General features: G+C 68.9%; 109 protein-coding genes (1 of these 109 running past the window's edge). 46 read left to right on the top strand and 63 right to left on the bottom strand.

All coding sequences use genetic code 11. From position 1 onward, the window contains the following. Window positions 1-160 precede the first annotated feature (160 nt). The 9 genes from L1Z78_RS22600 to L1Z78_RS22560 all read right to left on the bottom strand — a co-directional run bounded on the left by L1Z78_RS22600 (window position 161) and on the right by L1Z78_RS22560 (window position 9,852). Window positions 161-1,423, bottom strand: a complete 1,263-nt coding sequence (locus tag L1Z78_RS22600) for an acyl-CoA dehydrogenase family protein (RefSeq protein WP_234638581.1) — start codon at window positions 1,421-1,423, stop codon at window positions 161-163. A 74-nt stretch (window positions 1,424-1,497) separates the two neighbouring features. Continuing rightward, complete coding sequence (locus L1Z78_RS22595; protein WP_234638580.1) at window positions 1,498-2,862, bottom strand: LLM class flavin-dependent oxidoreductase; 1,365 nt, start codon at window positions 2,860-2,862, stop codon at window positions 1,498-1,500. A 23-nt stretch (window positions 2,863-2,885) separates the two neighbouring features. Further along, on the bottom strand, window positions 2,886-3,701 hold the full coding sequence (locus L1Z78_RS22590; protein ID WP_234638579.1) for a MetQ/NlpA family ABC transporter substrate-binding protein: 816 nt from the start codon (window positions 3,699-3,701) through the stop codon (window positions 2,886-2,888). Between the two features lie 31 nt (window positions 3,702-3,732). Next, window positions 3,733-5,001, bottom strand: a complete 1,269-nt coding sequence (locus tag L1Z78_RS22585; protein WP_234638578.1) for an SfnB family sulfur acquisition oxidoreductase — start codon at window positions 4,999-5,001, stop codon at window positions 3,733-3,735. Between the two features lie 5 nt (window positions 5,002-5,006). After that, window positions 5,007-6,290 carry an SfnB family sulfur acquisition oxidoreductase gene (locus L1Z78_RS22580; protein ID WP_234638577.1) on the bottom strand — a complete coding sequence of 428 codons (1,284 nt, stop codon included), beginning with the start codon at window positions 6,288-6,290 and terminating at the stop codon, window positions 5,007-5,009. 74 nt (window positions 6,291-6,364) lie between these two features. Then, window positions 6,365-7,027 (bottom strand): methionine ABC transporter permease, encoded by a 663-nt coding sequence (locus tag L1Z78_RS22575; RefSeq protein ID WP_234638576.1) that lies wholly within the window; start codon window positions 7,025-7,027, stop codon window positions 6,365-6,367. Continuing rightward, window positions 6,999-8,159 (bottom strand): methionine ABC transporter ATP-binding protein, encoded by a 1,161-nt coding sequence (locus L1Z78_RS22570; RefSeq protein ID WP_234638575.1) that lies wholly within the window; start codon window positions 8,157-8,159, stop codon window positions 6,999-7,001. Before L1Z78_RS22570 ends, L1Z78_RS22575 begins: the two co-directional genes overlap by 29 nt. A gap of 22 nt (window positions 8,160-8,181) precedes the next feature. Beyond that, window positions 8,182-8,988, bottom strand: coding sequence for a MetQ/NlpA family ABC transporter substrate-binding protein (locus tag L1Z78_RS22565; RefSeq protein ID WP_234638574.1), 807 nt, complete (start codon window positions 8,986-8,988; stop codon window positions 8,182-8,184). A 48-nt stretch (window positions 8,989-9,036) separates the two neighbouring features. After that, a complete protein-coding gene (locus tag L1Z78_RS22560) occupies window positions 9,037-9,852 on the bottom strand; it encodes a MetQ/NlpA family ABC transporter substrate-binding protein (protein ID WP_234638573.1) in 816 nt (271 codons plus the stop codon). A 358-nt stretch (window positions 9,853-10,210) separates the two neighbouring features. Between L1Z78_RS22560 and L1Z78_RS22555 the strand changes: the two genes are divergently transcribed. The 6 genes from L1Z78_RS22555 (at window position 10,211) to cutA (ending at window position 15,415) form a co-directional block, all read left to right on the top strand. Next, entirely contained in the window at window positions 10,211-10,981 is a 771-nt protein-coding gene (locus tag L1Z78_RS22555; RefSeq protein ID WP_234638572.1) for an SDR family oxidoreductase, read from the top strand. 224 nt (window positions 10,982-11,205) lie between these two features. Then, window positions 11,206-12,441 (top strand): dienelactone hydrolase family protein, encoded by a 1,236-nt coding sequence (locus L1Z78_RS22550; protein WP_234638571.1) that lies wholly within the window; start codon window positions 11,206-11,208, stop codon window positions 12,439-12,441. A gap of 145 nt (window positions 12,442-12,586) precedes the next feature. Beyond that, entirely contained in the window at window positions 12,587-13,153 is a 567-nt protein-coding gene (locus tag L1Z78_RS22545) for a MarR family winged helix-turn-helix transcriptional regulator (RefSeq protein WP_234638570.1), read from the top strand. Between the two features lie 32 nt (window positions 13,154-13,185). Further along, a complete protein-coding gene (locus L1Z78_RS22540) occupies window positions 13,186-13,944 on the top strand; it encodes a class II aldolase/adducin family protein (protein ID WP_234638569.1) in 759 nt (252 codons plus the stop codon). An 18-nt stretch (window positions 13,945-13,962) separates the two neighbouring features. Continuing rightward, window positions 13,963-14,988 (top strand): 2-dehydropantoate 2-reductase, encoded by a 1,026-nt coding sequence (locus tag L1Z78_RS22535; RefSeq protein WP_234638568.1) that lies wholly within the window; start codon window positions 13,963-13,965, stop codon window positions 14,986-14,988. Window positions 14,989-15,031: 43 nt separating this feature from the next. Next, the gene (gene cutA / locus L1Z78_RS22530; RefSeq protein ID WP_234638567.1) at window positions 15,032-15,415 is read left to right on the top strand and encodes a divalent-cation tolerance protein CutA; all 384 of its coding nucleotides are present in this window, start codon (window positions 15,032-15,034) and stop codon (window positions 15,413-15,415) included. Here cutA and L1Z78_RS22525 read toward each other — a convergent pair. Then, a complete protein-coding gene (locus tag L1Z78_RS22525; RefSeq protein WP_234638566.1) occupies window positions 15,402-16,394 on the bottom strand; it encodes a Bug family tripartite tricarboxylate transporter substrate binding protein in 993 nt (330 codons plus the stop codon). The genes cutA and L1Z78_RS22525 overlap by 14 nt on opposite strands. Window positions 16,395-16,633: 239 nt before the next feature. Then, the gene (ftsY, locus tag L1Z78_RS22520; protein WP_234638565.1) at window positions 16,634-17,842 is read right to left on the bottom strand and encodes a signal recognition particle-docking protein FtsY; all 1,209 of its coding nucleotides are present in this window, start codon (window positions 17,840-17,842) and stop codon (window positions 16,634-16,636) included. A gap of 28 nt (window positions 17,843-17,870) precedes the next feature. Here ftsY and L1Z78_RS22515 point away from each other — a divergent pair, with 28 nt between their 5' ends. The 4 genes from L1Z78_RS22515 (at window position 17,871) to coaD (ending at window position 22,072) form a co-directional block, all read left to right on the top strand. Next, window positions 17,871-19,349: a M16 family metallopeptidase gene (locus L1Z78_RS22515; RefSeq protein ID WP_234638564.1), complete on the top strand. Its 1,479-nt coding sequence runs from the start codon at window positions 17,871-17,873 to the stop codon at window positions 19,347-19,349. A 25-nt stretch (window positions 19,350-19,374) separates the two neighbouring features. Further along, the gene (locus L1Z78_RS22510; RefSeq protein ID WP_234638563.1) at window positions 19,375-20,736 is read left to right on the top strand and encodes a M16 family metallopeptidase; all 1,362 of its coding nucleotides are present in this window, start codon (window positions 19,375-19,377) and stop codon (window positions 20,734-20,736) included. Beyond that, complete coding sequence (rsmD, locus tag L1Z78_RS22505) at window positions 20,733-21,440, top strand: 16S rRNA (guanine(966)-N(2))-methyltransferase RsmD (protein ID WP_234638562.1); 708 nt, start codon at window positions 20,733-20,735, stop codon at window positions 21,438-21,440. The genes L1Z78_RS22510 and rsmD overlap by 4 nt, the downstream gene beginning before the upstream one ends. Window positions 21,441-21,571: 131 nt before the next feature. After that, window positions 21,572-22,072 carry a pantetheine-phosphate adenylyltransferase gene (gene coaD, locus L1Z78_RS22500; RefSeq protein WP_234638561.1) on the top strand — a complete coding sequence of 167 codons (501 nt, stop codon included), beginning with the start codon at window positions 21,572-21,574 and terminating at the stop codon, window positions 22,070-22,072. 5 nt (window positions 22,073-22,077) lie between these two features. On the opposite strand, the gene L1Z78_RS22495 is transcribed toward coaD, so the two are convergent. From L1Z78_RS22495 to L1Z78_RS22475, 5 genes are all read right to left on the bottom strand, one after another. Continuing rightward, entirely contained in the window at window positions 22,078-23,178 is a 1,101-nt protein-coding gene (locus L1Z78_RS22495; protein ID WP_234638560.1) for a zinc-binding metallopeptidase family protein, read from the bottom strand. Between the two features lie 93 nt (window positions 23,179-23,271). Continuing rightward, window positions 23,272-23,592, bottom strand: a complete 321-nt coding sequence (locus tag L1Z78_RS22490; RefSeq protein WP_234638559.1) for a BON domain-containing protein — start codon at window positions 23,590-23,592, stop codon at window positions 23,272-23,274. A gap of 50 nt (window positions 23,593-23,642) precedes the next feature. Next, complete coding sequence (locus L1Z78_RS22485; protein WP_234638558.1) at window positions 23,643-24,032, bottom strand: hypothetical protein; 390 nt, start codon at window positions 24,030-24,032, stop codon at window positions 23,643-23,645. Between the two features lie 65 nt (window positions 24,033-24,097). Beyond that, entirely contained in the window at window positions 24,098-24,259 is a 162-nt protein-coding gene (locus L1Z78_RS22480) for a DUF1328 domain-containing protein (RefSeq protein ID WP_013803930.1), read from the bottom strand. 222 nt (window positions 24,260-24,481) lie between these two features. Beyond that, complete coding sequence (locus tag L1Z78_RS22475; protein WP_234638557.1) at window positions 24,482-25,849, bottom strand: CHASE3 domain-containing protein; 1,368 nt, start codon at window positions 25,847-25,849, stop codon at window positions 24,482-24,484. 140 nt (window positions 25,850-25,989) lie between these two features. On the opposite strand from L1Z78_RS22475, the gene L1Z78_RS22470 reads away from it, so the two are divergent. After that, window positions 25,990-26,622 carry a response regulator transcription factor gene (locus L1Z78_RS22470; RefSeq protein ID WP_012203736.1) on the top strand — a complete coding sequence of 211 codons (633 nt, stop codon included), beginning with the start codon at window positions 25,990-25,992 and terminating at the stop codon, window positions 26,620-26,622. Window positions 26,623-26,710: 88 nt separating this feature from the next. On the opposite strand, the gene L1Z78_RS22465 is transcribed toward L1Z78_RS22470, so the two are convergent. The 4 genes from L1Z78_RS22465 to gpmA all read right to left on the bottom strand — a co-directional run bounded on the left by L1Z78_RS22465 (window position 26,711) and on the right by gpmA (window position 30,361). Continuing rightward, entirely contained in the window at window positions 26,711-27,109 is a 399-nt protein-coding gene (locus L1Z78_RS22465) for a response regulator (protein WP_234638556.1), read from the bottom strand. 119 nt (window positions 27,110-27,228) lie between these two features. Beyond that, on the bottom strand, window positions 27,229-27,981 hold the full coding sequence (locus tag L1Z78_RS22460; RefSeq protein WP_234638555.1) for a HesA/MoeB/ThiF family protein: 753 nt from the start codon (window positions 27,979-27,981) through the stop codon (window positions 27,229-27,231). 72 nt (window positions 27,982-28,053) lie between these two features. After that, window positions 28,054-29,496, bottom strand: coding sequence for a S41 family peptidase (locus L1Z78_RS22455; protein ID WP_234638554.1), 1,443 nt, complete (start codon window positions 29,494-29,496; stop codon window positions 28,054-28,056). A 121-nt stretch (window positions 29,497-29,617) separates the two neighbouring features. After that, window positions 29,618-30,361 carry a 2,3-diphosphoglycerate-dependent phosphoglycerate mutase gene (gpmA, locus tag L1Z78_RS22450; protein ID WP_234638553.1) on the bottom strand — a complete coding sequence of 248 codons (744 nt, stop codon included), beginning with the start codon at window positions 30,359-30,361 and terminating at the stop codon, window positions 29,618-29,620. A 98-nt stretch (window positions 30,362-30,459) separates the two neighbouring features. Here gpmA and L1Z78_RS22445 point away from each other — a divergent pair, with 98 nt between their 5' ends. The 4 genes from L1Z78_RS22445 to L1Z78_RS22430 all read left to right on the top strand — a co-directional run bounded on the left by L1Z78_RS22445 (window position 30,460) and on the right by L1Z78_RS22430 (window position 32,891). Next, window positions 30,460-30,867 (top strand): rhodanese-like domain-containing protein, encoded by a 408-nt coding sequence (locus tag L1Z78_RS22445; RefSeq protein WP_234638552.1) that lies wholly within the window; start codon window positions 30,460-30,462, stop codon window positions 30,865-30,867. A gap of 69 nt (window positions 30,868-30,936) precedes the next feature. Continuing rightward, complete coding sequence (gene grxC / locus L1Z78_RS22440; protein WP_234638551.1) at window positions 30,937-31,194, top strand: glutaredoxin 3; 258 nt, start codon at window positions 30,937-30,939, stop codon at window positions 31,192-31,194. A 128-nt stretch (window positions 31,195-31,322) separates the two neighbouring features. Next, window positions 31,323-31,778 carry a protein-export chaperone SecB gene (secB, locus tag L1Z78_RS22435; RefSeq protein ID WP_234638550.1) on the top strand — a complete coding sequence of 152 codons (456 nt, stop codon included), beginning with the start codon at window positions 31,323-31,325 and terminating at the stop codon, window positions 31,776-31,778. 102 nt (window positions 31,779-31,880) lie between these two features. Next, the gene (locus tag L1Z78_RS22430) at window positions 31,881-32,891 is read left to right on the top strand and encodes an NAD(P)H-dependent glycerol-3-phosphate dehydrogenase (protein WP_234638549.1); all 1,011 of its coding nucleotides are present in this window, start codon (window positions 31,881-31,883) and stop codon (window positions 32,889-32,891) included. 84 nt (window positions 32,892-32,975) lie between these two features. On the opposite strand, the gene lysA is transcribed toward L1Z78_RS22430, so the two are convergent. After that, complete coding sequence (lysA, locus tag L1Z78_RS22425; protein ID WP_234638548.1) at window positions 32,976-34,229, bottom strand: diaminopimelate decarboxylase; 1,254 nt, start codon at window positions 34,227-34,229, stop codon at window positions 32,976-32,978. A gap of 102 nt (window positions 34,230-34,331) precedes the next feature. On the opposite strand from lysA, the gene L1Z78_RS22420 reads away from it, so the two are divergent. Beyond that, a complete protein-coding gene (locus L1Z78_RS22420) occupies window positions 34,332-35,261 on the top strand; it encodes a LysR family transcriptional regulator (RefSeq protein WP_234638547.1) in 930 nt (309 codons plus the stop codon). Window positions 35,262-35,276: 15 nt separating this feature from the next. Here L1Z78_RS22420 and L1Z78_RS22415 read toward each other — a convergent pair whose 3' ends face one another. The 3 genes from L1Z78_RS22415 to panB are packed head-to-tail and all read right to left on the bottom strand — an operon-like array spanning window position 35,277 to window position 37,315. Next, entirely contained in the window at window positions 35,277-35,489 is a 213-nt protein-coding gene (locus L1Z78_RS22415) for a DUF3079 domain-containing protein (RefSeq protein WP_234638546.1), read from the bottom strand. A 45-nt stretch (window positions 35,490-35,534) separates the two neighbouring features. After that, complete coding sequence (panC, locus tag L1Z78_RS22410; protein WP_234638545.1) at window positions 35,535-36,386, bottom strand: pantoate--beta-alanine ligase; 852 nt, start codon at window positions 36,384-36,386, stop codon at window positions 35,535-35,537. Between the two features lie 47 nt (window positions 36,387-36,433). Beyond that, window positions 36,434-37,315, bottom strand: a complete 882-nt coding sequence (panB, locus tag L1Z78_RS22405; RefSeq protein ID WP_234638544.1) for a 3-methyl-2-oxobutanoate hydroxymethyltransferase — start codon at window positions 37,313-37,315, stop codon at window positions 36,434-36,436. A gap of 245 nt (window positions 37,316-37,560) precedes the next feature. Between panB and L1Z78_RS22400 the strand changes: the two genes are divergently transcribed. The 4 genes from L1Z78_RS22400 (at window position 37,561) to L1Z78_RS22385 (ending at window position 40,793) form a co-directional block, all read left to right on the top strand. Further along, on the top strand, window positions 37,561-38,286 hold the full coding sequence (locus L1Z78_RS22400; protein WP_234638543.1) for a Crp/Fnr family transcriptional regulator: 726 nt from the start codon (window positions 37,561-37,563) through the stop codon (window positions 38,284-38,286). A 169-nt stretch (window positions 38,287-38,455) separates the two neighbouring features. After that, on the top strand, window positions 38,456-38,767 hold the full coding sequence (locus tag L1Z78_RS22395; RefSeq protein ID WP_234638542.1) for a DUF4148 domain-containing protein: 312 nt from the start codon (window positions 38,456-38,458) through the stop codon (window positions 38,765-38,767). 236 nt (window positions 38,768-39,003) lie between these two features. Continuing rightward, window positions 39,004-40,149, top strand: a complete 1,146-nt coding sequence (gene pabB, locus L1Z78_RS22390) for an aminodeoxychorismate synthase component I (protein ID WP_234638541.1) — start codon at window positions 39,004-39,006, stop codon at window positions 40,147-40,149. Then, window positions 40,146-40,793 (top strand): aminotransferase class IV, encoded by a 648-nt coding sequence (locus L1Z78_RS22385; RefSeq protein ID WP_234638540.1) that lies wholly within the window; start codon window positions 40,146-40,148, stop codon window positions 40,791-40,793. Before pabB ends, L1Z78_RS22385 begins: the two co-directional genes overlap by 4 nt. Here the strand turns inward: L1Z78_RS22385 and L1Z78_RS22380 are convergent. The 10 genes from L1Z78_RS22380 to L1Z78_RS22335 all read right to left on the bottom strand — a co-directional run bounded on the left by L1Z78_RS22380 (window position 40,753) and on the right by L1Z78_RS22335 (window position 47,708). Further along, entirely contained in the window at window positions 40,753-41,427 is a 675-nt protein-coding gene (locus tag L1Z78_RS22380; RefSeq protein WP_234638539.1) for a tRNA-uridine aminocarboxypropyltransferase, read from the bottom strand. The two genes, L1Z78_RS22385 and L1Z78_RS22380, sit on opposite strands and share 41 nt — an antisense overlap. A 4-nt stretch (window positions 41,428-41,431) precedes the next feature. Further along, the gene (locus tag L1Z78_RS22375) at window positions 41,432-41,791 is read right to left on the bottom strand and encodes a 5-carboxymethyl-2-hydroxymuconate Delta-isomerase (protein WP_234638538.1); all 360 of its coding nucleotides are present in this window, start codon (window positions 41,789-41,791) and stop codon (window positions 41,432-41,434) included. Between the two features lie 34 nt (window positions 41,792-41,825). Next, window positions 41,826-43,043 (bottom strand): 8-amino-7-oxononanoate synthase, encoded by a 1,218-nt coding sequence (gene bioF / locus L1Z78_RS22370; protein ID WP_234638537.1) that lies wholly within the window; start codon window positions 43,041-43,043, stop codon window positions 41,826-41,828. Further along, window positions 43,040-43,729, bottom strand: a complete 690-nt coding sequence (bioD, locus tag L1Z78_RS22365; RefSeq protein WP_234638536.1) for a dethiobiotin synthase — start codon at window positions 43,727-43,729, stop codon at window positions 43,040-43,042. The genes bioF and bioD overlap by 4 nt, the downstream gene beginning before the upstream one ends. After that, window positions 43,726-45,048 (bottom strand): adenosylmethionine--8-amino-7-oxononanoate transaminase, encoded by a 1,323-nt coding sequence (gene bioA / locus L1Z78_RS22360; RefSeq protein WP_234638535.1) that lies wholly within the window; start codon window positions 45,046-45,048, stop codon window positions 43,726-43,728. The genes bioD and bioA overlap by 4 nt, the downstream gene beginning before the upstream one ends. Window positions 45,049-45,075: 27 nt before the next feature. Continuing rightward, window positions 45,076-45,456 carry an aspartate 1-decarboxylase gene (panD, locus tag L1Z78_RS22355; RefSeq protein WP_234638534.1) on the bottom strand — a complete coding sequence of 127 codons (381 nt, stop codon included), beginning with the start codon at window positions 45,454-45,456 and terminating at the stop codon, window positions 45,076-45,078. 28 nt (window positions 45,457-45,484) lie between these two features. Beyond that, the gene (locus L1Z78_RS22350; RefSeq protein ID WP_234638533.1) at window positions 45,485-45,862 is read right to left on the bottom strand and encodes a 6-carboxytetrahydropterin synthase; all 378 of its coding nucleotides are present in this window, start codon (window positions 45,860-45,862) and stop codon (window positions 45,485-45,487) included. Window positions 45,863-45,879: 17 nt separating this feature from the next. Then, window positions 45,880-46,527: a 7-carboxy-7-deazaguanine synthase gene (gene queE, locus L1Z78_RS22345; protein ID WP_234638532.1), complete on the bottom strand. Its 648-nt coding sequence runs from the start codon at window positions 46,525-46,527 to the stop codon at window positions 45,880-45,882. Window positions 46,528-46,571: 44 nt separating this feature from the next. Further along, a complete protein-coding gene (locus L1Z78_RS22340) occupies window positions 46,572-47,435 on the bottom strand; it encodes a segregation and condensation protein A (protein ID WP_234638531.1) in 864 nt (287 codons plus the stop codon). A 69-nt stretch (window positions 47,436-47,504) separates the two neighbouring features. Next, window positions 47,505-47,708 carry a DUF3460 family protein gene (locus tag L1Z78_RS22335; protein ID WP_234638530.1) on the bottom strand — a complete coding sequence of 68 codons (204 nt, stop codon included), beginning with the start codon at window positions 47,706-47,708 and terminating at the stop codon, window positions 47,505-47,507. A gap of 46 nt (window positions 47,709-47,754) precedes the next feature. Between L1Z78_RS22335 and bamE the strand changes: the two genes are divergently transcribed. Beyond that, entirely contained in the window at window positions 47,755-48,252 is a 498-nt protein-coding gene (gene bamE, locus L1Z78_RS22330; protein ID WP_234638529.1) for an outer membrane protein assembly factor BamE domain-containing protein, read from the top strand. 163 nt (window positions 48,253-48,415) lie between these two features. Next, window positions 48,416-49,066 (top strand): YitT family protein, encoded by a 651-nt coding sequence (locus L1Z78_RS22325; protein WP_234638528.1) that lies wholly within the window; start codon window positions 48,416-48,418, stop codon window positions 49,064-49,066. A gap of 3 nt (window positions 49,067-49,069) precedes the next feature. On the opposite strand, the gene L1Z78_RS22320 is transcribed toward L1Z78_RS22325, so the two are convergent. The 4 genes from L1Z78_RS22320 to L1Z78_RS22305 form a co-directional block, all read right to left on the bottom strand. Continuing rightward, on the bottom strand, window positions 49,070-49,354 hold the full coding sequence (locus L1Z78_RS22320; RefSeq protein WP_234638527.1) for a hypothetical protein: 285 nt from the start codon (window positions 49,352-49,354) through the stop codon (window positions 49,070-49,072). A gap of 12 nt (window positions 49,355-49,366) precedes the next feature. Next, window positions 49,367-51,433: a methionine--tRNA ligase gene (gene metG, locus L1Z78_RS22315; RefSeq protein ID WP_234638526.1), complete on the bottom strand. Its 2,067-nt coding sequence runs from the start codon at window positions 51,431-51,433 to the stop codon at window positions 49,367-49,369. 72 nt (window positions 51,434-51,505) lie between these two features. Then, the gene (locus tag L1Z78_RS22310; protein WP_234638525.1) at window positions 51,506-52,744 is read right to left on the bottom strand and encodes a patatin-like phospholipase family protein; all 1,239 of its coding nucleotides are present in this window, start codon (window positions 52,742-52,744) and stop codon (window positions 51,506-51,508) included. Between the two features lie 57 nt (window positions 52,745-52,801). Further along, window positions 52,802-53,362, bottom strand: coding sequence for a restriction endonuclease (locus L1Z78_RS22305; protein WP_234638524.1), 561 nt, complete (start codon window positions 53,360-53,362; stop codon window positions 52,802-52,804). 132 nt (window positions 53,363-53,494) lie between these two features. Here L1Z78_RS22305 and apbC point away from each other — a divergent pair, with 132 nt between their 5' ends. Further along, window positions 53,495-54,586, top strand: coding sequence for an iron-sulfur cluster carrier protein ApbC (gene apbC / locus L1Z78_RS22300; protein ID WP_234638523.1), 1,092 nt, complete (start codon window positions 53,495-53,497; stop codon window positions 54,584-54,586). A 21-nt stretch (window positions 54,587-54,607) separates the two neighbouring features. Then, window positions 54,608-55,567 (top strand): LysR family transcriptional regulator, encoded by a 960-nt coding sequence (locus L1Z78_RS22295; RefSeq protein ID WP_234638522.1) that lies wholly within the window; start codon window positions 54,608-54,610, stop codon window positions 55,565-55,567. Here L1Z78_RS22295 and L1Z78_RS22290 read toward each other — a convergent pair. From L1Z78_RS22290 to L1Z78_RS22270, 5 genes are all read right to left on the bottom strand, one after another. Further along, window positions 55,564-57,894 carry a xanthine dehydrogenase family protein molybdopterin-binding subunit gene (locus L1Z78_RS22290; protein ID WP_234638521.1) on the bottom strand — a complete coding sequence of 777 codons (2,331 nt, stop codon included), beginning with the start codon at window positions 57,892-57,894 and terminating at the stop codon, window positions 55,564-55,566. The two genes, L1Z78_RS22295 and L1Z78_RS22290, sit on opposite strands and share 4 nt — an antisense overlap. An 89-nt stretch (window positions 57,895-57,983) precedes the next feature. Continuing rightward, complete coding sequence (locus L1Z78_RS22285; RefSeq protein ID WP_234638520.1) at window positions 57,984-58,646, bottom strand: N-carbamoylsarcosine amidohydrolase; 663 nt, start codon at window positions 58,644-58,646, stop codon at window positions 57,984-57,986. Further along, on the bottom strand, window positions 58,643-59,716 hold the full coding sequence (locus L1Z78_RS22280) for a 2,5-dihydroxypyridine 5,6-dioxygenase (RefSeq protein WP_234638519.1): 1,074 nt from the start codon (window positions 59,714-59,716) through the stop codon (window positions 58,643-58,645). The genes L1Z78_RS22285 and L1Z78_RS22280 overlap by 4 nt, the downstream gene beginning before the upstream one ends. Window positions 59,717-59,766: 50 nt before the next feature. After that, window positions 59,767-60,612: an alpha/beta fold hydrolase gene (locus L1Z78_RS22275; protein WP_234638518.1), complete on the bottom strand. Its 846-nt coding sequence runs from the start codon at window positions 60,610-60,612 to the stop codon at window positions 59,767-59,769. 11 nt (window positions 60,613-60,623) lie between these two features. Next, window positions 60,624-61,412 carry an Asp/Glu racemase gene (locus tag L1Z78_RS22270; RefSeq protein WP_275444439.1) on the bottom strand — a complete coding sequence of 263 codons (789 nt, stop codon included), beginning with the start codon at window positions 61,410-61,412 and terminating at the stop codon, window positions 60,624-60,626. Window positions 61,413-61,737: 325 nt separating this feature from the next. Here L1Z78_RS22270 and L1Z78_RS22265 point away from each other — a divergent pair, with 325 nt between their 5' ends. The 4 genes from L1Z78_RS22265 (at window position 61,738) to L1Z78_RS22250 (ending at window position 68,092) form a co-directional block, all read left to right on the top strand. Beyond that, complete coding sequence (locus L1Z78_RS22265; RefSeq protein WP_234638517.1) at window positions 61,738-62,895, top strand: FAD-dependent monooxygenase; 1,158 nt, start codon at window positions 61,738-61,740, stop codon at window positions 62,893-62,895. Window positions 62,896-62,997: 102 nt separating this feature from the next. Continuing rightward, the gene (locus L1Z78_RS22260; protein WP_234638516.1) at window positions 62,998-63,555 is read left to right on the top strand and encodes a (2Fe-2S)-binding protein; all 558 of its coding nucleotides are present in this window, start codon (window positions 62,998-63,000) and stop codon (window positions 63,553-63,555) included. Next, window positions 63,552-66,497 (top strand): cytochrome c, encoded by a 2,946-nt coding sequence (locus L1Z78_RS22255; protein ID WP_234638515.1) that lies wholly within the window; start codon window positions 63,552-63,554, stop codon window positions 66,495-66,497. The genes L1Z78_RS22260 and L1Z78_RS22255 overlap by 4 nt, the downstream gene beginning before the upstream one ends. A 278-nt stretch (window positions 66,498-66,775) precedes the next feature. Then, the gene (locus L1Z78_RS22250; protein WP_234638514.1) at window positions 66,776-68,092 is read left to right on the top strand and encodes an MFS transporter; all 1,317 of its coding nucleotides are present in this window, start codon (window positions 66,776-66,778) and stop codon (window positions 68,090-68,092) included. 96 nt (window positions 68,093-68,188) lie between these two features. On the opposite strand, the gene L1Z78_RS22245 is transcribed toward L1Z78_RS22250, so the two are convergent. Together L1Z78_RS22245 and L1Z78_RS22240 are read right to left on the bottom strand one after the other, a co-directional pair. Continuing rightward, a complete protein-coding gene (locus tag L1Z78_RS22245; RefSeq protein WP_234638513.1) occupies window positions 68,189-69,004 on the bottom strand; it encodes a hypothetical protein in 816 nt (271 codons plus the stop codon). A gap of 256 nt (window positions 69,005-69,260) precedes the next feature. Then, window positions 69,261-69,704, bottom strand: coding sequence for a MarR family winged helix-turn-helix transcriptional regulator (locus tag L1Z78_RS22240; protein ID WP_234638512.1), 444 nt, complete (start codon window positions 69,702-69,704; stop codon window positions 69,261-69,263). 274 nt (window positions 69,705-69,978) lie between these two features. Here L1Z78_RS22240 and L1Z78_RS22235 point away from each other — a divergent pair, with 274 nt between their 5' ends. Genes L1Z78_RS22235 through L1Z78_RS22225 form a run of 3 tightly spaced genes read left to right on the top strand, consistent with a single transcriptional unit; the run spans window position 69,979 to window position 75,244 of the window. Further along, a complete protein-coding gene (locus L1Z78_RS22235) occupies window positions 69,979-72,132 on the top strand; it encodes a formate dehydrogenase subunit gamma (RefSeq protein WP_234638511.1) in 2,154 nt (717 codons plus the stop codon). Next, entirely contained in the window at window positions 72,117-75,026 is a 2,910-nt protein-coding gene (fdhF, locus tag L1Z78_RS22230) for a formate dehydrogenase subunit alpha (RefSeq protein WP_234638510.1), read from the top strand. The genes L1Z78_RS22235 and fdhF overlap by 16 nt, the downstream gene beginning before the upstream one ends. Continuing rightward, window positions 75,026-75,244, top strand: coding sequence for a formate dehydrogenase subunit delta (locus L1Z78_RS22225; RefSeq protein WP_234638509.1), 219 nt, complete (start codon window positions 75,026-75,028; stop codon window positions 75,242-75,244). Before fdhF ends, L1Z78_RS22225 begins: the two co-directional genes overlap by 1 nt. On the opposite strand, the gene L1Z78_RS22220 is transcribed toward L1Z78_RS22225, so the two are convergent. Then, window positions 75,241-76,125: a LysR family transcriptional regulator gene (locus L1Z78_RS22220; RefSeq protein WP_234638508.1), complete on the bottom strand. Its 885-nt coding sequence runs from the start codon at window positions 76,123-76,125 to the stop codon at window positions 75,241-75,243. The two genes, L1Z78_RS22225 and L1Z78_RS22220, sit on opposite strands and share 4 nt — an antisense overlap. 72 nt (window positions 76,126-76,197) lie before the next feature. On the opposite strand from L1Z78_RS22220, the gene L1Z78_RS22215 reads away from it, so the two are divergent. After that, on the top strand, window positions 76,198-77,154 hold the full coding sequence (locus L1Z78_RS22215; protein ID WP_234638507.1) for a DMT family transporter: 957 nt from the start codon (window positions 76,198-76,200) through the stop codon (window positions 77,152-77,154). Window positions 77,155-77,158: 4 nt separating this feature from the next. Here the strand turns inward: L1Z78_RS22215 and L1Z78_RS22210 are convergent, their stop codons facing one another. The 7 genes from L1Z78_RS22210 to L1Z78_RS22180 all read right to left on the bottom strand — a co-directional run bounded on the left by L1Z78_RS22210 (window position 77,159) and on the right by L1Z78_RS22180 (window position 83,998). Further along, window positions 77,159-78,232 (bottom strand): Bug family tripartite tricarboxylate transporter substrate binding protein, encoded by a 1,074-nt coding sequence (locus tag L1Z78_RS22210; RefSeq protein ID WP_234638506.1) that lies wholly within the window; start codon window positions 78,230-78,232, stop codon window positions 77,159-77,161. A 48-nt stretch (window positions 78,233-78,280) separates the two neighbouring features. Next, window positions 78,281-79,267: a Bug family tripartite tricarboxylate transporter substrate binding protein gene (locus L1Z78_RS22205; protein WP_234638505.1), complete on the bottom strand. Its 987-nt coding sequence runs from the start codon at window positions 79,265-79,267 to the stop codon at window positions 78,281-78,283. Between the two features lie 50 nt (window positions 79,268-79,317). Then, window positions 79,318-79,596 (bottom strand): muconolactone Delta-isomerase, encoded by a 279-nt coding sequence (gene catC / locus L1Z78_RS22200; protein ID WP_234638504.1) that lies wholly within the window; start codon window positions 79,594-79,596, stop codon window positions 79,318-79,320. 29 nt (window positions 79,597-79,625) lie between these two features. After that, window positions 79,626-80,813, bottom strand: coding sequence for a muconate cycloisomerase family protein (locus tag L1Z78_RS22195; protein ID WP_234638503.1), 1,188 nt, complete (start codon window positions 80,811-80,813; stop codon window positions 79,626-79,628). 112 nt (window positions 80,814-80,925) lie between these two features. After that, window positions 80,926-82,002, bottom strand: a complete 1,077-nt coding sequence (locus L1Z78_RS22190; protein ID WP_234638502.1) for a porin — start codon at window positions 82,000-82,002, stop codon at window positions 80,926-80,928. Window positions 82,003-82,161: 159 nt separating this feature from the next. Further along, window positions 82,162-82,983 carry a substrate-binding domain-containing protein gene (locus L1Z78_RS22185; protein WP_234638501.1) on the bottom strand — a complete coding sequence of 274 codons (822 nt, stop codon included), beginning with the start codon at window positions 82,981-82,983 and terminating at the stop codon, window positions 82,162-82,164. A gap of 40 nt (window positions 82,984-83,023) precedes the next feature. Beyond that, the gene (locus L1Z78_RS22180) at window positions 83,024-83,998 is read right to left on the bottom strand and encodes a Bug family tripartite tricarboxylate transporter substrate binding protein (protein WP_234638500.1); all 975 of its coding nucleotides are present in this window, start codon (window positions 83,996-83,998) and stop codon (window positions 83,024-83,026) included. Window positions 83,999-84,100: 102 nt separating this feature from the next. Between L1Z78_RS22180 and L1Z78_RS22175 the strand changes: the two genes are divergently transcribed. Together L1Z78_RS22175 and L1Z78_RS22170 are read left to right on the top strand one after the other, a co-directional pair. Then, window positions 84,101-85,000 carry a LysR family transcriptional regulator gene (locus L1Z78_RS22175; RefSeq protein ID WP_234638499.1) on the top strand — a complete coding sequence of 300 codons (900 nt, stop codon included), beginning with the start codon at window positions 84,101-84,103 and terminating at the stop codon, window positions 84,998-85,000. Window positions 85,001-85,149: 149 nt separating this feature from the next. Continuing rightward, window positions 85,150-85,719 (top strand): hypothetical protein, encoded by a 570-nt coding sequence (locus L1Z78_RS22170; RefSeq protein ID WP_234638498.1) that lies wholly within the window; start codon window positions 85,150-85,152, stop codon window positions 85,717-85,719. 49 nt (window positions 85,720-85,768) lie between these two features. Here the strand turns inward: L1Z78_RS22170 and L1Z78_RS22165 are convergent, their stop codons facing one another. Next, the gene (locus L1Z78_RS22165; RefSeq protein WP_234638497.1) at window positions 85,769-86,788 is read right to left on the bottom strand and encodes a zinc-binding alcohol dehydrogenase family protein; all 1,020 of its coding nucleotides are present in this window, start codon (window positions 86,786-86,788) and stop codon (window positions 85,769-85,771) included. 245 nt (window positions 86,789-87,033) lie between these two features. Continuing rightward, entirely contained in the window at window positions 87,034-88,377 is a 1,344-nt protein-coding gene (locus L1Z78_RS22160; protein ID WP_234638496.1) for an MmgE/PrpD family protein, read from the bottom strand. Between the two features lie 160 nt (window positions 88,378-88,537). On the opposite strand from L1Z78_RS22160, the gene L1Z78_RS22155 reads away from it, so the two are divergent. The 5 genes from L1Z78_RS22155 to L1Z78_RS22135 are packed head-to-tail and all read left to right on the top strand — an operon-like array spanning window position 88,538 to window position 94,626. Beyond that, on the top strand, window positions 88,538-89,692 hold the full coding sequence (locus L1Z78_RS22155) for an acyl-CoA dehydrogenase family protein (protein WP_234638495.1): 1,155 nt from the start codon (window positions 88,538-88,540) through the stop codon (window positions 89,690-89,692). 35 nt (window positions 89,693-89,727) lie between these two features. Next, the gene (locus L1Z78_RS22150; protein ID WP_234638494.1) at window positions 89,728-90,690 is read left to right on the top strand and encodes a Bug family tripartite tricarboxylate transporter substrate binding protein; all 963 of its coding nucleotides are present in this window, start codon (window positions 89,728-89,730) and stop codon (window positions 90,688-90,690) included. 8 nt (window positions 90,691-90,698) lie between these two features. Further along, complete coding sequence (locus tag L1Z78_RS22145) at window positions 90,699-92,837, top strand: acetate--CoA ligase family protein (RefSeq protein ID WP_234638493.1); 2,139 nt, start codon at window positions 90,699-90,701, stop codon at window positions 92,835-92,837. 2 nt (window positions 92,838-92,839) lie between these two features. Beyond that, window positions 92,840-93,742 carry an alpha/beta fold hydrolase gene (locus L1Z78_RS22140; protein ID WP_234638492.1) on the top strand — a complete coding sequence of 301 codons (903 nt, stop codon included), beginning with the start codon at window positions 92,840-92,842 and terminating at the stop codon, window positions 93,740-93,742. Beyond that, window positions 93,709-94,626, top strand: coding sequence for a LysR substrate-binding domain-containing protein (locus L1Z78_RS22135; protein ID WP_234638491.1), 918 nt, complete (start codon window positions 93,709-93,711; stop codon window positions 94,624-94,626). The genes L1Z78_RS22140 and L1Z78_RS22135 overlap by 34 nt, the downstream gene beginning before the upstream one ends. Here L1Z78_RS22135 and L1Z78_RS22130 read toward each other — a convergent pair. Then, window positions 94,618-95,862 carry an MFS transporter gene (locus tag L1Z78_RS22130; protein ID WP_234638490.1) on the bottom strand — a complete coding sequence of 415 codons (1,245 nt, stop codon included), beginning with the start codon at window positions 95,860-95,862 and terminating at the stop codon, window positions 94,618-94,620. The two genes, L1Z78_RS22135 and L1Z78_RS22130, sit on opposite strands and share 9 nt — an antisense overlap. Before the next feature lie 95 nt (window positions 95,863-95,957). Here L1Z78_RS22130 and L1Z78_RS22125 point away from each other — a divergent pair, with 95 nt between their 5' ends. Beyond that, window positions 95,958-96,551 carry a TetR/AcrR family transcriptional regulator gene (locus tag L1Z78_RS22125; RefSeq protein WP_234638489.1) on the top strand — a complete coding sequence of 198 codons (594 nt, stop codon included), beginning with the start codon at window positions 95,958-95,960 and terminating at the stop codon, window positions 96,549-96,551. On the opposite strand, the gene L1Z78_RS22120 is transcribed toward L1Z78_RS22125, so the two are convergent. Then, on the bottom strand, window positions 96,548-97,927 hold the full coding sequence (locus L1Z78_RS22120) for a PLP-dependent aminotransferase family protein (protein ID WP_234638488.1): 1,380 nt from the start codon (window positions 97,925-97,927) through the stop codon (window positions 96,548-96,550). The genes L1Z78_RS22125 and L1Z78_RS22120 overlap by 4 nt on opposite strands. Before the next feature lie 123 nt (window positions 97,928-98,050). Between L1Z78_RS22120 and L1Z78_RS22115 the strand changes: the two genes are divergently transcribed. Then, on the top strand, window positions 98,051-98,914 hold the full coding sequence (locus L1Z78_RS22115) for a DMT family transporter (protein ID WP_234638487.1): 864 nt from the start codon (window positions 98,051-98,053) through the stop codon (window positions 98,912-98,914). A gap of 41 nt (window positions 98,915-98,955) precedes the next feature. On the opposite strand, the gene L1Z78_RS22110 is transcribed toward L1Z78_RS22115, so the two are convergent. After that, window positions 98,956-99,870, bottom strand: coding sequence for a Bug family tripartite tricarboxylate transporter substrate binding protein (locus L1Z78_RS22110; protein WP_234638486.1), 915 nt, complete (start codon window positions 99,868-99,870; stop codon window positions 98,956-98,958). 3 nt (window positions 99,871-99,873) lie between these two features. Then, complete coding sequence (locus L1Z78_RS22105) at window positions 99,874-100,791, bottom strand: LysR family transcriptional regulator (protein ID WP_234638485.1); 918 nt, start codon at window positions 100,789-100,791, stop codon at window positions 99,874-99,876. 146 nt (window positions 100,792-100,937) lie between these two features. Between L1Z78_RS22105 and L1Z78_RS22100 the strand changes: the two genes are divergently transcribed. Then, a complete protein-coding gene (locus tag L1Z78_RS22100) occupies window positions 100,938-102,308 on the top strand; it encodes a hypothetical protein (RefSeq protein WP_234638484.1) in 1,371 nt (456 codons plus the stop codon). Window positions 102,309-102,368: 60 nt separating this feature from the next. Continuing rightward, window positions 102,369-103,259, top strand: coding sequence for a transcriptional regulator CynR (cynR, locus tag L1Z78_RS22095; protein WP_234638483.1), 891 nt, complete (start codon window positions 102,369-102,371; stop codon window positions 103,257-103,259). A 44-nt stretch (window positions 103,260-103,303) separates the two neighbouring features. Here cynR and L1Z78_RS22090 read toward each other — a convergent pair whose 3' ends face one another. After that, the gene (locus L1Z78_RS22090; RefSeq protein WP_234638482.1) at window positions 103,304-104,068 is read right to left on the bottom strand and encodes an alpha/beta fold hydrolase; all 765 of its coding nucleotides are present in this window, start codon (window positions 104,066-104,068) and stop codon (window positions 103,304-103,306) included. Window positions 104,069-104,171: 103 nt separating this feature from the next. Between L1Z78_RS22090 and L1Z78_RS22085 the strand changes: the two genes are divergently transcribed. From L1Z78_RS22085 to L1Z78_RS22075, 3 genes are all read left to right on the top strand, one after another. Next, window positions 104,172-104,366, top strand: coding sequence for a hypothetical protein (locus tag L1Z78_RS22085; protein ID WP_234642308.1), 195 nt, complete (start codon window positions 104,172-104,174; stop codon window positions 104,364-104,366). After that, window positions 104,297-104,854 carry an SCO family protein gene (locus tag L1Z78_RS22080; RefSeq protein ID WP_234642239.1) on the top strand — a complete coding sequence of 186 codons (558 nt, stop codon included), beginning with the start codon at window positions 104,297-104,299 and terminating at the stop codon, window positions 104,852-104,854. Before L1Z78_RS22085 ends, L1Z78_RS22080 begins: the two co-directional genes overlap by 70 nt. 156 nt (window positions 104,855-105,010) lie before the next feature. Further along, on the top strand, window positions 105,011-106,849 hold the full coding sequence (locus L1Z78_RS22075) for a diguanylate cyclase domain-containing protein (protein WP_234638481.1): 1,839 nt from the start codon (window positions 105,011-105,013) through the stop codon (window positions 106,847-106,849). 24 nt (window positions 106,850-106,873) lie between these two features. On the opposite strand, the gene L1Z78_RS22070 is transcribed toward L1Z78_RS22075, so the two are convergent. From L1Z78_RS22070 to nirB, 3 genes are all read right to left on the bottom strand, one after another. Next, entirely contained in the window at window positions 106,874-107,338 is a 465-nt protein-coding gene (locus L1Z78_RS22070; protein ID WP_234642238.1) for a low molecular weight protein-tyrosine-phosphatase, read from the bottom strand. 168 nt (window positions 107,339-107,506) lie between these two features. Then, window positions 107,507-107,848, bottom strand: a complete 342-nt coding sequence (gene nirD, locus L1Z78_RS22065; RefSeq protein WP_234638480.1) for a nitrite reductase small subunit NirD — start codon at window positions 107,846-107,848, stop codon at window positions 107,507-107,509. 32 nt (window positions 107,849-107,880) lie between these two features. Continuing rightward, window positions 107,881-108,436, bottom strand: the 3' end of a protein-coding gene (nirB, locus tag L1Z78_RS22060) for a nitrite reductase large subunit NirB (protein ID WP_234638479.1). 1,961 nt of this gene lie beyond the right edge of the window; only the last 556 of its 2,517 coding nucleotides appear in the window; its start codon lies off the right edge, out of view; its stop codon occupies window positions 107,881-107,883.

The following is a 108,436-nucleotide window of genomic DNA, read 5'->3' as shown; positions in this document are numbered from 1 at the left end:
ATGCCTTCATTACAGGCCGGTTCATGCCGCGGGGGAAAGAAGTTGAGCGCATTTGTTTATGAGCTTTGCGGCGCGTGCAATGCCTTGTTTTGCAAAGGAATTTTCCAGCCGGGTGCATATGCAAATAAGCGTCGGCGATATGCCGGCAGCGCCACCGCCTTCATCCCGCCACGCCCACGTTCCAGTAGTACACGGGACGGGCATCGTTCAGCAGGATGTCGCCCACCGAACGGGCCTTGTAGAGCACGGGGTTGTGCGAGGCCAGGGTGCGCGCGTTGCGCCAGTGGCGGTCCAGTGCCAGGTCCTCGGCCAGCGCACTGGAGCCGCCGACCTCGAACAGGCGCGCGGCGGCCTGCAGCACGGGTTCGGCCACGGCCACCTGGGCCTGGGCCGTGCGCAGTTCCAGCGCGTCCAGTTCCTCCAGGGGGATTTCATGGCCCTGGGCGCGTTCGCGTGCGATGCGGCCCAGCGCGGCGGCCACATCGGCCGCGACCACCTCGGCCAGATAGGCGGTGGCACCCAGCTGGCCCACGATCTGCTGCACCAGCGGGTCGTCCTTGGGCAGGGCCGCGCTGCCGTGGCTGAACACGCGCCGGCGCGCGCGCACATAGTCCACGGCGTCGCGCCGCAGCGCGCGGGCGATGCCCGCCAGGGTGGCCAGGTGGAACAGCTGGAAGTAGGCCACCAGGGGCGTGGGCCGGGCGCGCGGAAAGCGCATCACATCGGCCTCGGGCACACGTACCCGGTCGAGCACCGTGGTGCCCGAACCCGTGAGCCGCTGGCCGAAGCCGCGCCAGTCGTCCAGCCGCTGCACGCCGGGCTGGCGGGTGGGGACGATGGCGTGCACGGTCTCGTCCTCGCGGCCCGGCACGACGGCACGGGCCACGACGGTGACCCAGTCGGCATACAGCGCGCCCGTGCTGTAGAACTTGCGTCCGTCCAGGCGCCACCATCCGGTTTCGGGGCCGGTGTCCGGCACCAGGGTCGTCTGCAAAGCGCCCACGGCGCCCGCGCCGGTCTCGGTGGTGGCGTTGCCGAACACGGCGCCCTGCGCGGCCAGCGGCAGCCAGCGTGCCTGGGCGGCCGCATCGCGGTCGATCAGCACGCGGTCCAGGAAGCCGAAGTGGGGCCGCAGGATCTGGGCCACGTTGGAGTCGGCCTCGGCCAACTCCACGAGCAAGGCGAACAACTGCTCCACCGTGGCGCCCAGGCCGCCGAAATGGCGCGGCACGCGTAGCGCCGTGAAGCCGCTGTCGCGCAGCCTGGCGATGGCGTCATGGGCCAGGGTGCGCGTGCGCTCGCGCTCGGCCGCGCCCCGGGCGATGTGTTCGAACACGGGGCGAAAGCGCGCCTGCAAGGCATGCAGCGTGGGAGCGTCTTCGGGCACCGGCGGGAGGATCTGGGAGGGAGTCTGGGTGGTCATGGAGGCAGCAATGTCCAAGGCCCGCCCGGAATCCTCCGGGACGGGCCTGTCTGGGGGGATGGCAGAGGTTCGGGTCAGCGGCGCCAGCGCGCCGCCGCATGGCTGTCCGGCAGGCGGTCGCCTCGGCCGAACAGGCGCTGGCGCAGCGTGGCGTCCTCGCCGTGGCCGGTGCGGTAGCGGCCCCGGTTCTGCAGCTCGGGCACGACCAGGGTGGCGAAGTCCTCCCAGGTCTCGGGCACCACGATGCGCGTGAGGTTGAAGCCGTCGATCTCGCCCACGTCGATCCAGCGCTCCAGCGCGTCCGCCACCTGCGACGGGTCGCCCACGATGGTGGTGTAGCGGCTGCCCAGCGAGAACTGCTCCAGCAGCTTGCGCCGCGTGGTCAGGCCCTGCTGGCGCGCGGCCTGGGCGGCCGACTGGATGGCATTGGTGGTGCCGAAGGGGATGGGGTCGTCGAGGCCGTACTTCGCGAAGTCCACGCCCGTGCTGGCGGCGAAGTGGGCCAGGCCTGCCTCGGGGCTGGCATGGGCCAGGTAGTCGGCATGTTTTTCGCGGGCCTCGGCCTCGGTGCGGCCGGGCACGACGGCCACGCCGGCGTAGATCTTGACGTCCTCGGGCCGGCGGCCCGCGTCCACCGCCGCCTGCCGGATCTGGCGCGCGGCCTCGCGCGCGGCCTCGGGCGTGCGCGCGCCGATGAACACGCCTTCGGCATGCCGGCCAGCGAAGCGCAGCCCGCGCTCCGAGGTACCGGCCTGGAACAGCACGGGCGTGCGCTGGGGCGAGGGCGCGCTCATGTGGATGGCGTGGGCGCGGTAGAACGGCCCCTCGTGCGAGACCGCGTGCACCCTGTCCGGCAGGGCGTGGATGCGCCGCGCCTTGTCGGCGATGACGGCGCCCTCCTCCCAGCTGCCTTCCCAGAGCTTGTAGGACAGCTCCAGGAAGTCGTCGGCGCGGTCGTAGCGGCTGTCGTGCTCTGCCAGGCCCTGCTGGCCCAGGCCGCGCGCGCCACTGTCCACATAGCCGGTGACGATGTTCCAGCCGATGCGGCCGTTGGTGAGCTGGTCCAGCGTGCTGACGTCGCGCGCGAAGGTGTAGGGGTTGTGCGCGCCCACGGTGGCGGTGACGCCGAAGCCGATGTGCCTGGTGACCGCCGCCATGGCCGAGACCAGCAGCCAGGGGTTGTTGACGGGCAGCTGTATGCCTTCGCGCAGGGTCAGGTCCACGCCGCCCTGGTAGACGTCGTAGTAGCCGACCACGTCGGCGATGAAGATGCCGTCGAACAGGCCGCGCTCCAGCACCTGGGCAATATCGGTCCAGTACTTGAGCGTGCCGTATTCGGTGGAGCGGTCGCGGGGATGGGTCCACAGGCCGTGGTGTATGTGGCCCACGCAGTTCATGTTGAACGCGTTGACGTGGATGTGGCGCCGGGGCTGGGTCATGGCGGATCCTGCTGCCTTGTCGTTCACTTCTTCAGCCAGGCCAGGCGGTAGAGCTTCTGGTCGTTGAGGTAGAAGGCGTGGATGGTCTTTCGCACCACGTCGGAGTTGCGGTAGATCTCCAGGAAGCGGGCGATGCGCGGGTCGGCCGCGCGGTCGCTGCGGGCCACGAACTGGATGGCCCAGGAGTCATCCTCGTAGCTGGTGTAGGCCAGGCCCTTGCTGGCATCGAAGGCCTTGGAGGCGATGATGAAATACGGAAAGCCCTGGGCCAGGTCCACGTCGGGCGTGGTGCGTGCCAGCTGCGGGCCTTCGATTTCCACGAACTGCAGCTTCTTGGGGTTGGAGACGATGTCCGCCTGGGTGCCCAGCAGCCCGGTATCGGGGCGCAGCGTGATCAGGCCCGCATGCTGCAGCAGACGCAGCCCGCGCCCCACGTTCACGGGGTCGCTGGCGATGGCCACCCTGGCGCCCTGGGGCAGATCGGCCAGGGATTTGTACTTGGTGGAGTACAGACCCAGGTAGGACAGGATGCCCGCCTGCACGCTGGTGAACTGGAAGCCCTTGCTGCGCGCGGCATGGGCCAGGTAGTTGCTGTTCTGGTAGTAGTTCAGGTCGATGTCGCCGGCATCCAGCGCGACATTGGGCGTGGCCCAGTCGGTGAACTCCACCACCTGAACGTCCAGGCCCTGCTTCCTGGCCTCCCTGGCGGCGGCTTCCACCGAGTCGGCAAAGATGCCCGGCACCACGCCGATCTTCAGGGGCGCGGCCAAGGCGGCGCCGGCCAGCAGCGCGGAGCCCATGAGTGCGGCCAGCTTCAGCCAGAGCTTGTTGGGGGACATGTGCATTCCATTCCTGTGTCGTTGAAAGATGTCAGAGGGCGCCGTGGCGCGGAGGGCGGATGCCGTTGAGCACGTAGTTGCCCACGGCGTGGTATTTCCAGCGCACGGGGTCGTGCAGCGTGTGCACGCGGGCGTTGCGCCAGAAGCGGTCCAGGCCCTGGCCGGCCAGGGTCGATGCCGTGCCCGCCAGCTCGAACAGCTTGCTGCCGGCCAGCAGGCTGGCGCTGGTGCTCAGCGCCTTGGCCTGCGCCACGGCGACCGAGGCGGCGGCCACGCTGTCGTCCGTGGGCGCACGCTGCGCGGCGTCCACGGCCAGGGCGGCGCGCCCCACCAGGGCGTCGGCGGCGCGCAGGCGCACATGGACATTGCCCAGCTGCTGCAGCAGCAGCGGGTCCTGCGCGGCGCTGGCCACGCCCGAGTCCACCCAGGGCCGGGCGTGTTCGCGGATGAAGGGCAGGGCGGCCTGCAGGGCGCCATGGCCTATGCCCGCATCCAGCGCCGCATGGATGATCTGGGCGAAGGGGCCGATGGTGGTGGGGCGCTCGAACGAACTCGTGAAGGGCACGACCCACTCGGGCTCCACGCGCACGCGCTCGAACTGCACCGAGCCGCTGCCGGTCACGCGCTGGCCGAAGCCGTCCCAGTCGTCGGTGACGGTGACACCGGGCGCATCGCGCGGGATGAACACCAGGGACATGCGTTCGCCGCCATCCTCCTGCGCGCTGGCCAGGGTCGGAATCCAGTGCGCGAACAGGGCACCCGTGCAATAGAACTTGCTGCCCTGCACGAACCATCCGGCGCTCTCGCGCAGCAGCTGCGTGCGGCGCCTGAAGTCGCGGTGGCCGATCTCGGCCAGCGCATTGCCCAGGCGTTCGCCGCGCAGCACGCGGTCATAGAAGAAGGCCTTTTGCGCAGGCGACCCGCCCACGCGCAGCACTTCCAGCGCGTAGTAGTGGTTCTGCGGGATGTGGCCGAGGTTGCCGTCGGCCGCCGCGATCAGGCCCACGGCCTGGGTCAGCGTGCCCGTGGACACGCCCGCGCCGCCGTACTCCTGCGGGATGGTGATGCCCCACAGGCCGCTGTGGCTGAACTGTTCGACCTCGCGCCAGGGCAGCAGGCGGTCGCGGTCGCGTTGCAGGGCGCCGGGGGCGACCAGGGCGGCGAAGGAGCGTGCCGCCTCCAGCGCCTCGGCTTCATTGCGGATGATGTGGGCGGGCTGTGCGGGAAGCGGTGCAGGCTGGGGCCGGCCACCCGGTGTGCAGGCCAGGGCCCGCAGTTCCTGGGTCGATGTCTGTGTCATGGGGTTCAGTTCCACTGGTGGCGGCGCGGCAAGGCGCCATTGAGCAGGTAGTTGCCCAGCAGGTGGTACTTCCAGCGCACGGGGTCGTGCAGCGTGTGCACGCGGGCGTTGCGCCAGTGGCGGTCCAGGTTGTGGGCGGCGCGGCTGGCCGAGGAGCCCGCCAGCGCGAGCAGGTGCTCGCCGGCCTGCAACGCGGCCTCGGTGGTGAGGATCTTGGCCTCGGCCACGGCCACCGAGCCCCGGGCGCTGGCCTGCTCGTCCACGGGCCCATCGGCCAGCACGTCCAGCGTGCGTGCGGCCTCCAGCAGCACGGCATGGGCCGCGTCCACCTCGATCTGCAACTGGCCGACCTCGTGGATGACGTAGGGATCGTCGCTGGCGCGCTGCACGCCCGAGTCCATCCAGGGCCGGCTTTTCTCGCGCACGAAGGCCAGCGCGTCGCGCAGCGCGCCCTGGGCGATGCCGGCGTCGATGGAGGCCTGGATGAGCTGCGACACCGGGCCCGACAGCGAGGGCGTTCCCTCGAACCGCCAGGCGTCAACGACATCGTCCTCGCCCAGGCGCACGTTCTCCAGCCGCACGCTGCCGCTGGCCGTGGTGCGCTGGCCGAAGGAGTCCCAGTCGTCGAAGACCGTCACGCCCGGGGCGTCGCGCCGCACCCAGGCCTGGACGATGCGGCCCGCCTCGTCCTGGGCGCGGAAGGGCACCCAGTGCGCGAAGGCCGAGCCGGTGGAGTAAAAGCGCGTGCCGCTGACGCGCAGGCCGCCCTCGGCATCGCGCGACAGGCGGGCCGTGGCCTGCAGCACATGGGCCGCGCGGCCCTTGCGCTCGGGGCCGGCATTGCCCAGGCGGTGGCCGGCCAGCACGTCGGCGAACCAGCGCCGCTGCTGGGCTTCGCTGCCCATGTCGCGCAGGTTCTGCAGTACGGCGAAATGGTTCTGCGGGATCTGGCCCAGCGAAGGGTCGGCCGCGCACAGGGTCACGAAGACCTGGGACAGCGTCTCGTACGAGGCCCCCAGCCCGCCATGGGCGCGGGGCACGGTGATGGCGCCCAGTCCGCTGGCGGTGAAGCGCTCGATCTCGTCCCAGGGCAGGCGGCGTTCGCGGTCGCGGTCGGCCGCGTCCAGGCGCCATGCGTCGGCCAGGGCCTGCGCGGCTTCAAGGGCCTCGGCCTCGCTGGCGATGCGGCGGGCAGGCGTGGGGGGCAGGGGCAGGCGCGTCAGCGCCCCGTCCTGCCGGTAGTGTGTCGAGCCGGGCAAGGCTGTGCCCTGGACATCCGGTGTGGTCATTCCGTGCCTCGTTCTGGAGTCGATGGGGAAGGCGGGGCCGGGGTGGCCCCTGCAAGAGAGTGCGGCGTGCGGCCTCAGCGGCTGCGCAGGCGGCGCACGTAGCCGTCGCCCAGGACCTGGACCACGGTGACGAGCACGATGAGCACGGCGATCACCAGCAGCATCACCTGGGTGTCGAAGCGCTGGTAGCCGTAGCGGATGGCCAGGTCGCCCAGGCCGCCCGCGCCCACGGCGCCGGCCATGGCCGAGGAGCTGATCAGCGCCACCAGGGTGATGGTGAAGCCGCCGATGATGCCGGGCAGGGCCTCGGGCAGGTAGACGTGGCGCACGATGTCCCACTTCCTGCAGCCCATGGCCTGCGCCGCCTCGATCAGGCCGGGATCGACCTCGCGCAGGCTGACCTCGACGATGCGCGCGAAGAACGGGGTGGCGCTGATGGCCAGCGGCACGATGGCCGCCCACACGCCGATGGTGGTACCGGCCACCAGGCGCGTGAACGGGATCAGGGCCACCAGCAGCACGATGAAGGGCGTGGCCCGGAAACCGTTGATCACGCTGCCCACCGCGCGGTTGACGCGCGGCGAGGCCAGGAAGCCCCCGGGCGCCGTGACGATGAGCAGCACGGCCAGCGGAATGCCGACGGCGAAGGCGATGCCGCCGGAGACACCAACCATCATCAGCGTGTCGGCCAGCGCGTTCCAGTAGCGCTCAATGGGAATGGACAGATTCAGCGACATATCCGAGATCCTTGATGTCATGCGCAATGGCCGCGGGCCCCTGCGTCAGCGTGTTCCAGTCATGGGAGGCCGTGCCGCCTTGCAGCGCGATCAGCAACTGCCCCTGGGCATGGCCCTGGATGCGGTCGATGCCGCCGTGCACCAGGCGCACCGTGCCGCCCAGGGCCTGGGCGATGCGCGGGAAGTCGGGCTCCAGGCCGTTCTCGCCCCGGTAGGTCAGCTGCAGGATGCGTTCATGGCAGCCCGCCGGCGGCTCGGGCCGCAGGCGCTGGCGCAGGTCGTCGGGCAGGCCGTGCTGCAGGGGCGCCAGCAGCGCGCGCGTGGCCGGGTGCTGCGGATGGCCGAAGACCTTCCAGACCTCGCCCAGCTCGGCGATGCGGCCCTGCTCCAGCACCAGCACGCGGTCGGCGATCTCGCGGATCACGCTCATCTCGTGCGTGATCAGCACGATGGTGATGCCCAGCTGGCGGTTGATGTCGCGCAGCAGCTCCAGGATGGACTGCGTGGTCTCGGGGTCCAGGGCCGAGGTGGCCTCGTCGCACAGCAGGATCTCGGGATCGGTGGCCAGGGCCCGCGCAATGCCCACGCGCTGCTTTTGCCCGCCCGACAGGCGGCTGGGGTAGGTGGCGGCCTTGTCCTGCAGGCCCACCAGGGCCAGCAGTTCCCTGACGCGCGCATCGATGCGGGACCGGGGCAGCCCCGCCACCTGCAGCGGCAGGGCCACGTTGTCATGGACCGTCTTGGCCGACAGCAGGTTGAAGTGCTGGAAGATCATGCCGATGCGCCGGCGCAGCTGCACCAGCTGGGCCTCGCCCAGCGTGGCGATGTCCACGCCGTCGACCAGGACCTGGCCGCTGGTGGGCTGCTCCAGCCGGTTGATGGTGCGCAGCAGGCTGGACTTGCCCGCGCCGCTGCGTCCGATGATGCCGAAGATGCTGCCCGGCGCGATCTCCAGGCTGATCGCGTCCAGCGCCTGCACCGGCCCGGCCGAGGACTGGTAGGTCTTGCCCACGCCGCTGAAGGCCACGGCCCCCGGCCCGCGGGCGGCCGCTGCCTGCGCGGGTGCGGCCTGTGCGGCCTGCGGGGCCGGCGCGCCCGTCAGGGGCTGTCTGGCTGCAATGCTGATGGCCATGCGCTCATCCTCCTTGCGCGGCTCAGGGCTTGACCCAGGCCAGGTTGTACAGGCGCTTGTCGTTGGAGAAGGCGCGCAGGGCCTCGGCCTTCACGGCCTCGGAGTTCTGGTAGATGCGGATGAACTTCTGCACCACGGGGTCCTGCGTGCGGCCGGCCTTGACCACGAACTGGATGGAAAAGCGCGCATCCTCGATGCCCGAATAGGCGAGCCCGCTGGAGGGATCGAAGGCCTTGGCCGCCACGATGAAGTGCGGGTAGCCCTGGGCGAGATCCACGTCGCCCGTGATGCGCACCAGCTGCGGCCCCTCGACCTCGACGAAGCTGAGCTTCTTGGGGTTCTCGACGATGTCGTCCAGGCTGCCCAGATAGCCCACGCCGGGCTTGAGCTTGATCAGTCCCACCTTCTGCAGCAAGAGCAGGCCGCGCCCCTGGTTCACGGGGTCGTTGGCAATGCCCACCTTGCCGCCCTGCGGTACCTGGGCGATGGCCTTGTGCCTGAGCGAGTACAGGCCCACGTTGGCCAGGATGCCCGTGCCCGCGCTGGCCAGCTTGTAGCCGTTCTTCTGGATGGCGTTGTCCAGGAAGGGCTGGTGCTGGAAGTAGTTGATGTCCAGGTCACCCGAGTCCACGGCCACATTGGGCGTGGTCCAGTCGGTGAATTCCACCACCTGCACATCGATGCCCTGGGCCTTGGCCTCCCTGGCGGCCACGGCCACCGAGTCGGCATAGGCGCCGGGCACCACGCCGATGCGCAGCTTGTCGGCGGCGTGGGCGGAGAACAGGGCCAGGGCGGCCAGCGGGGCGATCAGGACACGGGAAAGCTTCATCGGGATCTCCGGAAAGAAAGGGTTCGAAAAAGGCAGGGAAGTGCTGCGTCACGGCTTGCGCCAGGGCAGGCTGTACAGCCTGTCGTTGGCAGCGAAGGACTTGTGGATCTGGGCCTGGACGGCGCCCGAGGTCTGGTAGATGCGCACGAACTGCGCAATGCGCGGGTCCCGGGCGTTGTCCTGGCGCGAGACAAAGCGGATGGCGTAGTACAGGTCGTCAATGCCCGAATACAGCAGCGCATTGCCGGCCACCTGCGGCCGCCCGGCGTTGACGAAGTGGGCCGGGTAGCCCTGGGCCAGGTCCACGTCGTCCAGCGCGCGCACCAGTTGCGGTCCCTCGATCTCTACAAAGCGCAGCCTGCGCGGATTGGCCACGATGTCGTCCAGCCCCGCGCGCGGGCCCTTGCCCTCGCGCAGCTGGATCAGGCCGGCCTTCTCCAGCAGCAGCAGGCCGCGGCCCTGGTTGACGGGGTCGTTGGCCACGCCGACGCGCGCTCCCTCTTTCAGGTCGGCAAAGCGCTGTGTCTTGAGCGAATACAGGCCGATGTTGGGCAGCAGGCCCGTGGCCACGCTGGTGAAGGCATAGCCGCGCTCGCGGATGGCGTTGTCCAGGAAGGCCTGGTGCTGGAAGTAGTTGAGGTCGATGTCGCCGGCCGCCAGCGCCGTGTTGGGCGTGGTCCAGTCGGTGAACTCGATGACCTGTACGTCCAGGCCCTGGGAGCGCGCCTCCTTGGCGGCGACCTCGACGGAGTCGGCCAGCGAGCCGGGCGTGACGCCGATCTTCAGTGTGGCGGCGGCCGCGATCCCCGGCAGCGCCAGCGTGGCGGCGAGTGACCAGAGCAATGTGTTTCTGCGCGTGGGCATGGCGTGGTTCCTTCAGCAGACCCTGCCCGGCGGCGCCCACATGGCGCCTGCCGGCATGGCCTCTGAAGGCATTGCAACACCCGGCCCGGGCGCGCACCACGACGGAATTCACATTTCCTTATAGCGACTGTGAAGCGCTGCAAGGCCTTGTTTTGAAAGACTTTCCATGCCGCCTGCGCTTGAGCTTATTGCCGCAAGAGCTATGGATGGCTGCTGGTTGTGCGGCGGTGCAGCAATCGCCGTGGGCGACAGTCCACGCCCGCACTGCGCCATCGCCGTGGGGGACAATGCAGCGGCGCCGCCCGCCACCGGTGCGCGGGCGGCGGCTGCAATACATGCACTACAGGATGGACAAGCAATGGAGATGAAGAACGCAAAGACGGCCGTGGTCACGGGCGGGGGCACGGGCGTGGGCAAGGCCGTGGCGCTTGCCCTGGCAGGCGCGGGCTACCAGGTGGTGGTGGCGGGCCGCCGCCAGGCGCCGCTGGACGAGACCTGCGCCGAGGCCCAGGGCAAGTACGGCGCGGGCGAGCGCATGCTGGGCATTGCCACCGATGTCAGCGACCCGGTGGCCGTGGAGCAGCTGTTCGCACGCACGGTGCAGCGCTTCGGGCGCGTGGACCTGCTGTTCAACAACGCCGGCCGGGGCAATCCGCCCGGCTCCTTCCTGGACTGGACGCCCGAGCAGTGGCGCGAGGTGGTCGATGTCAACCTCAACGGCATGTTCTATTGCCTGCAGCAGGCGTTTCGCACCATGCGCGACCAGTCGCCGCGCGGCGGCCGAATCATCAACAACGGCTCCATCTCCGCGCATGCGCCGCGTCCCAATTCCAGCGCCTACACGGCCACCAAGCATGCCGTCATGGGGCTGACCAAGACCGCTGCGCTCGACGGCCGCGCCTATGACATCGCCGTGGGCCAGATCGACATCGGCAATGCCATGACCGAACTCGCATCGCGCATGGCCAAGGGCGTGCCCCAGGCCAATGGCGAGATCGCGGTGGAGCCGCTGATCGACGCGGATGTGGTGGGCCAGTCCGTGCTTTACATGGCCAGCCTGCCGCTGGAGGCCAATGTGCTGTTCCACACGGTGATGGCCACCAAGATGCCCTTCGTGGGCCGGGGCTGAACTGCGTTCGGGCCTCCAGGCCTGAACCCGGCTTCGCAGGCCCGGACGGGACACGCCCGCGCGGCAGCGGGCCAGTATCCGCTGTCACGGCGGTTTGCACGCCGAACCGGACAAGTCCGGCGGGCTACCATCCGCTGGCGGCGCGCCACCCCGGGTGCGTCTGACGGGGCCATGGAACCCGTGGCACCGCACCTATCCCCACCCTTTGAACCGGAGACAACCCCATGCAGCAGAAAGAACCCCCGGCAGGCCGCCATGTGCGCATAGGCGCGCTGGACGGCAGCGGTAGCTTCAACGCCTACCTGGCCGTGCCGCGCTCGGGCAGCGGCCCCGGCCTGGTGCTGGCGCAGGAGATCTTCGGCGTCAACGCCACCATGCGCGAGGTGGCCGACTACTACGCCGAAGAAGGCTACGTGGTGCTGGTGCCCGACCTGTTCTGGCGCCAGCAGCCCGATGTGGAACTGGGCTACACGCCGGCGGACTGGGAGCGCGCCTTCGGCCTCTACAAGGGATTCGACGAGGCCCTGGGCGTGCAGGACATCCAGGCCTGCCTGAACGCCTTGCGCCAGCGCCCCGAGGTCACGGACGGCAAGGCCGGCGTGCTGGGCTTTTGCCTGGGCGGCAAGCTGGCCTACCTGGCCGCCTGCCGCACCGATGCCGATGCGGTGGTCGGCTACTACGGCGTGGGCATCGAGGCGGCGCTGGACGAGGCCGAGCGCATCCGCTGCCCGCTCACCCTGCATGTGGCCGAGCTCGACGCCTTCTGCCCGCCCGAGGCGCGCCAGCGCATCGTCCAGGCGCTGGGTGGCCGCCCGCGCGTGGCCGTGCACGTCTACCCCGGGGTGGACCACGCCTTCGCGCGCAAGGGCGGCGACCATTTCCACCGCGCCTCGGCCCTGATGGCGCACGAGCGCAGCATTGCCACGCTCAAGTCCGCCATCGGCCCGCATTTCGACCTGGCGGCCCTGTGGGACAAGCACTGCGAGTACGAGTTCGCCACGCGCAACGTGGACGACACCATGGCCACCATGGTGGCCGAGCCCTACGTGAACCACATCCCGACCATGACCGGCGGCGTGGGCTTCAGCAACCTGCACGCCTTCTACACGAACCACTTCGTCAACAGCAATCCGCCCGACACATCGCTGACCCCGATTTCACGCACGGTGGGAGCCTCGCAGGTGGTGGACGAGATGCTGTTCTGCTTTACGCACACCACCGAGATCCCGTGGATGCTGCCCGGCGTGCGGCCCACGGGACGGCGCGTGGAGATCCCGCTGCTGGCCGTGGTCAAGTTCCGGGGCGACAAGCTCTACCACGAGCACATCTACTGGGACCAGGCCAGCGTGCTGGTGCAGGTGGGCCTGCTGGACCCTGCGCTGCTGCCCGTGGCGGGCGTGGAGACGGCCCGCAAGCTGCTGGACGAGACCCTGCCTTCCAACGAACTGCTCAAGCGTTGAGCGCGGCGCGGGTGCATGGGTTTTACCGTGCGCCCGCTGGCGGCCTGCAGGCCGCCAGGGCTCTCAGGGTTGCCACCAATGTTGATATGTCAACATTGGTGGATCATGCGGCCATCGCAATCGCCACTCCGGTTCCCTCGGACCCATGCCCCGCCCACGCACATCCACGATCCCTGCCGCCGATGCCGCCACCGGCCCTGCACCGGACACGCAGGTCTGCAGCCAGACGCTGGCGCTGGAGGACTTTCTGACCTTCCGCCTGGGCGCGCTGTCCAATGCGCTGCAGACCCAGGTAACGCGCCACTACATCGCGCCGGCATCGCCCGTGGGGCTGACCGAGTGGCGGCTCATGGGCCAGATCCAGCGCCATGGTGAACTGCACGCCAGCGCGCTGTCGCGCCTGAGCCTGATGGACAAGGCCCAGATCAGCCGCGCGCTGCAGCCGCTGATCGACCGGGGCTGGGTGCTGCGCCGCGCCGACCCGGAGCACGCGCGCCGCCACCTGCTGCAACTGAGCGAGGCAGGGCAGGCCGTTTTCGACGACGTGCTGGCGCGCGCCCGCCCCTACCAGGCGGCCCTGCTCAATGCGCTGACGGCCGAGGAGCGTGCCCAGCTCGACCGCATCCTCGGCAAGCTGGACCGGGCGTCGCAGGCGCTTGACAAGGGACTGGCCCAGGGTCCGGCCCAGGATCCGGCCTCGGTGCAGCCCTGACTCTTCTCCCTCCACTCCCACGACGACACACCATGAGCACTGCCATGCATCCCGACGAACGCGCCGCCCGCATCGAACTGGCCGCCTGCTACCGCATCTTCGCCATGCTGGGCTGGGACGAGCTGATCTACAACCACATCACGGTGCGCCTGCCCGACAGCGTGACGGGCGGGGAAAAGCAGTTCCTGATCAACCCCTTCGGCCTGCACTACGAAGAGGTCACGGCCAGCAACCTGGTACGCATCAATGTGCGTGGCGAGGTGCTGGACGGCTCGCGGCATCCGGTCAACCCGGCCGGCTTCGTGGTGCATGCGGCCATCCATGACGGACTGCCTGGCGCCCACTGCGTGATGCACACGCACACCACCTCCGGCATGGGCGTGGCCTGCCTGGAGCAGGGCCTGTCGCAAAGCAACTTCTACAGCGCCCAACTGCACGGCATGGTGGCCTACCACGACTTCGAGGGCATCACCATCCATGCCGACGAAGGGCCGCGCCTGCTGGCCAGCATCGGTGACCGCAAGGCCGTGATCCTGCGCAACCACGGCCTGCTCAGCTGGGGCAGCGACCTGCCCCAGGCCTTCGTGGTGCTGTGGACGCTGCAGCGTGCCTGCGACGTGCAGATGGCCACCCTGTCCATGGGTGCGCCGCGCATGGTCTCCGACGCCATGGCCCGGCGCTGCAACGAGGACTCGCTGACCTTCAATGCCAGCCACGGCGGTGCCCGCGATGTGTTCGACCACCTGGTGCGCCGCGTGAACCGGCGCGACAGCAGCTATCTCGATCTTTGAACCCGGAGCTTCCCGCGCATGACCATGGAACAGACAAGCATTTCATTCGACAAGGCCTGCATCTTCGGCGCCGGTGCCATCGGCGGCTGGATGGGCGCGGCCCTGGCCCGCGCCGGCTGCCAGCTCAGCGCCGTGGCGCGCGGCGCCGCGCTGCAGGCGCTGCGCACCCAGGGCCTGACCCTGGTGCACGGCGAGCAGCGCGAGCACTTCGCGCTGCGTGCCGAGCAGGACCCTGCCGCCCTGGGCGTGCAGGACCTGGTCATCATCTCCGTCAAGGCGCCGGGCATGCCCGATGTGGCCGAGCGCATCGCCCCGCTGATCGGCCCGCAGACCGTGGTTCTCACGGCCATGAACGGCGTGCCCTGGTGGTTCCTGCAAGGCGGCGTCGATGCCGCCGTGCGCGGCAGGCAACTGAAGACGGTGGACCCCGAAGGCCGCATTGCGCGCGCCATCCCGCTGGGCCAGGTGCTGGGCTCGGTGGTCCATGCCAGTTGCTCCAACGATGCGCCCGGCGTGGTGCGCCGCCACTTCGGCAACAGCCTCATCCTGGGCGAGCCTCTGGCCGCAGGGCCCGGCCTGCCGCCCACACCGCGCCTGGCGGCACTGGCCCGGCTGCTGCAGCGTGGCGGCATCGAGGCCAAGGTCTCCGACAACATCCAGCGCGACGCCTGGTACAAGCTCTGGGGCAACATGACCGTCAACCCCGTCAGCGCGCTGACGGGCGCCACCTCGGACCGCATCCTGGGCGACGAGCTGGTGCGCGGCCTGATCACGCGCGTGATGCTGGAGGCCAAGGAGATCGGTGCGCGCATCGGCCTGCCCATCGACGAGTCGCCCGAAGACCGCCATGCCGTCACGCTCAAGCTGGGTGCCTTCAAGACATCCATGCTGCAGGACGTGGAGGCCGGCAAGCCGGTGGAACTGGATGCCCTGGTGGGGGCCGTGCGCGAGATCGGCCAGCTCTGCGGCGTGCAGACACCGTTCACCGATGCGCTGCTGGGACTGGCGCGGCTGCAGGCGCGGCAGAAAGGACTGATGCCCTGAAGGCGATACCGCCTGGCCTGGCGCAATCGTAGACTACGCAGCCATGAAGCCCGATGCCTCGAACACCGCCCCATGGTCCACGCTGTGCGTGGTGGCCACCACCGTCCCCAGCGCCGAGGAGGCGGCCGGGCTGGCCCGCAGCCTGGTGCAGCAGCAGGCCGCGGCCTGCGTGCAGGTGGAAGCCATCACCTCGCACTATGTATGGGAGGGCGAGCTGCATGCCACGCCCGAATGGCGGCTGGTCTGCAAGACCCTGCCCGATGTGCTGGGGCGCCTGGCGGGGTTGATCCGTGCCGGCCACAGCTACAGCGTCCCGCAGATCACCATGCGCACCGAGCGCTGCATGGCCGACTACGCGCAGTGGCTGCGCTCGCAGGTGTCGGCGACGGCCCCGGCAGGGGCCGTGCCGCCGGTCACTGCGGCTTGACGTTGGCGGCCTTGATCACGGGGACCCAGGTCGCCGTCTCCTTGCGGATCAGTTCGCCGAAGGCGCTGCCCGTGACGATCCAGGGCTCGATGCCCTGCAGGTCCAGTTGCCGGACCACCGTCGGCCTGCCGAAGATTTCCTGAATATCCTTTTCCAGCTGCCTGAGCACGGCTGGCGGCGTCTTCTTCGGCGCCATCACGCCGTACCAGGAGGAGATGGCGATGCCCGGCACGCCGGCCTCGGCCAGCGTGGGCACCTCGGGCAGATACTTGCTGCGCGCCGGGTCGGTCACGGCCAGCGCGCGCAGCTTGCCCGACTGCACATGTGGCAGCAGGGCGGGCGCATTGCCCACGATCATCGGCACGGTGCCGCCCAGCACGTCGTTGAGGCCGGGGGCGGTTCCCTTGTAGGCCACGTGCAGGATGTCGGCGCCGGTCTGCTGCCTGAACAGCTCGCCGGCCAGGTGCAGGCTGGAGCCCACGCCAGGCGAGGCATAGCTGATGGTGGCCGGCCTGGCCTTGGACAAGGACACCAGCTCCTGCACCGTTTTGGCCGGCACGCCCGGGTGCACGGCAATCACGTTGGCCGCCTTTGCCAGCGACGCCACGGGTGCGAAGTCCGTCTCCACGCTGTAGCCGGGCTTGGCCAGCAGCGTGGGATTGATGGTCAGGTTGCCCTGGGGCACGACCAGCAGCGTATGGCCGTCAGGCGCAGCGCGCTTCACCATGTCGATGCCGATATTGCCGTTGGCGCCGGGCTTGTTCTCCACCACCGAGGTCTGTCTGTGGCGCTCTGCCAATCCCGTGGACAGCAGGCGGGCCAGGGCATCGACGGGCCCGCCCGGCGGGAAGGGCGCGACGATGGTGAAGGGCTTGGCGGCCAGTTGTTGCTGCACGGTGCCATCCTGGGCCAGGGCGGTCTGGCATGCGGCGGCGGCGGCGAGCAGGGCGGCGGTGCCGAGCAGGGTGGGGGCTGTCATGGGGGGAACTCCTGAGAAAGGCGAAGGCAAGTGCAAGCAAGAGAAGTGCCTGCCAGCATCGATTGTTTCTTGTATAAAACAATGTTCTTCTTATAAATCAATGCCGAGCATAAAACCTGTGGCTTGATACGGATCAAGGGAAAACCCTTGCCCTCTGTCCCCCATGCGGCCATGAAAAAAGGAGCGCAGTGCGCTCCTTGGTTCGAAGGGGTGGCTTCGGCCGGGCCCGGTGGCTGCCGTCAGGACAGCAGCGCCTGCGCGAATTCCCGGGCGTTGAAGGTCTCCAGGTCCTCGACCTTCTCGCCCACGCCGATGAAATACACGGGAATCGGTCGCTCCTGGGCAATGGCGGCCAGCACCCCGCCCTTGGCCGTGCCGTCGAGCTTGGTGACGATCAGGCCCGTGAGTTGCAGCGCATCGTCGAAGGCGCGCACCTGGGCCAGCGCGTTCTGGCCGGTGTTGCCGTCGATGACCAGCAGCACCTCGTGGGGCGCCGTCGCGTCGGCCTTGCTGACCACGCGGCGGATCTTCTTGAGCTCTTCCATCAGGTGCAACTGGGTGGGCAGGCGGCCCGCCGTGTCCACCAGCACCACATCCTTCTTGCGGGCGCGGCCGGCGCTGACGGCGTCAAAGCTCACGGCGGCGGGATCGCCGCCCTCCTGGCTGACGATCTCCACGGTGTTGCGATTGGCCCAGACGCCGAGCTGCTCGCGCGCGGCGGCACGGAAGGTGTCGGCCGCGGCCAGCAGCACGCTCTGGCCTTCCTCGGCCAGGTGCCGGGTCAGCTTGCCGATCGAGGTGGTCTTGCCCGCGCCGTTGACGCCGGCGACCATGATCACGGTGGGCTGGTGCTCGCCGATGAGCAGCGACTTTTCCAGCGGGCGCAGCAGGTCGGCCAGGGCATCGGCCAGCAGGGCCTTGACGGCGGCCGGCTCGGTGACCTTGGATTCCTTGACGCGGCGGCGCAGGTCGGCGAGCAGGTGCTCGGTGGCCTTGACGCCGGTGTCGGCCATCAGCAGCGCGTCCTCGAGTTCCTCGTACAGCGCGTCGTTGATCTGGGTGCCGGTGAAGACTGTGGCGATGCTGCTGCCGGTCTTGCGCAGGCCGGCCTTGAGACGCTGCATCCAGCTCTGGCGGCCGGCGCCCTCGGCCTCGGGCTTGGCCGTGGGCTCGGGCGCGGCGACGAAGTCGGACGATGGCGCCGCGGCTTCGGCCGAGGGTGCGCTGGAAGCGGTGGCATCGCCTTTGCCGCCGCCGAAGGGCTTGCGCCACCAGGAGGACGCGCCACCTGCTTCGGCGGCAGCAGCGTCGGCAGCGGGCGGGGCGGAAGCCTTGTCCGGTGCGGGGGGCGTGGGAATGCCGGCCTGGTCGGGCACGGCGCTGCGGTCCGCCGGGGAGATCTCGGCAGCGGACGGGGGGGTGGGCTTTTTCTTGAAAAAACTGAACATCGGCAGGTTCTTAGAATCACAGCATTCTATGAAACATGCACTCACCCTCCTGGGCTTAATGGCCTGCATGGGCACCGGGGCTGCGCTGGCCGCCCCCGATGCATCATCTTCCATCCCTTCATCGCTGTTGCAGACGGTGGCCAACCAGGCCACGGACGGATCGCGCTCCGCCGGCATGGCGCAGCAATTCACCCTCAGGAACGGCATGCGGCTGATCGTGCAGCCGGACCGGCGCGCGCCCACGGCCGTGCACATGGTCTGGGTGCGCGTGGGTGCCATCGACGAGGTCGATGGCACCTCGGGCGTGGCCCATGTGCTCGAGCACATGATGTTCAAGGGTTCGAAGAAGGTGGCACCCGGCGAGTTCTCGCGCCGCGTGGCCGCGCTGGGCGGGCAGGAAAACGCTTTCACCAGCCGCGACTACACAGGCTACTACCAGCAGATTCCCGCCAATCGGCTGGAAGACGTGATGAAGCTCGAATCCGACCGCTTTGCCAACAACCATTGGCCGGACAGCGAGTTCAAGAAGGAAATCGAGGTCGTCAAGGAGGAGCGCCGCATGCGCACCGAGGACCAGCCGCGCGCCATGCTGATGGAGCAACTGATGGCGGCGACCTTCATGGCCTCGCCCTACCATCGGCCCGTGGTCGGCTGGATGAGCGACCTGGATGCCATGACGCCCGATGACGTTCGCGATTTCCACCGCCGCTGGTATGTGCCCGGCAATGCCGCCGTGGTCGTCGCGGGGGATGTGGATGTGGCCAGGGTCCGCGCCTGGGCCGAAAAGTACTACGGAAGCATTCCCGCACGGGCCCTGCCGGCACGCAAGCCGCGCACCGAGCCCGTGCAGATCGGCATGCGCCGCATCGAGGTCAGGCAGCCGGCCGAGCAGGCCCTGGTGGCCCTGGCCTTCCGTGCACCTTCGCTGACACGCGTCAGCGACCTCACGGCCGACGACCGCGATGCGCTGGCGCTGCTGGTGCTCTCGGCCGTGCTCGACGGTTATGACGGCGCGCGCCTGGAGCGTGCCCTGGTGCAGGGCGAAGGCCGTGTGGCGGACGGCGCGGGCAGCTCCATGTCCCTCATGGGGCGCGGCCCCGGCCTGTTCATGCTGACAGGCGTGCCTGCCACGGGCAAGACGGCTGCCGAGGTCGAGGCCGCCTTGCGCGCCGAGGTCGCAAGGGTCGCGAAGGATGGCGTCGAACCTGCCGAACTCGAGCGTGTGAAGACCCAGTGGATGGCCTCCAATATCTATGAGCGCGACTCGGTCATGGGCCAGGCCCAGAGCCTGGGCAGCTACTGGGTCCAGGGCATGCCGCTGGATGCGGAAGACCGCCTGCTGGACCAGTTGCGCACCATCACGTCAGAGGATGTCAGGCGCGTGGCGGCCCGGTATTTCGGCGATGACCAGCTCACCGTGGGCACCCTGGTGCCGCAGCCATTGCCCGAAGGGGGCAAGCCTCGCCGCCCCGATGCCGGCGCAGGCATCAACGGCCCCCTGCATTGATGCGGCCAAGCCCGCTGGAGTGAAGATGAAGAACATGAAAAAGATGGTGGCCAGCTCCGTGCTGGCAAGCGTGGGCCTGGGCTTTGGCGCCACGTCCGCCTGGGCACTGCTGCCGATCCAGCACTGGACCCAGCCCAGCGGGGCGCAGGTCTGGCTGGTGGACAGCCCGGGCATCCCCATGGTCGACGTGCAACTGGACTTCGATGCCGGAAGCCGGCGCGATCCGGCAAGCCAGGCAGGCCTGGCCAGTGCCGTGGCGTTGATGGCGTCCAAGGGCGTCGTGGCCCTGAACGATGCACCCGCGCTCGACGAGAACGGCCTGGGCCAGGCCTGGGCAGATCTGGGGGCCAGCTTTGGCGCCCAGGCCGGCCGCGACAGCTTCAGCTATGGCCTGCGTTCGCTGACCGAGCCTGCCCTGCTGCAGCGCGCCGTGGCCCTGGCGGCACGCCAGATCGCCAGCCCCAGCTGGCCGCAGGATGTGTGGCTGCGTGAGCGCGAGCGCTGGAGCGCTGCCATCAAGGAGGCCGACACGCGGCCCGGCATGGTGGCCGCCAAGGCCCTGAGCCAGGGCGTGTTCGGATCCCACCCCTACGGTGCGCGCGCCACGGGCGAGAGCCTGTCGCGTATCGACCTGTCAGACATGCAGTCCTTCCATCGCCGCCTGATCGCCGCCTGCCGCGCCAAGGTCAGCGTCGTCGGCGCGGTCAGCCGCGAGCAGGCCGACCAGCTGGTGCAGCAGTTGCTGGCACCGCTGCAGGCAGCGCAGGGGCAGGACGCCAGCGTCTGTGCGCCCCAGCCGGAGGTGCCCAGGGTGCAGGCTCTCAAGGCGCCGGTCACGGAGAATATCCCCTTCGCCTCGGCCCAGGCCCAGGTGCTGATCGCGCAGCCGGGCATTGCGCGCAACAGTCCGGACTTCATGGCCGTGCTCGTGGGCAACCATATCCTGGGCGGCGGCGGCTTCACCTCGCGGCTGACCGAGGAGGTGCGTGAAAAGCGCGGCCTGAGCTACAGCGTCTACAGCGACTTCTCCCCGGGCCTGGACGCGGGGGCCTTCACCATCGGCCTGCAGACGCGCCCCGACCAGGCGGCGGAGGCCCTGAAGGTTTCGCAGGAAACGCTGCGCCGCTTCGTGGCCGAAGGACCGACCGACAAGGAACTGAAGGCCGCCAAGGACAACCTGATCGGTGGCTTCGCCCTGCGCATCGACAGCAACCGCAAGTTGCTGGGCAATGTGGCCAACATCGCCTGGAACGGCCTGCCGCTGGACTACCTGGAGCATTGGACCGAGCGCGTGCAGGCGCTGACGGTGCGTGATGTGCGCGAGGCCATGCAGCGCATGCTGCAGCCCGAGCGCATGGTGACCGTCGTCGTGGGAGGACAGCCATGAGCCGCAACAGCATCAAGCTGCATACGCCCGCCGGCAAGCGCTGGCTGGAAAAGGCCACGGCCGAGGCCGCGGCGCCCAAGGCGCCTGCGGCAGTGCCTGCCGTGAAGACGAAAGCCGGCAAGCCGGCTTCTTCGGGCGCGGGCGAGGTCCGCATCATCGGCGGCCAGTGGCGCCGCACGCGGCTGCCCGTGGCGCAGCACCCGGGCCTGCGGCCCACGCCCGACCGTGTGCGCGAGACCCTGTTCAACTGGCTGGGCCAGGACCTGACGGGCTGGCACTGCCTGGATGCCTTCGCAGGCACGGGAGCCCTGGGCTTCGAGGCTGCATCGCGCGGCGCGGCCAGCGTGCTGATGAACGAGCAGGATGGCGCCCTGGTCCTGCAGTTGCAGCGCCTGCGAGAGCGTCTGGGTGCCCAGGCCGTGCGCGTGCTGCGCGGCGATGGCCTGGGGTGCCTGCGCCAGGTGGCGCCGGGCACGCTGGACCTGGTGCTGATCGATCCCCCGTTCGACCGTGCCGACCTGTTCGAGCCGGCGCTCAAGGCCGCCGCGCAGGCCGTGTCGGCCCTGGGCTATGTCTACCTGGAGGCGCCCCGGGCCTGGAGCGAGGAGCAGCTGGCACAGGCTGGAGGACTGGGGCTGCACCGCCATCTCAAGGCCGGTGCCGTCCACGCCCACCTGCTGCGCAGGGCATCGCTGGACGAGTGAGGCCGTCCACGGCAGCCGTGCCCAGGCCGGTGGCACGGCTGTCGCGCAGCCGACCGGCCATGTTGCAGTGCAATGCATAATGCGCCATCCGTGCCGGACCAGGGCACGCGCAGCCAAGGAGAGCCACCGCCATGAGCCAGGACGTGATTGCCGTCTATCCCGGAACCTTCGATCCGATCACACTGGGTCACGAGGATGTGGTGCGCCGTGCGACCCAGCTGTTCAGCCATGTCATCGTGGCCGTGGCGGCCGGGCACCACAAGAAGACCATGTTCAACCTGGAAGAGCGCATGGAGATGGTGCGCGAGGCCGTGTCCATCTATCCCCATGTGCAGGTCGAGAGCTTCCATGGCCTGCTGCGCGACTTCGTGGTGGCCCGCGGCGGCAAGGCCATGGTGCGCGGCCTGCGCGCCGTCACCGACTTCGACTACGAGTTTCAACTCGCGGGCATGAACCGCACCCTGATGCCCGAGGTGGAGACCGTGTTTCTCACGCCCAGCGACCGCTACCAGTTCATCAGCAGCACCTTCGTGCGCGAGATCGCCACGCTGGACGGCGAGGTCGACAAGTTCGTCTCGCCCGGCGTGCACGCGCGGCTGCTGCAGAAGGTGCAGGCCAACCGCACGCCCTGAGCGTCTCAGGCGCGGCGTCCCGCTGCCCCGGCCTGAACGGACAGATAGATGAATTCCAGCTTGCGCCGTGCGCCCGCAGAGAGCGCGAACGGATAGGCGTCCTCCTGGCCCAGGCTGCGGCTGAGGCTGTTGGTCAGCAGTGTCAGCGGCACCCATTGGTCCAGCATGGTGTCGAAGTCGGGCGCCGGGTCCGCAAACGGGTCCTGTACCCGCAGGGCGGGCGGGGTTGCGCTACCTGCCGGCACGGCGATGCAGGTGCCGTAGCTGGCGGCAGTCTCCAGCAGGTCGACCATGTGCAGGTAGTGGGCCCAGCTCTCCGCCCAGTCCTCCCAGGGATGCGCCGTCGCATAGGCGCTGACGAAGCTGTCACGCCACTGGTTGTCCATGGGGTCGCGGGCATAGTAGTCCTGCAGCGCCTGAGCATAGTCCTGGCGCTCGTCGCCGAACAGCGTGCGGAATTCGTCGATCCGGCCTGTTCCCACCACCAGCCGTTCCCAGAAGAAATGCCCGGATTCATGGCGCAGATGTCCGAGCAGGGTGCGGTAGGGCTCGTGCAGGGCCTGGCGCCGGCGGGCGCGCTCGGCGTCGTCGGCCTCGACCACGTTCAGCGTGATGGTGCCATTGGCGTGGCCCGTCATCACCGGCGTCTGTCCAGGCAGATCGGCTAGCAGTTCGAAGCGCGGCCCCTCCTCGCCAGGCCGCGGCGCCAGGCCGAGCCGGGCCAGCGTGTAGAACAGCTGGCGCTTGGCGGACTCGATCCGCGTCCAGCGCAGCGCGTTGGAGGGGTCGGACAGATCCGGCAGCCAGCGTGTCTGGCGGCACGATTCACACAGCGCATGGGGATCATCGGCTGGCAGTGCGAAGTTGCACTGTCCGATCGGACCGCGGTGGCTGCACATCTTGTAGAGCCTGGCCGGTGCGGCGGCCGCGCGTGCCGGCGAAGGCAAGGTCTCCCACAGCGTGTCCGCATGCGGATGGGGCGCGGGTCTCAGGCAGGCCACCTGCAGGTGTTGGGGCAGAAAGGCCAGGAAGGCTCCGCAGTGCACGCATTGCACACTGTCGAAGAAGACAGGATGGCCGCAGGCATCACAGTTGAAGACACGCATGGCAGGGACTTTACGCGGTATGTCGGCAAGCGGGGAGCGCCAAAGAAAAAAGGCCGGTGAACCGGCCTTCGGGGGCATCGGCCGAGACCAGGCTCAGGGTCGGACCACGATGCTGTTGCGCACTTCGCGCACGTTCTTGGTGGTGCGGGCGATCTCGGCGGCGCGGGCCTTTTCCGCTTCGGACTTCGCAAAGCCGGACAGCTGCACCGTGCCGTTCAACGTCTCGACGCTGATGGAGGTGGCCGAGACGCTCTTGTCCTCCGCCATCTTGGCCTTCACGGCCGTGGTGATGCCGGCATCGTCCACATACGAGCCCACGGTCTGCTGGTTGCGGGCCACGGAGCACGCGGTGGTGCCCAGCACGGTGGCGCCGGCGACAAGGGCGAAAGCGATGGCTCGGGTGTACTTTTGCATGGTCGTTTCCTTCTTGGATGGGAAAAATGGGGAACGCAGGAGCGGTCTGCTTACTTGCGCGAGCGCGAGCTCATGAAGAACGCGGTGGCGATGGCGGCGCCGGTGGCGGCTGCCAGCAGGATCGAGCGGCCCGGCTGCTCGATGACGTAGCGGGTGGTGGCTTCGGTGGCCGACTGCAGCTGGCGGCGTGCACGGTCGGAACTGTCTGCGCAGAAGTTGATGCCGCGCGTGGCCCATTCCTGGGCACGGGCCGCGAGGTCGTCGATGACGGGGTTGAGCTCGCGCTCGACGGCCTGCACGCCCTCCTCGGCCTTGTCCAGCGCGCTGGCCGCCGTACGCCGCGTGGTGTTGACGGCCTCCTTGGCAGCGTCGGTCACGTCCTGAGCGACTTCCTTGGCGGCATCGGCGGCTTTGTTCACTGCTTTCTCGGTCTGGCTCATTGAATGGATCCTCCTGAATACTGGTGATGGATGCGATGTGCGGTGTGTCGAAGACGGTGCAGCCGCTACTTCTTGATCAGGCTCATCACGAAGGTGACGACGGCCATGATCACGAAAATATAGAACAGGATCTTGGCGATGCCTACAGCGCCTGCCGCAATGCCACCGAAGCCGAAGATGGCGGCGACCAGGGCAATGACGAAGAACACGATGGCGTAGTGCAGCATGAAAAACTCCTTGCGATGTTCGTTTTCCAGGAAACGGCACGGGGCGGGTAGGGGCCGGGTGCTGTTCACATGCCATCGACTGTACCGAGCGGGCCGGGGTCCGATTGACGGTGCCCGGCGTGGCATGGCGTCAGGGTTGGGCACGGGTCGACTGTAGGAATGCACCGGTCGGCCCCTAGGGAAAAAGCCCCTGCCGGCGGAGCCGGGCAGGGACGTTGCGGGTCAGGCGGACGCGGAGGGGGACGACGAGGCGGTGTTCAGTGGGATGACGGCCGATATGGCCGTGCCCTTGCCAAGCTCGGACGATACCGTCAGGCGGCCACCCGCCGCTTCCACGCGGTGGCGCATGCCGGTCAGGCCGTGGGAGTTGGGTCGCATGGACGAGGTCTCGAAGCCTTCGCCATCGTCCTGGATCTGTATCGTGACATAGGTAGGGTAGTTGTGTACCGAGACCAGCACGTGGCTGGCCTTGGCGTACTTGCCGATGTTGGTCAGCGACTCCTGGACGATGCGGTAGACCGTCAGCTGCGTCGACTCCGGCAGTTCCACCTGTTCCAGGTTGGCCGTGACCTCGATGCCGCTGCGCTCGCCGAATTCGCGGGCCAGGATCTCCAGCGCGGTCGTCAGGCCGAGGTTGGACAGCGAGGAGGGACGCAGGTCTTCGATGATGCGGCGCTTGAGTGCGATGCCGCTGTTGAGCGTCTCCACCAGATGGCTGACACGTTCGCCCACGTCCGGGACGCTGAGATCGATCTTGGACTTGAGGCGGGCCACGTCGAGCTTGGCAGCCGTCAGCAGTGAACCCAGTTCGTCGTGCAGCTCGCGTGCCAGGTGGCCGCGCTCGTCCTCGCGCACCTGCTGAAGGTGGTTGGCCAGCTCCGTGAGGGTGGCCGTGCGCTCGCGCACCAAGGCTTCCAGGCGGTTGCGCTCGTCGCGCTGGATTTCCTGCTCGCGCTGGTGGGCCTGCTGCAGCGCATGGGCCTGGCGCAAGTACATGAAAAAGCCCAGCACGCCCAGCGCCGTGACCGTGGCGATGCCGATCCGCGACAGGGACAGCGTGTGCTCGATGTCCTGCAGGTTCTTGGCCGAGCGCTGGTCTATGCCTTCCAGCAGCTTGCCCGTGTAGTCGCGGATGGCGTCCATGTTCTCCATGCCCACATCGGTGAACATGACGAAGCGCCAAGCCTCTTCGTTGCCCTGGCGGTACAGGCGCAGGCTCAGTTCCATCTCGCTCATCTTGCGCTCGACCTGGCGCGCCAGCGGCGTGAAGATGGCCAGCTCCTGCGGGTCGTAGATGAAGATCTGGCGCAGCTCATCCATGTTGTAGTTGATGGCCGTGATCGCCTTGCTGTAGGGCTCCAGGTAGCGCTCCTCGCCGGTCAGCAGGTAGCCGCGCAGGCCGGTTTCCGCATCGAGCATCAGCCGCAGCAACTGGCTGATCTCCGAGCGGGTGGCCTGGGTCTGCGTCATGGCCTCCAGTGCCTTGGTCGAGCGCTTGTAGCTGGCCTCGTTAATGCTGACCAGCAGCACGGCCGCTACGATGGCGAATGCCAGGCTGATCGCAATCCTTCGGAAATTTATCCAACGCATAAGCATCCTCTCGCCTACAAGAACATCGCCGATATTCTGCATAATCGTGTTATCGGTTGCCGGTGCAGTGCTTGTACCGGCGGTTACCATGATTTTTTTGTACCACCAGTGTCCGAGCTGGTTCCTGGAAAGAGGTATTCATGATCAGAATTGGCATTGTGGACGACCATGCAATTGTGCGCTCGGGTTTGCGCCAGTTTCTCTCCGAGCATGTGGATCTGCGTGTGGTGGGCGAGGCCGCCAATGGCCGCGAAGCCATCGACCTGGTCCGTGCCCACGAGATCGACGTGCTGCTGATGGACCTGTCCATGCCCGGGCAAAGCGGCATCGACGCGCTGGCCATGCTGCGAGCCAAGGCGCCCGACATGGGCATTCTCATCCTCAGCGGCTATCCCGAGGAGCACTACGCCATCAACCTGATCCGCCAGGGTGCCAGCGGCTATCTGAACAAGGAGTGTGATCCGCAGGAGATCGCCGAAGCCATCCGCACGGTGGCCCTGGGCCGACGCTACCTGACGCCTGCCGTGGCCGATCTTCTGGCCCAGCAGCTCAATCGCAAGGATGATGCACCCGCCCACGAGCAATTGTCCGAGCGCGAGTTCCAGGTGTTCCTGAAGCTGGCCCGCGGTGAAACGGCCGGTGATATTGCAAAGTCGCTCTCGCTCAGCGTCAAGACGGTAAGCACCTACCGCACGCGCTTGATGGAGAAAATGGGCTTGTCGTCCAACAGCGATTTGACCTATTACGCGCTCAAGAATCGGCTGATCGACTGATTTCGAAGTAATAAGTCCGGCAGGCTGCACGATTATCAAATCTTGCAGCCTTTTTTTTGGGGTGGAAACCAGTTGCCGTGGTTTTCGTTCAGGCTGTTTTCAATTGATTGAGGGACAAGACATCGATATTCATGCAATATTCCATGAGCGCATCGATTTCGTTGGATTTGTCGAAGACCGCATCCACGCCGAGTTGGGCGCAGCGGCTGCGGATGTCGGGTGTGGCGTAGTTGCTGAGCACCACGATCTTCTGGTGCGGCTGGCGCTCGCGGCAGGCGGTGAGCACTCCCAGGCCGCTGCCCTGGCGCAGGAACAGGTCCACGATGGCGAGATCCCAGGCCTCCGGATTCTGCTGAAGCCAGCTCGTTCCGGCGCTTTCCGTCTCGGCGATGCCCACGGCTTCGACGTCGGCCAGTTCTTCAAGCGTGGCGATCAGGTTCTCGCGGATCGTCGGGTTGTCTTCAACAAGATAGGTGCGCAATTTCACGGCTGTATCCAATAGGGACGCGGATGGCAATCGGAGTCCGGTGGAGCCCGGCCTTCATTGTCCTGCGCGACAGCGGGCGATTGTGCCAGTGGGTGATCGGCCTGGAAGTCAGTCGATTCCTACGCCTTGTTACCGCAGACCGGGCAGTCGGGGGCACGGGTGGTTTGCATGCTACTCCAATCCAGGCTGCGGCTGTCGAACATGGTCAGCCGGTTTGTTGCGGGCGTGCCAAAACCCGCGATCAGCTTGAGGGCTTCCGCGGCCTGCAAGCTGCCCATCACTCCGACCACGGGGGCGAAGACGCCCATGGTCGAGCACTGCACCTCCTCGAACTGCGCCTCGGGGGGGAAGACGCAGGCATAGCATGCGCACTGCGGGTCGCGCGGGTCCACCACCATGAGCTGGCCATCCAGCCGGATGGCGGCCCCCGCCACCAGGGGCACGCGGTGGCGCACGCAGGCGGCGTTGATGCGGTGGCGTGTGCGGTAGTTGTCCGTGCAGTCCAGCACCAGGCTGGCCTGGGGGACGAGTTCATCGAGCAGGGCATCGTCGGCGCGCTGCTGACGGCAGTCGATGCGGATGCCCGGGTTGATGGCATGCACGGACATGCGTATGGACTGCACCTTGGGCTGGCCCACGCGATCGGTGGTGTGGGCGATCTGGCGCTGGAGATTGGTCAGGTCCACGGCATCGTCGTCCACCAGGGTGATGCGGCCCGTGCCGGCCGATCCCAGGTACAGCGCCGCAGGGGCGCCCAGTCCGCCTGCGCCGATGATGAGGACATGGGCCGCCAGGATGCGCTCCTGGCCCTCGATGCCGATCTCATCGAGCAGGATATGGCGCGAGTAGCGCAGCAGTTGATCGTCGTTCATTCGCGTCTCCAGACGTGAAAAAGCCGGGCGGTGCCCGGCCTGGTGGGAGCGCGGGCCTCCGGCCCGCGCCCGTCAGTTTTCCTTCTTCTCGGGGGCCCGCTCGGTCAGGGTCTTGCTGACCATGACGGGCTGGCCCTTGAGGCGGTTGAGCGCCTGCTGCAGCTGGAAGTCCTTGTCGGTGCCGAATTCGGGCAGGCGACGCTCGGTCGGCGGCTTCTTGGCCTCTTCCTCCAGGCGCTTGCGGGCTTCCTCGCGGGCTTTCTCGCGCACTTCGTCCTTGACTTCTGCGCCTTGTCCGCTGGACAGGTGCTTTTCCAGATCGGCTTCGCGCATGCGCAGGGCGGCGTACAGGTCGCCTTCGGCGGTCTCGTCCACCATCACATCCGGCACGATGCCCTTGGCCTGGATGGACTTGCCGCTGGGCGTGTAGTAGCGGGCCGTGGTCAGCTTCAGGCCGGTTTCCGTGCCTGCACCCAGCGGCAGCACGGTCTGCACCGATCCCTTGCCGAAGGTCTGGCTGCCCATGATGGTGGCGCGCTTGTGGTCCTGCAGGGCTCCGGCCACGATCTCGCTGGCCGAGGCCGAGCCTTCGTTGACCAGCACCACCAGCGGCAGCTTCTTGAGCGAGGCAGGCAGGCGCTGCAGGGGGTCGCCCATGCCGCGGCGCGCGTAGAAGTTCGGCGAGGCCTTGTAGGTCTCCTTGCTCTCGGGCAACTGGCCGTTGGTGGAGACCACGGTGACATCGGGCGGCAGGAAGGCCGCGGAGATGGCCACGGCCGCGTCAAGCAGGCCGCCGGGGTCGTTGCGAAGATCCAGTACCAGGCCCTTGATGTTGGGCTCCTGCTTGTACAGCTCCTCGATCTTGCGCACGAAGTCGTCCACCGTGCGTTCCTGGAACTGGCTCAGGCGGATCCATGCGTAGCCGGGCTCGATCAGCTTGCCCTTGACCGACTGCGTCTTGATTTCCTCGCGCGTGATGGTCACGGGGAAGCTGCGGCTCTCATCCTTGCGCAGGATGGTCAGCTGCACCTTGGTATTGGGCTCGCCACGCATGCGCTTGACGGCATCGTTGAGGGACAGGCCCTTGACGGCGGTGTCGTCGATCTTGGTGATCAGGTCGCCCGTCTTCAGGCCCGCACGGAAGGCGGGAGAGCCCTCGATGGGCGAGACGACCTTGATCAGGCCATCTTCCGACGTGATTTCGATGCCCACGCCAATGAAGCGCCCCGACGTGCTCTCGCGGAATTCCTTGTAGGACTTCTTGTCGAAGTACTGCGAATGCGGGTCGAGGCTGGAGACCATGCCCGAGATGGCATCGGTGATCAGCTTCTTGTCGTCGACACGCTCGACATAGCTGGCCTTGACCATGCCGAAGACCTGCGCCAATTGCTGCATTTCTTCCAGCGGCAGCGGGGCCATGGCGCCGCGGGCGACGGTCTGCAAGGACACCGTGGTCAGTGCTCCGGCGAAAACACCTACGGAAACCCAGCCGGCAATTTTGATTTTCTGGCCCATATCACCCCTTTAACCGCATCAATATACACCCGCTTGGAAAGGCAGACGCCCGCGTGGTTCCCCAAAAAGGAGGCTGCGGGCGCAATTTCTGTAGCGGGTGCTCACCCCGGGGAGCCGGGGCTCAGGCCTTGCCCTGGGCAGCCACTGCGGCTGCGGCCTTGGCGGCCGCCTCGGCATCGCCCAGATAGTAGTGGCGAATCGGCCGGAGGTCGGCGTCCAGTTCGTAGACCAGCGGAATGCCGTTGGGCACATTCACGCCGACGATGGCGTCGTCCGAGATGCCGTCCAGGTACTTGATCAGGGCGCGGATGGAGTTGCCGTGCGCGGCCACGACGACCCGCTTGCCGGCCTTGATCGCAGGTGCGATGGACTCATTCCAGAACGGCAGCACGCGCGCGACCGTGTCCTTCAGGCATTCGGTCAGCGGCACCTGGCCGGGGTCGAGGCGGGCGTAGCGCACATCGCCGCGCTCGCTGCGCGGGTCCTGGGGGGCCAGGGCCGGAGGCGGCGTGTCGTAGCTGCGGCGCCATACGAGGACCTGGGCGTCGCCGTACTGCTTCGCCATGTCGGCCTTGTTCAGGCCCTGCAGGCCGCCGTAGTGGCGCTCGTTCAGGCGCCAGCTGTGCTCCACGGGCAGCCAGGTGCGGTCCATCTCGTCCAGTGTGTGCCACAGCGTGCGCGTGGCACGCTTGAGGACGCTGGTGTAGGCGAGGTCGAAGTCGTAGCCCTCGGCCTTGAGCAGGCGGCCGGCGTTCTTGGCCTGCTCGACGCCGGTGGCGGTCAGGTCCACGTCGGTCCAGCCGGTGAAGCGGTTTTCGAGGTTCCAGGTGGATTCACCGTGGCGGATCAGCACGAGCTTGTACATGGCGGCTTTCTGAGTCTGTCGATGCGACAAAGCTGGGCTGTCGCGGGGGCAAAAGCCGCCATTCTAGAATTGACAGGTTTGCCAACCCAAGGAATGACGTGAAATTCATCATCGATAACTGGTATTTGATCCTGATCGCGCTGGCGTCGGGCGTGATGCTGTTGCTGCCCATGGTGCGTGGCGCCGGCGGCGGTTCGCTGACGGCCGCGCAGGCCGTGCAACTGATCAACCGCCAAAAGGCCGTGGTCATCGATGTCTCCGAGCCCGAGGAATTCGCGGCGGCCCATGCCAACGGCGCCAGGAACCTGCCGCTGGGCCAGTTCGAGGAAAAGCTGCCCTCCACGGTCAAGAACAAGGCCCTGCCGCTGGTGTTGATCTGCGCCAAGGGCAACCGCGCCGCGCGTGCCGAGGCCCTGGCCCGCAAGCTGGGCTATGAAAAGGCCCAGGCCCTGGCCGGCGGCCTGAAGGCATGGCGCGATGCCGGCATGCCGGTTGAAAAGGCCTGAAGCGCCTCCACCTGGAACGATCAGAGCCGCCGATCAGCAGGCGGCACGCACATTCGGAGAAAGCTGCACATGCAAGCCGTGAAGATGTACACCACCGCTGTCTGCCCCTATTGCATCCGGGCCAAGCAGATCCTCAAGTCCAAGGGCGTGGAGCAGATCGAGGAGATCCGCATCGACACCGATCCCGCCGCGCGCGATGTGATGATGCAGAGCACGGGCCGCCGCACGGTGCCCCAGATCTTCATCGGCGAGCAGCATGTGGGCGGCTGTGACGACCTGATGGCGCTGGATGCCCAGGGAGCCCTGGTGCCCCTGCTGCAAAGTTGAAACCTGGGCGCTGCATAATGCTGGCCCAGATGCCCGCTGCACAAGCTTTTGGCAGCGGGCATTTTTGTCGTTGATTTTTTGATGCCCAGGTCGCAGGACCGGGGCTTTTGCCCAGAAAGACTGATTCCATGGCCGAACAGGACACTCCCGTCTTCCAGATCCAGCGCGTCTACCTCAAGGACCTGTCGCTGGAGCAGCCCAATTCGCCCGCCATCCTGCTGGAGCAGGAGCAGCCCAGCGTGGACATCCAGCTCGGCGTCGAAGCGACTCCCGTGGCCGAAGGCATCTTCGAAGTGGCCGTGACGGCCACCGTGCAGACCAAGATCCAGGACAAGACCGTGTTCCTGGTCGAGGCCAAGCAGGCCGGCATCTTCGAGATCCGCAACGTGCCCGAGGACCAGATGGGCGGTGTGATCGGCATCGCCTGCCCCCAGATCATCTACCCCTACCTGCGCGGCAACGTGGCCGACGTGGTCACCCGCGCAGGCTTCCCGCCCGTGCACCTGGCGGAAATCAACTTCCAGGCCATGTACGAGCAGCAGCAGGCGGCCGCCCAGGCCGACGGCAACTCCCTGCCGCAGTAAGCCGCCGCCCTGCGAACGCGGCTGATGTCGCTTCGCTGTGGTACAAGAAAAGAGGCCTTCAGGCCTCTTTTTTCATTCTTTGCAGCAACCATCCGAGCAGATATGAACATTGTGGTGATTGGCGCCGGCGCATGGGGCACGGCACTGGCGATGAGCGCCGCCTCGCGCGGGGGCGGACGCACCGTGGCCCTGTGGGCGCGCGATGCCGCCCAGGCCCAGGCCATGCAGGCACAGCGGGAGAACGCCCGCTACCTGCCCGGCGTGGCCTTTCCGCCCGGCTTGCAGGTCGTGCAGGGCGAGATCGAGGGCCGATTGGCTGCCGCTGACCTGATTGTCATCGGCACACCCATGGCGGCCCTGCGCGAATGGCTGCTGCGCCTGCGGCATGCATCGGCGCCCGTGGCATGGCTGTGCAAGGGTTTCGAGGCCGTGGCGCCCGGTGCTTCGGCCGCCTCGCATGGGCTGATGGCCCACGAGGTCTGCGCCCAGGTGGCGCCTGACCTGCTGTGCGGCGTTCTCAGCGGACCCAGCTTCGCGGCCGAGGTGGCTCGCCACCAGCCCACGGCGCTGGTGGCCGCAAGCCGCCATCCCGAAGTCAGCGATGCCCTGGTCGCCGCCTTCCATGGCGATGCCATGCGCGTCTATGCCAATTCCGACATCGTGGGCGTGGAGGTGGGCGGGGCGGTCAAGAACGTGCTGGCCATCGCCACCGGCCTGTGCGACGGCCTGCAGCTGGGATTGAACGCGCGCGCGGCCCTGGTCACGCGCGGCCTTGCCGAGATGACCCGCCTGGGCCTGGCGCTGGGTGCGCGCATCGAGACCTTCATGGGCCTGTCGGGCCTGGGTGATCTGGTGCTCACCGCCACGGGCGACCTGTCGCGCAACCGCAAGGTGGGTCTGCTGCTGGCCCAGGGCCGCACGCTCGACGAAGCCGTGGCCTCGCTGGGCCATGTGGCCGAAGGCGTGTACAGCGCGCGCACCGTGCTGGCGCGCGCGCGGTTGCTCAATGTGGAAATGCCCATCACCGAGACCGTGGTGGACCTGCTCGACGGCCGGCTGCGAGCCGCCGAGGCCGTGCAGCACCTGATGGCGCGCGATCCGCGGGGAGAGTGAGGCCCGAGGCATGCTGCCTGCAAAAAAGCCCCGCAGCCTGACGGCTCCGGGGCTTTTTCACGCCGGTGGCGCGGCTCGCGGTGCCTACAGGTCCAGCTCCAGCGCCAGCAGTTCCTCCACCGTCTGGCGGCGGCGGATCAGGCGGGCGGCGTCGCCGTCGACCAGCACTTCGGCAGCCAGGGGGCGCGTGTTGTAGTTGCTGGACATGGAGCTGCCATAGGCGCCCGTGTCATGGATGACGAGCAGGTCGCCCACCGAGGCGCCGGCCAGGGAGCGCGGCAGCACCACGCCGCCGTCGCCCTGGGTGAACACGTCGCCCGATTCGCACAGCGGTCCGGCGACCACGGCGTCGCGCGCGGGCAGTGCCTGGCCGTCGCGGCGCAGCACCTGCATGCCGTGCCAGCTACCGTACATGGAGGGGCGCATCAACTCGTTGAAGCCGGTGTCCACCAGCACGAAATGGTTGCTGCCCGCGTTCTTGGTGGCGCGCACCTGGCCTAGCAGCACGCCCGATTCGGCCACGAGAAAGCGGCCCGGCTCGATCTCCAGTCCCAGGGCATGGCCCATGATGGCCTCGGCCTGCTCGCGCGCCGCGTCCCACAGGCCGTGGTAGTGGGCCGTGTCGATGGTGGCATCGCCCTCGCGGTAGGGAATGGACAGGCCGCCGCCGGCCGAGATGGCCTGCAGGTCGTGGCCTGCCTGGTGCGTGGCACGCACCAGTTCCACCATGGCGCCGCAGACCTGCTGGAGGTGGCCGTAGTCCACGCCCGAGCCGATGTGCATGTGCAGGCCGGCCAGGGTCAGGCCGCCCGCGCGGATGGCGTCCAGCGCGGCCAGCAGGTCGCTGTGCCAGATGCCGTGCTTGCTGTGCTCGCCGCCCGTGTTGGTCTTGTTGCTGTGGCCGTGGCCGAAGCCGGGGTTGATGCGCAGCCAGACCGGGTGGCCGGGCGAGGCCTGGGCCAGCTGGTGCAGCATGTCGATGGAGCCGGCGTTCACGGGCACCTTGTGCTCGGCCACGCAGGCCAGCGTGGCCTCGTCCATCACGTCGGCGGTGAACACGATGTCGCTGTGCAGGTCCTGGGCATGGCCGGCCCTGTAGCCGGCCGCCAGCGCGCGCAGGATCTCGCCGCGCGAGACCGCGTCCACCTTCACGCCCTGCTCGCGCATGAGCTTGAGGATGTGGATGTTGGAGCAGGCCTTCTGGGCGAAGCGGATGGTGTCGAAGGCCTTGAGCTGGGCGATACGCGCGCGGATGGTGGCGGCGTCGTAGACCCACAGGGGCGTGCCGAACTGGTCGGCCAGGGCCCAGAGCAGGGCAGGGGAGAAGGGATTGGACATGGCGTCTCTTTCTGGGGACTGCCGCGCATGATGGTGGATGCTGGTCATTCAGTCCAATGCTTGTTTTTTGGGTGTCTATTTGATTTGGATATGCTTTGAAGCATGCAAGACCCTGATCTCCGACAGGCTTCGACCGAGCCGCGCATTTCCCATCGCCATCTGGAGGTGTTCCGCGCGCTGATGCTCAGCGGCAGTGCCACGGCTGCGGCGCAGATGCTGTTCAGTTCCCAGCCCACGGTCAGCCGCGAGCTGGCGCGGCTGGAGGGTCTGCTGGGCTACGCCCTGTTCGAGCGCGCCCAGGGCCGGCTGCGCCCCACGGCGCGCGCGCTGTCCCTGTGGGCCGAGGTACAGCGCAGCTGGCAGGGCCTGGACCGCGTGGTCGAGCATGCGCTGGCCCTGGGCCGGCCGCACCAGGCCCGCATCGGCGTGCTGTGCCTGCCGGCGCTCAGCCATGCGCTGCTGCCGGGCGCGCTGGCACGGCTGCGGGCACGGCATGGACCGGTGGCCGTCAGCGTGGCCACGCAGGAGGCGCCACTGCTGCAGGAGTGGATGTCCGCCCAGCGCCACGACCTGGGCCTGGCCGAGCTGGCGGAGGCGCCGCCGGGCACGCGTGCGCTGGCACTGGCCCCCATGGACGAAGTGGCCGTGCTGCCTGCCGGCCATCCGCTGGTCGCCAGGCAAGTGCTGCGGGCCGTTGATTTCGCGGGCGAGGGTTTTGTCAGCCTGGCGCGCGATGATCCCTACCGCCAGCAGATCGATGCCGTGTTCGAGCAGGCCGGCGTGCAGCGCCAGCTGCACCTGGAGACCCACAGCGCCGTGGCCGTGTGCGCCATGGTGCAGCATGGCCTGGGCGTGGCCATCGTCAATCCGCTGACGGCGCGTGCCTGCGCGGGCCCGCAACTGGTGGTGCGACCGCTGGCCTTTTCGATTCCGTTCCAGGTGCATGTCCTGCTGCCCCTGCACCGTCCGGCCGTGGCCGAGGTGCAATGGCTGGTCGAGGCACTGGCCGCCGAGGTGCAGGCCGAGGCCTGAGGGCGGCCGGCCGATTCAGTTCGCCGTGCCGTTCATGGCGGGGACCCTGTCCGCCGCGGGCTCGGGCGGCAGGCCCCATTCCATCCAGTCGTCGCCGAAGATCTCCACGGGATGCTGGGTGCGGTCCGAGCCGTTGCCGCAGGCCAGGGCATCCCTGGCGCAATACCGGTCGCAGCCCCAGCAGGTGCGTTCGGGGTGCGCGGGGTGGATGGGAAATTTCTTGGCCATGGCATCCAGCTTGGACCGCCATGGCCGGGGGCGCCTTGCGCTGGATCAGAACTCCAGGTTGTCGATCAGGCGCGTCTTGCCCAGGCGCGCGGCGCCCAGGGCGACCAGCGGCGCGCTGGCCAGTTGCTGCCCGTCGGCGGGCGATTGCAGGTCGCGGCGCAGGCGCACCGTGAGGTAGTCGGGCGCCCAGCCCTGGGCGGCCAGCGATTGCATGGCCCAATCCTCCAGCTCGGCCAGGGGCGACTGTCCCGCCCGGGCCGCCTGGGCCAGTTGCTGCAGGGCCTGCGACAGGGCCAGGGCCTGCTGGCGCTCCTCGCTGCTCAGGTAGCCGTTGCGTGAACTCAGCGCCAGGCCGTCCTCGGCACGTGCCGTATCGCCGGCAACGATGTCCACCGGCAGGGCGAATTGATCGACCATGCGGCGAATCACCATCAGTTGCTGGAAGTCCTTCTTGCCGAAGACGGCGGTGCCGCCGCCGCTGGCGAAGAACACGGCCGAGAACAGCTTCATCACCACGGTGCACACGCCCGTGAAGAAGCCGGGGCGGAAGTGGCCCTCGAGCATGTCGGCCAACTGGGGATCCGGCTGGATCCTGAAGGTCTGGGGCTCGGGGTAGAGGTCGGCCTCGCGCGGGGCGAACAGCAGATCGCAGCCCTCGGAGCGCAGCTTGGCGCAGTCGGCGTCCCAGGTGCGCGGGTAGCTGTCGAAATCCTCGTGGGGCAGGAACTGCAGGCGGTTCACGAAGATGCTGGCCACCGTGATGTCACCGTGCTGGCGCGCGGTGCGCACCAGGGACAGGTGGCCCTCGTGCAGATTGCCCATGGTGGGCACGAAGGCAGGGCGCCCCTTGTTGGCCAGGATGGCGCGCAGGTCGGCGATGGAGTGGACGATTTGCATGGAAAGACGGGAACGGAGGCGAAAAAAACGGGGCGCGGTGAACCGGCTCACCAGGCGTGCTTGCTGTCGTCGGGGAAGCTGCCGCTCTTGACGGCCTGCACATAGGCCTCGAAGGCGCCCTTGACGCTGCCGGCATCTTCCATGAAGTTGTGCACGAAGCGCGCCATCTTGCCCAGGTTCACGCCCAGCATGTCGTGCAGCACCAGGACCTGGCCGGCCGTGCCGCTGCCCGCGCCGATGCCGATGGTGTGGCAGTGCGGCAGCTCGGCCGTGAGGGCGCGCGACAACTGGGCAGGCACCATCTCCAGCACCAGCATGGAGGCGCCTGCGTCCTGCAGCTCCAGTGCGTGTCGGCGCAGCGTGGCCGCGCCTTCGTCGCTCTTGCCCTGGACGCGGTAGCCGCCCAGCGCATGCACGGTCTGGGGCGTCAGACCCAGGTGGGCGCACACGGGCACGCCGCGCTCCACCAGGAACTGCACCGTGGGCGCGGTCCAGCCGCCGCCTTCGAGCTTGACCATGTGGGCGCCGGCCTGCATCAGCGCGCAGGCGCTGCGCATGGCCTGCTCGCGGTTTTCGGCGTAGCTGCCATAGGGCATGTCTGCGATCAGCCAGGCCGTACCCTGCACACGGTGCAGGCCGCGCGCCACGCTGGCCGTGTGATAGCACATGTCCTGCAGCGATACGCCCACCGTGCTGTGCAGGCCCTGGCAGACCATGCCCAGCGAGTCGCCGACCAGGATGCATTCCACGCCGGCCGCATCGGCCACGGCCGCGAAGGTGGCGTCGTAGGCGGTGACCATGGTGATCTTCTCGCCGGCCTCGCGCATCTGCGCCAGGCGGGGAAGGCTCACGGGGCGGCGCTGGGGCAGCGGCGAGGCGGGGGGAATGGTGCCGTAGGGCGTGCCGGCAGTGACGGGGGCTTGGGTCATGGGGCGCTCTCAGGGGGATGGAATTGCCGCGAGTCTATGCGATGCGCACGCCGGCCACCTGTCCCTGAGCTGTCCCGGCGATGCCACGGGCTTGTCGATTCCTCACGGTGGCGCCGTGGCCCTGGGAGGACAGGGGTATCCGTGTGGCCCAGGCATTGGCCGGGGCGATGCCGCTATGCTGTGATTCCCGTGGCAGATGCCAGGGTCGGGCAGACCCTGCGGACGCACCCCCTCACTGTTGCCCTATGACTGCCTCCATACCTGTTTCGCCGCATGTTCCCGCGGTGGCCTGGCAGGGCCTTCGCCATGTCCATGTGCTGCAAAGCCTGCCCGACGACCGCCTGGCCGAGCTGGCCGCGCAATGCCGCTGGCAGCATCTGGCCGTGCACCAGACGCTGGAAGGCGCCTATGCCGACCAGCGGCTCTACATGCTGGTCCATGGGGGCCTGCGCGTGAGCAGCTACGCCCCCAGCGGCCGGGGGCTGACGCTGGGCGAGATCACGCAGGGCGTGTTCTTCGGCGGGCTGCCCCAGCAGCAGAACGACTGCAGCGGCATTCCCCTGGTCGTCGAGGCCGCCGAGCCCAGCCTCGTCGCCTCGCTGGCACACGAGGACGTGGAAACGCTGCTGATGAACGAGCCCCAGGTGCTGCGCTCCTTCATCGGCCGACTCAGCGATCTGGTCGTGGCGCTGGCGCGGCGCATGGTCAACCTGGGGACGCTGACGGTGCGCAGCCGTCTGCATGCCCAGTTGCTGGAGCGCGCCGAACGCGCGGGGGTGGAGCAGGGGCAGGCCCTTCTGGCGCCTGCGCCCCGGCAAAACGACCTGGCCCTGCTGCTGGGCACCAGCCGCGAGGAGGTGGCGCGCGAGATGGCGCGTCTGGTGCGCCTGGGGCTGCTGCGCCGCGAGGGCCGCAACTTGCGCATCTGTCATGTCGAGGGCTTGCGCGTGCTGCTCGAAGAAGCGCGTTGAGCGGGCGCGGCCGCAATTGTTGTCGGCTGCGAAACGGTCTTTTTCCGTTCCGTTCTGGCAGATGGGCAAACGCGTGAGAAAACGCACAGACACCGATTGCTGCGGTGCCGCATAGTTCAGCCATGCCGCGAGGAATTGTTCGCCGACCGGCCTTCTGAAAGGATCTGACATGCGTACCCTCTCCGCTGCACTGGCCGCCCTGACCCTGGGCCTCGCCGGCACTGCCATGGCCCAAGAAGCCATTTCTCCCGCTTCCTCGAACACCGCCGGCCTGAGCCGCGCCGAAGTGCTGGCCGACCTCGAGATGTGGCACCAGGCTGGCATGACCTACCTGCCCTCGCCTTCGGCCGACCGTGAAATCGGCTACCAGTCTGCCGAGTACCAGCGTGGCCTGGCCCGCTACCAGCAACTGCGCAGCGGCCCCGCCTACCGTGAAGCCGTGGCCCGGCTCGAAACCCAGCAGACAGTCACCCAGAAGTGAATGGATATGGGCCCGGCATGCCGCCGGGCCTGTTGGTGGAAAGCGTCCCCCCGGACGCTTGGTTTGGCGCCCCTCGGGGCGCTTTTTTCATGGATGTCCCCCCGGCATCCAGGGTGGTCGCGGGGCGCCTGCCTGCCGCTGCGCTCCAGGCCCTACACTGGGCGGCCAGCGTCCCTTGGCTGCTATGCCATGAATAGCGCCCGGCACAAGTACAGCAAGCGTTGACGGCAGTTTTTGTGAAGTTCCTGATCGATTTTCCCAACCCCCATGACGGATCGGCCGCCCGGCTTCGCCATGGCTTCGGGCTGCCGCTGCATCACCTGACGGCCCATGCGCCGGACGAGGTGCGCGGTGTGCTCGATGCCGTCCAGCAGGCGGCGCAAGCCGGCCGATGGTGCCTGGGCTGGCTGCGCTACGAGGCGGCCGCCGCCTTCGATGCGGCCTATGCCGGCACATTGCATGCCACGCCGCCCGGCGCTCCCCTGGCCTGGTTCGCCGTCTTCGATGGCCCGCTGCCGTGGCCTGCGGACGATGGCGTGTCTGGGACGGGCGCGCTGGCGCAATGGCAGCCGGGGCTGGAGCGGGCCGACTTCGATGCCGCCATCGCCCGCATCCACGAGGCCATCGCGGCCGGTGACTGCTACCAGATCAACTACACGGCACAGATGCGGGGGCGATTGCTGGGAGACGTCCCCTCGCTGTTCGCCGCGCTGCGCCGCGCCCAGCCCGGCGGCTACGTGGCCTGCATGGACAGCGGCGACGAACAGGTGCTGTCGGTCTCGCCCGAACTCTTCTTCGACTGGGATGGCGAGCGCATCCTCACGCGGCCCATGAAGGGCACGGCGCCACGCGGCGCCACGCCGGAGCAGGACGAGGCGAATATGCAAGCCATGCGCGCTTCGCCCAAGGAGCGCGCGGAGAACGTGATGATCGTGGACCTGCTGCGCAACGATGTCTCGCGCATCGCCGAGCCATTCAGCGTCACGGTGCCGCGCCTGTTCCACGCCGAGCCCCTGCCCACGGTGTGGCAGATGACCTCGGATGTCCAGGCGCGCACGCGGCCCGGCACGCGCCTGGCCGACGTGTTCGCGGCGCTGTTTCCCTGTGGCTCGATCACGGGCGCGCCCAAGCGCCAGGCCATGCGGCTGATCCACGAACTGGAGCCCGGCCCGCGCGGTGTGTACTGCGGCGCCGTGGGCGTGGTGCGGCCGGGCAGCGCGCCGGGGCGCATGCACGCCACTTTCAACGTACCCATACGCACCGTGGTGGCGCGCGGCGACGAACTGCGCTGCGGCATAGGCAGCGGCATCACCTCGGGGGCCGAGGCGCCTGCCGAGTGGCAGGAGTGGCGCCACAAGCGGGCTTTTCTGGACAAGGTGTGAAAGGGCGCAAGACCATGGCGGATACGGACTTCGACATTCTGGAAACCCTGGCGCTGCGGGACGGCGGCTTCGTGAACCTGGAGCGCCACCTGGCACGCATGCGGGAGGCGGCGCGGCATTTCGCGCGGCCCTGCGCCGATGCCACGCTGGAGCAGGCGCTGCAGGGCCTGCGCCAGGCCCATGGCCAGGGCGACTGGCGCGTGCGGCTGGCGCTGGATGCCGCAGGCCGGGTGCAGACCCAGGCCGTGGCGCTGCCTGCCTCGGCCACGCCGGTGCGGCTGGCGCTGGCCGAGCGGCCCATCGCCAACGCGGTGGCACGCGGGCAATGGGTGCGCTTCAAGACCTCGCGGCGTGCGCACTATGAGGCGCTGCAGCCCGTGGATGCCTGCGTGTTCGATACCGTGCTCCACAACGAGGACGGCGAGATCACCGAGGGCACGCGCGGCAATGTCGCGGTCCTGCTCGACGGCCGCTGGGTCACGCCTCCGCTGTCCTGCGGCCTGCTGCCCGGCGTGGGCCGGGCCGTGGCGCTGGACGAGGGGCGTGTGGCCGAGCGCATCGTGCGGCTCGATGAGCTGCCCCGCGTGCAAGGCTGGGCCTTTGTCAACAGCCTGCGGGGCTGGCTGGATGCGGTGATGGGCTGACTGCCGGGCGGTGTGCGGCATGCATGGCCAGCAGTCCGCCGAACGCCTCATGCAGCGGCCGCAGCGACGGCCCTGCGGGGTCCAGCTGCTCCAGTGCGCAGGCAGCGGCCTCCAGCGTGGACAGTTGCCCAGGCGCATGGGCCTTGCGCAGCGTGCCGTAGCGTGAAGGAGGCAGATCGTCGAGCGCCAGGCGCGGCAGCGATTGCAGCAAGGGGTTGAGGTAGAGCATCTTGCGGCTCTTGCGCCAGGTGGCATCGAGCACGATCAGGCGCAGGCCTTCGGGGCCCGGGGCGGGCAGCGGCCAGGGCGAGGGTGCCGCCAGGCCCGACTGCTCGCCATGGGGCGTCGCCGGGTAGAGCAGCACGGGCTGGCGTGGCCTGTCGCCGCATTGCCAGGAGGCGTGCAGCAGGGCGTGCAAGGCCTGTGCGTCGAAGGCCTCGCCCTCGGCCAGGCGGCTGGCGGGCAGGCACAGGTGCAGCAGCCGGCCCGTGCCCTTGGCCTGGAACACCTCCTCGGGATGCTGGAGCAGCAGCAACTGCACCCGGCGCGGTACCGGGTGCACCAGGGCACACAGGCAGGTGCGCGCGGGGCGCAGGCAGAGCGCGCAGCGTGCGCGGGTGCTTGTAGCGGGCAAGGATTTACAGGCGGCCCTTGAAGTAGCTGGCCTTGTCCATGTCGGCGATTTCCACGCTGAGCTGGACCAGCATGCCGGCCGGTTGGGGCGTGAGGCGGCGCAGCACGGCGGCGATGCCTTCGGACAGCTCCTTCTTGGCCGTGTCGGTGCGGCCTGCGAGCAGGCGCAGCTGCACATGGACGAAGCCGCGGTTGGCCGGTGCGGTGCCGATCTCGAACTGGCTGACGGGCAGCAGGCGGGCCTTGACGTCGGCCTCGTCCTGGATGCTGGGGTGGCCGCAGACGAAGGCGTTGATCTCGGTCAGCAGCTGCTGGCCGGGCAGGCCGGCGAGGTTGTCCGTGTATTCGACATAGAGATGGGGCATGGATGTCTCCGGTTCGGTGGAAAGAATGGGGGGATCAGGAACGGGGCCGGGCCAGGCGCGAGACCTCGTCCAGTGCCGTGAGCAGCAGTTGCACGTCGATGCGCGTATGCGAGGCCGACAGCGCGATGCGCAGCCGCGCCGTGCCTTCGGGCACGGTAGGGGGGCGGATGGCGGGCACCCACAGGCCGCGCTGGCGCAGGCCTTCCATCACGGCCAGCGCCGTGGCGTTGGAGCCTATGACCAGGGCCTGCACGGCGGTGCGCGAGGGCAGCAGACGCCAGCCCGTGCGCGCCAGCAGCGGCGCCAGGCCCGCGCGCAGTTCGGCGATGCGCTCGGCCAGGGCCTCGCGGCGGTCGTCTTCGGCCTCGATCAGGGCCACGCTGGCCTGCAGTGCGCTGGCCAGCATGGGCGGCGCGGCGGTGGCGAAGATGTAGCTGCGCGTCTTTTGCAGCAGCCACTCGATCAGCATGTCGCTACCCGCCACGAAGGCACCGGCCACGCCGGCCGCCTTGCCCAGGGTGGCCATGTAGAGCACGCGCGGCGAGGCACCCGCGCCCGTGAGTCCGGCCTCGGCCAGGCTGCCCCGGCCCTGCGGTCCGAGCACGCCGAAGCCGTGTGCGTCATCGAGCAGCAGCAGCGCATCATGCTGCTCGCACAGCGCCAGCAGGCCGCGGATGTCGGCGACGTTGCCGTCCATGCTGAACACGGCATCGCTGATGACCAGCTTGCGCCTTGCCGTGCAGGCGGCCAGTTGCGTGGCCAGATCGTCCAGGTCGGCGTGGGCATAGCGGTGCACCTGGGCACGTGACAGGCGCGCGCCATCGATCAGGCAGGCATGGTTGAGTGCGTCGGAGAACAGTGCATCGCCGGCGCCGACCAGGGCCGGCACGATGCCTGCATTGGTCGCGTAGCCTGCATAGAAGTAGAGTGCGCGTGGCAGCTGAACGAAGCGCGCCAGTTGCTCCTCCAGCGCGGCATTGACCGTGCTGTGGCCGCTGACCAGGGGCGAGCCGCCCGAGCCCACGCCGAAGGACTGGGCACCCGCGCAGGCGGCATGCACCAGGGTGGGATGGCCGGCCAGGCCCAGGTAGTCATTGCTGCAAAAGGCCAGCATGGGGTGGCCGTCGACCTGCATGTGCGCGCCGCTGGCAGCGCCTTGCAGCGGCGCCGTGGCGCGGCGGCGCCGGCGCAGGTGGGCGGCGTCGAGTTCGGCGATGCGCGCGGGGATGTCGTCCAGCCAGGAGCCGCTCATTGCCATTCCTTCGGCAGGGTGTAGGCGATGGCGCGTGCATCGGGCGTGGCCTGATAGGGAATGTCGGCCAGCAGCGGTGCCTGGAGGTGCTGCTCAAGCCAGGCCATGTTCTCCTCGGGCACGAGCATGTCGGGGTCCACGCGGCTCGCGATCCAGCCGGCCAGGCGCAGGCCGCGCGCGCGGATGGCCTCGGCCGTCAGGGCAGCGTGGTTCAGGCAGCCCAGGCGCAGGCCCACCACCATCACCACGGGCAGCCCCAGCGCCTGCGCCAGGTCGGCGCCCGTGAGACGGTCGGACAGCGGCACGAGAAAGCCGCCCGCGCCTTCGACGACCACGGCATCGGCCTGTGCGGCCAGGCGGCGGTAGCTGTCCACGATGTGGGCGATTTCGATGGAGCGGCCCGCGCGCCGCGCGGCGATGTGCGGCGACATGGGATCGGGCAGCAGCACGGGATTGTCGAGCGCGGGCGGCACGGCCAGTGTCGAGGCGGCGCGCAGCGCCAGCGTGTCCTCGTTGGCCCAGCCGCCGTGCCCGTCGGGCTCGGCGCCCGCGGCCACGGCCTTCATGCCGACCACGCGGGCATGGTGGCGCGACAGCGCGTGCAGCAGGCCGCACGAAGCCAGGGTCTTGCCCACGCCGGTGTCGGTGCCGGTGACGAAGCAGCCCAGGGTGGGTGTGCCGTTCATGCCTTGTCCTCCTGGGCCAGGGTGTCTTCGAGCGCGGCCAGGGCGCTGGCCGCCAGGTGCTGCACGGCCTCTGCGTCCAGCGCGTAGGGCGGCATGGCGTAGAGGGTGTTGCCGATGGGGCGCAGCAGCAGGCCGCGCTCCAGCGCGGCGGCGTGGTAGCGGCGCGAGAAGTCGGGCAGGGGGGTCTGCACATCCCAGGCCCAGATCATTCCCTGGCGCCGTGCGTGGCGCACGCGGCCGTGCTGGTTCAGCGGCGCGAAGGCGGCATCGAGCCGCTGTGCCAGCGAGAGATTGGCCGCGATGGCATCGGTCTGATCGAACAGCTCCAGCGTGGCCAGCGCCGCGCGGCAGGCCAGCGGGTTGCCCGTGTAGGAGTGCGAATGCAGAAAGCCCCGCGCGACCGAGTCGTCATAGAAGGCCGCGTAGACCGCTTCCGTGGTCAGCACGGCCGACAGGGCCAGCGTGCCCCCCGTCAGGCCCTTGGACAGGCAGATGAAGTCCGGTCGTATGCCGGCCTGCTGGTGGGCGAACATGCTGCCGGTGCGGCCGAAGCCCACGGCGATCTCGTCCACCACCAGGTGCACCTCGTAGCGGTCGCACAGGGCGCGCGCCAGGCGCAGGTACTCGGGGTCGTGCATCGCCATGCCGGCCGCGCACTGCACCAGCGGCTCGACGATCAGGGCTGCCGTGGTCTCGTGGTGCTGGTCCAGCCATTGCCGCAGGCCCTCGGCGGCGTGGCGGGCCGTGTCGGCCGCGCTCTCGCCGGGCCGGGCGCCGCGTGCATCGGGGCTGGGCACGGTGTCGGCCAGGCGCACCAGCGGCGCATAGGCTTCGCGGAAGATGGGAATGTCGGTCACGGCCAGTGCGCCCACGGTCTCGCCGTGGTAGCCACCGGCCAGGCCTGCGAAGCGGCTCTTGCCGGGACGGCCGAGGTTGCGCCAGTAGTGCGCGCTCATCTTGAGGGCGATCTCGGTGGCCGAGGCACCGTCGCTGCCGTAGAAGGCGTGGCCCAGGCCTGTGAGCGCGCCCAGCCGCTCGGACAACTCGATCACGGGGGCATGCGTGAAGCCGGCCAGCATCACATGGTCGAGCCGGGCCAGCTGGTCGGTGAGTGCGGCCTGGATATAGGGGTGGCTGTGCCCGAACAGGTTGACCCACCAGGAACTGATGCCGTCCAGATAGCGCCGCCCGTCGATGTCGTGGAGCCAGGGGCCCTGGGCGCGGGCGATGGCGATGGGGGGGGCGGCCTCATGCCGCTTCATCTGGGTGCAGGGGTGCCACACAGCCGCGAGGCTGCGGGCGGCAAGCGATTGAGTCATCGCGCGATTGTCACACTGCGCGGGAGGTCACAGCTGTTGCGTGGGCACGTGGTGGCGCAGCTCCACCTGGCGGTTGGCCTCGTCCACGAAGACCAGCCGGGGCTGGTGCTCGGCCACATCCTTTTCATGGACCTGGGCGAAGGAGGCAATGATCAGCAGATCGCCCACGGCCGCGCGGCGTGCGGCCGAGCCGTTGACCGAGATCATGCCGGTGCCGCGCTGGCCCTTGATGGCATAGGTGACGAAGCGTTCGCCGTTGTCGATGTTCCAGATGTGCACCTGCTCGTTCTCGACGATGTTGGCGGCGTCCAGCAGGTCCTCGTCGATGGCGCACGAGCCTTCGTAGTGCAGCTCGCATTGCGTGGTCTTGACGCGGTGGATCTTGGATTTGAGCAGGGTGCGGAACATGGTCGGGGGTCCGTGGGAGAGTGGGGAATCAGGCAGTCCGCGCGCATTCGAGCACGCAGGAGTCGCCCAGGGCTTCACGCCAGACATGCACGCGCGTGACCTGCTGGCGCAGCGGCTCGGGCATGGATTCGGCGATGAACAGGCACAGGTTTTCCAGCGTGGGGATGCCCAGGCCGGGTACCTCGTCCAGCATATGGTGGTCCAGGCGCTCGCGCACCTCGGCCAGGGCCAGGCGCAGCAGGCCCAGGTCCAGCACCATGCCGGTGGCGGGGTCGCGCTGGCCGGTCATGAAGACCTCGGCGTGGTAGGTGTGGCCGTGTATGCGGCGGCTGCCCTCGGCCTCGATCTCGCGGCGCAGGGTGTGGGCGGCATCGAAGAAGAAGCGCTGGGAAATGGTGAACAACATGTCTGGCGGTCGGGGCATCAGCGGATGCCGCTGATCTTGTGGGTCTGCAGGCTCAGGCGCCAGACGGGCTGGCGCATGCAGGCGTCTATGCAGGTGGCGATGTTGGCGGCCTGCTGGGGGCCATCCATGGGCTGCAGGAACCGGTGGGTGAACCGGCCGGTGCGTGCCATGGTGTCCAGATCGAATCCGTTCTGGGGCCAGACCAGCTTGAGTTCCTGGCCTTGCTGTTGCACCCAGGGAGCGCCGGCCTTGGGGCTGACGCACAGCCAGTCGATGCCCGGCGGGGCTGCCACGCTGCCATTGGTCTCGACGGCGATGCGGAAATGCCGCGCATGCAGGGCGTCGATCAGCGGGGTGTCCAGCTGCAGCAGCGGCTCGCCGCCCGTGATGACCACGAGGCGGCGGCCGGCCTCGGCCGGATCATCGGCAGGCCACTGGGCCGCGATGCGCTCGGCCAGATCGGCGGGGCTGGCGAACTTGCCGCCCAGCGTGCCGTCCGTGCCCACGAAGTCGGTGTCGCAGAATTGGCAGATGGCGCTGGCGCGGTCCTGCTCGCGGCCGGTCCACAGGTTGCAGCCCGCAAAGCGGCAGAACACCGCAGGCAGGCCGGCCTGTCCGCCTTCGCCCTGCAGGGTGTAGAAGATTTCTTTGACGCTGTATGTCATGGTGAGAGGGCTGGCGGCGTGCCGCATGCAGGCGAGCGCTGCCGTCAGACGGGTGTATAGGCCAGGCGCACGTAGATGGGCGCGAAGGCTTCGGCCTGGGTGATCTCGATCAGCGTTTCCTTGGCCAGCTCCAGCAGGGCAATGAAGGTCACGACCAGCACCGTGGAGCCTTTCTCGGGCTGGAACAGGGTCTCGAACTCGACGAAGCGGCGGCCCTGCAGGGCCTTGAGCACCTGGCTCATGTATTCTCGCACCGACAGTTCTTCCCGCGTGATCTTGTGGCTTTGCACCAGCCTGGCGCGCTTGAGGATGTCCCGCCAGGCCGATTGCAGCTCGGCCACGTCCACATCGGGAAAGCGCGGCTGAAGGCTTTGCTCGATATGGATCTGCGCCCTGAGGAAATCGCGTCCGTACTGGGGCAGCTGGCCCAGCTGGTGGGCGGCCAGCTTCATCTGCTCGTATTCGAGCAGCCGGCGCACGAGTTCGGCGCGCGGGTCCTCGGCCTCCTCGCCGTCCTCCTGCTTCTTGGGCGGCAGCAGCATGCGGGACTTGATCTCGATGAGCATGGCCGCCATCAGCAGATACTCGGCCGCAAGCTCGAGATTGCGGCTGCGGATCTCGTCGACATAGCTCATGTACTGGCGCGTCACGTCCAGCATGGGGATGTCGAGGATGTTGAAGTTCTGCTTGCGGATCAGGTACAGCAGCAGGTCCAGCGGCCCTTCGAAGGCTTCGAGGAAGACCTCCAGCGCATCGGGCGGGATGTACAGGTCCTGCGGCAGGGCGAACAGCGGCTCGCCGTACAGGCGCGCCAGAGCCACCTGGTCGATCACGACCGGCGTGCCATCGCCTTCGGCGCGGGAAGGCGCCGCATTCTCGGGCGCCAGGGGGGATTCAGCTCCGGTCATGGAATGCCGGCGCCTGACGGGCAGGCGCTTGCTGCGGTGTCCTCATGGGAGCGAAGCCGGCATCCCGGATCAGGCGTTCGTCTGGTAGACGTAGGGCTTCTGGTCGACGCGGCCGGCGCGCAGGTCTTCCCAGACCTCGTGGTTCACGTCCTTGTCCCACAGCAGCGAACGACCGGCCACCTGCTGGCTGGACAGTTCGGGCTTTTGCTTCTTCAGGTCGTTGATGAAGTTGGTGGTGTCGGAGCGGTAGTCGGGGCGGCGAAAGAATGACATAGACTGATAACCTCTTGAATCGCGTGATTTTACCGGGACACCGTCCATGAACCTAGTCTCCCGCCTCGCGGGGGTTGCCGTGGCCGTGATGGGCATGCTGTCGCTGCCCGGCTGCGACCCCCAGAACATCAAGGAACTCGAGGAAGGCCTGTCCACCGAGGCCGACGTGCGCGCCCGCTTCGGCGAGCCCGAGCGCATCTGGCCCGAGGCCGATGGCTCGCGCACCTTCGAGTACAACCGCCAGCCCGCCGGCAGCCGCAACTACATGATCACCATCGGCACGGACGGCAGGATGAGCGCGCTGCGCCAGGTGCTGGCCCCGCACAACTTCGACAGGATCCGCCCCGGCATGGACGAGGAGCAGGTGCGCCGCATGCTGGGCAAGCCCGCCAAGGTCACGACCTACCAGCTCAAGCAGGAAACCGACTGGGACTGGAACTACATCGATCCCCCCACGCGCAACATGGAGTTCACCGTGACCTTCGGCCCCGACGGCCGCGTGCTGCGCAGCGCGGGCCGCGAGAAGCTGCACGGTGGGGCCTGATCCCAGGGCCCCGCAAGCCGTCGTGGCGGACGGTGGCCTGCACGCAACAGCGCGCCGGGGCAACAGTCTCTAGAATCCGGGTTTGTACCTATGACACCCCATGGGTACGGCGAAGGCCCCGAACCGGGGCCTTTGCGACGATAGATCTGTCATCACCCCGACAATGTCCACGCCTTCCCTACCCGCTGCCGCGCCTGCTGCGCCTGTCTCGGCCACCGCTTCGCTGCGCCATGGCCTCTTCGAGGATGTCCAGGCCCTCTTCACCGGAACCCTGTTCGTGGGCATCGCCATGATGATGTTCGCGCAGGCGGGGCTTTTGACGGGGAGCACGGCGGGCCTGGCCTTCGTGCTGCATTACGCCACGGGCTGGCCGTTCGGCCTGGTCTTCTTCGCGATCAACATCCCGTTCTACTGGTTCGCCTGGACGCGTGTGGGCCGCACCTTCACGGTCAAGACCTTCCTGTGCGTGGGCGCGCTGTCGCTGATCACCGAAATGGGGCCGCGCCTCATCCACATCGACTACCTGCACCCGGCCTTCGCGGCCATCGCGGGCGGCCTGCTCATGGGCTCGGGCCTGCTGTTCCTGGCGCGCCACCGCTCCAGCCTGGGCGGCGCGACCATCGCCTCGCTCTACCTGCAGGACCGCTACGGCATCCGCGCGGGCAAGGTGCAGATGGCCATCGACTGCTGCGTGGTGCTGCTGGCGCTGTGGGTCGTGCCCTTCGAGCGCGTGGCCTGGTCGGTGCTGGCGGCCGTGGTCATGGGCGTGTTCCTGGCGGTGAGCCATCGGCCGGGGCGGTACGCTGGGCAGTAGGCCTCAGGGCTGCAGCGGCTGCCCCTCCGGCGTGCGGTAGCGCACCGTGATGCCGCTTTCGTCGGAAGCGGTCCCGTCATCGCTGATGGCATCGACGGCCTTGCCCACGCCCTTGCCGACGATCCTGGCCGTGCCCACGGCCGCATCGGCGGCCAGGCCCACGGCCGAGGCCGTGACGCTGACGGCCGTGGCGGTCACGGCCACCACGGTGCAGCCGGACAGCAGGGCCGCAGCAACCAGGCAAAGAAAAGCCCCCAGGGCCGGGGACCGTGAGGGCTTGCGGGACATGGATGCTGTCTTTCAGTGTATGCGCATGCCTGGTTGTGCGCCGGGGAAGGGTTCCAGCACGTAGATGCCGGGGTGGGCCTTCTCATCGGCATGGCTGGCCGCCAGCACCATGCCTTCGGAGATGCCGAACTTCATCTTGCGCGGCGCCAGGTTGGCCACCATCACGGTGAGCTTGCCCTGCAGCTGCTCGGGCTGGTACATGCTGGAGATGCCGGAGAACACGTTGCGCGTCTTTCCCTCGCCCACGTCCAGCGTGAGCTGCAGCAGCTTGGTCGAGCCTTCCACGGGCTTGCATTCCACGATCCTGGCGATGCGCAGGTCCACCTTGGCGAAGTCGTCGATGCTGATGGTCTCGGCGATTTCCTCGCCGCCGGGCAGGACCTTCTCGACCACGGGCTCGGGGGCTTCGAACAGGGCGTCGAGCTGCTTGACGTCCACGCGCTGCATCAGGTGCTTGTACAGGCCGATGGCATGGCCGGCGCCCAGCAGGTTCTGTGCGTCGGCGAACTGCAGCGGCGCCACGTTGAGGAAGCCTTCCACCTGTTCGGCCACGGCCGGCAGGATGGGCTTCAGGTAGATGGTCAGCAGGCGGAAGGCCTCGATGCACGTGGTGCACACGTCCTGCAGGCGGGCGTCCATGCCTTCCTGCTTGGCCAGTTCCCAGGGCTTGTTGGCATCCACGTACTCGTTGACGCGGTCGCACAGCTGCATGATCTCGCGCACGGCACGGGCCGTGTCGCGGTTCTCGAAGGCCTGGACTATTGTTTCGCTCTGGCCGCGCAACTGGGCCAGCAGGGCCTGGCCGTCTTCGCTGACCGTGCCCAGCCTGCCGTCGAAGCGCTTGGCGATGAAGCCGGCGGCGCGCGAGGCAATGTTCACGTACTTGCCGATCAGGTCGGCGTTGACGCGGGCCATGAAGTCATCGGGGTTGAAGTCAATGTCCTCATTCTTGCCGTTGAGCTTGGCGCCCAGGTAGTAGCGCAGCCACTCGGGGTTCATCTGCAGGCCCAGGTACTTGAGCGGGTCCAGGCCGGTGCCGCGGCTCTTGCTCATCTTCTCGCCGTTGTTGACGGTCATGAAGCCGTGCACGCAGATCTTCGTGGGCGTCTTGCGGCCGCTGAACTTGAGCATGGCGGGCCAGAACAGCGTGTGGAAGGTGATGATGTCCTTGCCGATGAAGTGGTACTGCTCCAGGGCCGGGTCGGCCATGTAGGCCTCGTAGTCCTCGCCGCGCCGGTCCAGCAGGTTCTTGAGCGAGGCCAGGTAGCCCACGGGCGCGTCCAGCCAGACGTAGAAGTACTTGCCCGGCGCATCGGGGATCTCGATGCCGAAGTAGGGCGCGTCGCGCGAGATGTCCCAGTCGCCCAGGCCCTCGCTGGTCGTGCCGTCCGGGTTGGTGCGCACGCTGAACCATTCCTTGATCTTGTTGGCCACCTCGGGCTGCACGTGCTGGCCGTCCTGGGTCCATTCGGTCAGGAACTCCACGCAGCGCGGGTCCGACAGCTTGAAGAAGAAATGCTCCGAGCTCTTGAGCACGGGCTTGGCGCCCGACAGGGCCGAGTAGGGATTGATCAGGTCGGTGGGCGCGTAGACGGCGCTGCAGACCTCGCAGTTGTCGCCGTACTGGTCCTTGGCGTGGCAGCGGGGGCACTCGCCCTTGATGAAGCGGTCGGGCAGGAACATGTTCTTCTCGGGGTCGAAGAACTGTTCGATGGTGCGCGTCTCGATGAAGCCGGCAGCCTTCAGGTCGCGGTAGATCTGCTGGGCCAGCGCATGGTTTTCGGGCGCGTCGGTGTTGTGCCAGTTGTCGAAGGCGATGTGAAAGCCGTCCAGGTACTGCTTGCGGCCCGCGGCGATGTCGGCCACGAACTGCTGGGGCGTCTTGCCGGCCTTCTCGGCCGCAATCATGATGGGCGCGCCGTGCGCGTCATCGGCGCCCACGAAGTTGACCGCGTTGCCCTGCATTCGCTGCGCACGCACCCAGGTGTCGGCCTGGATGTATTCCATGATGTGGCCGATGTGGAAGTTGCCGTTGGCATACGGCAGGGCGGTGGTGACGAAGAGTTTGCGTGCGGTCATGGGTAACTGCTTTCTCGGGGAACCCGCCATTCTAGAAGGCCCGGGCGCGCGGCGCGCGTTGCCGGCCTTTTGTCAGTGCCCGGACGGTGCCCGCTGCCAGCCCAGGAACTGCTCGATGTCGCTGCGCCGCGCCAGCGCGTCGCGCCGGCCCAGGGCCATCAGCTCGCGCGTGAAACTGCGCTCGAACAGCAGGTAGCTGGCCAGGGCCGCGCCGCGCGGGTCGCTGGCGTCCTGGCGCACGCCCAGGGCGCCCAGCAGGGTGCGCATGGGCAGTGGCAGGCGGCCGACATGGCGCGCGGCGATGGCGTCGATGCGCTCGGACGGCGAGATCACCAGCAGCTGCAGCGGGCGCAGGCGGCTGCGCTCGCGGTCGGCGGGCGGGATCAGGGCCAGGGTCTGGTTGATGCGCTCGGCGCGCTCCACGTCCAGGGCCAGGGCGTCCAGGAAGATGCTGGACAGCGTGTGGCCCGCGATATGGGCCAGCGAGGGGTAGCTGGCGCCTTCGGGCGGCGGTGTGGCGGGAGGCTCGTTGCGGCGGCCCGCGCCCACGACGAGGATGCGCTCGGCGCCCAGGTGGATGGCGGGTGCCAGCGGCGCGGTCTGGCGCATGGAGCCGTCGCCGAAATATTCGGTGGCGCCGTCCAGCGGCAGCTCCGTGGCCGGAAAGATGAACGGAATCGCCGAGGAGGCCAGCAGGTGCTCGCGCGTGATCTGCGCGGGGGCGGCCTTGCGCTGGTTGCGCACCCAGGGCTTGAGTTCCTCGTGGGTCTGGCAGAAGGTCACATGTTCGCTGGTGGTGTAGCTGGAGGCCGAGACGGCCAGCGCGCGCAGGTGGCCGCCGGCGATCAGGTCGGGCAGGCGCTCCAGCGGCACCAGGCCGCGCGACAGCAGTTGCCCCAGGGGCCGGTTGTCCAGCAGCGAACGCGGGCGCATGCGGCCCCAGCGGGCCAGCGCCCAGCCCAGGGACAGCAGGGTCAGCCAGCGCGCACCGCTGCGCAGCACGCTCAGCGAGTCGGACAGGTAGACGTCTTCGGGGCGCAGGTTGCGCCAGATGCGAGCCATGCGGCGCACGGCGCGGTCGAAATGGTCGCTGCCACAGGCCAGGGCCGCCGCGTTGATGGCACCGGCCGAGGTGCCGACCAGGATGGGAAAGGGGTTGGGGCCATGCTGCTGGCCGCAGGCGCGGCGGATCTCGGCGATGGCTTCGAGCACGCCGGCCTGGTAGGCGGCGCGGGCGCCGCCGCCGCTGAGCAGCAGGCCGGTGCTGGGCGGGGGCAGGCTGTGGTCGTTGGAGGGCGCGGCGTCGGGCATGTCCTGCAGTGTGCCGCCTGCCGCAGTCCCAGGGGTCGGGGGATGACCCCGAGGGAATCAGGCCTTGGCCAGCAGCGTTCCCAGATCCGTGCCGGAAATCAGGGCGATGCCCTGCTGCCTGGCCCAGGCGGCTGCGTTCTCGGCCGGCGGTTGCAGCGACAGGTAGCAGACCGTGGCCGCGTCGCGCGCCTGGCCCGCGGCAAGCAGCGCCCGCAGCGGCTCCATGCCGTGCACGCCGGCCTTCCAGCGCCTGGCGCAGGCCACGGTGGTGCGGCCCTCGCGCTCGAGCACGAAATCGGCGCCGTCCTTGTCCGTCAGGCGGGTCACGGTATGGCCTTCGGCCTGCCAGGCGCGCTCCAGCCGGTCCGAGAAGTCCCGCCAGCCTTGCTGCGCAGCGATCTCCAGCGCCTGCTCGACCTTGGCCGGACTGGGCGCGCGCAGCTGGCGCCAGGCGGCGATGCAGCCGATGGCGAAGAAGGGCAGGGCGGTGACGGCGGCAAACGGCGCAATGTCCTTGGGCAGCAGCGCCGTGGACACCAGGGTGACCAGGGCGGCCAGTGCAAAGCTGATCCACCAGCGCGAGCGCAGCAAGATAGCGAACAGGGAGTTTTGGGCCATCTGGAATTTCACGGGGGATCTTTCTGGGGAGAGGGAACTGGGGAGCCAAAGGCAGCAAGGGCCGCATTGTCTCGCGTGTGCGAGGGGATGGGGGCTTCGATAGACTACCCGGCTCTAGGAGTTATACACACCATGGCAGTCACAGAACAAGCGCTCTTGGCCGCGCTCTCCAGCGTGCTCGACCCCCACACCGGCAAGGACTATGTGAGCACCCGCGCCCTGCGCAACCTGCAGGTCACGGGGGCCGACGTGGCCTTCGACGTGGAGATGGGCTATCCGGCGCAAAGCCTGGTGCCGGCGCTGCGCGGCCAGTTCGTCGCGGCGGCCAAGACCGTCGAGGGCGTGGGCAATGTCTCGGTCAACATCACGTCCAAGGTGGCCGCGCATGCGGTGCAGCGCGGCGTGCAGTTGCTGCCGGGCGTCAAGAACATCATCGCCATCTCGTCCGGCAAGGGCGGCGTGGGCAAGAGCACGACCACGGCCAACCTGGCGCTGGCGCTGGCCGCCGAGGGCGCGCGCGTGGGCATCCTGGACGCCGACATCTACGGCCCCAGCCAGCCCATGATGATGGGCGTCTCGGGTCGGCCCGACAGCCCCGACGGCAAGACCATGGAGCCGTTGATCGGCCATAGCGTGCAGGTGATGTCCATCGGCCTGCTGGTCAACAACGACCAGGCCATGATCTGGCGTGGCCCCATGGCCACCCAGGCGCTGGAGCAGATGCTGCGCCAGACCAACTGGAAGGACCTGGACTACCTGCTGGTGGACATGCCGCCCGGCACGGGCGACATCCAGCTGACGCTGGCCCAGCGCGTGCCCATGACGGGCGCCGTGGTGGTCACCACGCCCCAGGACATTGCCCTGATCGACGCCAAGAAGGGCGTGAAGATGTTCGAGAAGGTGGGCGTTCCCATCCTCGGCCTGGTCGAGAACATGGCGGCCCATGTCTGCAGCAACTGCGGCCATGTGGAGCACATCTTCGGAGCCGAGGGCGGCAAGCAGATGGCGGCCGAGTACGGCATAGCCTACCTGGGCGCCCTGCCCCTGTCGCTGCAGATCCGCCTGCAGGCCGACAGCGGCACGCCCACCGTGGTGGCCGAGCCCGACAGCGAGGCCGCGCAGATCTACAAGAAGGTGGCGCGCGACCTGGCCGTGAAGGTGGCGCTCAAGGCGCGGGATTTCACGAGCAAGTTCCCCACCATCACCGTCAGCCAAGGCACCTGACCTCGCACAGGCGCTGCCGGCATGAACCTGCTGACCTCGATGCGCTATCTGGCGGCGCTCAACGAGCACCGCCACTTCGGTCGCGCGGCGCTGGCCTGCCACATCACCCAGCCGGCCTTGTCCAATGCGCTGCGTGCACTGGAGGAGGAGTTCGGCACGGTCATTGTGCGCCGGGGACGCTCGTTCGCGGGCTTCACGCCCGAGGGGGAGCAGGTGCTGGCCACGGCCCTGGCCATGCTGCGCGCCGAGGAAGGCCTGCGCCAGGAACTGAGCGCGGGCGCCGGCGCGCTGCGCGGGCAGTTGCGCATGGCGGCCGTGCCCACGGCCATGCCCATGCTCACCCGCTTCGCGGCCCTGCTGCGCGAGCGCCATCCGGGCATCACGCCAGTGGTGCTGTGCCTGAGCTCGGCCGAGATCGAGAGCGGCCTGGAAGACCTGTCGCTGGACCTGGCCCTGGGCTACAGCGCGCGCATGCCGCCGCGCGGCCCGCGCCTGCAGTCCTGGCCCCAGTACCAGGAGCACTATTACCTGCTGTGCCGCGAGTGCCGCGATGGGCAGGGCGAGGGCCGGCCCTTTGCCTTCGGTGCCGACATCGCCTGGCGCGACGTGGCCGGCATGCCGCTGTGCCTGCTCACCCCCGACATGCACAACCGCACGGTGATCGACGAGGCCTTCGCCGCCGTGGGCATGGCCGTACAGCCCGCCATGGAAACCAACTCCGTGCTGACCCTGGTAATGGCCGTGGCGCAAGGAGCGGATGGCATGACCACCGTGCTGCCCGGCGCCATGGTGGCCACGGTGCGCCACATGCCGGGCCTGGTGGCGCGGCCACTGCGCTCGCCCGAATTGGTCACCCCCATCGGCTTCATGGCCCAGCAGGGCGTGGCGCCCACGCGCGCGCTGCAGGCGGCGCTGCAACTGCAGGACGCCGCCGAATGGCGTGCGCAGTGCCTGCGGCATGCGGGGGCGCTGAAAGACTAGGCGGGCTGTACCCGCCGCCCTGCCTGTGCAGTCTCTGGCGAGGCGTTCGGCGCGGCATTCAGCGCGGCGCGCACCACGTCGGGCGTGAACGGCGCGGCGTAGAAGCGCCGCCCCGTGGCATCGAACAGGGCATTGGCCAGCGCGGCGGGGCCCGGCACCGAGGCCGATTCGCCGGCGCCCATGGGCGCCTCGTCCTGGCGCGGCATCAGCACCACCTCGATGGGGGGGAGGTCGCGAAAGCCGATGATGGGGTAGCTGCCCCATTCGCGGCTGGCCACACCCTGGGCGTTGAAGGCCACGCGCTCCAGCAGGCTGCGGCTCAGGGTCTGGATGACGTTGCCGTGGATCTGGTGGCGCACGCCGTCGGGGTTGACCATCATGCCCGTGTCCTGGCCCACGACCAGGCGCCGCACGGCGATGCGGCCGCTGAGCGGATCGACCTCGATGTCGATCACCCAGGCGGCCCAGGCCGCGCCAAAGCCGGGAAAGCGGCTGTGGATGTAGCGCGCATAGGCCACGCCGCGCCCGCGCAGCAGGCCATCGGCGCCGGGCTGGCCCCGGCTGCCGCGCTGGCCGGGCTGCCAGCCCGCATGCAGGGCGGTGGCCTCGATCAGTTCGATGGCGCGCCGGTCTTCGAGGTGGCGTACGCGGTAGTCCACGGGGTCGGCGCCGGCCGCGTGGGCCAGCTCGTCGATCATGCAGTCGTGGGCAAAGGAGTTGGGCAGGGCCGAGACGCCGCGCAGCCAGGATGAGCGCACGATGGGCGCCATGTCGTGGCAGGCGATGCGCTGGCTGGCATAGCGGTAAGGCGGCACGGCCGTGCGGTCGCCCATCTCCAGGGTGCGCGGCTGGCCCGGGATGCGGCCCGTGAGCAGCAGGGCCAGCAGCGGCGCGTCGTTGGAGGGGTAGCGCACGGCGAAGTCGTAGGCCAGCAGATCGCCCTTGTCGTCGATGGCCGCGCTCACGTCCATGAGCTGGCCCGTGCCCTTGGGCTCCCACTGGTGTTCCTGCTCGCGCGTGAGCTGCACGCGCACCGGCGCGCCCACGGCCATGGACAGCAGGGCCGCGTCGGCGCAGACATCGTCGGCGCAGTTGCGGCCGTAGCAGCCGGCGGCTTCCAGGCGCACGATCTCGATGCAGCCTTCGCCCAGTTGCAGCAGCCGATCCAGGTCGGTGCGCAGCATGTGGGGGTTTTGCGTGCCGGCCCACAGCTTCAGGCGCCCGCCCTGGAAGTCGGCCACGGCGCAGGAGGGGCCGATGGAGGCGTGCATCTGGTAGGGCCAGACGTAGCTGCGGCGCAGTTCGGTGGCCGCCACCGCAAAGGCGCCGTCCACGTCGCCTTCGTCGACCAGGGCGCGGCGCTGGGCGGGGTTGGTGCGGAGGGTGCTGGCCAGATCCGACAGATCCGGCGCGGGCGGCACGGCGCGCCACTGCACGCGCAGCGCGCGCATGGCGGCGATGGCCTGCTCCTCGCGGTCGGCCACCACACCCACGAAATCGCCTTCGGTGACCACCTGCACGTTGCCGGGCAGGCGGGCGACGGAGTCGCGGTCCACGGCGATCAGGCAGTGGCCGATGAAGTCGCCGCCGTCGCGGCCCGGGTGCGGAGGGCGGATGACGCGGCCATGGCGCATGCCGGGCACGCGCACATCGTGCACGAAGCTCAGCTCGCCCGTGGCCTTGGCGGGGATGTCCACGCGCGCCGCGCCCCGGCCCACGATCCGGTAATCGCCGGCAGGCTTGAGTTTCACCTCTTGTTCCGGCGGTGCCAGCGTCAGCTGCAGTTGCCGGTCTTGCAGCAATTGCCCGTAGTGGAGTTCGCGTGCATCGCTGCCATCGGCCAGGCGTATGCGCCCATCGCGCGCCTGCAGGCGCTCGGCGGCCACGCCCCATTGCGCGGCGGCCAGCGCCAGCAACTGCTCGCGCGCCTGGGCGGCCGCGCGGCGCAGCGGCACGGCCGAAATCTGGATGCTGGCGCTGGCAATGGTCGGCCCCTGGTTGGGCGCGGCGGCCGTGTGGCCGAGCACCATCTCCAGCCGGTCCAGCGGCACTTCCAGCTCTTCGGCCACGATCTGGGCCAGGGCCGTGCGTATGCCCGTGCCCAGGTCCACGTGGCCGTTGAAGGCCAGGGCGCGCCAGCCCTGCGGGGCGCTGTCGTCGGCCAGCACGGCCACGAAGATCTCGGGCGTGGACTGCACATAGTCGGTGGCCGTGCCGGGCTGGCCGGGCGCGGGGCGCGGCGGCGCCACCGGCTGGCGCACCACGAGCAAGGTGGCGGGGCGGGCGAGCAGCTGCGTGTGCAGGGCTTGGGGCTGGGGCAGGGTCATGGGGTGTTCTTCGCGGGCATGTCGATCATGCATGCGTGCGGGGCCGGCCGCAGGCTGCCGGCCCCTATGGGCGCGTTGCCGCGATGGGATCAGCGCACGATGGCGTCGGTGTCGGACAGGGCCTGGGACAGCGGCATCACCGCCGCGTACTTCTGTGCCATGTCGAACAGGTTGGCCTCGTGCGGGCCCAGGGCGCGGTCGCCGCAGCAGTCGGCCACCACCAGGGGGCGGAAACCCGACTGCATGGCATCGACCACGCTGGCGCGCACGCAGCCGCTGGTCACGCAGCCGGCCACCAGCAGGGTCTGCACGCCGCGCTGGGCCAGCCAGGGCGCCAGCATGGTGCCGAAGAAGGCCGAGGGCGTGCTCTTGCGCACCACGTACTCGCCGGCAGCGGGGGCCAGCTCGGGGACGATGGCGCTGGCGGGGCTGTCTTCCTTCAGGGTCAGCATGCCCGGCACCTTCAGGCAGAAGATGTTGCTGTCGGCGTCGTCGTCCGAGAACACGATGCGGCTGTGCGCCACGGGCCAGCCGCGCTCGCGCGCATGGGCCAGCAGCTGGCGCGTCCGGGCGATGGCCTCGGGGATGTTGCCGCCGCCGAACACGGCCGGGTCGGCGAAGCCGTTGACGAAGTCGATGATGAGCAGGCCGAACGGCGCCTTCAGCGGCAGCGGCGTGCCGAAGCCCTGGCGGGCGTAGGCCGAGATGTCGCCCGAAACGCCCTCGGTGGGGATGGTTTGTGTGGTGGTCATGCGATGTCCTTTCGGCGCTTGGCGCGCGCCAGTCCCTGTTCGTCCTGCACCACGCCGGCTATGACGGTGGGCGTGCCATCCAGCGCCACGCTGCAGTGGCGCATGGGGATGTCGATGTGGCAGGCCGTGGTGCGGCTGCCGCCGGCTTCGTTGTTGGGGCCCATGGACCACAGGAAGTTGCCCTCGAAGGCACGCGCGTCCATGCCGATGTGGGTTTCCTTGTTGTAGTGGGCCAGCATGGACCAGTGGGCGCGCGGCTGCAGGCCCCAGCCGATGTGGGAGACCGCATAGGCCTCGGGATCCTCGTAGGAGGCCATGTACTCCTTGAGGATGTCGGCCTGCAGGCCGCCGCTGATGCGCGTGACATAGCCTTTTTCGATGACCAGCTCGATGGGCTCGGTCACGTAGTCCTTCATGGGCAGCAGGATGTCGCCCCGGTCCAGGACCACGCGGCCGTTGCTTTGGCCCTCGTTGGGCCAGGTCAGCACGAAGCCGCTGGGCCAGTGGTCCCAGCGGCCGGGCTGGTCCACGAAGCCGTACTCGCAGATGGCCGGGAAGTCGCCCAGCTGGCAGCGCAGGTCGGTGCCCGCGGCCGAGGTGATGTGCATCTGCTTTGCCGCTTCGATGCGCTTGGATGCGGCCTGCACGCGCGCGCGGTCACCTTCGGTGGGCACCAGGCGGCACAGCACCTCGGGCGGCTCCACGGCCAGCAGGATCTTGGTGCCGGTCTGCAGTATCTCGTGCTGTTCGGGCGAGAACAGCAGGGTCATCAGGTCCAGCACCAGGTCGCTGGCCTTGAGCGCGGCGATGGCGGCCGGGTTGCCGGTCAGCGGCGTCGTGCCCAGGTAGGCCAGCGAGTCGCGGCTCAGGGATTTTTCGGCGTTGACGGGCGGCAGGTCCAGGCGGTTGACGCGTGCTCCCATCTCGCTGGAGGCAGCGATGGCGCAGCGCAGCGTCTGCGGGTGCGTGTCGGCGCCCGTGAGCACGGTGACGGTCTGGCCGGCCTCCAGCCGGGACAGCGTGAGCACCTGCTTCCAGGCGTGGATCAGATCGATATCGCTGACGGACATGTGCGTCTCCTTGGTGCCGCGATGGATGGAAAGGGTTGGCTGGCGGGCATTCAGTCCACCCGTGCACCCAGGAACTCGCCGAGCGCCGCATAGAAGCCGGCCTCGTTGTCCCAAGGAATCATGTGGCCGGCATTGGGCACGCGCACATGTTCGGTCTGCGGCGCCAGTGCCTGCCACTCGGCCACGTCCTCGGCGCGCACCACGTCGCCGCGCTCGGCCGTGACCAGCAGCAGCGGGTGCTGGATGTGGGGCAGGTCGGCATGGATATCGTCGCGGCCGAAGTCCTCGAAGCTTTGCACGATGGCCGGCTCGTGGCAGGTGTGCAGCCACTGGGCGCGCAGCTGGCGCTGCTCCTCGGTCCAGGTGGGGCAGAAGGCGCGCATGGCCTCGGCATCCATGCCCTGCGTGGCCTGGCGGATGGAGTCCACATACCAGGGCAGGGCGGCCGGGTAGGCGCGGCGGCCGGGGCCGGAGACGGGCGGGTCGACGATGACCAGGCGCGTCAGCCCCACCGGCTGGCTGCGCGCGGCGCGCACGGCGATGCGCCCGCCCATGGAGTGGCCGACCAGGGCCCAGCGCGACAGGCCCAGGGCCTGGGCGAAGGCGGCCACGTCGGCGGCCTGGGCATCGAGGCCGTAGTCCAGGCCCGGGCCCGAGGACGACAGGCCGCGCCCGCGCACGTCCAGCACATAGGTGTCGAACTGGCGGCCCAGGTGCTCGGCGACGAAGCCCCAGGTCACGGCCGGGCTGGTGATGCCGGGGATCAGGATGACGGCGTCGCGCTGAGCGCGTTCGCCCTCTGCGCCGCCGTAGCGCAGGTAGTGCTGGCGGATGCCGTTGGCGTGGACGTTGCCGCCGTAGCGGAATGTGCTGGGGGTGCTGGAGTGGCTGGTCATGCGTGTGTTCCTCAGGCCTTGGCTGCGCTGTTGCCGCTGTCGTAGGGATAGGCGCCCGACAGCAGCGCGCCCGCGCCCGGCACCACGGGGTCCAGGCCGAGCTCCTTGAGGATGGCGTAGGTGGTGGCGATGGAGGCGGTGAGCACGGGCTTGCCGGTCTCGGCCTCGACCTGGGCCACGGCCGGCAGCGAGGGCATCTGCACGCAGGCCGACAGCACGATCACGTCGGCGTCGGCGTAGTTCATGCCGGCCACGATGCCGGGCAGCTTCGCGGGGTCATGGCGGCCCACGTCCAGGTTGTCGGGGATTTCCAGTGCGCGCCAGTCCACGATCTCGAAGCCCTCGGCGGCCACGTAGTCCATGACCAGCTGGGTCAGCGGGATCATGTAGGGCGCCACCAGGGCGATCTTCTTCGCGCCCATGACCTTCAAGGCCTCGACCAGGGCGCCCGCGCTGGTGATCACGGGGGCGGTGGCGCCGTTGCTCTCGGTGCGCTCGGTCAGGCGCTTTTGCGAGACGCGGTGGTAGCCCTTGCCCATGGCCATGATGGCCACCAGGCAGGCATAGCCCAGCACATCGACGCGCGCGTCGCTGAGTTCCAGCGCGCAGCGGTCGCTCTCGGCGTCCATGGCGGCCAGCTCTTCCTTCTGGACCTTCTTCATGCGCATGCGGCTGGAGTGGAAGGTGAAGCGGTCCTGCGGGCGCAGCGTGGAATGGGCCTGCAGCATGGCCGGTACCTCGGTCTCCATGGTGGTGTTGGAGCTGGGGACGATCTGGCCGATGCGGAATGTTTTGGTCATGGACTTGCCTTTGTGGAAATTCGAGGATTTCTGATCAGGGTCAACTGAGCGTATACGCTTTATTCTTGCAAAAGACATGCCGTCTTGCAAATGAGAATTTTCTCGGGGTTTGTACTGATTTGGTGCAGAAATTGCACCAAAAATGGCGAACTTCAATTTATTCTGCCGCCCTGTGGTGCACGCCTTGGTTTGAAAAATTCAAGTGCATACACCTGAATTAAGTGTTTTGTTGCCTGGCACGCTTCCTGCTGTTGACCCTGCATGGACGCGCCGAAGCAACGGTGGCCCCCGTCTGGATCCCAACATTCCTGCAAGGAGAAAAACTGTGTCTCAATCCCCTCGTATCGCCGTGGTCGGCGCCGGTCTCGGTGGGGCGGCAGCCGCCAAGCTGCTGCTCCAGGAAGGCTTCAATGTCCGTGTCTATGAGCAGGCGCCCAGCTTCTCGCGCCTGGGGGCCGGCATCCACGTCGGGCCCAATGTGATGAAGATCCTGCGTCGCATCGGCATCGAGGACGCGCTCAACGGGCAGGGCTCGCATCCCGACTACTGGTACAGCCGCCACTGGCAGACCGGCGACGTGCTGGCCCAGATCCCGCTGGGCGACTACGCTGTCAAGGAATACGGCGCCAGCTACCTGACCGTGCACCGCGGCGACTTCCACGCGCTGCTGATCGAGGCCCTGCCCGACAGCGTGATGGCCTATGGCAAGTTCCTGACCAAGGTCGAGGACCGTGGCCACGTGGTAGTCATGCATTTCGCCGACGGCACGACCGAGGAGGCCGACATCGTCATCGGCGCCGATGGGGTGAACTCCCGCATCCGCGAGGAACTGCTGGGCCCCGAGCTGCCCAAGTACGCGGGCTACCTGGCCCACCGCGCCGTGTTCCCCACGCCCGAGGTCAAGGCCGGCATGCTGCCCTTCGATGCCTGCGTGAAGTGGTGGAGCGATGACCGCCACATGATGACCTACTTCGTCACCGGCAAGGCCGACGAGCTGTACTACGTGACCGGCGTACCCGTCGAGCAGTGGGACCTCAACGACCGCTGGCTGCCCAGCAGCAAGGAGGAGATGCGCGAGGCCTTCTCGGGGTGGCACCCCACGGTGCAGGCGCTGATCGATGCCACCGTGGAAGTGACCAAGTGGTCGCTGCTGGAGCGCGACCCGCTGCCGCTGTGGAGCCGTGGCCGCCTGGTGCTGCTGGGCGATGCCTGCCACCCCATGAAGCCCCACATGGCCCAGGGCGCGGCCATGGCCATCGAGGACGGCGCCATGCTGGCCCGCTGCCTCAAGGAAGTCGGTGCCCACAACCACGAGCTTGCCTTCTCCCTGTACGAGGCCAACCGTGCCGAGCGTGCGAGCAAGGTGCAGCGCATCTCGCACGACAACACCTGGCTGCGTACCAACGAAGATCCGTCCTGGTGCTTCGGCTACGACGTGTTCAACGTGCCCCTGGTCGAGCCCAAGGTGAAGGCAGCGGCCTGATACTCGCTGCCTTGCCGGACGAGGGGCGGGAATGTCCCACTCCCGTCCGGCCGCAGAACGCCGACATCCTGAACCGCAGCCAAGTTGCAAGAGCCTCGCCCCATGGGAACCCCAGTCCATCCAAGCAGTACACCCCACCCCGTCCGCCTGCAGGTCAATGCACGCGCATGCGAGGTGCCGGCAGAGCCAGGAACGGCGCTGCTGCATGTGCTGCGCAATGACCTGGAGCTGAACGGACCCAAGTACGGCTGCGGCCTGGGCGAGTGCGGCGCCTGCACGGTGCTGATCGACGGCGTGGCCGCGCGTTCCTGCGTGATCCCCGTGAAGGCGGCCGTGGGACGCGAGGTGACCACGCTGGAAGGCTTGGGTTCGCGCCAGTGCCCCGGCCCCACGCAGCAGGCCTTCATCGACTGCCAGGCCGCCCAGTGCGGCTACTGCCTCAACGGCATGATCATGACCGTCGAGGCCCTGCTGCGCCGCAACCCCCATCCCTCGGAACAGGAGCTGCGCAACGAGCTGCACCACAACCTGTGCCGCTGTGGCACGCATGTGGAGATCATGCAGGCCGCCCTGCGCGCCGTGCAGCTGCGTGCGGAGCGCGCCGCGCTGCAGGCGCCCTCCGTTTTTCCATCTTCCAACGCGGGCGAGGTTCAGCCATGAGCCCGGCCGGCAATACCCCCGCCCTGCCTTCCGATCTGCTGCACGGCCTGGCGCTGCGCCCGCCCGTCGCGGCCTGGGATGGTCTGCGCTACCGGGGCAGCGTGCCCCTGCATGCACGGCTGCAGGATGCCCAGGCCATGGCTGGCGTGGTGGCTGCGGTACAACGCGGGCATTTTCTGGGCGTGGTGGCCGTGGCGCCTGTCCATGCCCGGCAGGCCGCTGCCAGCCTGGCTCCTGCCTGGGATGACCGGCAGGAAGCCAGGGCCGACAACGCGCCCCGTACTGCCGACAGAACCGACAAGGCCGACCTGCCCGATTCCGGCCGCTACGTCTGGCGCATGGCGGGGTCCATGTCTTGCGAAGGTGTCGCACGCGCAGCCGTGTGGTACCTGGACGGCCATGCCAGCATCTGGTTGCCACCCTGCGACGCCGAAGTGCGGCAGATGATCGGCCGCGAACTGGCCGCGCTGCTGCAGTGCCCCGAGTCCGCGCTGCGGCTGTTCTGCCTGCCGGCCACGGCGGCCGGCACCCCGCATGCGCTGGATCTCATGGATGCAGCGGCCGATGCGGCCCTGCTCTCCCAGGCCGTGGGCCGGCCTGTGAGCGTGGCCTGCGATGCCTGGACTGCTGCGGGCAGCGCAGACAGCCGGGAGCTGGTGCTGCGCGTGGACGCGCAGCCTTCGCAAGGGCTTGAAGCCGACACGGTGGTGCAGCCTCAGCCGGGCAATGCATCGCCGCAGCCGGACCTGCTGCTGTCCGACACGCCCTGGGCCGTGCGCCCCAGCATGGCGCGCCTGTTGAGCCAGCCCGAGCTGGCGCGCGCCGCGGCCCTGGCCACCGTGCTCGATGCTGGCGACGTGCATGAACGCAGGCTGGCCGCCAGCCTGCGGCATGCCGGCGTCGATGACCTGAATGCCGCCCAGGTCTTTGCCCGCGAAAGCCACTGGCATGAACAGGCGCTGGACAAGGGTCGTGATCCGCTGCAATGGCGGCTGCAGCACCTGCCCGAAGGCCCGGTGCGCGATCTGGCCCGGCAGGTGGCCGAGCGTGCGCAGGCATCGCAGCAGGCACCATCCCAACAGGGCGCCGATGGCCGCCTGCTGGGCCGGGGCTTTGCCACCGCCCAACTGCAGACCCTGGATGCGCAGGGCGCCGACCTCCATGCCTGGAGCGCCTGGGTGGCCGAGGTGGCCGTGCATCCGCAAACGGGCGAGATCGAAGTGACCCGCGTCGTGGCCGGCCATGACAGCCGCAGCCTGCAGGCGGCGCAGGCCGCCAGCACCCGGCCCGAGATCGTCCAGCAGGACCCGCAACTGCTGGCCGATGCGCGCCGGCTGCTGGGCACGGCGCCTGCCTTTGATGACTGGGCGGGGTCCACGGCTTCCGCTGCTTCTTTCGATGTGATGGCCAAGCCCGGCTCGGAGCTAGCGCAGCATGCGCCCGGCGATGTCGCGGTCATCCGCCAGGGCGATCTGGCGCTGGATGGCGTGGCCACGCTGCCCGCCGCCGCCGCCATTGCCAACGCCATCCACCATGCGACAGGCGTGCGCCTGCGCGAAGTGCCCTTCCGGCCGGAACAGTTGCGCCTGGCCCTGGCCGGCGAGGGCGCGGGCAAGCCATCCACCGCAAAGTCCGGCCGTGGCTGGGGCTGGCTGGCCGCAGGCGCCGCAGGCCTTGCCGGCATGGCCGCCATGGCCTGGCCGATCAAGCCGGCCCTGCCGCTGACGGACGGGCCCGATGTTTCCCTGTACTCGCCGCAGGCCCTGGAGCGCGGCCGCCTGGTGGCGGCTGCGGGCGACTGCGTGGTCTGCCACACGGCACCGGGGGGCGCCGCCAATGCGGGTGGTCTCGGCCTGGAGACGCCGTTCGGCACCATCTACTCGACCAACATCACGCCCGACAACGAGACCGGCATCGGCCGCTGGTCCTATGCGGCCTTCGAGCGGGCCATGCGCCACGGCATCCACCAGGATGGGCGCCAGCTGTATCCGGCCTTCCCGTACACGGCCTTCGCCAAACTCAGCGATGGCGATCTGCAGGCGCTGTACGGCTATCTGATGTCCCAGCCTGCGGTGAAGGCCAAGGCTCCCGAGACGAAGCTGGCCTTCCCCTACAACCTGCGCCCGGCCATGGCCGGCTGGAACCTGCTGTTCCACGACGCCACGCCCTTCAAGGCCGACCCGGCCCGCAGCGCCGAATGGAACCGGGGTGCCTACCTGGTGGAGGGGGCCGGGCACTGCGCGGCCTGCCATTCGCCGCGCAATGCCCTGGGAGCCGAGAAGACCGGCCTGCACTACCTGGGCGGCGGCGAGGCCGAGGGCTGGAGCGCCCCGGCCCTCAACCAGCTCGCAGGCGGCAAGCTGCCCTGGAGCCGCGACGAGCTGTACCAGTACCTGCGCACCGGGTTCTCGGCGCGGCATGGCGTGGCGGCCGGCCCCATGGGTCCGGTCATCCATGGGCTGGCCGCACTGCCCGAGTCCGATGTGCGCGCCATGGTCACCTATCTGATGGAGCTGCCGGGCCAGGCACCGCAGGCATCCGCTGCCGCTGCGCCCGCGCAGGGTGCCGTCCCGGCGCCTCCGGCCAGGGTGTTCGAGCGCCATGTCAACGGCGAGCGCATCTACCAGAACGCCTGCGCCGTCTGCCATGAGGCCGGCAGCGGCCCCACCCTGTTCGGCGCCAAGCCGCTGCTGGGCCAGAACACCAACCTGCATGCCGCCGCGCCGGACAACCTGGTCCAGGTCATCCTCAACGGCATACGGACACCCGCCAACGACGCCCTGGGCTACATGCCGGGCTTCAGGGACAGCCTGGACGACCGGCAGATCGCCGATCTGCTCGGCTATTTGCGCGAACGATTTGCACCGGAGGAGAAAGCTTGGCCAGACGATACGACGACGATTAGCCGGCTGCGTGCGCAGGCGCATGCACACCAGCACTAGGGTGGCAACGGGTGGCGGCACGGCAGTGCCGCGGATACGCAAGGCGGGCAGGGTGTCCGGCTTTGCGCAGATCTGATGCTGGACCGGGGCAGCGGCCATTGCGGCCCATGCCGGGGTTGCAGACAACGACAGGGTTTTTCGTGAACGGACCATGCGGATGGTTCCGACGGGCTTATTGCGCCAGAGGTCTTCTGGCAAGGCGCGTGCCGGTGCGGCGGCGTGTCTTGGCGGAATGCGGATTCAACAGCTTTGCGGTGACTCAAAAGAGGAGTTCCTACATGTCATCTTCATTTGTCTCAGTGGAAAAAGGCATCCAGACAGCGGGTGTCGGCAAGTTCCAATATCGGCTCTTCGTGATCTTCGGACTGGTCTGGCTGGCGGACGCCATGCAGGTGCTGTCCATCGGCTTCAGCGCGCCGTCCATTGCCAAGACCTTCGGCAAGACCGTGCCCGAGGCGCTGCAGACCGGAACCTTCTTCTTCATCGGCATGCTGATCGGTGCCTTCGTGTTCGGCCGCCTGGCCGACCGCATCGGACGGCGCCCGGTGCTGATGATGGCGGTGGTGATCGATGCCTGCGCGGGCGTGGCCTCGGCCTTCGCGCCCGAATTCGCCTGGCTGCTGGTGTTGCGCTTCATCACCGGCATCGGCGTGGGTGGCACCCTGCCCGTGGACTACACCATGATGGCCGAGTTCCTGCCCAGCGACCGCCGCGGCCGCTGGCTGGTGCTGCTGGAATCGTTCTGGGCCGTGGGCACCATCTTCCTGGCCATCCTGGCCCTGGTGGCCGTCGCCTGGGGCGACGACGCCTGGCGCGTGATCTTCTTCGTGACCGGCCTGCCGGCGCTGATCGGCGTGGTGCTGCGCTTCTATATCCCCGAGTCGCCCATGTACCTGAACCGCAACGGCAAGTCCGAGGAGGCGCGCAAGGTGCTCGAGCGCGTGGCCAAGGTCAACGGCAAGGCCGTGCAGATCCCGCAGCTCCAGCCGGAGGTGCAGGTGCGCAAGTCGCTGGGCGCGCTGTTCTCCTCCGAGCTGCGCCGCCGCAGCCTGGCGCTGTTCATGGCCTGGGCGCTGATCTCCATCGCCTACTACGGCGTCTTCGTCTACCTGCCCGTCAAGCTGGGCAGCGAAGGCTTCGCCTTCATGCGCGGCCAGGTCTTCCTGGTGGTTCTGGCCCTGGTGCAATTGCCGGGCTTCGCGCTGTCGGCCTATGGCGTGGAGCGCTGGGGCCGCAAGCCCACGCTGATCGGCTTTCTGCTGCTCAGCGCCGTGGGCTGCATGTTCTACAGCCTGGGCTCCTCGCCCTTCGTGGTCATCGGCTCCACCCTGCTGATGAGCTTCTCGCTGCTGGGCACCTGGGGCGCGCTGTATGCGTTCACCCCCGAGGTCTATCCGACCGACCTGCGTGCCAGCGGCATGGGCATGGCCGGGGCGGTGGCCCGCTTCGGCGGCCTGTTCGCCCCCGCCATCATCGCGCCCATCATGGCCACCCACTTCACGCTGGCCCTGGCCGTGCTGTCCGCCATGCTGGTGGGTGGGGCGCTGTCGATCTGGGCCGTGGACGTGGAGTCGCGCAACCGGGCGCTGGACTGAGGCGGTGCGCCAGTCCGCAGGCTTTTTGCACAGGCCTGCGTGCCTGCATCCCCTCATGCCCGGCCACGCAGGGCCGCGGACACCGGCCGGCGTACCTTATTGGTTGCGCAGATACTGCAAGGCGAACTCTTCCTGGTCTGGGGCGGACTCGGTGGTCGTGAACACCGTGGTCTCGCCCTGGCGGCCCAGTCCGAGCTTGTCACCGAACCGGCAGTCGATGCGCGACAGGCTGGCCGCCTGGGCCTTGAAGGCCGGATTGCTGCGGCACAGCTGGGCGCCCGCGTTGGCCACGGCAGCGCAGTAGCCGCCGATGCTCAGGCGCTTCATCTGGTCTTCGTTGACCGAGGTCCAGACCACCGTGGTGCGCACGGGCGCCGCGCAGGCCCGGCTGGCCGCCTCGTCGGCCTCGCGCAGTTGGGCCTCGGTGTTGGCGACGGACTTGGCGCGGTCGAACCGCGCCAGCTTGTCCTGCACGCCCCTGCTCTTTTGCTCCTGGTAGTTCTTCAGCAGCGCGTCCAGTTGCAAGGCCTTGCTGCCGGCCTCGTCGTAGCGCAGGTGCACGCCGTCGCGCTGGCCTGGCAGATAGGCCTGCGTGGCCGAATAGCCGCCGAGCCAGCTTTCATGGTCCTGGGTGACCACCAGGCTCCAGGGGCGGCCGTCCAGCGTGGTGCGCAGGCTCATGCGCTTGCCCTGCACCACCTTGTCCGCGAGGAACACCACGTCGTCGATGGGATGGTTGATGCCGTGCACGCGCACCAGCGCGGACTGGTCGTCCAGCGTGGGCGCCACCACCACGGTCAGGCCCTTGTCGCTCTTGAATGCCGCTCCATATTTGCCCAGGGTCTGTGCCATGGCATGGGAGCCGGCGACAGCCAATGCCATGCCGGTGAGTGCGAAAGCAAAACGTAACATCAGTATTTTCCTCATCGAATCCGGTGCCGATTGCGGCAGGCAGGCCGGACATCCTCTGAAAGCCATGCATGGCCGTTGCTTGAAGCCCAGGATACTAACCACCCTGTGCCGCTACCGTGCCGGGGAGTTTTGTGAAATTCCGTATCAGGCAACCGGTAGCCATTGGAGGGCAATGGATGAGGGCATTGGATGCCTGTCCGCCGTGCAAGCCGCCGGATTGCGGCCTGGCGCAACTTCCCGGCGATTGCCTTTCGTGTCAGTCGGATTCGCCCGAATCCAGCATTTTGCGCAGCAGGAAATCCAGCGCCAGGCGTTCGGCGGGATTGAGCCTGGCATAGGTGCTTTCGGTGATCTGCCTGGCGAAGGGCTCCATGTCGCGCACCAGGTCCTGGCCTGCCTCGGTGAGGTTGATGACCACCTTGCGGCGGTCTGTGCGGTCATGGTCCACCTGGACCAGTTCGCGCTGCTTGAGCCGCTCGACCACGCCGCGGATCGTGGCCTGGTCGATCACCGTGGCCTTGACGATGTCGGCCAGCGAACTGCCGCTGTTGTCGCGCACGGAGCACAGCACCACGAATTGCGCGGCGGTCAGCTGGGAGTCGGGAATGTATTGCTGGAAAAGCGCGGTGTGCCGTTGATAGACACGCCGCAGCAGGTGGCCGATCTGGTCTGAAAAATGATAGCCATCCTGTGGGGTCATGGCTGATGGCTGGTGGTTCATGGTGCGCTGGAGCTTATCAAAAATCACGGTAATTACCGTGTGATGTGCGACAAGCCGTGCCCACGCATGCCGGCCATGTGCGGGCAGGTCCATGCAAGACGTCATCCCGGTGCGCGGTGCTTCATTCAGGGATTGAATGGCGCAATCAGTCGATTGAATTTGACGGCTTGCCGCACAGGACTTGAAATGGGAAACGAGACAAAGCGTCGGCGAGACACGGCGCTTCCCACAATGAAAGCCAGCAGGGACACCCATGCCAGCCACCCCAGGGACCGTCATCCCCATCATCACGCACACCGACGAGGGGCATGACACGGCGTTGCGCACGCAGGAGCGCGAAGCCGTCGACCATGCCATCGCCTCCCATGCCTTGCGCCCCGGCTCGCTGATAGAGCTGCTGCATGCCGTGCAGGACAGGCTGGGCCATGTCCCCGAAGCCTCCGTGCCGCGCATTGCCGATGCACTGAACCTCTCGCGTGCCGAGGTCCATGGCGTCATCTCCTACTACCCCCATTTCCGCACTGAACCGACGGGCCGCCATCTGCTCCAGGTCTGCCGGGCCGAGGCCTGCCAGGCGCGCGGTGCCGATGCGCTGCTGGCGCATGCGGGCCGGGTGCTGGGCTGCGGACCGCATGGGCATGGCACCAGCGCCGACGGAGCCGTCACGCTGGAGCCCGTGTACTGCCTGGGCCTGTGCGCCTCGTCGCCGGCCGCCATGCTGGACGGGCGGCCCCATGCGCAGCTGACGGCTGCCGGCCTCGATGCGCTGATCGCACGGTGCCGCGTGCCGGCGGCGCCCGAGGCCGTGGTGCCAACCGCCGTGGAGGGGCAGGGCGTGCGCGTCTATGTGCCCCGCGATGCGGCTGCGCTGGCGGCTGGGGCGGATGCCGTGGCCCAGGCGCTGCGGCATGAGTGCGCGGCGCGCGGCCTGCCGGTGCGGATCGTGCGCAATGGCTCGCGCGGCCTGCTGTGGCTGGAGACGCTGGTGGAGGTCGAGACGCCCGAAGGCCGTGTCGCCTACGGCCCGGTGACGCCCGACCAGGTGCCCGGCCTGATCGATGCCGGACTGCTGCACGGCGGCAGCCATGCGCTGTGCCATGGCCTGACCGATGCCATCCCCTACCTGGCGCGCCAGGAGCGCCTGACCTTTGCGCGCGTGGGCATCACCGACCCGATCGACCTGGACGACTACGCGGCCCACGGCGGCTGGCAGGGCCTTGCGCGCGCGGCACGCATGGCGCCCGGAGAGATCGTGCAGGAGGTGCTCGACTCCGGCCTGCGCGGGCGCGGCGGCGCGGCGTTCCCGGCCGGCATCAAGTGGAAGACGGTGGCCGCCGCCGCGGGGCCGCGCAAATACATCGCCTGCAATGCCGACGAGGGCGACTCGGGCACCTTCGCCGACCGGCTGCTGATGGAGGGCGACCCCTATGCGCTGATCGAAGGCATGGCCATCGCGGGCCTGGCCGTGGGTGCCACCCAGGGCTATGTCTATGTGCGCAGCGAGTATCCGCATGCCATCGCCACGCTGGGCGAGGCCATTGCGCGTGCCGACGCCGCCGGCTGGCTGGGCAGGGATGTCGCCGGCAGCGGGCGCGCCTTCCACCTGGAGGTGCGCAAGGGCGCGGGCAGCTATGTCTGCGGCGAGGAAACGGCCATGCTGGAGAGCATCGAGGGCCGGCGCGGCATCGTGCGTGCCAAGCCGCCGCTGCCCGCCGTCCAGGGCCTGTGGGGCCGGCCCACGGTGATCAACAACGTCATCACGCTGGCCACGGTGCCGCTGATCCTGGCGCGCGGCGCGGCCTTCTACCAGGGCTTCGGCATGGGGCGCTCGCGCGGCACGCTGCCCTTTCAGCTGGCGGGCAACATCGCGCGCGGCGGCCTGGTGGAGAAGGCCTTCGGCGTGAGCCTGCGCGAACTGGTCGAGGGCTTTGGCGGCGGCACGGCCACGGGCCGCGCCGCCAAGGCCGTGCAGGTGGGCGGGCCGCTGGGCAGCTACGTGGCGCCCGCCGACTGGGATGCACCGCTGGACTACGAAGGCTATGCGGCCCGGGGCGACGTGGTCGGACACGGCGGCATCGTCGTGCATGACGACACGGCCGACATGGCACGGCTGGCGCGCTACGCCATGGAGTTCTGCGCCATCGAGTCCTGCGGCAAGTGCACGCCCTGCCGCATCGGCTCCACGCGCGGCGTGGAAGTCATCGACCGCATCACCAGGGCTGGCGCGGACCACGCGGCGCAGGTGGCGCTGCTGGAAAGCCTGTGCGACACCATGCAGCACGGCTCGCTGTGCGCCATGGGGGGCATGACGCCGTATCCGGTGCGCTCGGCGCTGAACCACTACCCCGCCGATTTCGGCATCGCCCCCACACCTGATCACAAGGAGCAGCCATGCTCGACCCTCTGAAGCAAGCCGACTGGGGCACGCCCGCCAGTGCGTCCGAACGCCTGGTCACTCTCGAAATCGACGGCCGCGAGGTCACGGTGCCCGAGGGCACCTCGCTGATGCGCGCCGCCCTGGAGGGCGGCGTCAGCGTGCCCAGGCTGTGCGCCACCGACAGCCTGGAGCCCTTCGGCTCCTGTCGCCTGTGCCTGGTGCAGATCGAGGGGCGCAAGGGCTTTCCGGCCTCGTGCACCACGCCGGCCGAGCCCGGCATGAAGGTGCGCACGCAAAGCCCGCAGCTGCAGGAGCTGCGCCGGGGCGTGATGGAGCTGTACATCTCCGACCACCCGCTGGACTGCCTGACCTGCAGCGCCAACGGTGACTGCGAGCTGCAGGACATGGCCGGCACCGTGGGCCTGCGCGAGGTGCGCTACGGCTTCGACGGCGCCAACCATTTCAAGGGCGAAGCGCGCGCCGAGGTCGATGGCTCCAATCCCTACTTCAGCTACGACCCCTGCAAGTGCATCGTCTGCAACCGCTGCGTGCGTGCCTGCGAGGAGACGCAGGGCACGTTCGCGCTGACCATCTCGGGGCGCGGGTTCGCGTCGCGCGTCACGGCGGGCCAGGGCGGCAGCTTCATGGACAGCGACTGCGTCAGCTGCGGCGCCTGCGTGCAGGCCTGCCCCACGGCCACGCTGCAGGAAAAGACCGTGATCGCGCTGGGCCAGGCCGGCCACAGCGCCACCACCACCTGCGCCTACTGCGGCGTGGGCTGCGGCTTCAAGGCCGAGATGAAGGGCGAGCAGGTCGTGCGCATGGTGCCCTGGAAGGACGGCCAGGCCAACGAGGGCCATGCCTGCGTCAAGGGCCGCTTTGCCTGGGGCTATGCCACGCACAAGGACCGCATCACCCGACCCATGGTCCGCGCGAAGATCACCGACCCCTGGCGCGAAGTGAGCTGGGAAGAGGCCATTGCCCACACGGCCAGCGAGTTCCGGCGCATCCAGGCGAAGCACGGCAAGGACTCGATTGGCGGCATCACCTCCTCGCGCTGCACCAACGAAGAGGCCTACCTGGTGCAAAAGCTGGTGCGCACGGCCTTCGGCAACAACAATGTCGATACCTGCGCGCGCGTGTGCCACTCGCCCACGGGCTATGGGCTGGGCCAGACCTATGGCACCTCGGCCGGCACGCAGACCTTCAAGTCCATAGAGCACACGGACGTGGTCATGGTCATCGGCGCCAATCCCACGGCCGCGCACCCGGTCTTCGGCTCGCGCATGAAAAAGCGCCTGCGTGCGGGTGCCCGCCTCATCGTCATCGACCCGCGCGAGATCGAACTGGTCAAGTCGCCCCATGTCCGCGCCGACTACCACCTGCAGCTGCGGCCCGGCACCAACGTGGCCCTGATCACCTCGCTGGCCCATGTCATCGTCACCGAAGGCTGGCTGGCCGAGGACTACATCGCCGAGCGCTGCGACGCCAGGTCCTTCGCGCAGTGGAAGGCCTTCGTGGCGCGGCCCGAGAACTCGCCCGAGGCCACGGCCGAGGTCACGGGCGTGGCCCCGGACCTGGTGCGCGGCGCGGCGCGCCTGTATGCACTGGGCACGCCGGACCATCCCGAGGGGCGACCCGTGAACGCGGCCATCTACTACGGCCTGGGCGTGACCGAGCATGCGCAGGGCTCGACCATGGTCATGGGCATCGCCAACCTGGCCATGGCCACGGGCAACGTGGGGCGCGAGGGCGTGGGCGTGAACCCGCTGCGCGGCCAGAACAATGTGCAGGGCTCCTGCGACATGGGGTCCTTTCCGCACGAGCTGCCGGGCTACCGCCACATCTCGGACAGCACGGTGCGCGCCGAGTTCGAGGGCGCCTGGGGCGTGGCGCTGAGCCCCGAGCCCGGCCTGCGCATTCCCAACATGTTCGAGGCGGCCCTGGCCGGCAGCTTCATGGGCCTGTACTGCGAGGGCGAGGACATCGTGCAGTCCGACCCCAACACCCAGCATGTGACGGCCGCGCTCTCGGCCATGGAGTGCGTGGTGGTCCAGGACATCTTCCTCAACGAAACCGCCAAGTACGCCCACGTCTTCCTGCCCGGCGCCTCCTTCCTCGAAAAGGACGGCACCTTCACCAATGCCGAGCGCCGCATCTCGCGCGTGCGCAAGCTCATGTCGCCCCTGGCCGGCTATGCCGACTGGGAGGTGACGCAGCTGCTGGCCAATGCCCTGGGCTACCCCATGGCCTATGCGCATCCGCGCGAGATCATGGCCGAGATCGCGGCGCTCACACCCAGCTTCGCGGGCGTGAACTACGACAAGATCGACCGGCTGGGCAGCGTGCAGTGGCCCTGCAACGACAGCACCGAGGAGGCCGGCACCCCCATCATGCACAGGGACCGCTTCGTGCGCGGCAAGGGGCGCTTCATCATCACCCAGTACGTGGCCAGCGACGAGAAGGTCACCCAGCGCTTTCCGCTGCTGCTGACCACGGGCCGCATCCTGTCGCAGTACAACGTGGGCGCGCAGACGCGGCGCACGCACAACGGTCGCTGGCACAGCGAGGACCGGCTGGAGATCCACCCGCACGACGCCGAGGACCGGGGCATACGCGATGGCGACTGGGTCGGCATCGCCAGCCGCGCGGGCGAGACCGTGCTGCGCGCCACCGTCACCGAGCGCATACAGCCGGGCGTGGTCTACACCACCTTCCACTTCCCCGAATCGGGCGCCAACGTCATCACCACCGACAGCTCGGACTGGGCCACCAACTGCCCCGAGTACAAGGTCACGGCCGTGCAGGTCCTGCCCGTGGCGCAGCCGTCGGATTGGCAGCGCGGCCACGCGCGGCTGCACGATGAGCAGATCGGCCTGCTCAAGGCTGCGCAGGAGCAGGCCGCCATGGCGGGAGGCAAATGATGGACGGCGACAACCTGATCCGCATGGCCAACCGCATCGGCGAATTCTTCGAGGCCATGCCCGAGCGCGACGAGGCCCTGCAAGGCATTGCCGAGCACATCCGCAAGTTCTGGGAGCCGCGCATGCGCGATCGGCTGGCCCGCATCCTGGCCAGCCCCGATGAGGCGAGCGCACTCAAGCCCATCGTGCGCGAGGCGCTGGCGCTGCTCCAGTCCTAGCCAAACCGCTTCTTCCTCGCCATCTCCCTGGCCAGTTCCACGAAGCCGGCCGCCGCCGGCGACAGGCGCTGCAGGCTGCGCACGGCCAGGCCGGTGACGCGGCGCTGGCGCGGGGAGAGGCTGCGGTAGACCATGCCTTCGGGCGGCTGCTCGGGCACGGCCAGGCGTGCGGCGATGGCGATGGCATGGCCTTGTGCCACGAAGCCTTGCATGGAGGACATCTGCTCGAAGTGGTAGATGGCTGCGGGCTGGGCGCCCACCTCGTCCAGGAAGCGGTCGATCTGCGCGCCCGAGCCGGCCGAGGTGCGCACGAAGGCCTCGCCCTGCAGGTCGGTGGCGCGGATGCTGCGCTGGGCGGCGAGCCGGTGGGCGGCGGGCAGCAGCGCGACCAGCTCGTCCTCGACCAGGGGCACGGTGTCGAAGCGTTCGTCGGGCAGGACCACGAAGCCGATCTCCACGCGCCGCTCCAGCAGCCACTTGACCACGGTGTCGTCGTTCTGTTCGTCGATCTGCACCTGCACCGCGGGCTGGCGGCGCCGGTACTCGGTGATCAGCGGCGGCAGCAGGCGCAGCGAGGAGGTGGCCCCGAAGGAGGCCACGTGCAGCGTGCCGCGCGCCATGCCGCGCTCGGCATCGGCCTCCTGCTGCAGGGCCTCTTTTTGCTGGAGGATGTCGTTGGCGCGCTGCAGCAGCCGCGCGCCCGCATCGGTCAATGGCGACTGGATGCCCTCGCGCCGCACCAGCTGTACCTGCAGCTCGCCTTCGAGCGCGCGCAGCGCATGGCTGACGGCGCTCTGGGTGATGCCCAGCAAGGCGGCGGCGCGCGAGAAGCTGCCGGCGCGGGCCAGGGCGGCGAAGACTTCGAGCTGGGTGAAGGTCATGGAGTCAGCCGTTCGTGGTCATGAGCATTTGCTCATTTGTCTATGAATCGATATGAGCACATAGTACGCTACATGAATCCGCACCGTTTCCTTGGCCCGCACCTGCGGCTCGTCGGCATGGCCCTGCTGTGGGGCGCCTCCTGGCCTGCGGGCCGCATCGTCGCGCAGAGTCTGCCGCCGCTGGCGGCCGCCAGCCTGCGCTTTCTGCTGGCGGCCGCCGTGCTGCTGCCCTGGCTTTACTGGGCCGGTGGCATGCAGGGGCTGCGGGACTGGAGCGCCCGGCGCTGGGCGGGCATGGCCGTTGCGGCGGCGACGGGCGTGTTCGGCTATGCCGCCTTCTTCCTCATGGGGCTGCAGCATGTGCCGGCCGGCAAGGCGGCCCTGGTGATCACGCTCAATCCGGTGCTCACGCTGGCACTGGCCGTCTGGCTGTTCCGCGAGCGGCTCAACCGCACCATCGGCCTGGGCATGGCGCTGGCCGCCTGCGGCGCCGTGGTGGTGATCTCGCATGGCCAGCCGCTGCGGCTGCTGGAAGGCTCCGTGGGCCTGGGCGAGCTGCTGATCCTGGGCTGCGTGGCCTGCTGGGTGTCGTACACGCTGATAGGCCGCTGGCTGCTCACGGGCGTGGATGCCCTTTCCACCACCGCCGTGACATCGACCATGGGCGCTCTCATGCTGCTGGTAGCCAGCCTGGCCGTCGAGGGGTCGGCCGGCCTGCAGGCCGCCGTGCAGGGCAGCGGCCAGGCCTGGGGGGCACTGCTGTTCCTGGCCTTTGGCGCCACGGCCCTGGCCTATGCCTGGTATTTCGACGGCGTCAAGGCGCTGGGGGCGGGCGCGGCCTCGGGCTATATCACCCTGGTGCCCGTGATCGGCGTGCTGCTGTCGGCCCTGTGGCTGGGTGAACGCATCGATGCCAGCATCGTGCTGGGCGGCGGCATGGCCGTGGCGGGCACGGCGCTGATGAACTGGGGGCGCAGGCCGGCGCCGGCGGCCCCCGCCATGGCCCAGCGGGCCGTGGCACGGGGCTGAGCGGTCAGTCCAGCGAGGCGCCCGAGGTGCGCACGCGTTCGCCCTGCACCTGGTAGTCGCGCGCCAGGAAGTCGCGGTACTCGGCGGGCGTGGAGGCCACGGCCACGTACGAGAACGCGTCGACCTGGGTCTTGCGGAACTCGGGCTCCAGCAGGATGCGGCGGACATCGGCGGCGATTTTCTCCACCAGCGGCGCGGGCGTGCCAGCCGGCGCTAGGAGGCCGATGTTGAACACGGCCTGGATGTCGCGCACGCCTGCCTCCTTGAAGGTGGGCACGTCGGGCAGGGCGATGCTGCGTGTCTCCGAGGATACGGCCAGCGCCTTGAGCTTGCCCGACTTGATGTGCTGCTCGATCACCGACACACCGAGCACGGCGGCATCGATCTGGCCTGCGATGACTTCCGGGATCAGGGGCGCAGCGCCCTTGTAGGGCACGTGCACCATCTCCAGTCCTTCCTGCTTTGCAAACATGGCCAGCGGCAGGTGCACGATGCCGCCCGCGCCCGATGAGCCGTAGGTCAGCGGCTTGGACTTGCCTGCCTGGCGCGCCAGCGCGATGAACTCCTGCAGCGTGCCGGCCCTGGAGTTCTGGGGCACGAAGAAGACCATGGGCACGCTGATCAGTCGCGAGATCGGCGCGAAATCCTTTTGCGGGTTGTAGGGCAGCTTCCGGTACAGGTGCGGATTCATCGTCAGCGATGCCTCGGTCGCGGCAAACAGCGTGTAGCCGTCGGGCGCGCTCTTGGCCACGTACTCGGCGCCGATGATTTCGTTGGCGCCGGTGCGGTTGAGCACCACCACGGGTTGCGCCCAGGCTTTGTTCAGGCGCGTCGCCAGCGCGCGCGCCAGGTTGTCCACCGGGCCGCCAGCCGCGTAGGGGACGACGATGTTGACCGGCTTCGTGGGAAACGCCGCAGGGGCCTGGGCGTGGCCCAGGGCGGGAACGAGTGCGGCGGCGGTCAGCAGGGTTGCGGCGATGCGGTGCAGGCCGGACATGGCAGGCGAACAGGTGCGGGGAAACGGGGGCGGCGAGGCCTTGCCCCGCTTCAGCCGCGGGTGGTGGAACAGTTCTGGCATGTTTGTCTCCTCGTGGTGTTATGGGATGTTCTGGGGGAAGAAAGGCGCTCAGTCCATGCTGATGTTGCGCTCCGTGATCACCTTGCTCCAGCGCACGGTCTCGGCCTGCAGGTGCCTGGCGGCCTCTTCCGGCGTGGAGCCCACGACCTCGGCGCCGATGGCCTTGAAGCGTTCGAGCACGTCGGGCTGCTTCATCTCGGCGACCAGGACCTGGTTGAGCTTACGGACGATGGCCGGTGGTGTGCTGGCGGGCATGAAGACGGCGAACCAGGGCGAGACCTCGTAGCCCTTGATTCCGGCCTCTTCCATGGTGGGCACCTCGGGCATGCTCGACGAACGTTTGGCCGTGGTCACGGCCAGGGCACGCAGCTTGCCCGACTGGATGTGCGGGCGCGCCGAGGTGATGGAGTCGAACATGTAGTTGACCTGTCCGCCGAGCAGGTCGGAGACGGCCGGGCCCGATCCCTTGTAGGGGATGTGCAGGATGTCCACGCCGGCCAGCGAGTTGAAGACTTCGCCCGCCAGGTGGATGGAGGTGCCGTTGCCGGCCGAGGCATAGGTCAGCTTGCCGGGCGAGGCCTTGGCGGCGGCGACCACGTCGGCCACGCTCCTGACGTTGGGCTGGGTGGAGTTGGTGACCAGGATGTTGGGCACCACGGCCAGCACGCCCACGGGGGCGAAGTCCTTGATCGGGTCGTAGCTGAGCTTGCGGTACAGCGGCTTGTTCGTGGCCATGCCGATGGAGGTGATCATCAGCGTGTAGCCGTCGCCGGGTTGCTTGGCCACGAAGTCGGCACCGATGTTGCCGCCCGCGCCGGGACGGTTCTCGATCACGAAGGGCTGGCCCAGCGTGCGGCCGGCCTTCTCGCCCAGGGTGCGCGCGATGGCGTCCATGGCACCGCCGGGCGGGAAGGGCACGATCCAGCGGATGGGCTTGCTGGGCCAGCCGGCCTCGGGCGCCTGGGCATGGGCGGCGGGCAGGAGGGCGGACAGGCACAGGCCTGCGGCGGCGGCGGTCAGATAGCGGCGTTTCACTTCAAATGTCTCCGGTAACTCGTGTTGTGGTCTTGTCGGTGGTCAGGTGGTCAGGCGATGGCCGACGGGTGCCTGGCCAGGGGCGTGACCTGGATCTCCATGTAGGGGAACAGGGGCAGGCCCTGCAGCAACTCGTGCAGCTCGTCGTTGGAGGCCACGTCGAACACGCTGTAGTTGGCGTACTCGCCGACCACGCGCCAGATGTGGGGCCAGCGGCCGTCGTGCTGCAGTTGCTGGGAATAGGCCTTCTCGCGGGCCTTGATCTCGGCCGCCACGTCGGCGGGCAGGTCGTGGGGGATCTTCACATCCATGCGGACCAGGTAGAGCATTTGTGTCTCCGGAAGGTGGGAAAGGAAAATCAGGGGGTCGTCCGAGCCTGGCTGCGGCCCAGGTCGACGTGCAGGGGCTGGCGGCCGGCCAGGGCGCGGTCGAAGCGGGCGAGCTGTTGCAGGTCCACCTCCACGCCCAGCCCGGGGCCGTCGGGCAGTTGCAGCGCGAAGTCGCCGATGGGCATGCGTTCGGCCACGATGTCGTCCACCAGCAGCTGCGGGCCGAACAGCTCGCAGTTGTAGTGGCGTCCGCCCAGCGTGGCGAAGACGTGGGCCGAGGCAGCCGAGCCTATCGAGGTCTCCAGCATGGTGCCGCCGTACCAGCCGATGTCGGCCGCCTGGGCGATGGCCGCGACCTGGCGCGTGCGCAGCAGGCCGCCGTGCTTGGCCACCTTGAGCGAGAACACGTGGCAGGCCTGCTCGCGCGCCAGGCGCATGGCGTCGTAGGGCGTGCACACGCTCTCGTCGGCCATGACCAGGGCGCCCTGCAAGGTGGCGGTCAGTTCGCGCAGCGCGGGCACGTTCCATCCGGCCACGGGCTGTTCGATCAGGGTCACGCCGGCCTCGATCATCTGCGGCAGGAAGCGCCGCGCCGTGGCGCCGTCCCAGGCCTGGTTGACGTCCACGGTCAGCGTGGCCCGGCCCTGCAGGCCGCGCGCGATCTCGCTCACATGGGCCACGTCGGCCTCGGGCGTGCGGGCGCCGATCTTCATCTTGAAGATGCGGTGGCGCTTTTGCTCCAGGCGCAGATGGGCCTCGGCCAGGTCGCGCTCGATGTCGCCGCTGGCCAGGGTCCAGGCCAGGGGCAGGCTGTCGCGCTGCTTGCCGCCCAGCAGTTGCCACAGGGGCAGCTCCAGGCTGCGGGCCACGGCGTCCAGCAGGGCGATCTCGACGGCGCTCTTGGCGAAGGCATTGCCCTTGCAGGCCAGGTCCATGCGCGACAGGCAGGCCTCGAAGCGCGCGCCGTCCTGGCCGATCAGGGCCGGCGCCAGGTGGTTGGTGACGGCGTGGTGGATGCTCTCGGGCGACTCCTCGTTCCACGACGGGCCGCCGATGGTGGCGGCCTCGCCGAAACCCGTGGCGCCGTTGCGCAGCCACAGCTGCACGATCACCGGGCTTTGCCGGCTGATGGCCCCGAACGACAGCTTGTGCGGCCGGATGGTAGGGATGTCGAGGATCCGCGCCTCGATGCGCTCGATCAGGAAACGGTCTTGCATGCCGCAAGCGTAGTGGCATGCATTGCGTTGATCCATTGATTTATTTATGAGGAATCATTCGATTGAATCGATGATTTCGCATGCGACCCCTCTTGGGGCCGCCCTGGGGCCGTCAGAAATGGTGCACCAGTCCCGTGGTGAGGCCCGTGGCCTGGCTCTTGCCCTGTGGCCCCTGGTAGCCACCACTCCAGCGGGTGCGGTCCAGTTCGGCATAGAGCTTGCTGCGCTTGGACAGCTTGTACTCGGCGAACAGCAGGGCGCGCGTGTAGCCGTCGGAGGCCTTGCCGCTGCGCTCGCGGTCCACGCGGTAGAGGGCGGCGGTCAGGTCCACGGTGCGCGTCGCCGCCCATGTGACACCTGCCGAATGCACGCGCTGCACCGTGCGGCTGGTGGCGGAGGTCTGGCCGTCGCTGCGTGCCGTGTTCAGCGCCAGGCGCAGGCTTCCCGCCTGGTAGGCCGCCCCCAGGGTCGCGGCCTCCAGCGTCAGCCGGTCCGATGTCCTGAAGCGCTGGAAGGCGCCCGAGACGGTCCAGGGATTGCTCGTGTAGGAGAGGCCTGCGCCGGCCGACGAGCGGGCCGCGCCACCCTGGGCGGTCTCCCCGAAGCTGTACATGGCGCGCGCCGTCCACGGACCGAAGCGGCCGGTGTATTTCAGCGCGTTGTCCAGCCGGTAGGAGCCCGTGGATGCGCCCGCCGTGCCGTATTCAAGGCCCAGGCCGTGGCTGCTCAGGGCGGCAGTGGCGATGTTGGGATTGAAGGAGGCAAAGCGCATGCCGGCGGCATCGACGGGGCTGATCGCGTCGGCCAGCAGATTGGTCTGGCGTCCGGCCGTGACCTGGCCCCAGGTGCCTCCCAGGCCCACGATGGCCGCCCGGTCGAAGAACTTGCCGGCGTTGGCCGTGGTGCCGGTGTCGAGGTTCAGGCCCGTCTCGACATTGAACAGGGCGTACAGGCCGCCGCCCAGGTCTTCGCGGCCGCGCAGGCCGAAGCGGCTGGTCGTGTTGACGCCACTGGCCAGCCCGGTGCTGGAGGTGGCGGCCGGCGCATTGGCGGCGCTCAGGCCCTGGCCGTAGCGCAGGCCGGCATCGGCAATGCCGTACAGCGTCAGGCTGGTCTGTGCCTGCGCGGCAAGGGGCGCGGCAATGGGCACCGAGAGGGCGGCGGTCAACGCCAGGAATCTGAGGGACATGGCTTGGGGGAGGAGGAGCGGGGGAGGGGCGCAGCAAAGCCGCACGGCACCGCGGGTGCACGCGCGTCTGGTGGTTCCGTGTCTGCTGCGGTATCGAACTGGCGGCGGTTGCCGTGGCTGTTGCTTGCCGGGCGCCGCCGCCTGCTTCTGAAGGCGGGTTCAGCGCGTGGCGGGCGGTTCCATGCCGGTGCTGCGCACGATGGGCGCTGCCGCCGGTGCCGCGAGGAAGCGGATCAGGTGGCGAGCTGCCTCGGGGTCCTGTGCGCCCACGGCCACGCCTGCCGAGAAGAACACCCGCTGCTGGACTTCATCGGGCAGGGGGCCCACGAATTCCAGTTCCTTGAAGGGAAGAAGCTCGCTGACCTGCTGGAAGCCGATCTCCGCATCACCGCGCAGCACCACGGCACCCACGCGCTCGCTGTAGATCTTCGTGGCCTTGCCCTTCATCTGCTCCGCGACGCCCAGCCGGGGGAACAGTTCGTTGGACAGGTAGGTGCCGCTGGCACTGGCCGAATAGGCGATCGAGCGCGCATCCAGCAGGGTCTGCCTGAGCGCCTCCACGCTGCTGATGTCGGGCTTGGGCGTGCCCTTGCGCACGCTCATGCCGATCATGGAACGGGCCAGGTCCACGCGGCTGCCGGCCTGTACCTTGCCCTGGGAGACCAGCTGGTCCAGGGCCGAGTCCGCGAGGATGACCACGTCGAACTGCTCGCCGCGCGCCATGCGACTGGGAATGGAGTCGGGGGCGTTGCCGATGGAGGCACCGCGCGCGGTGGTGACCTTGTGGCCCGTGGCCTGCTCGTACAGGGGCACGAGCTGGTCGTAGGCGGCCGAGAAACCGCCCGAGGTCACGACACGGATCTCGGCCGCCTGGGCGCTGCCCAGAGCCAGGCCCAGGCCGAGGGCGCCGCCCAGCAGCGCCCCGAGGGTGCGGCGGCGCAGGGCAGAGAAGGGGCGATGGAAAAGGTGGAAGGCGGTCATGTCTTGTCTCCTGTCTTGTTATGGGGGATGTCGCGCCGTATCAGTCGGCCGTGATCTTGCGTTCGCGGATGATCCGGCTCCACTTGGCGTTCTCTGCCGCGATGAACTGGCCCAGCTCCTCGCGGCTGCCGGGAGCGGCCGTCTGTCCGTGCTTGAGCAGGTTGTCCCGGACCTCGGGGGTGTTGAGCACCTTGACGAGTTCGGTGTTCCAGCGGTCCAGCAAGGGCTTGGGGGTCTTTGCCGAGGCCACGAAGGCGTACCAGTTGGTCGCGTTGAAGCCCGGGAAGCTCTCGGCCACGGTAGGCACGTTGGGCAGATAGGCAGGGCGGGCCAGGCCGGTCGTGGCCAGCGGGATGAGCTTGCCCGACTCGATATGGGGCAATGCCGTGGGCGGCGCGGCATAGAACGAGGTCACGCGGCCGCCCAGCACGTCCTGCAGTGCCGGGGCGCCGCCCTTGTAGGGAACGTGCACGGTGTCGATCCGGGCCACGTCGTTGAGCAGTTCGCCGGCCAGGTGGGCCGCGGAGCCGGGGCCGGTGGAGGCGAAGTCGAGCTTGCCGGGTTCGCGCCTGGCCTTGGCCACGAACTCGCCCAGCGTCTTGATGCCCGTGCTTGCCGGCACCACCAGCACGTTGGGGAAGGTGACGCCCATGGTGATGGGAGCCAGGTCCTTGAGCGGGTCGTAGCTGACCTTCATGAAGTGCGGGGCGATGCTCAGCGGACCGATGGAGCCGAACAGCAGCACGGAGCCGTCGGCCGCGCCGTTGGCGACCTGGGTGTGCGCCAGGTTGCCGCCCGCGCCGGGCTTGTTCTCGACCACCACGCTCTGGCCGATGTTCTCGCCCAGCTTCTTGGCGATGATGCGCGCCGCGATGTCGGCCGAGCCGCCTGCGGCGAAGCCCACCACCATCGTCACGGGCTTCTTGGGGGGGAAATCCTGCGCACGGGCGGCGCCCAGGGCGAGAAACAGGCCGGCGACCAGTGCGCCGGCCAGGGTCAGGTGGCGATTTTGCATATTGTCTCCATCAGTGGCCGCAGCATTGCCGGCCTTGCAAAGGTCGCCATCCTATGCAGCGGGTACTATTCTGTGAATTGCAATTTATGAAGTGACTGTTGCATGCAGCGCATCAAATTCGATCTGGGTGAGCTGGTCGCCTTCGTGGCCACGGCCGACAAGGCGAGCTTTCGCCTGGCGGCGGAGTCCCTGTTCCTGTCGCCCCCGGCCCTGAGCCGGCGCGTGGAGCGGCTGGAGGCGGCCCTGGGCGCCCGCCTGCTGGAGCGCACGACCCGGCATGTGGAGTTGACGGCGGTGGGCCATGAGTTCCTGCAGGAGGCGCGCAGGGCCCTGGCGGGCCTGGACGAGGCCGTCCAGCGGGTGGACGACCAGGTGAAATTGCGACGCGGCCGCGTGACCATCGCCTGCATTCCCTCGGTGGCCACCAATCTGCTGCCGCCCGTGCTGCGGACATTCGCGTCGGCCCAGCCCGAGGTCCAGGTCCACGTCATCGACGAAGGCGCGCAGCAGGTGCTGGATGCCGTGCTGCGGGGCGATGCCGATTTCGGCCTGAGCTTCACGGGCAGCCAGGAGTCGTCGCTGCACTTCGAGGCGCTGACGCGCGAGCGCTATGTGCTGGCCATGCCGCGCAGCCATCCCTGGGCCACGCGTGAGCAGGTGCCATGGGCGGAACTGGCCGGACTGCGACTGGTCTCCGTATCGCACCACAGCGGCAACCGCATGCTGCTGGACCAGGTGATGGCCGGGTTCGCCGACAGGCCGGTGGCATGGTACGAATGCAACCATGTCGCCGGAGCCCTGGCGCTGGTGGAGGCGGGCCTGGGCCTGGCCACCATTCCGCAGATGGCGCTGCGGTCGGACCACGCGCAGGTCTGCGCGGTCCCGCTGACGGCCCCGGATGTCTGGCGCACGCTGGGGCTGCTGCAGCGGCGCGACCGTGTGCTCGGCCCCACGGCCGAGGCCCTGCGGCAGTGCCTGCTGGAGGTGCATGGCCGGCGCTGATCTGAACAGGGCCATGCGCCATGCCGAATGGGTGAATGGGTGATTGAATGAATGAATGGCCGGTGGGATTGGGCCATTGCGGTGTAGTAGGATTCGCCGGCCATTGAATGGGCATTGCATTGGCATTGACCGGCGAATGGTGAAATTCATTGGAAGGCAATATGTCTGTATTCAGGAATTTGGTGGTGGCCGGTGGGTTGGCAATGGCCTGCATGGCGTCGTTTGCGCAAGGCAAGCCATCGTCCGTGGCGGATGCGGGCCAGGGAGGCTCCAGGCAGATCGATCCCTATGCGCAGGCTGTGCAGCAGATGGAGGCCATTCTGTCGTGCAGGCCGGGCGCGGCATTCGATGCCAGGGCGGTCGAGGCGCGATGGGAGGCCTTTGGCATGCGAAAGGGGCGTGATGGCATTTTCCTGCCCCCCGCGAATGCGCCGGCTGTCTCGCTTTTCGGGGATGAAGTCGTGGCCGCCTTGGTCACCGATGCCGATGGGGAGAAAAAGGCCGTGGCCTATCTGAAGAAGCAATCGGGCAAGCAACTGGCCAGAAAGCTGGGCGTCAGGCAGATCGATGAGCAGGCCAATACGGACGAGCCTTCCTATTTCAAGGCGACCGGCAAGAAGACCACCTTGCTGGTTGGCTCGGCCGATGAACTGGCGGTGGGCGCCGGGGGCAAGGGCCTGCGATTCAATGCCTCGGTCGCCTGCCAGCTGATCCCGTAGGGACATCCGCTGCCAGGGCCGCTGCGGCCGTTCGCACCCACGGCATGGCTCAGTCCCAGTTTTCCAGCACCACCTTGCCGCGCGCCTTGCCCGATTCGATCAGGGCGTGGGCGCGCCGGAGGTTGGCGGCATTGATGGTGCCGAAGCGCTCGGCCAGCGTGGTGCGGATCAGACCCGCATCGACCAGGGCGGCGATCTCCTCGAGCATGCGGTGCTGGCCCTGCATGTCCTGGGTGCCGAACAGGGAGCGGGTGAACATCAGCTCCCAGTGCAGGGACACGGACTTGCGCTTGAGCGCGGTGGCATCCAGCGAGGCCGGGTCATCGATGAGGCCGAACTTGCCCTGGGGTGCGATGGCCTCCACGATCTGCGCATAGTGCTGGTCGGTCTGCGTCAGGCTGACGATGTAGTCCACGGCGGGAAAGCCGATGCGGCGCAACTCCCCGGCGATGGGGCGGCTGTGGTCTATGACATGGTGGGCACCCAGTTCCCTGACCCAGGCCTGGGTCTCGGGCCGCGAGGCCGTGCCGATGACCGTCAGGCTGGTCAGGCGCGCCGCCAGCTGCGTGAGGATGGAGCCCACGCCGCCCGAGGCGCCGACGATCAGCAGCGTCTTGCCGCCGGGCTGCTTGCCGGGCGCGATGCCCAGGCGGTCGAACAGCATCTCCCAGGCGGTGATGGCGGTCAGCGGCAGGGCGGCCGCCTGGGCGAAATCCAGCGAGCGCGGGGCATGGCCCACGATGCGCTCATCCACCAGGTGCAGCTCGCTGTTGGTGCCCGGCCGCGCGATGGAGCCCGCATACCAGACCCGGTCGCCGGGCTGGAACAGCGTCACTTCGGGTCCCACCGCCTGGACGATGCCGCTGGCGTCCCAGCCCAGCACCTTGTAGTCCTGGCCTTCGGCCGGCGCGCTGCCGGCCCGTACCTTGGTATCGACCGGGTTGACCGACACGGCGTGGACCCGCACCAGCAGGTCGCGGCCGGTGGCCACGGGCTCGGGCAGGGTGATGTCCATCAGTGCGTCGGGCTGGCTGATGGGTTGGGGTTTCTGGTATCCGATGGCTTTCATGGGAGGGTCCGGGTGGGTGAATGGGATGGACGCCATCATGATCCTGGACTTTTGTTTGAAAAAGACCTGTAAAAAAGGAGCGGTTTCAAAGAAAAATTGAAAACGCAGGCCATGCCCGTGCTACCGATTTCCTCGGGCGCTGGTGTGCAGCGCTGCCAAACCTGGGGACTTCTCGGGTCGACGGCCTGTGCGGGCTGGAGGGGGTGGGCCGTTCATGGCTGCCGGGGCGCAGCGGTTGCTCGGAATCAGGGGGGCAGGCACAGGAAATCCAGCCCGGCTGCCTGCTCCAGCGTCCATAGCCGGTCACTGGTGCGCAGCAGCCGCTGCCGGCCCAGTATCGGCACCGCCAGCTCCATGAGCTTGGCCTGCAGGTCCGCATCGCTCAGCGGCATGTCCGGGTCGCCCTTGCGCGTGGGTTGCAGCCAGGCATGCGCGCTGGCGTCCCGCAGCGTGATGGAGACCTGGGCGGCGCGCCGGGCCGGGAACTGGCGGTCCAGGTCGGGATGCACCTCCAGCGAGATGCGCTGCATCAGCGCGCGGGTCTGCATGTCGGACAGATGTGCTTCGTCGAATGCCGCCAGGCGCACGCTGCCCGTGCGCAGCGCGTTGGCCACGACGTAGGGGATGCTGAAGCGCGCCTCGGCCGCGGTGCGCGGCGAGGGGTTGCCGGCCACGGCCAGCGCGGGCGCATAGGTGGCAATCCGCAGGCTGTCGATATCGCCGGCCGCGAACCCGTGCATCTGCTGGAGGTGCAGTGCACCGTCGATGGCGGCGAAGGTGTGTCCGCAGCAGGCATGGTTCTTGAACGTCATCTGCGTGATGTTGAAGACCTGCCCCAGGTCCGCCAGCACGGCCTGCCAGTCGGGCGTGTCGCTCATGGCCGCGCCCAGGCCCATGGGGCCTTCGAAGACATCGAGCGAGCCCGTCACACCCTGCTGCGCCATGAGGGCGGCGGTCACGCCGGCCTCGGCCGCGCGCCCCGAATGCAGCGGCTTGGACATGGAGTCCATCTGGAAGGCCTGCTGCAGGCCCGCAGCGAAGGTGGCCACCGTACACAGCGCATGGGTGAACCGCGGCGCGTCCAGCCCCAGCAGGCAGGCGGCGGCCGCGGCGGCGCCGAAGCAGCCGGCCGTGCCCGTGTTGTGCCAGTACCGATAGTGGGCGCGGCCCAGTGCCTGACCGATGCGGGTGGAGATCTCGTAGCCCACGATGACGGCCTGCAGGAACGCCAGCCCCGACACTTTTTCCTGCTGGCCCACGGCCAGGGCCGCCGAGATGGTGGGGGCGCCGGGATGGTAGATGGCGTGCCTGAAGATGTCGTCCACCTCGGCCGCGTGCGAGGCCGTGCCATGGATCAGGGCCGCGGTCCGCACCGTGGCGCGACGGCCCAGGGCCAGCCGTGCGCCGCCCCGGTCCAGGTCCTCGGCCATGGCCTGCTCCAGGCGGGGCATGGGGTCCATGCCATGGCCCGCGATCAGGGCGGCGTACCAGTCCACCACGGCGCGCCGTGCGTGGTGCAGCACATCGGCATCCGGGGACTGCTGGGCATAGCGGGCGCCGAACCGGCCCAGGGTTTCGCTGACGTGCATGGCAATGGAAGAGGCGGAAGGTGGTGCAGGCCTTCACGATAGCGGTGCCATGGCATGCAAGACATATCTTTTTCTCATGCCATGAGGCGGGATTGGAAGAACTCGCCAGGGGTGAAAGCACCAATGATCCGGGCCATCGTCAACCTGCTTTCCGACCACCATGGATTTCATCCTTTCCGAAGAACACCAGGCCTTTGCCGACAGCGTGGCCCGCTTTGCCCAGGACCGGCTGGCCGCTGGCGCGCTGGAGCGTGCGCATGCCACGCACTACCCCTGGGACACGGCCCGCCTGCTGGCGGATCAGGGCCTGCTGGGCATCGCCTTTCCCGAGTCCGACGGCGGCCAGGGCGGCACGCTCATGCATGCCGTGCTGGCCATACAGCAGGTGGCCCTGGTGTGTCCCAGGAGCGCGGACATCGTGCAGGCCGGCAACTTCGGCCCCATACGCACCTTCGTCGAATATGCGGGCGCGGCCCAGAAGGCCCGTTTCCTGCCGGACCTGCTGGCTGGAAGAAAGCTCATCTCTCTGGGCATGACCGAGCCCGATGCAGGCTCCGCGGTGACCGAGCTCAAGACCTCGGCCACGCCCGATGGCGACCACTGCGTGATCAACGGCAGCAAGGTGTTTTCCACGCACAGCCCCGAGGCGGAGCTGTTCCTGGTCTACGTGCGCTTCGGCCCCGGGGTGGACGGCATCGGCTCCGTGCTGGTGGAGCGTGGCACGCCCGGCTTCGAGGTCGGCCAGCCCTCGGGCTTCATGAATGGCGAGCAATGGGCGCAGCTGTACTTCGACAACTGCCGCATCCCCCGGGAGAACGTGCTGCTGGGCGCGGGCGGTTTCAAGAAGCAGATCTCGGGCTTCAACGTGGAGCGTCTGGGCAATGCCTCGCGGGCGCTGGCGCTGGGCCGCCATGCCTTCAACCTGGCGCGCGAGCACGCGCTGGTGCGCCGCCAGTTCGGGCGTGAGCTGTGCGAGTTCCAGGGCCTGCAATGGAAGTTCGCCGACATGTGGATGAAGCTGGAGCAGGCGCAACTGCTGCTGTACAAGGCTGCGCTGGAGGGCGAGCATGGCCTGCCTGGCGCGCAGAGCACGGCCATGGCCAAGCTGGCCTGCAACCTGGCGGGATGGGAGGTTTCCAACGAGGCCATGCAGGTCATGGGCGGCATGGGCTTCAGCCAGGAGGCGCTGGTCGAGTACTGCGTGCGGCGCACGCGTGGCTGGATGATCGCCGGCGGCTCCATCGAGGTGCTCAGGAACCGCATCGCCGAGGGAGTCTTCGGTCGCAGCTTCTCCCAGCGCGCGCCCCGCGCCTGACGCCGGCTCGCGCCATCAGGAACCAGGAGACAGGAATGCATCGTCGTACATGGATGGTCGCGCTGGCGGCCCTGGGCTTTTGCGGCCTGGCACCGGCCTCGGACAAGTACCCTTCACGCCCCGTGAAGATCGTCGTGGGCTTTCAGGCCGGCGGCCCCACCGATGTGGTGGCGCGCCTGGTGGCCAAGGCCCTGCAGGATGAATTGAAGGGTGCCTTCATCGTGGAGAACAAGCCCGGCGCGACCAGCAACATCGCCTCGGAAACCGTGGCTGCCGCCGCGCCCGACGGCTACACGCTGCTGGTGGCCGCCGCGCCGCTGACCATGAACAGCTTCGTGTTTCCCAGGCAGAAGTTCGATCCGCTCAGGAGCTTCGAGCCCATCTCCAAGATCTCCTCGGCCCCCGGGGTGCTGGCGGCCAGCCCCCAGCTCGGCGCCCGCAGCTACAGGGAGTTCGAGGCCCTGGCGCGCTCCAGGCCTGGCGCGCTGAGCTACGGCACGACGGGGGCGGGCGGCTCGCAGCACATGGCGACCCTGCGGCTGGAGCAACTGGCGGGCCTGCAGATGCTGCATGTGCCGTACTCGGGAGGCTCCGGCGTGCTGACCGACCTGATCGCCGGCGTGGTCGATGTCGCGTTCATGACATCGACGGGGGCCATGCCCCACCTGGAAGCAGGCAAGGTCCGCCCTCTGGCGGTGGCCGGCCCCGTGCGCCTGCCAGGCCTGCCCGGTGTGCCGACCTTCGCCGAGCTGGGCCTGCCCGGCATGGTGTCCGATTCCTGGAACGGGTTGCTGGCGCCGGCCGGCACGCCTCGGCCCATCGTCGATCGCCTGGCGGCCGCCGTGGCCAAGGCCGTGCAGTCCAGGGAGTTCAAGGACACGCTGATTCCCCAGGGTGCGGTGCTGATCGGCAACTCGCCGGCCGAATTCAAGGCACAGCTGCAGTCCGAGGTGGTGCAATGGTCCGAGCAGTTCAAGAAAGTCAAGATAGAGAAGTGAGCCTCACCATGAACGCCTCCCACTCCATCGCCGTGGCCGTCCCTGCGTCCGCCCCGGCGACCCCCGGCCGCGCGCACCTGAGCCGGGTCCTGCTGGCGCCCGCGAGCATCGCCCTGGTCGGTGCCTCCGATGACACGGGCAAGACCGGCGGCCGGCCGCTGCAGTTCCTGCGCCGCACGGGCTTCGCCGGAGCCATCTATCCCATCAACCCGCACCGTGGCCAGGTGCAGGGCGAGAAGGCCTGGCCCGGCCTGTCGGCCCTGCCCGAGGTGCCCGAGCATGTCTTCGTGCTCTCGCCCACCGACACCGTGGTGGACACGGTGCGCGAATGCGCGCGCCTGGGCGTGGGCGTGGTCACCATCCTGGCCAGCGGCTTTTCCGAATCGGGCCCGCAGGGCATGGAGCGCGAGGCGCAGCTGCGCGAGATCGCCCACTCCTCGGGCCTGCGCATCCTGGGGCCCAGCAGCCTGGGCGTGGTCAACCCGCGCAACGGCCTGGTACTGACGGCCAACGCAGCCTTTGCCGAGCCCGACGTGCCACGGGGCAAGGTCTTCGTGGCATCGCACAGCGGCAGCATGATCGGCGCGCTGGTCTCGCGTGGAAAGGCGCGCGGCGTGGGCTTCGCGGGCCTGGTGTCGGTGGGCAGCGAAGTGGATCTGAGCGTGGGCGAGATCTGCGCGGCCACGCTGGACGACCCGGGCATCGAAGGCTATGTGCTGTTCCTCGAAAGCCTGCGCCACGGCGCCCGGCTGCAGGACTTTGCGCGCGAGGCGGCGTTGCGTGGCAAGCCCGTGATCGCCTACAAGCTGGGCCGCTCCAGCGCGGCCGCCGAGATGGCGGCCACGCACACGGGCGCGCTGGCCGGCGAGGACGATATCGCCGACGCCTTCCTCAAGGACCTGGGCGTGGCGCGCGTGGAGATGCTGGAGACGCTGTTCGAGGTGTTCCCTTTGGCACGCCGCCTTCCCCTGCAGCAAGGCCAGGGCGGGCGGCGCGTGGCCGTGGTGACCACCACGGGCGGTGGCGCGGCCATGGTCGTGGACCAGCTGGGTCTGCGCGGCATCACCGTCCAGCCCGTTTCGGGCGAGACGCTGCAGCGCCTGCAGGAGGCCGGCATCCCGGGCAGCGCGGGGCGCGTGCTGGACCTGACCCTGGCGGGCACCCGGTACGAGGTGATGAAGAAGGCGCTGGACATCCTGCAACAGGCGCCGGAGATCGACATGGTCGTGGCCGTCGTGGGATCGTCCGCACGCTTTCAGCCGGACCTGGCGGTCAAGCCCATCCTGGACAGCGCGTGCCACGCCAAGCCCCTGGTGGCCATGCTCGTGCCCGATGCGCCCCAGGCCATGGCCGCGCTGACCCAGGCGCAACTGCCCTGCTTTCGCACGCCCGAGAGCTGCGCCGATGCCATCGCCGCCGTCTTCGCCCGACGGGTTCCGGGCCCGCCGGCCGCCATGCCGCCGGACCAGGGGCCCGGCCACACGCTGAGCGAGGCCCAGGCCTACGGGCTGCTCGACTCCCTGCAGGTGCCGCATGCGCCCTTCGTATGCCTTGCCTTCGGTGACACGCCGGGCGAGTTGCCATTCGACTATCCGGTCGCCGCCAAGCTGTGCTCGCCCGACATCGCGCACAAGACCGAGGTCGGCGGCGTGGCGCTGGGCCTGCAGGATGCGCGCCAGCTGGCGCAGGCCATCGACAGCTTGCGCGCCAACCTCGCGCAGCGCGCGCCCGGTGTGGCCTGCGAACAGGTGCTGGTGCAGCCCATGCGCAAGGGCCTGGCCGAAGTGCTGGTGGGCTACCGCATCGACCCCGATGCCGGCCCCGTCGTCATGCTGGCCGCCGGCGGCATCTGGGCCGAGGTGCTGCGTGACCGCAGCATCCGGCTGGCGCCCGTGTCCGTGGAGACGGCGGCAGGGATGATCGAGGAGGTGCGGATGCTGCAGACCGTCTCGGGCCTGCGCGGTACCGCGAAGGGCGACCTGCGCGCGCTGGCGCTGGCCATCTCCCATCTGTCGCAACTGGCCGTACGCCCGGAGCTCGGCGTGCTGGAGGCCGAGGTCAACCCGCTGATGGTGATGCCCGAAGGGCAGGGCGTGCTGGCCGTGGATGCGCTGGTGCTGCAGGCCTCTCAGCCGTGCCAGGCCTGATCATGGACGATGGCATCCGCCGGGCCGAGGCCTTCCTGCGGGGGCTGGATGTCTCGGCGCTGCACCACGTGCGCACGGGCCACGGCGTGGACATCCACTGGCGGGAATGGGGCCAGGGCCCGCCGCTGGTGCTGCTGCATGGAGGCCATGGATCGTGGATGCACTGGGCGCGCAACATCGATGTGCTTTCCCGGCACTTTCGCCTGCTGGTGCCGGATCTGCCGGGGTTCGGCGACTCGCAGGACTTCGATCTGCCGGCCCATGATGCGTCGCGGCTGCAGGCCTTGCTGCAGTCGCTGGAGCAGGGCCTGCATGCGCTCTTGCCAGGACAGGCCTTTCACCTGGCGGGTTTTTCCTTCGGTGGTGCCGTCGCAGCCTTGCTGGCCGCGCGCATGGAGCGGGTCGACCGGCTGGTGCTGCTGGGCACGGCGGGCCATGGCGGCAGGCGCCGCGAGACCGCCGCGCTGCTGGACTGGCGCGTGCGGGACCCCGTGGCGCGCACGGCGGCGCTGCGCCAGAACCTCGCGGCCTTCATGCTGTCCGGTGACGCCGCGGTGGATGCGCTGGCCCTGCGCGTGCATGCCCTGTCCTGCGAGGCCACGCGCTTTCGCAGCAAGGCCATCTCGCGCGGCAGCCGGCTGCCCGCCGTGCTGCAGGACTACCACCGGCCCATGCTGCTGGTCTGGGGCGAGGCCGATGTCACGGCCGAGCCCATGGAGGCCGCCGAAAGCCTGGCCCAGGGCCGCGCCGAGCGCTGCTGGACCATCGTGCCGCGCGCCGGCCACTGGGTGCAGTACGAGTGCGCGCAGGAGGTGAACCTGCTCATGTCCCGCTGGCTGGAGGCGGCCGGCCGGACTTCTAGAATCCCGCCATGCATGGAAGAATTCCGCCGCTCAACCCCCTGAAGGTCTTCGAGGTGGTGGTGCGCACGCGCAACCTCACGCTGGCCGCCCGGGAGCTGCACATCAGCCAGTCCGCCGTGAGCAAGCAACTGCACGTGCTGCAGTCCTACCTGGGCGTGGAGCTGTTCCGGCGCGAGCGCCACGGCATCAGCCTCACACAGGCCGGTCAGCGCTACGGCGAGGCCGTCGCGCCGGCCTTCGAGGGCATAGGCCGCGCCACCGACGAGATCATGCGCAGCGGCTCGGACAGCACGCTGCGGCTGCAGACCTACACCACCTTCGCGGCCAAGTGGCTGATTCCCCGGCTGCAGGACTTCAATGCCCGCCATGGCGACATCGCCGTGGTCATCACCAATTCGGTCAAGGACGTGGACTTCGACCGGGACCCTGTCGATCTGGCCATACAGATGGGCCATGGCGCGTGGCAGGGCGTGGACACGGAGTTCCTGTTCGAGGATGTGATCGAGCCTGTGTGCAGCCCCGCCTTCTTTCGCGCCAACGCGCCCGAGGCGGCCTACCCCCAGGCCCTGCTGCGCAAGCGGCTGCTGGTCTCGCACTACCGCAAGGCGGACTGGCAGACCTGGGCCCGGCTGTGCCGCTACGAGGACGAGATCGAAGGCGTGGAGACCATGCGCTTCAGCAGCTCGGTCCTGACCTGGCAGGCCGCCGCAGATGGCCTGGGCATCGCCATCGGCCAGACCGCCCTGCTGGCGGACGACATGGACAGCGGCAAGCTGGTAGCGCCCTTCGGCCTGCCCGTGCGCACCGGGGCCTCGTACTACCTGGTCTCGCCACGGCTGCAGCGCCAGTCGCGGAAGGTGCAGCTGTTCCGCGACTGGCTCAAGGCACGGATCCCCGTGCGCGGCCCGGTCGCGGCCTCACCGTGAGCAGGGCCTGGGCGCGGGCTGTGGCGCTTCGGATGTCCGTGCGGGGGCCGAAGCCGCACCGGCCCGCGTGCCCGCCAGGGCCAGGGCGGCGAAGGCCATCAGCATGAGGCCGTAGGCATAGGTGACCGGCAGCAGCCCGAAGCGCGAGGCGGCCGCGCCCGCGGCGATGGCCGGCATGCTGAAGGCCAGATAGCTGGCGATGTAGACGGCCGAGATCAGGGCGCCTCGCTCATGGGGCTCGGCCCGTGGGATCACGGTGCGCAGCGCACCCTGAAAGCCTACGCCGAAGCCAGCGCCGGCCACCACCGAGGCGCCCAGCACCAGGGCCAGGCTTTGCAGGTGCGCGCCGATCAGCAGCAGCGCCACGCCGGCCAGCAGGCCGCTGCCGCCCCATTGCAGCATGGCGCGCGGCGCACGGCTGCGCAATGTCCAGATGGCGGCGGCGGCGCTCAGGGTGTTGATGCATACGGCGAAGCTGGCAGCGACCTCCGAGCCCGTGGCCGATCGGATCATCGAAGGGCCCAGCGACAGGTAGAAGCCGCCCAGCGCCCACACCGTGAGGCTCATGGGCAGCACGCGCACGAAGTCGGCCCGGGCATGGCGTGGAATCCGCACGCGCGGGCGCAGCGCCGCCAGCGCGCCGTGGCGGCGCGATCCGGTTTCGGGCAACACGGCCACGGCGGCCGCGACAGCTACGAAGAGCAGGGCCATGAGCCAGAACACCATCCCCAGCTGTTGGCGCCACAGCTGCGAGAACTCGGCCGCCACCACGATGCCGGCCGCCATGCCGATCATGGGCGCCATGGTGCTGACCAGGGTGCCGCGTTCGCGGTGCAGGTCCAGTAGCGCCGCGCCCATGGCGGCGCTGGCCATGCCCGTGGCAAAGCCCTGCAGCACCCGCGCCAGCACCAGTCCATGCACATCACCGGCCCTGGCGAACACTGCCAGCGAGACGATCTCCAGGGCCAGGGCGGCCAGCATCACGGGCTTGCGGCCCAGGTGGTCCGACAGTGCCCCCGTGGTGAGCAGGGCCAGCAGCAGGCTCAGCGCGTACACCGCGAACACGAGGGTCAGCATGCCGGAGGAAAAGCCCCAGTCCTGCTGGTAGAGCCGGTACAGCGGCGTGGGTGCGCTCGAGGCCGCGAAGAAGCTGCCCAGCGCGAACGCCAGGACCGCCAGGCTGCGTCCGGGCGCAGGGACAGGGGAGGGGGTGTGGGATGGGTGCAGGGCTGACATGGTCAAAAGGCCTGGGGCACAATTAATGCAAAGTTTTTGCGTTTGCGAATTGTGCGCTCGCACTTTGTTAATGCAAATTTTTAGCTTTAATAACCATGATCCCGAAAGTCCCATCCCTTCCCAAGCCCGCCCGGCCGGGCGGGCGCAGCGCGCGCATCCAGGCCACTGTCTACCAGACGGTCAAGGAACTGCTGGAAACCATGCCGCGCGAGGAACTGAGCTTTCCGGTGATCGCGGCACAGGCGGGGGTGACGCCCTCCACGCTCTACCGGCGCTGGGGAGATATCCAGCAGTTGCTGGCCGATGTGGCGGTGGAGATCATCCGGCCCACGGCACCCCCGGTGGACACGGGCACGCTGGAGGGCGACCTGCTGGCCTGGGCGGAGCAGTTCCTGGAGGAGTCCGCATCGCCCCTGGGCCGCACCATGCTGCGCGACATGGCGGCGGCGGCCGGCAATGAGCAGGGCCCGTGCGCCTGCGTGGAAATCCTGCGCGGCCAGCTGCAGGAGATCGGCGAGCGTGCGGTCCGGCGCGGCGAGGCGGGCCCGCCCGTGGAGGCCCTGCTCGATGCCTTGGCCGCGCCCATCGTCTACCGCGTGCTGTTCGACATGCCGCCCTCGCCGGACCAGGTCCGGGCACGGGTGCGTGGGATGCTGGGCATACCCTGGAGCCTGCATGACACGCTCTAGCGTCCGAGCGCGCGCGCCAGCACCTCGAAGATCCGCTCGTCCGCGCACTGCGCCACGTTGAAGCGCAGGAAGTCGCCCGCGCTCAGCGACTGGCTGAAGACATTTCCGGGGGCCAGCACCACGCCCTCTTCCAGGCAGGCCCGGGCGATGGTGGCGGCATCCCTGCCCTGGGGCAGGCGGCACCAGAGGAACATGCCGGCCTGCGGCATCAGCCAGGGCGTGATGCCCAGCGCCTGCAACCGGGCCGCGATGCGCTCCATCTCCTGTGCCAGCCGCTGTCGCAAGGTTTCCATGTGCCTGCGGTAGCCGCTGTCGGTCAGCGCGCGCAGTACCAGCTCGGCGGCCATGCGCCCGCCACCGAAAGTCGTGGCGATCCTGAGGTCGGCCAGGTCCTCGATCCAGTCGCGCCGGGCCGCGATGTAGCCGCAGCGCAGCGCAGCCGATACCGTCTTGGAGAAGCTGCCGATCTGGATCACGCGCGACAGCCCGTCGAAGGCTGCCAGCCGGGGGGCGGAGGCGGCCTCCAGGTCGTGGAAGATGTCGTCCTCCACGATCACCAGGTCCGAACTTTCGGCCAGCTTCAGGATCCTGTGCGCCACCAGCGGTGACAGCGTGGCGCCCGTGGGGTTGTGTATGCCCGAGTTGGTGATGTACAGGCGTGGCGAATGCGCCTGCAGGGCGGCGGCGAACAGGGCCACGTCCGGGCCCTGGGGCGTATGGGGGACGCCCACGGCCTGCACGCGGTGCGCCTTGAGCAAGGCGTGGAAGTTGAAGTAGCAGGGGTCGTCCACCAGCACGGTATCGCCGGGCTCCAGCAGGAAGCGACAGATCAGGTCGATGGACTGCGTGCCTGACTCGGTCAGCATGATCTGCTCGGGGCCGGCCTCCAGGCCGGTGGCGGCCATGCGCCGTGCGAGCAGGTGGCGCAGCGCCGGGTGTCCCAGGGGCGTCGCGTATTCGGTCAGCTCCAGCGTGTCCGACCGTGCCAGGGCGCGCAGCGCGCGGCGCACGCCCTCCTCGTACATCCAGGAAGGAGGCAGCCAGCCGCAGCCCGGTTTGAGCATGCTGGTATCGGACTCCAGCGACTGGCGCGCCAGCCACAGCGGATCGACCTGCCTGTCCACGCGCGGCCCGATATCGGCCAGTGCCAGCGGCGCCACCGGCCCGGCCACGTAGAAGCCCGATCCCGGGCGGGAGGTGATCACCCCTTCGGCCGCCAGGCGCTCGTAGGCCTCCACCACCGTGGACACGGACACCTTCAGGGCCCGGGCCTGGGCACGCACCGACGGCAGGCGTGCGCCCGGCAGCCAGGTGCGGGAGGCGATCCGGGACCGGACCTCCTGCATGACCGCATGGATCCGCGTGCCACTGCGCATCGACGTGCTCCTTTCTGTATGGGTTGAATATGCATCACAGTTCTTTTGAATTGTATTGGATTGTGTATGGATGAACCCAGTGGGCCATGGTCCACTGTCCGCCTGTAACGCAAGGAGTTTTCGATGGATAGAGCAACCAGCGGGTGGATCAACGGATTCATCGGCGTGGCGATCTTCGCGGGATCGCTGCCCGCCACCCGCGTGGCGGTGGCCGACCTGGACCCGACGTTCCTGACCTGTGCGCGCGCCACCATCGCCGCCACCCTGGGCCTGGTGCTGCTGCTGGTGCTGCGCCAGCCCCGGCCCGGGCGGGCGGATCTGCCATCCCTGGCGCTGAGCGCGCTGGGCGTCGTGCTGGGCTTTCCGCTGCTGACAGCGCTGGCGCTGCAATACGTCACCTCGGCGCACTCCATCGTCTTCGTGGGCCTGCTGCCCCTGTCCACGGCGGTCTTTGCCGTGCTGCGCGGCGGCGAGCGTCCGCGCCCGGCGTTCTGGCTGTTCTCGCTGGCGGGGGCTGCCTTCGTCGCCGGCCATGCGGCCCTGGGCGGCGCGGGGGGCTCGCTGCGGGGTGATCTGCTGATGCTGGCCGCCATCGTCGTCTGCGGCCTGGGCTATGCCGAAGGCGCGCGGCTGTCGCGCACGCTGGGCGGCTGGCAGGTCATCAGCTGGTCGCTGGTGCTGTCCCTGCCCATCATGCTGCCGGCGGCATGGCTGAGCATGCCAACCTCCTTCGACGGTGTGGGCTGGCCCGCCTGGCTGGGGCTGGCCTACGTCTCGCTGTTCAGCATGCTGATCGGCTTCGTGTTCTGGTACCGGGGCCTGGCGCAGGGCGGCATCGCGGCGGTGGGGCAGATGCAGCTGCTGCAGCCCTTCATGGGCCTGGGGCTGGCGGCACTGCTGCTGAACGAGACGGTGGGCTGGGGCATGGTGGTGGTGACCCTGGCCGCCATGGCCTGCGTGGCGGGAGCGAAAAAGTACGCGCGCTGAGCCGGTGCGCGATGCGGGCAGGGCCGCCCGACGTGCCGGACTCAGCGCCCTGTCTCCCGGGCCACCTGTCGTGCGAAGTCCGTGGTCGAGCCCTCGAATGGCTGGTTGCCGGCGGCTTCCAGCCGGCTGCGGATGGTGCTGCCGTGCAGCGCCTGGACGACGCCCGCATGGATGTGCTCGACCACGGCGGGCGGCGTGCGCGGCGGGGCGAACAGGCCGAACAGTGAATCCAGGTTGGCCCGGGCATGCCCCAGTTCGGCCAGCGTGGGCACGCCGGGCAGCACGGCCAGGCGCCGTGGCGCGCCCACGGCCAGGGCCTTGAGGCGGCCCGCGCGCAGCGCCTGCAGCTGAAGCGGCGCGACGTTGGTGGACAGCAGCTCGAAATGCCCCGCCAGCGCGTCGTTGAGCTGCTGGCCACCGCCCTTGTAGGGCACGTGCACGATGGGAATGCCGCTGGCCTGTCCTATGCGCCGAAGCACTGCGTGGCCCGTCGTCCCCTCGCCCGTGGTGGCCCACCGGATGCCGCCGGCAAGGTCGCGCGCCTCGGCCAACATGCCGGCGAAGTCGGTGGCCTTGAGAGCTGGGGTGCCCACGAGCAGCATGGGGGTGCGCATGACACCGGCCACCGGCGCCACGGCCGCATTCGCCATGCCTGCGGCGGTGGCGGCGGCGAAGGCCAGCGTGCGGCCGTCGGGCGTGCTGCGCGCCAGCAGCTCCAGCGCCAGGGTGCCGCTGGCGCCAGGGCGGTTTTCCACCACCACGGCAACGCTCCACTGCCGCGCCAGGTCTTCGGCAAGGGCTCGGGCCACCAGGTCACTGATGCCGCCTGCGGGATAGGCCACGAGCATCCTCATGCCCGTGCCAGGTCCGGCTTGCGCCGCCTTGGCTGGCCAGGCCAGGGCGCCGGCCATCAGCAGGGTGCGCCGGCGGTGGTCGGGTGAATGTGTCGCGTGCATGGCTCAGCGGTCCTGCCCCCGATGGCGCTGCGCCAGCCCGCGCGCCAGCGCGATGAAGCTGCCTGCGGGGCCCTCGCTGCCAGCCTGGCGGTACACCAGTGTCAGCGGCGCGCACAACCGCACGGCGGGTGCGAAGGCGCGGTAGACAACGGCCTCGGGATGGGCGCCGCGCACCGAGGCAGGCACGATGGACAGGCCCACGCCCGCGGCCACGAGATTCACATTGGTCATCATGCGCTCCACCTCGGCGGCGACCTCCACCCGCACCCCCTGCTGCGCGCACAGGGCCAGCAAGTTGGCATAGAGACCCGGAGCGCCCGCGCGCCGCACGAGCACCAGGCGCTCGCCGTCGAGCTGTCGCAGTGCCACGGGCCGTGCATGCTCGCGTGCCAGCCTGTGGTCCACCGGGATGGCCAGCAGCGCCGGCTCCTGCAGCAGCGTCTCGAACGCCAGCCCGGGCGGCTGCGCCACCGGCACGCGCAGGAAGCCGCAGTGCATGCGCCCGGCCTGCACGGCCTCGGTGATCTCGGCGGCATTGTTCTCGCTCACGTCCAGGGCGATGCCCGGGTGCTGGCTGCGGCACAGGCGCAGTACCTCGGGCGTGAAGGCATGGGCTGCGGCCGAGCTGGTGAAGCCCACGTGGATGCGCCCGCGCTCACCGCGCGCAAAGGCCTGCATGCGATCGCGCATGGCGTGGAAGTCGGCCAGCAGCCGCGTGGCCTCGTCCCGCAGTTCAAGGCCCGCATCGGTCAGGTCCACGCCCTTGGGATGGCGGCGGAACAGGGCGATGCCCAGTTCCTGCTCCAGCGCGCGGATCTGCTGCGACAGCGGCGGCTGCTGCATGCCCAGCAGCTCGGCAGCACGCGTGATGTGGCCGGCGTCGGCAACGGCCAGGAAGTAGCGGAGATGGCGCAGTTCCATATATGTGGAAAGTATCCAGCCGATATCCTAAAAATCTTTGAAATATTGGACAAGTCTCTCCAGAATCAGCGGCGGTCACGAGCGCGACGGTGCCCTCCGGCGCAGCCGCTGGCTTCCGACAAGAACCCGAGACAGGAGACAAAACCATGCCTTTCCCCCTGCGCCCCGCCAGTGCCTCGCTGCTGGCCCTGGCCGTGCTGGCCGGCTGCGGCGGCGGCTCGGCCGTGCTGCACGGTCCCGTGACCTCCCTCGAGACCGCGCCCCAGGTCGCGGCCTGTCCCGCCGAGATCCCGGCGGGCACCACCTGCTGGTCCGGCCAGGACTCCAAGGGCGCCTACTACCTGATCGCCAGGCCGGCGCAATGGAATGGCACGCTGGTGCTGCACGCCCACGGCGGCCCCGACCTGGCTGCGCCCACGGCCGACCGCGCGGCCGAGGACCTTGCGCGCTGGGCCATCATGGTGCGCGCGGGCTACGCCTGGGCGGGCTCCACCTACCGCCAGGGCGGCGTGGAGGTGCGCGCCGCCGCCGAGGACACGGAACGCCTGCGCGGCATCTTCCGCCAGCATGTGGCAACGCCCCGGCGCACCATCCTGCACGGCCAGTCCTGGGGCGCGGGCGTGGCCGCCAAGGGCGCGGAGATGTTCACCGAGCAGACCGTGGGAGAGCGCCCCTATGACGGCGTGCTGCTGACCAGCGGCGTGCTGGGCGGCGGTACCCATGCCTACGACTTTCGCACCGACCTGCGCGTGGTCTACCAGTACCTGTGCGGCAACCATCCCCGCGCCAGCGAGCCACAGTACGCGCTGAACCTGGGCCTGCCCGCCGATGCGAAGATGCGCCAGGCCGATGTGGCCCTGCGGGTCAACGAATGCCTGGCGCTGGACAAGCCGGCGGCCCAGCGCACGGCCGGGCAAAAGGCGAAGATCGACACCATCGTGCGGGTCATCAGGATCCCCGAAAGCGCCATCCAGTCGCACCTGAACTGGGGCACCCTGCATTTCCAGGACATCTCGGCCAGGCGCACGGGCGGCGCCAGCCCCTTCGGCAACGAGGGCGCGGTCTACACGGGATCGGCCGACGACGCCGCGCTCAATGCCGGCGTGCTGCGCTACCGCGCCGATCCGGCAGCCTACCGCAAGTTCGCGCAGGACACGGACCCCACGGGCAAGATCCCCGTGCCCGTGCTGTCGGCCAAGTGGATCGGCGATCCCACGGCCTTCGTGGAGCTGGATGCGCGCTTTCGCGCCGTGATGCAGCAGGGCGGCAGTGGCGACCGCCTGGTGCAGACGTTCACGCGCCAGGGAACGCACAGCTACATCAGCGACGCCACCTATCCCACGCTGATGACGGCGCTGATGCAGTGGATCGACGCGGGCAGCAAGCCCACGGCGGCCGGCATCGCGGCGGCCTGCGCGGGCAACGAGGCGCGCTTCGGGGCCGGGTGCAGCTTCGACGCGGCCTATGTGCCGGCGGCGCTGGAGACGCGCGTGCCGGCGCGCCAGCGGCCCCGGTAGGCCGGGCCACCGCGGCGCGCTGTGAGACACTGGCGCGCCGCACACCCTCCCGCCACCCCCATGGAACTGCGCCAGCTGCGCTACTTCGTCGACATCGCCAAGACCGAGCACCTGACCACCTCGGCCAGGAACCTGCATGTCACCCAGTCCACGCTCTCGCATGGCCTGCGCCAGCTGGAGGAGGAACTGGGCATGGCGCTGTTCGAGCGCATCGGCCGGGGGTTGAAGCTGTCGCAGGCGGGCATGGTGTTCCGCAACTATGCCGAGCGTGCGCTGCACGAGGTGGAGGCCGGGCGCATGGCCCTGGCCGACCTCAGCGAGCTGCAGACCGGTACCCTGACCATCGGCGTGATCCCCACCTTCCTCAACACGCTGGTGGCGCCTGCCGTGGCGGCCTTCATGCGCGCCTATCCCAAGGTCAACGTGGTGGTCAGCGAGCTGCTGGCGCCGCCCGTGGAGCAAGGCCTGCTCGATGGCAGCCTGGACCTGGGCGTGAGCTTTCACCCTCCGCAAAGGCCGGAGCTGGATGCGCTGCCGCTGTTCGACGAGCGCATGATGCTGCTGGTCAACCCCTCGCACGCGCTGGCCGGGCGGCGTACCCTGGCCGTGAAGTCCCTGGCCGGCGTGCCGCTGGCCCTGTTGCCGCGTACCTTCTACACCCGCAGCCTGATCGAGGACGGGCTGCGCAGCGCGGGCGTCACCCCCAGCCTGCGCGTGGAGATGGGGTCGGTGGAATCGCTGATCGCCCTGTGCCGCTGGGGCGACATGGCCACCATCGTGCCCGAGCGCGCGGCCCAGCAGGCCACCGACATGGTGGCCATCCACCTGGTCTCGCCCCAGCTGATCCGCACCGCCGGCCTGCTGTGGCGGCGCGGCGCCAGCTACAGTGCCGCCGCACGGGAGTTCGCGGCGCAGCTGGCGCCAGCGACACGTACCCATCCGGGCCGATAGTCCGCAGCGCGGGCCGGGCACGGCGGCGGCCCGGCCCTGGGCGGTCATCCGAGCCTGGCAACGAAGCCGCTTACCAACCCTGCGAATTCGACCGGCAGCTCGACCGCGCTGAGGTGCGAGGCCGGCAGCGACACCAGCCGCGCGCCCGCGATCTGCTCGCGCATGGCCTCGGACAGGGCCGGTGGCGTGGCCTCGTCACGGCTGCCCGCGATGATGAGCGCGGGGCAGGCGATGCGCCGGTTGCCCTCCCGCAAATCGATGCCGCCCACGGCAGCGCAGGCCGCGGCATAGGGCGCGGCGGCCGTGGCCTCCAGCCCTGCACGCAAGGAGGCCACGCGATCGGCATGCGTGGCGCGGAACTCGGGCGTGAACCAGCGCTGCATGGCACCTTCGGCGATGGCGGGCACGCCCTGCGCGCGCACCGTGGCGATGCGCGCCTGCCAGCCTGCGCGGGCGGCCTCGTCGTAGTGGCTGGCCGAGTTGGCGATGACGATGCTGCGCACCAGGGCCGGGTGGCGCACGGCCAGCGCCTGGGCCGTCATGCCGCCCATGGACAGGCCGACGAAGTGCACCGGACCCAGGCCCAGCGCCTCGATCACGCCGGCAGCATCGTCGGCCAGGTCGTTCATGTCGAAGGCCTCGCCGATGGCAGGCGAGCGGCCATGGCCGCGGTGGTCGTAGCGCACCACGGTGAAGCGGTCTTCCAATGCCCGGGCGACGCCGTCCCACATCTGGAGATCACAACCGAGCGCGTGGCTCAGGACGATGGCCGGGCCTTGGCCCTGCTGCACAACATGGAGTTTCGACATGGCGGTCTTTGTTGGGGAAAAGGCGATTATGGAATCGCCCGCGCGGGCCGGCGGCTACGGGTACCACGCATATCCGGCACGCCAGCCTCCATGATCCCCAGCCATGCAAGCGCTGCGCAACTCCATCGCACTGGCCCGCCTGGTCATGGCGTGGTTCGCGCTGACGCTGGGCATGGCCATCGCATCTTCTCCCTTTCCCGAGGCTGCTCGCACTCCCGCCGCGCGTGCCTGGCCGGCGGGCTGGGCACGCTGGCCGGCTGCAAGCCGCCACCCGTGTCCTTCAAGGGCATCGACCTGACCGGCGCCCAGCACGGCCGCGATTTCCGGCTTCACGATGCCGATGGGCGCGAGCGCACACTGGCCGATTTCCGGGGCAGGGCGCTGATGGTCTTCTTCGGCTTCACCCTGTGCCCCGATGTCTGCCCCACGGCGCTCACGCGGGCGCTGGAGATCCGCCCGTTGCTGGGCGCCGCCGGCGATCGCCTGGCCGTGGCCTTCGTCACCATCGATCCCGAGCGCGACACGCCCGACGTGCTCAAGGCCTATGTGGGGGCCTTCGATCCGGGCTTCGTCGCGCTGCGCGGCGATGCGCAGCAGACGGCCGAGGTCGCGCGGGAGTTCAAGGTGTTCTACAAGAAGGTGCCCACGGGCGCGTCCTACACCATGGACCACTCGGCCATCACCTATGTCTTCGATCCCTCGGGGCGGATGCGCGTGGCGTTTCGCCATGAACAGGGCGCGCAGGAATGCGCGGCCGACTTGCGCCAGATCCTGGGGGCGGCATGAGGCCGCGGGGTCCTTGCCTTGGCACCAAGATGGCCGGCATGGGTGCCGCAACCGCCTGAAACCTCGCTTGAATCGCCACTTCCTTGTGCTAAAAATGGACCGCTCCATCCACCCGGACGCTTATCCAGCCAGACGGAAAAAAGGACTTCAGGCGCCATGAAGCGGCTACTTTCTGACAAGGTATTGCGGCGTCTCGTGCTCGGCAACCTGCTGCTGGGTGGTCTGCTCGCCCTGGCGACCTGGCTGAGCCTGCGCGCCAACTACCAGGCCGACCTGGATCTGGGCGTGGCCGTCACCCGGCACCAGGCGCGCAGCCTGAGCCTGGAGCTGACCGCCGAGATGCGCATGGTGGACAACGCCCTGGCCACCATTGCAGGCCGCTACCGCGGCCGCAGCCAGGAAAGCCCGGGCGAGGCGGCGATCGTCCTCTATGACCTGCTCCAGGAGCAGCGCGGCCTCATTCCCTTCGTCACGGCCTTGCGCGTGGCCGACGCCAGGGGGCAGGTGATGCTGACCGCCAACGAAGACGAGCCGGCCTTCTCCGTGGCCGACCGCGCCTACTTCGAGCGCGCGCGCCATTCCGAACAGATGGTGGTCTCCGACCCGCTGATCAGCCACTCCTTCCACCAATGGGCCATCGTGCTGGCGCGCCGGCTGCAGTCCGCGGACGGGCAGTTCCAGGGCATCGTCTACGCCATCGTCGCGGCCGAGCACTTCCAGTCGCTGTTTCGCCGCCAGGCCTTCGGTCCCGACAGCGCCATGGCGCTGCGCTCGGACCGGGATCTGCTGGTGGCGCGCTACACGGCCGCCGATCCCCGGTCCATGGCCGGCGTCGGCGGCTCGGAGGTATCCCGCGAGTACCACCATGCCCTGGGCAACGACCGGGAGCTGGGCTGGTACATCACGCCGACCCTGCTCGACGGCGTGGAGCGCATCACCGCCTACCACCGGCTGGCCGGCTACCCGTTGACGGTCTTCACCGGCCTGGGCACGGACAACTACCTGGCCGCCTGGCGTGCCTCGGCCTGGCGCGCCTGGGCGCTGACGGGCCTGAGCATGCTGCTGATCGCCCTGGGTTCGGTCAGCCTCTACCTGCTGCAGCAGCGCGAGCGCGTGGCGCGGCTGAAGTTGTCGGAGTTGCTGCGCCAGCAGGAGCTGTTCATGGACAACGACCTGATCGGCATCGCGCGCCTGCGCGAGCGCCGCCTGCTGTGGACCAACCAGGCCCTGCAGCGCATGCTCAAGCGCCCGGCCGACGAGCTGAGGAACACTTCGGCGCGCATTCTCTACCCGGACGAGGAGACGTATGAACGCTCCGGCGAACTGGCCTATGGCGCGCTGCGCTCCAGCGGCAAATGCCACACCCAGATGCAGTTGCAGACCCGCGACGGCGGCCTGCTCTGGGTGGATGTCAGCGGGGCCGGACTGGCCGATGGCGAATCCATATGGGTCTTCGTGGATATCGATGCGCTCAAGCGCGGCGAGCAGGCGGCCAGGCACCTGGCCCTGCATGATGCGCTGACCGGGCTGGCCAACCGCCGCGCGCTGGAGATGCGGCTGCAGCGCGAGCTGGCCCAGGCCGGCGGCCCCGGCCAGCTGGCCGTGTGCTTCATGGACCTGGACGGCTTCAAGCAGGTCAATGACACCGAAGGCCATGACGCGGGGGACGAGGTTCTGCGCATCGTCGCCCGCCGGCTCACCACCCTGGCCCGCGAGACCGATTGCGTGGCGCGCCTGGGCGGCGACGAATTCGTGGTGCTGCTGGGCGACCTGGTGCAGGCCGACGACGCCCAGCAGGTCATGCAGCGCTGCCTGGCCTCCATCTGCCAGCCCATCCGGCTGCAGGGCGGTGCCACGGTGCGGGTCGGCGCCAGCATGGGCATCGCGCTCAACCTGCCACAGGAAGATGCCGCTCAACTGCTGCAGCGCGCGGACGAGGCCATGTACGCGGCCAAGCGCGCGGGCAAGGGCCGGATCGTGGTGGCGGGGGAGTAGTACTGTGCGGTATCCGCAGTGCGCTCAGTCTCCGCGCGAATGCTTGCTCAGTTCCGCCAGCAATCCCGCGCAGCCGTCCTCCACCAGGTCCAGTACCTCCTCGAAGCCGCGCTCTCCGCCATAGTAGGGATCGGGCACTTCGCGTGCCGCATGCCGGGTGCAGAAGTCCGTCAGCCGGCGCACCCGGTGCCATTCGGCGGGGGGGCAGATCCTGCGCGCTGCGGATTCGTTGGAGCCGTCCATGACCAGCACCAGGTCGAATGCCTGGAAATCCTCGGCCAGCAGCTGTCTTGCGCGCTGGCCTGACAGGTCATAGCCCCTGCGTGCCGCGTGGGCCTGGGAGCGGCGGTCGGGCGCCTCGCCCACGTGGTAGCCATGGGTGCCGGCCGAGTCCACCGCGATGCGGTCGGCCAGCCCGGCGTCGGCCACCATTTTCTCGAGCACGCCGTGCGCCGTGGGACTGCGACAGATGTTGCCGGTGCAGACCATGAGGATGCGCCTGGGGCGCTGGCTGTTGGAGGATTGCGTTGTCAGTTGCATGGGATGGCCGGACGTGGCGTCGTGAACACGCGGCATTGTCCACGGTACTGCCTGCCCGGGCCATCCGATCTGTCCGGCGGCCTTGTCACGGGCACGTCAAAAGTGCATCACACGCTCTCAGTCCAGCGCCACCAGCAGCTGCCCGTTCTCGCTGCGCACCGCATGCGCGCGCACGGAGTGCTCGGGCGCTTCCAGGCATTCGCCGGTCGCCAGGTCGAAGTGGTGCTTGTAGATGGGCGAGGCGACGACGACGCGCTCGCCCAGGCTGCCGACCAGGCCACGCGCGAGCACGCTGGCGCCGCAGCGCGGGTCCACGTTGTCTATGGCGTAGAAGCGGTCGTCGCCGATGCGAAAGACCGCCACATGGCGGCCTTCGACAAGGGCACAGACGCCCGTGTCGGGGACGATGTCGCGCGTGGTGCAGACGGGCAGCCAGTGTTCGGAGGAGGCATGTGCCATGGCGGGTCCTTGTCGCGGGTTTCCGGGGCGGTTCAGGCCGTGGCCTCGCTGCGTTCGTCGGCGCGCGCCGGGCGGATCTGGCCGCGTTCGCGCACGAAGACGATGTGTTCGTCGGGCTGGTCGCTGTTGACGAAGCTGCGAAAGCGCCGGCGCACCTCGGGCGTGGTGACGGCGGTCTTCCACTCGCACTGGTAGGTGTCCACCACATGCTGCATCTGGGCCTCCAGTTCGGCGCCCAGGCCCAGGCTGTCGTTGACGATCACGTCCTTCAGATAGTCCAGGCCGCCCTCCAGGCTCTCGCGCCAGGTGCTGGTGCGCTGCAGGCGGTCGGCCGTGCGCACGTAGAACATCAGGAAGCGGTCGATGAGCTGCAGCAGCCGCTCGCGGTCCAGGTCCGAGGCGATCAGTTCGGCATGGCGCGGCTTCATGCCGCCGTTGCCGCAGACGTAGAGGTTCCAGCCTTTGTCGGTGGCGATCACGCCCACGTCCTTGCCCTGGGCCTCGGCGCACTCGCGCGTGCAGCCCGAGACGCCGAACTTGATCTTGTGCGGCGCGCGCAGCCCCTTGTAGCGGTTTTCCAGTTGCACC

It is taken from the genome of Delftia tsuruhatensis (assembly GCF_903815225.1).
GTDB lineage: Bacteria > Pseudomonadota > Gammaproteobacteria > Burkholderiales > Burkholderiaceae_C > Comamonas > Comamonas tsuruhatensis_A.
Note: the sequence above shows the minus strand (reverse complement) of the source record. Positions and strands in the feature narration are given on the sequence as shown.

Excerpts from the sequence above, each read along its gene's own strand:
- L1Z78_RS22075 (WP_234638481.1), top strand. The coding sequence starts at position 105,011 with ATGAAGCGGCTACTTTCTGACAAGGTATTGCGGCGTCTCGTGCTCGGC.
- L1Z78_RS22155 (WP_234638495.1), top strand. The coding sequence starts at position 88,538 with ATGGATTTCATCCTTTCCGAAGAACACCAGGCCTTTGCCGACAGCGTG.
- L1Z78_RS22105 (WP_234638485.1), bottom strand. The coding sequence starts at position 100,791 with ATGGAACTGCGCCATCTCCGCTACTTCCTGGCCGTTGCCGACGCCGGC.
- grxC (WP_234638551.1), top strand. The coding sequence starts at position 30,937 with ATGCAAGCCGTGAAGATGTACACCACCGCTGTCTGCCCCTATTGCATC.
- L1Z78_RS22120 (WP_234638488.1), bottom strand. The coding sequence starts at position 97,927 with ATGCGCAGTGGCACGCGGATCCATGCGGTCATGCAGGAGGTCCGGTCC.
- bioF (WP_234638537.1), bottom strand. The coding sequence starts at position 43,043 with ATGAGCGGCTCCTGGCTGGACGACATCCCCGCGCGCATCGCCGAACTC.
- ftsY (WP_234638565.1), bottom strand. The coding sequence starts at position 17,842 with ATGTTCAGTTTTTTCAAGAAAAAGCCCACCCCCCCGTCCGCTGCCGAG.
- L1Z78_RS22195 (WP_234638503.1), bottom strand. The coding sequence starts at position 80,813 with ATGCAAGACCGTTTCCTGATCGAGCGCATCGAGGCGCGGATCCTCGAC.
- secB (WP_234638550.1), top strand. The coding sequence starts at position 31,323 with ATGGCCGAACAGGACACTCCCGTCTTCCAGATCCAGCGCGTCTACCTC.
- L1Z78_RS22475 (WP_234638557.1), bottom strand. The coding sequence starts at position 25,849 with ATGCGTTGGATAAATTTCCGAAGGATTGCGATCAGCCTGGCATTCGCC.
- L1Z78_RS22150 (WP_234638494.1), top strand. The coding sequence starts at position 89,728 with ATGCATCGTCGTACATGGATGGTCGCGCTGGCGGCCCTGGGCTTTTGC.
- L1Z78_RS22125 (WP_234638489.1), top strand. The coding sequence starts at position 95,958 with ATGATCCCGAAAGTCCCATCCCTTCCCAAGCCCGCCCGGCCGGGCGGG.
- bioA (WP_234638535.1), bottom strand. The coding sequence starts at position 45,048 with ATGACTCAATCGCTTGCCGCCCGCAGCCTCGCGGCTGTGTGGCACCCC.
- L1Z78_RS22305 (WP_234638524.1), bottom strand. The coding sequence starts at position 53,362 with ATGGCCCAAAACTCCCTGTTCGCTATCTTGCTGCGCTCGCGCTGGTGG.
- L1Z78_RS22510 (WP_234638563.1), top strand. The coding sequence starts at position 19,375 with ATGAAGAACATGAAAAAGATGGTGGCCAGCTCCGTGCTGGCAAGCGTG.
- L1Z78_RS22285 (WP_234638520.1), bottom strand. The coding sequence starts at position 58,646 with ATGACCACCACACAAACCATCCCCACCGAGGGCGTTTCGGGCGACATC.
- L1Z78_RS22220 (WP_234638508.1), bottom strand. The coding sequence starts at position 76,125 with ATGACCTTCACCCAGCTCGAAGTCTTCGCCGCCCTGGCCCGCGCCGGC.
- L1Z78_RS22400 (WP_234638543.1), top strand. The coding sequence starts at position 37,561 with ATGACTGCCTCCATACCTGTTTCGCCGCATGTTCCCGCGGTGGCCTGG.
- catC (WP_234638504.1), bottom strand. The coding sequence starts at position 79,596 with ATGCTCTACCTGGTCCGCATGGATGTGAAGATCCCCCACGACCTGCCC.
- L1Z78_RS22555 (WP_234638572.1), top strand. The coding sequence starts at position 10,211 with ATGGAGATGAAGAACGCAAAGACGGCCGTGGTCACGGGCGGGGGCACG.
- L1Z78_RS22260 (WP_234638516.1), top strand. The coding sequence starts at position 62,998 with ATGGGAACCCCAGTCCATCCAAGCAGTACACCCCACCCCGTCCGCCTG.
- L1Z78_RS22565 (WP_234638574.1), bottom strand. The coding sequence starts at position 8,988 with ATGAAGCTTTCCCGTGTCCTGATCGCCCCGCTGGCCGCCCTGGCCCTG.
- L1Z78_RS22570 (WP_234638575.1), bottom strand. The coding sequence starts at position 8,159 with ATGGCCATCAGCATTGCAGCCAGACAGCCCCTGACGGGCGCGCCGGCC.
- L1Z78_RS22185 (WP_234638501.1), bottom strand. The coding sequence starts at position 82,983 with ATGACCGCCTTCCACCTTTTCCATCGCCCCTTCTCTGCCCTGCGCCGC.
- L1Z78_RS22525 (WP_234638566.1), bottom strand. The coding sequence starts at position 16,394 with ATGACAGCCCCCACCCTGCTCGGCACCGCCGCCCTGCTCGCCGCCGCC.
- L1Z78_RS22545 (WP_234638570.1), top strand. The coding sequence starts at position 12,587 with ATGCCCCGCCCACGCACATCCACGATCCCTGCCGCCGATGCCGCCACC.
- L1Z78_RS22160 (WP_234638496.1), bottom strand. The coding sequence starts at position 88,377 with ATGCACGTCAGCGAAACCCTGGGCCGGTTCGGCGCCCGCTATGCCCAG.
- L1Z78_RS22335 (WP_234638530.1), bottom strand. The coding sequence starts at position 47,708 with ATGTCATTCTTTCGCCGCCCCGACTACCGCTCCGACACCACCAACTTC.
- panC (WP_234638545.1), bottom strand. The coding sequence starts at position 36,386 with ATGCAAATCGTCCACTCCATCGCCGACCTGCGCGCCATCCTGGCCAAC.
- L1Z78_RS22210 (WP_234638506.1), bottom strand. The coding sequence starts at position 78,232 with ATGCCAGAACTGTTCCACCACCCGCGGCTGAAGCGGGGCAAGGCCTCG.
- coaD (WP_234638561.1), top strand. The coding sequence starts at position 21,572 with ATGAGCCAGGACGTGATTGCCGTCTATCCCGGAACCTTCGATCCGATC.
- L1Z78_RS22215 (WP_234638507.1), top strand. The coding sequence starts at position 76,198 with ATGAATCCGCACCGTTTCCTTGGCCCGCACCTGCGGCTCGTCGGCATG.
- L1Z78_RS22100 (WP_234638484.1), top strand. The coding sequence starts at position 100,938 with ATGCCTTTCCCCCTGCGCCCCGCCAGTGCCTCGCTGCTGGCCCTGGCC.
- cutA (WP_234638567.1), top strand. The coding sequence starts at position 15,032 with ATGAAGCCCGATGCCTCGAACACCGCCCCATGGTCCACGCTGTGCGTG.
- L1Z78_RS22245 (WP_234638513.1), bottom strand. The coding sequence starts at position 69,004 with ATGTTACGTTTTGCTTTCGCACTCACCGGCATGGCATTGGCTGTCGCC.
- L1Z78_RS22130 (WP_234638490.1), bottom strand. The coding sequence starts at position 95,862 with ATGTCAGCCCTGCACCCATCCCACACCCCCTCCCCTGTCCCTGCGCCC.
- L1Z78_RS22490 (WP_234638559.1), bottom strand. The coding sequence starts at position 23,592 with ATGCAAAAGTACACCCGAGCCATCGCTTTCGCCCTTGTCGCCGGCGCC.
- L1Z78_RS22280 (WP_234638519.1), bottom strand. The coding sequence starts at position 59,716 with ATGTCCGTCAGCGATATCGATCTGATCCACGCCTGGAAGCAGGTGCTC.
- cynR (WP_234638483.1), top strand. The coding sequence starts at position 102,369 with ATGGAACTGCGCCAGCTGCGCTACTTCGTCGACATCGCCAAGACCGAG.
- L1Z78_RS22395 (WP_234638542.1), top strand. The coding sequence starts at position 38,456 with ATGCGTACCCTCTCCGCTGCACTGGCCGCCCTGACCCTGGGCCTCGCC.
- L1Z78_RS22460 (WP_234638555.1), bottom strand. The coding sequence starts at position 27,981 with ATGAACGACGATCAACTGCTGCGCTACTCGCGCCATATCCTGCTCGAT.
- L1Z78_RS22540 (WP_234638569.1), top strand. The coding sequence starts at position 13,186 with ATGAGCACTGCCATGCATCCCGACGAACGCGCCGCCCGCATCGAACTG.
- nirD (WP_234638480.1), bottom strand. The coding sequence starts at position 107,848 with ATGGCACATGCCTCCTCCGAACACTGGCTGCCCGTCTGCACCACGCGC.
- rsmD (WP_234638562.1), top strand. The coding sequence starts at position 20,733 with ATGAGCCGCAACAGCATCAAGCTGCATACGCCCGCCGGCAAGCGCTGG.
- L1Z78_RS22375 (WP_234638538.1), bottom strand. The coding sequence starts at position 41,791 with ATGCCCCATCTCTATGTCGAATACACGGACAACCTCGCCGGCCTGCCC.
- L1Z78_RS22340 (WP_234638531.1), bottom strand. The coding sequence starts at position 47,435 with ATGACCGGAGCTGAATCCCCCCTGGCGCCCGAGAATGCGGCGCCTTCC.
- panD (WP_234638534.1), bottom strand. The coding sequence starts at position 45,456 with ATGTTCCGCACCCTGCTCAAATCCAAGATCCACCGCGTCAAGACCACG.
- L1Z78_RS22140 (WP_234638492.1), top strand. The coding sequence starts at position 92,840 with ATGGACGATGGCATCCGCCGGGCCGAGGCCTTCCTGCGGGGGCTGGAT.
- L1Z78_RS22430 (WP_234638549.1), top strand. The coding sequence starts at position 31,881 with ATGAACATTGTGGTGATTGGCGCCGGCGCATGGGGCACGGCACTGGCG.
- L1Z78_RS22070 (WP_234642238.1), bottom strand. The coding sequence starts at position 107,338 with ATGGTCTGCACCGGCAACATCTGTCGCAGTCCCACGGCGCACGGCGTG.
- L1Z78_RS22415 (WP_234638546.1), bottom strand. The coding sequence starts at position 35,489 with ATGGCCAAGAAATTTCCCATCCACCCCGCGCACCCCGAACGCACCTGC.
- L1Z78_RS22550 (WP_234638571.1), top strand. The coding sequence starts at position 11,206 with ATGCAGCAGAAAGAACCCCCGGCAGGCCGCCATGTGCGCATAGGCGCG.
- L1Z78_RS22515 (WP_234638564.1), top strand. The coding sequence starts at position 17,871 with ATGAAACATGCACTCACCCTCCTGGGCTTAATGGCCTGCATGGGCACC.
- L1Z78_RS22320 (WP_234638527.1), bottom strand. The coding sequence starts at position 49,354 with ATGTCCCGCAAGCCCTCACGGTCCCCGGCCCTGGGGGCTTTTCTTTGC.
- bioD (WP_234638536.1), bottom strand. The coding sequence starts at position 43,729 with ATGAACGGCACACCCACCCTGGGCTGCTTCGTCACCGGCACCGACACC.
- L1Z78_RS22495 (WP_234638560.1), bottom strand. The coding sequence starts at position 23,178 with ATGCGTGTCTTCAACTGTGATGCCTGCGGCCATCCTGTCTTCTTCGAC.
- lysA (WP_234638548.1), bottom strand. The coding sequence starts at position 34,229 with ATGTCCAATCCCTTCTCCCCTGCCCTGCTCTGGGCCCTGGCCGACCAG.
- L1Z78_RS22470 (WP_012203736.1), top strand. The coding sequence starts at position 25,990 with ATGATCAGAATTGGCATTGTGGACGACCATGCAATTGTGCGCTCGGGT.
- L1Z78_RS22165 (WP_234638497.1), bottom strand. The coding sequence starts at position 86,788 with ATGAAAGCCATCGGATACCAGAAACCCCAACCCATCAGCCAGCCCGAC.
- L1Z78_RS22225 (WP_234638509.1), top strand. The coding sequence starts at position 75,026 with ATGGACGGCGACAACCTGATCCGCATGGCCAACCGCATCGGCGAATTC.
- L1Z78_RS22535 (WP_234638568.1), top strand. The coding sequence starts at position 13,963 with ATGACCATGGAACAGACAAGCATTTCATTCGACAAGGCCTGCATCTTC.
- L1Z78_RS22145 (WP_234638493.1), top strand. The coding sequence starts at position 90,699 with ATGAACGCCTCCCACTCCATCGCCGTGGCCGTCCCTGCGTCCGCCCCG.
- L1Z78_RS22190 (WP_234638502.1), bottom strand. The coding sequence starts at position 82,002 with ATGTCCCTCAGATTCCTGGCGTTGACCGCCGCCCTCTCGGTGCCCATT.
- panB (WP_234638544.1), bottom strand. The coding sequence starts at position 37,315 with ATGACCCAAGCCCCCGTCACTGCCGGCACGCCCTACGGCACCATTCCC.
- L1Z78_RS22595 (WP_234638580.1), bottom strand. The coding sequence starts at position 2,862 with ATGACCCAGCCCCGGCGCCACATCCACGTCAACGCGTTCAACATGAAC.
- queE (WP_234638532.1), bottom strand. The coding sequence starts at position 46,527 with ATGACATACAGCGTCAAAGAAATCTTCTACACCCTGCAGGGCGAAGGC.
- L1Z78_RS22585 (WP_234638578.1), bottom strand. The coding sequence starts at position 5,001 with ATGACACAGACATCGACCCAGGAACTGCGGGCCCTGGCCTGCACACCG.
- L1Z78_RS22350 (WP_234638533.1), bottom strand. The coding sequence starts at position 45,862 with ATGTTGTTCACCATTTCCCAGCGCTTCTTCTTCGATGCCGCCCACACC.
- L1Z78_RS22090 (WP_234638482.1), bottom strand. The coding sequence starts at position 104,068 with ATGTCGAAACTCCATGTTGTGCAGCAGGGCCAAGGCCCGGCCATCGTC.
- L1Z78_RS22575 (WP_234638576.1), bottom strand. The coding sequence starts at position 7,027 with ATGTCGCTGAATCTGTCCATTCCCATTGAGCGCTACTGGAACGCGCTG.
- fdhF (WP_234638510.1), top strand. The coding sequence starts at position 72,117 with ATGCTCGACCCTCTGAAGCAAGCCGACTGGGGCACGCCCGCCAGTGCG.
- metG (WP_234638526.1), bottom strand. The coding sequence starts at position 51,433 with ATGACCGCACGCAAACTCTTCGTCACCACCGCCCTGCCGTATGCCAAC.
- L1Z78_RS22420 (WP_234638547.1), top strand. The coding sequence starts at position 34,332 with ATGCAAGACCCTGATCTCCGACAGGCTTCGACCGAGCCGCGCATTTCC.
- L1Z78_RS22255 (WP_234638515.1), top strand. The coding sequence starts at position 63,552 with ATGAGCCCGGCCGGCAATACCCCCGCCCTGCCTTCCGATCTGCTGCAC.
- L1Z78_RS22235 (WP_234638511.1), top strand. The coding sequence starts at position 69,979 with ATGCCAGCCACCCCAGGGACCGTCATCCCCATCATCACGCACACCGAC.
- L1Z78_RS22115 (WP_234638487.1), top strand. The coding sequence starts at position 98,051 with ATGGATAGAGCAACCAGCGGGTGGATCAACGGATTCATCGGCGTGGCG.
- apbC (WP_234638523.1), top strand. The coding sequence starts at position 53,495 with ATGGCAGTCACAGAACAAGCGCTCTTGGCCGCGCTCTCCAGCGTGCTC.
- L1Z78_RS22310 (WP_234638525.1), bottom strand. The coding sequence starts at position 52,744 with ATGCCCGACGCCGCGCCCTCCAACGACCACAGCCTGCCCCCGCCCAGC.
- L1Z78_RS22180 (WP_234638500.1), bottom strand. The coding sequence starts at position 83,998 with ATGCAAAATCGCCACCTGACCCTGGCCGGCGCACTGGTCGCCGGCCTG.
- L1Z78_RS22295 (WP_234638522.1), top strand. The coding sequence starts at position 54,608 with ATGAACCTGCTGACCTCGATGCGCTATCTGGCGGCGCTCAACGAGCAC.
- bamE (WP_234638529.1), top strand. The coding sequence starts at position 47,755 with ATGAACCTAGTCTCCCGCCTCGCGGGGGTTGCCGTGGCCGTGATGGGC.
- L1Z78_RS22110 (WP_234638486.1), bottom strand. The coding sequence starts at position 99,870 with ATGCACGCGACACATTCACCCGACCACCGCCGGCGCACCCTGCTGATG.
- L1Z78_RS22135 (WP_234638491.1), top strand. The coding sequence starts at position 93,709 with ATGCATGGAAGAATTCCGCCGCTCAACCCCCTGAAGGTCTTCGAGGTG.
- gpmA (WP_234638553.1), bottom strand. The coding sequence starts at position 30,361 with ATGTACAAGCTCGTGCTGATCCGCCACGGTGAATCCACCTGGAACCTC.
- L1Z78_RS22240 (WP_234638512.1), bottom strand. The coding sequence starts at position 69,704 with ATGACCCCACAGGATGGCTATCATTTTTCAGACCAGATCGGCCACCTG.
- L1Z78_RS22560 (WP_234638573.1), bottom strand. The coding sequence starts at position 9,852 with ATGCCCACGCGCAGAAACACATTGCTCTGGTCACTCGCCGCCACGCTG.
- L1Z78_RS22580 (WP_234638577.1), bottom strand. The coding sequence starts at position 6,290 with ATGACCACACCGGATGTCCAGGGCACAGCCTTGCCCGGCTCGACACAC.
- L1Z78_RS22325 (WP_234638528.1), top strand. The coding sequence starts at position 48,416 with ATGTCCACGCCTTCCCTACCCGCTGCCGCGCCTGCTGCGCCTGTCTCG.
- L1Z78_RS22175 (WP_234638499.1), top strand. The coding sequence starts at position 84,101 with ATGCAGCGCATCAAATTCGATCTGGGTGAGCTGGTCGCCTTCGTGGCC.
- L1Z78_RS22590 (WP_234638579.1), bottom strand. The coding sequence starts at position 3,701 with ATGTCCCCCAACAAGCTCTGGCTGAAGCTGGCCGCACTCATGGGCTCC.
- L1Z78_RS22085 (WP_234642308.1), top strand. The coding sequence starts at position 104,172 with ATGCAAGCGCTGCGCAACTCCATCGCACTGGCCCGCCTGGTCATGGCG.
- L1Z78_RS22290 (WP_234638521.1), bottom strand. The coding sequence starts at position 57,894 with ATGACCCTGCCCCAGCCCCAAGCCCTGCACACGCAGCTGCTCGCCCGC.
- L1Z78_RS22455 (WP_234638554.1), bottom strand. The coding sequence starts at position 29,496 with ATGGGCCAGAAAATCAAAATTGCCGGCTGGGTTTCCGTAGGTGTTTTC.
- L1Z78_RS22600 (WP_234638581.1), bottom strand. The coding sequence starts at position 1,423 with ATGACCACCCAGACTCCCTCCCAGATCCTCCCGCCGGTGCCCGAAGAC.
- L1Z78_RS22485 (WP_234638558.1), bottom strand. The coding sequence starts at position 24,032 with ATGAGCCAGACCGAGAAAGCAGTGAACAAAGCCGCCGATGCCGCCAAG.
- L1Z78_RS22250 (WP_234638514.1), top strand. The coding sequence starts at position 66,776 with ATGTCATCTTCATTTGTCTCAGTGGAAAAAGGCATCCAGACAGCGGGT.
- L1Z78_RS22275 (WP_234638518.1), bottom strand. The coding sequence starts at position 60,612 with ATGACCAGCCACTCCAGCACCCCCAGCACATTCCGCTACGGCGGCAAC.
- L1Z78_RS22270 (WP_275444439.1), bottom strand. The coding sequence starts at position 61,412 with ATGACCAAAACATTCCGCATCGGCCAGATCGTCCCCAGCTCCAACACC.
- L1Z78_RS22480 (WP_013803930.1), bottom strand. The coding sequence starts at position 24,259 with ATGCTGCACTACGCCATCGTGTTCTTCGTCATTGCCCTGGTCGCCGCC.